99 protein-coding genes and 1 tRNA gene are annotated in these 115,343 nt (G+C 41.3%); 45 read left to right on the forward strand and 55 right to left on the reverse strand.

The window, feature by feature from the left end; translation table 11 throughout:
- The first annotated feature begins 245 nt into the window (after window positions 1–245).
- Complete coding sequence (locus AC04Q1_RS21730; RefSeq protein ID WP_478366644.1) at window positions 246–506, forward strand: SRPBCC family protein; 261 nt, start codon at window positions 246–248, stop codon at window positions 504–506.
- Here the strand turns inward: AC04Q1_RS21730 and AC04Q1_RS21735 are convergent.
- Window positions 503–1,096, reverse strand: coding sequence for a hypothetical protein (locus AC04Q1_RS21735; RefSeq protein ID WP_478366645.1), 594 nt, complete (start codon window positions 1,094–1,096; stop codon window positions 503–505). The two genes, AC04Q1_RS21730 and AC04Q1_RS21735, sit on opposite strands and share 4 nt — an antisense overlap.
- Window positions 1,097–1,286: 190 nt before the next feature.
- On the opposite strand from AC04Q1_RS21735, the gene AC04Q1_RS21740 reads away from it, so the two are divergent.
- From AC04Q1_RS21740 to AC04Q1_RS21750, 3 genes are read left to right on the forward strand one after another with little or no spacing between them, the layout of a single operon-like run.
- Entirely contained in the window at window positions 1,287–2,072 is a 786-nt protein-coding gene (locus tag AC04Q1_RS21740) for an SDR family oxidoreductase (RefSeq protein ID WP_478366646.1), read from the forward strand.
- Window position 2,073: 1 nt separating this feature from the next.
- Entirely contained in the window at window positions 2,074–2,337 is a 264-nt protein-coding gene (locus AC04Q1_RS21745) for a hypothetical protein (RefSeq protein ID WP_478366647.1), read from the forward strand.
- The gene (locus AC04Q1_RS21750) at window positions 2,334–2,999 is read left to right on the forward strand and encodes a helix-turn-helix domain-containing protein (protein ID WP_478366648.1); all 666 of its coding nucleotides are present in this window, start codon (window positions 2,334–2,336) and stop codon (window positions 2,997–2,999) included. The genes AC04Q1_RS21745 and AC04Q1_RS21750 overlap by 4 nt, the downstream gene beginning before the upstream one ends.
- Window positions 3,000–3,155: 156 nt before the next feature.
- On the opposite strand, the gene AC04Q1_RS21755 is transcribed toward AC04Q1_RS21750, so the two are convergent.
- Entirely contained in the window at window positions 3,156–3,884 is a 729-nt protein-coding gene (locus tag AC04Q1_RS21755) for a GntR family transcriptional regulator (RefSeq protein ID WP_478366649.1), read from the reverse strand.
- A 224-nt stretch (window positions 3,885–4,108) separates the two neighbouring features.
- Between AC04Q1_RS21755 and AC04Q1_RS21760 the strand changes: the two genes are divergently transcribed.
- The 4 genes from AC04Q1_RS21760 (at window position 4,109) to AC04Q1_RS21775 (ending at window position 11,803) form a co-directional block, all read left to right on the forward strand.
- Window positions 4,109–5,935, forward strand: coding sequence for a class I mannose-6-phosphate isomerase (locus AC04Q1_RS21760; RefSeq protein WP_478366650.1), 1,827 nt, complete (start codon window positions 4,109–4,111; stop codon window positions 5,933–5,935).
- A gap of 80 nt (window positions 5,936–6,015) precedes the next feature.
- Window positions 6,016–7,419 (forward strand): sugar porter family MFS transporter, encoded by a 1,404-nt coding sequence (locus tag AC04Q1_RS21765; protein ID WP_478366651.1) that lies wholly within the window; start codon window positions 6,016–6,018, stop codon window positions 7,417–7,419.
- A 16-nt stretch (window positions 7,420–7,435) separates the two neighbouring features.
- On the forward strand, window positions 7,436–9,790 hold the full coding sequence (locus AC04Q1_RS21770) for a GH92 family glycosyl hydrolase (RefSeq protein ID WP_478366652.1): 2,355 nt from the start codon (window positions 7,436–7,438) through the stop codon (window positions 9,788–9,790).
- Window positions 9,791–10,138: 348 nt separating this feature from the next.
- Window positions 10,139–11,803 (forward strand): hypothetical protein, encoded by a 1,665-nt coding sequence (locus AC04Q1_RS21775; RefSeq protein WP_478366653.1) that lies wholly within the window; start codon window positions 10,139–10,141, stop codon window positions 11,801–11,803.
- A 207-nt stretch (window positions 11,804–12,010) separates the two neighbouring features.
- On the opposite strand, the gene AC04Q1_RS21780 is transcribed toward AC04Q1_RS21775, so the two are convergent.
- Window positions 12,011–12,451: a VOC family protein gene (locus tag AC04Q1_RS21780; RefSeq protein WP_478366654.1), complete on the reverse strand. Its 441-nt coding sequence runs from the start codon at window positions 12,449–12,451 to the stop codon at window positions 12,011–12,013.
- A gap of 202 nt (window positions 12,452–12,653) precedes the next feature.
- Window positions 12,654–15,221 (reverse strand): TlpA family protein disulfide reductase, encoded by a 2,568-nt coding sequence (locus AC04Q1_RS21785; protein ID WP_478366655.1) that lies wholly within the window; start codon window positions 15,219–15,221, stop codon window positions 12,654–12,656.
- Between the two features lie 422 nt (window positions 15,222–15,643).
- Here AC04Q1_RS21785 and AC04Q1_RS21790 point away from each other — a divergent pair, with 422 nt between their 5' ends.
- Window positions 15,644–15,940, forward strand: coding sequence for a hypothetical protein (locus tag AC04Q1_RS21790; protein WP_478366656.1), 297 nt, complete (start codon window positions 15,644–15,646; stop codon window positions 15,938–15,940).
- A 15-nt stretch (window positions 15,941–15,955) separates the two neighbouring features.
- On the opposite strand, the gene AC04Q1_RS21795 is transcribed toward AC04Q1_RS21790, so the two are convergent.
- The gene (locus AC04Q1_RS21795; protein ID WP_478366657.1) at window positions 15,956–16,717 is read right to left on the reverse strand and encodes a hypothetical protein; all 762 of its coding nucleotides are present in this window, start codon (window positions 16,715–16,717) and stop codon (window positions 15,956–15,958) included.
- 904 nt (window positions 16,718–17,621) lie between these two features.
- Here AC04Q1_RS21795 and AC04Q1_RS21800 point away from each other — a divergent pair.
- The 3 genes from AC04Q1_RS21800 (at window position 17,622) to AC04Q1_RS21810 (ending at window position 19,470) form a co-directional block, all read left to right on the forward strand.
- On the forward strand, window positions 17,622–18,206 hold the full coding sequence (locus tag AC04Q1_RS21800; RefSeq protein WP_478366658.1) for a Crp/Fnr family transcriptional regulator: 585 nt from the start codon (window positions 17,622–17,624) through the stop codon (window positions 18,204–18,206).
- Between the two features lie 225 nt (window positions 18,207–18,431).
- A complete protein-coding gene (locus AC04Q1_RS21805; protein ID WP_478366659.1) occupies window positions 18,432–19,190 on the forward strand; it encodes an SDR family NAD(P)-dependent oxidoreductase in 759 nt (252 codons plus the stop codon).
- Between the two features lie 181 nt (window positions 19,191–19,371).
- Entirely contained in the window at window positions 19,372–19,470 is a 99-nt protein-coding gene (locus tag AC04Q1_RS21810) for a hypothetical protein (protein WP_478366660.1), read from the forward strand.
- A 225-nt stretch (window positions 19,471–19,695) separates the two neighbouring features.
- Here the strand turns inward: AC04Q1_RS21810 and AC04Q1_RS21815 are convergent, their stop codons facing one another.
- The 5 genes from AC04Q1_RS21815 to AC04Q1_RS21835 are packed head-to-tail and all read right to left on the reverse strand — an operon-like array spanning window position 19,696 to window position 25,053.
- Window positions 19,696–20,622: an alpha/beta fold hydrolase gene (locus AC04Q1_RS21815; RefSeq protein WP_478366661.1), complete on the reverse strand. Its 927-nt coding sequence runs from the start codon at window positions 20,620–20,622 to the stop codon at window positions 19,696–19,698.
- Between the two features lie 31 nt (window positions 20,623–20,653).
- A complete protein-coding gene (locus AC04Q1_RS21820) occupies window positions 20,654–21,664 on the reverse strand; it encodes an MBL fold metallo-hydrolase (RefSeq protein WP_478366662.1) in 1,011 nt (336 codons plus the stop codon).
- Between the two features lie 39 nt (window positions 21,665–21,703).
- The gene (locus AC04Q1_RS21825; protein ID WP_478366663.1) at window positions 21,704–23,488 is read right to left on the reverse strand and encodes an amidohydrolase; all 1,785 of its coding nucleotides are present in this window, start codon (window positions 23,486–23,488) and stop codon (window positions 21,704–21,706) included.
- A gap of 14 nt (window positions 23,489–23,502) precedes the next feature.
- Complete coding sequence (locus AC04Q1_RS21830) at window positions 23,503–24,285, reverse strand: alpha/beta hydrolase (RefSeq protein ID WP_478366664.1); 783 nt, start codon at window positions 24,283–24,285, stop codon at window positions 23,503–23,505.
- Between the two features lie 12 nt (window positions 24,286–24,297).
- A complete protein-coding gene (locus tag AC04Q1_RS21835) occupies window positions 24,298–25,053 on the reverse strand; it encodes an SDR family oxidoreductase (protein ID WP_478366665.1) in 756 nt (251 codons plus the stop codon).
- A gap of 510 nt (window positions 25,054–25,563) precedes the next feature.
- Between AC04Q1_RS21835 and AC04Q1_RS21840 the strand changes: the two genes are divergently transcribed.
- Window positions 25,564–26,934, forward strand: coding sequence for an alginate export family protein (locus tag AC04Q1_RS21840; protein WP_478366666.1), 1,371 nt, complete (start codon window positions 25,564–25,566; stop codon window positions 26,932–26,934).
- Window positions 26,935–26,964: 30 nt separating this feature from the next.
- Here AC04Q1_RS21840 and AC04Q1_RS21845 read toward each other — a convergent pair whose 3' ends face one another.
- Complete coding sequence (locus AC04Q1_RS21845; RefSeq protein WP_478366667.1) at window positions 26,965–28,914, reverse strand: sigma 54-interacting transcriptional regulator; 1,950 nt, start codon at window positions 28,912–28,914, stop codon at window positions 26,965–26,967.
- A gap of 548 nt (window positions 28,915–29,462) precedes the next feature.
- Here AC04Q1_RS21845 and AC04Q1_RS21850 point away from each other — a divergent pair.
- On the forward strand, window positions 29,463–30,257 hold the full coding sequence (locus tag AC04Q1_RS21850) for an SDR family NAD(P)-dependent oxidoreductase (RefSeq protein WP_478366668.1): 795 nt from the start codon (window positions 29,463–29,465) through the stop codon (window positions 30,255–30,257).
- Between the two features lie 112 nt (window positions 30,258–30,369).
- Window positions 30,370–32,640 carry a tetratricopeptide repeat-containing sensor histidine kinase gene (locus tag AC04Q1_RS21855; protein WP_478366669.1) on the forward strand — a complete coding sequence of 757 codons (2,271 nt, stop codon included), beginning with the start codon at window positions 30,370–30,372 and terminating at the stop codon, window positions 32,638–32,640.
- 281 nt (window positions 32,641–32,921) lie between these two features.
- On the opposite strand, the gene AC04Q1_RS21860 is transcribed toward AC04Q1_RS21855, so the two are convergent.
- Window positions 32,922–34,130 carry a GAF domain-containing sensor histidine kinase gene (locus AC04Q1_RS21860; RefSeq protein ID WP_478366670.1) on the reverse strand — a complete coding sequence of 403 codons (1,209 nt, stop codon included), beginning with the start codon at window positions 34,128–34,130 and terminating at the stop codon, window positions 32,922–32,924.
- Window positions 34,131–34,679: 549 nt separating this feature from the next.
- Here AC04Q1_RS21860 and AC04Q1_RS21865 point away from each other — a divergent pair.
- The 9 genes from AC04Q1_RS21865 to AC04Q1_RS21905 all read left to right on the forward strand — a co-directional run bounded on the left by AC04Q1_RS21865 (window position 34,680) and on the right by AC04Q1_RS21905 (window position 46,893).
- A complete protein-coding gene (locus AC04Q1_RS21865; protein ID WP_478366671.1) occupies window positions 34,680–35,270 on the forward strand; it encodes an RNA polymerase sigma factor in 591 nt (196 codons plus the stop codon).
- A 61-nt stretch (window positions 35,271–35,331) separates the two neighbouring features.
- The gene (locus tag AC04Q1_RS21870; protein WP_478366672.1) at window positions 35,332–36,489 is read left to right on the forward strand and encodes a FecR family protein; all 1,158 of its coding nucleotides are present in this window, start codon (window positions 35,332–35,334) and stop codon (window positions 36,487–36,489) included.
- A 179-nt stretch (window positions 36,490–36,668) separates the two neighbouring features.
- Window positions 36,669–40,013: a SusC/RagA family TonB-linked outer membrane protein gene (locus AC04Q1_RS21875; protein WP_478366673.1), complete on the forward strand. Its 3,345-nt coding sequence runs from the start codon at window positions 36,669–36,671 to the stop codon at window positions 40,011–40,013.
- Between the two features lie 17 nt (window positions 40,014–40,030).
- Window positions 40,031–41,503, forward strand: a complete 1,473-nt coding sequence (locus tag AC04Q1_RS21880; protein WP_478366674.1) for a RagB/SusD family nutrient uptake outer membrane protein — start codon at window positions 40,031–40,033, stop codon at window positions 41,501–41,503.
- 17 nt (window positions 41,504–41,520) lie between these two features.
- Complete coding sequence (locus AC04Q1_RS21885; protein ID WP_478366675.1) at window positions 41,521–42,366, forward strand: DUF4843 domain-containing protein; 846 nt, start codon at window positions 41,521–41,523, stop codon at window positions 42,364–42,366.
- Between the two features lie 26 nt (window positions 42,367–42,392).
- A complete protein-coding gene (locus AC04Q1_RS21890; protein WP_478366676.1) occupies window positions 42,393–43,937 on the forward strand; it encodes a PKD-like family lipoprotein in 1,545 nt (514 codons plus the stop codon).
- Window positions 43,938–43,958: 21 nt separating this feature from the next.
- Complete coding sequence (locus AC04Q1_RS21895) at window positions 43,959–45,080, forward strand: redoxin domain-containing protein (RefSeq protein ID WP_478366677.1); 1,122 nt, start codon at window positions 43,959–43,961, stop codon at window positions 45,078–45,080.
- A 10-nt stretch (window positions 45,081–45,090) separates the two neighbouring features.
- Entirely contained in the window at window positions 45,091–46,179 is a 1,089-nt protein-coding gene (locus tag AC04Q1_RS21900) for a redoxin domain-containing protein (protein WP_478366678.1), read from the forward strand.
- Window positions 46,180–46,425: 246 nt separating this feature from the next.
- A complete protein-coding gene (locus tag AC04Q1_RS21905; RefSeq protein ID WP_478366679.1) occupies window positions 46,426–46,893 on the forward strand; it encodes an Lrp/AsnC family transcriptional regulator in 468 nt (155 codons plus the stop codon).
- 62 nt (window positions 46,894–46,955) lie between these two features.
- Here AC04Q1_RS21905 and AC04Q1_RS21910 read toward each other — a convergent pair whose 3' ends face one another.
- A complete protein-coding gene (locus AC04Q1_RS21910; protein WP_478366680.1) occupies window positions 46,956–49,499 on the reverse strand; it encodes a zinc-dependent metalloprotease in 2,544 nt (847 codons plus the stop codon).
- A 658-nt stretch (window positions 49,500–50,157) separates the two neighbouring features.
- Between AC04Q1_RS21910 and AC04Q1_RS21915 the strand changes: the two genes are divergently transcribed.
- Window positions 50,158–50,231: transfer RNA gene (locus AC04Q1_RS21915), tRNA-Pro, on the forward strand.
- Window positions 50,232–50,287: 56 nt separating this feature from the next.
- On the opposite strand, the gene AC04Q1_RS21920 is transcribed toward AC04Q1_RS21915, so the two are convergent.
- Together AC04Q1_RS21920 and AC04Q1_RS21925 are read right to left on the reverse strand one after the other, a co-directional pair.
- On the reverse strand, window positions 50,288–50,734 hold the full coding sequence (locus AC04Q1_RS21920) for a hypothetical protein (RefSeq protein WP_478366681.1): 447 nt from the start codon (window positions 50,732–50,734) through the stop codon (window positions 50,288–50,290).
- Window positions 50,735–51,482: 748 nt separating this feature from the next.
- Complete coding sequence (locus AC04Q1_RS21925) at window positions 51,483–51,911, reverse strand: hypothetical protein (protein ID WP_478366682.1); 429 nt, start codon at window positions 51,909–51,911, stop codon at window positions 51,483–51,485.
- A 297-nt stretch (window positions 51,912–52,208) separates the two neighbouring features.
- Here AC04Q1_RS21925 and AC04Q1_RS21930 point away from each other — a divergent pair, with 297 nt between their 5' ends.
- A complete protein-coding gene (locus tag AC04Q1_RS21930) occupies window positions 52,209–52,442 on the forward strand; it encodes a hypothetical protein (RefSeq protein ID WP_478366683.1) in 234 nt (77 codons plus the stop codon).
- A gap of 513 nt (window positions 52,443–52,955) precedes the next feature.
- Here AC04Q1_RS21930 and AC04Q1_RS21935 read toward each other — a convergent pair.
- The 8 genes from AC04Q1_RS21935 to AC04Q1_RS21970 form a co-directional block, all read right to left on the reverse strand.
- The gene (locus AC04Q1_RS21935) at window positions 52,956–53,648 is read right to left on the reverse strand and encodes a DUF421 domain-containing protein (RefSeq protein WP_478366684.1); all 693 of its coding nucleotides are present in this window, start codon (window positions 53,646–53,648) and stop codon (window positions 52,956–52,958) included.
- A 136-nt stretch (window positions 53,649–53,784) separates the two neighbouring features.
- Window positions 53,785–54,144: a response regulator transcription factor gene (locus AC04Q1_RS21940; protein ID WP_478366685.1), complete on the reverse strand. Its 360-nt coding sequence runs from the start codon at window positions 54,142–54,144 to the stop codon at window positions 53,785–53,787.
- Between the two features lie 17 nt (window positions 54,145–54,161).
- Window positions 54,162–54,428 carry a hypothetical protein gene (locus tag AC04Q1_RS21945; RefSeq protein ID WP_478366686.1) on the reverse strand — a complete coding sequence of 89 codons (267 nt, stop codon included), beginning with the start codon at window positions 54,426–54,428 and terminating at the stop codon, window positions 54,162–54,164.
- Window positions 54,429–54,535: 107 nt separating this feature from the next.
- The gene (locus tag AC04Q1_RS21950; RefSeq protein WP_478366687.1) at window positions 54,536–54,706 is read right to left on the reverse strand and encodes a sigma factor; all 171 of its coding nucleotides are present in this window, start codon (window positions 54,704–54,706) and stop codon (window positions 54,536–54,538) included.
- A gap of 173 nt (window positions 54,707–54,879) precedes the next feature.
- Window positions 54,880–56,046, reverse strand: a complete 1,167-nt coding sequence (locus AC04Q1_RS21955) for an FAD-dependent oxidoreductase (protein ID WP_478366688.1) — start codon at window positions 56,044–56,046, stop codon at window positions 54,880–54,882.
- 308 nt (window positions 56,047–56,354) lie between these two features.
- Complete coding sequence (locus tag AC04Q1_RS21960) at window positions 56,355–56,705, reverse strand: putative quinol monooxygenase (protein WP_478366689.1); 351 nt, start codon at window positions 56,703–56,705, stop codon at window positions 56,355–56,357.
- A 27-nt stretch (window positions 56,706–56,732) separates the two neighbouring features.
- Window positions 56,733–57,506, reverse strand: a complete 774-nt coding sequence (locus AC04Q1_RS21965) for a DUF6597 domain-containing transcriptional factor (protein WP_478366690.1) — start codon at window positions 57,504–57,506, stop codon at window positions 56,733–56,735.
- A gap of 285 nt (window positions 57,507–57,791) precedes the next feature.
- A complete protein-coding gene (locus tag AC04Q1_RS21970; RefSeq protein WP_478366691.1) occupies window positions 57,792–57,923 on the reverse strand; it encodes a helix-turn-helix domain-containing protein in 132 nt (43 codons plus the stop codon).
- A gap of 456 nt (window positions 57,924–58,379) precedes the next feature.
- Here AC04Q1_RS21970 and AC04Q1_RS21975 point away from each other — a divergent pair, with 456 nt between their 5' ends.
- Entirely contained in the window at window positions 58,380–60,695 is a 2,316-nt protein-coding gene (locus AC04Q1_RS21975) for a sensor histidine kinase (RefSeq protein WP_478366692.1), read from the forward strand.
- A 383-nt stretch (window positions 60,696–61,078) separates the two neighbouring features.
- Here AC04Q1_RS21975 and AC04Q1_RS21980 read toward each other — a convergent pair whose 3' ends face one another.
- Window positions 61,079–63,043, reverse strand: coding sequence for a sigma 54-interacting transcriptional regulator (locus tag AC04Q1_RS21980; protein ID WP_478366693.1), 1,965 nt, complete (start codon window positions 63,041–63,043; stop codon window positions 61,079–61,081).
- A 15-nt stretch (window positions 63,044–63,058) separates the two neighbouring features.
- Window positions 63,059–65,317, reverse strand: a complete 2,259-nt coding sequence (locus AC04Q1_RS21985; RefSeq protein ID WP_478366694.1) for a sensor histidine kinase — start codon at window positions 65,315–65,317, stop codon at window positions 63,059–63,061.
- A gap of 235 nt (window positions 65,318–65,552) precedes the next feature.
- Here AC04Q1_RS21985 and AC04Q1_RS21990 point away from each other — a divergent pair, with 235 nt between their 5' ends.
- The 3 genes from AC04Q1_RS21990 (at window position 65,553) to AC04Q1_RS22000 (ending at window position 70,094) form a co-directional block, all read left to right on the forward strand.
- Window positions 65,553–68,096, forward strand: coding sequence for a BamA/TamA family outer membrane protein (locus tag AC04Q1_RS21990; protein WP_478366695.1), 2,544 nt, complete (start codon window positions 65,553–65,555; stop codon window positions 68,094–68,096).
- Window positions 68,097–68,482: 386 nt separating this feature from the next.
- Entirely contained in the window at window positions 68,483–69,466 is a 984-nt protein-coding gene (locus AC04Q1_RS21995) for a type I glyceraldehyde-3-phosphate dehydrogenase (protein ID WP_478366696.1), read from the forward strand.
- A gap of 25 nt (window positions 69,467–69,491) precedes the next feature.
- On the forward strand, window positions 69,492–70,094 hold the full coding sequence (locus tag AC04Q1_RS22000) for a pyridoxamine 5'-phosphate oxidase family protein (RefSeq protein WP_478366697.1): 603 nt from the start codon (window positions 69,492–69,494) through the stop codon (window positions 70,092–70,094).
- Window positions 70,095–70,135: 41 nt separating this feature from the next.
- Here the strand turns inward: AC04Q1_RS22000 and AC04Q1_RS22005 are convergent, their stop codons facing one another.
- The 5 genes from AC04Q1_RS22005 to AC04Q1_RS22025 form a co-directional block, all read right to left on the reverse strand.
- The gene (locus tag AC04Q1_RS22005) at window positions 70,136–71,131 is read right to left on the reverse strand and encodes an alpha/beta fold hydrolase (protein WP_478366698.1); all 996 of its coding nucleotides are present in this window, start codon (window positions 71,129–71,131) and stop codon (window positions 70,136–70,138) included.
- Window positions 71,132–71,228: 97 nt separating this feature from the next.
- On the reverse strand, window positions 71,229–71,642 hold the full coding sequence (locus tag AC04Q1_RS22010) for a DUF1348 family protein (RefSeq protein WP_478366699.1): 414 nt from the start codon (window positions 71,640–71,642) through the stop codon (window positions 71,229–71,231).
- A gap of 10 nt (window positions 71,643–71,652) precedes the next feature.
- Complete coding sequence (locus tag AC04Q1_RS22015; RefSeq protein ID WP_478366700.1) at window positions 71,653–72,450, reverse strand: MBL fold metallo-hydrolase; 798 nt, start codon at window positions 72,448–72,450, stop codon at window positions 71,653–71,655.
- A 401-nt stretch (window positions 72,451–72,851) separates the two neighbouring features.
- Window positions 72,852–73,886 (reverse strand): proline iminopeptidase-family hydrolase, encoded by a 1,035-nt coding sequence (locus tag AC04Q1_RS22020; RefSeq protein WP_478366701.1) that lies wholly within the window; start codon window positions 73,884–73,886, stop codon window positions 72,852–72,854.
- Window positions 73,887–74,020: 134 nt separating this feature from the next.
- The gene (locus AC04Q1_RS22025; RefSeq protein ID WP_478366702.1) at window positions 74,021–74,176 is read right to left on the reverse strand and encodes a hypothetical protein; all 156 of its coding nucleotides are present in this window, start codon (window positions 74,174–74,176) and stop codon (window positions 74,021–74,023) included.
- 173 nt (window positions 74,177–74,349) lie between these two features.
- Here AC04Q1_RS22025 and AC04Q1_RS22030 point away from each other — a divergent pair, with 173 nt between their 5' ends.
- Both AC04Q1_RS22030 and AC04Q1_RS22035 read left to right on the forward strand, forming a co-directional pair.
- The gene (locus AC04Q1_RS22030) at window positions 74,350–74,949 is read left to right on the forward strand and encodes an FMN-dependent NADH-azoreductase (RefSeq protein WP_478366703.1); all 600 of its coding nucleotides are present in this window, start codon (window positions 74,350–74,352) and stop codon (window positions 74,947–74,949) included.
- Between the two features lie 73 nt (window positions 74,950–75,022).
- A complete protein-coding gene (locus AC04Q1_RS22035) occupies window positions 75,023–76,405 on the forward strand; it encodes an alginate export family protein (RefSeq protein ID WP_478366704.1) in 1,383 nt (460 codons plus the stop codon).
- 119 nt (window positions 76,406–76,524) lie between these two features.
- Here AC04Q1_RS22035 and AC04Q1_RS22040 read toward each other — a convergent pair whose 3' ends face one another.
- The 3 genes from AC04Q1_RS22040 to AC04Q1_RS22050 form a co-directional block, all read right to left on the reverse strand.
- Window positions 76,525–78,312, reverse strand: a complete 1,788-nt coding sequence (locus tag AC04Q1_RS22040; RefSeq protein ID WP_478366705.1) for an amidohydrolase — start codon at window positions 78,310–78,312, stop codon at window positions 76,525–76,527.
- A 57-nt stretch (window positions 78,313–78,369) separates the two neighbouring features.
- Window positions 78,370–79,059 (reverse strand): hydrolase, encoded by a 690-nt coding sequence (locus AC04Q1_RS22045; RefSeq protein WP_478366706.1) that lies wholly within the window; start codon window positions 79,057–79,059, stop codon window positions 78,370–78,372.
- A gap of 149 nt (window positions 79,060–79,208) precedes the next feature.
- Window positions 79,209–80,081 (reverse strand): alpha/beta fold hydrolase, encoded by an 873-nt coding sequence (locus AC04Q1_RS22050; protein WP_478366707.1) that lies wholly within the window; start codon window positions 80,079–80,081, stop codon window positions 79,209–79,211.
- Window positions 80,082–80,541: 460 nt separating this feature from the next.
- Here AC04Q1_RS22050 and AC04Q1_RS22055 point away from each other — a divergent pair, with 460 nt between their 5' ends.
- Window positions 80,542–81,378, forward strand: a complete 837-nt coding sequence (locus AC04Q1_RS22055; RefSeq protein ID WP_478366708.1) for a lysophospholipase — start codon at window positions 80,542–80,544, stop codon at window positions 81,376–81,378.
- Between the two features lie 96 nt (window positions 81,379–81,474).
- Complete coding sequence (locus AC04Q1_RS22060) at window positions 81,475–82,401, forward strand: LysR family transcriptional regulator (RefSeq protein WP_478366709.1); 927 nt, start codon at window positions 81,475–81,477, stop codon at window positions 82,399–82,401.
- Window positions 82,402–82,705: 304 nt separating this feature from the next.
- Here AC04Q1_RS22060 and AC04Q1_RS22065 read toward each other — a convergent pair whose 3' ends face one another.
- The 10 genes from AC04Q1_RS22065 to AC04Q1_RS22110 all read right to left on the reverse strand — a co-directional run bounded on the left by AC04Q1_RS22065 (window position 82,706) and on the right by AC04Q1_RS22110 (window position 92,251).
- Window positions 82,706–83,911 carry an MFS transporter gene (locus tag AC04Q1_RS22065; protein ID WP_478366710.1) on the reverse strand — a complete coding sequence of 402 codons (1,206 nt, stop codon included), beginning with the start codon at window positions 83,909–83,911 and terminating at the stop codon, window positions 82,706–82,708.
- A gap of 56 nt (window positions 83,912–83,967) precedes the next feature.
- Complete coding sequence (locus AC04Q1_RS22070) at window positions 83,968–84,327, reverse strand: cupin domain-containing protein (RefSeq protein ID WP_478366711.1); 360 nt, start codon at window positions 84,325–84,327, stop codon at window positions 83,968–83,970.
- Window positions 84,328–84,347: 20 nt separating this feature from the next.
- Window positions 84,348–84,983, reverse strand: a complete 636-nt coding sequence (locus AC04Q1_RS22075) for an alpha/beta hydrolase (RefSeq protein WP_478366712.1) — start codon at window positions 84,981–84,983, stop codon at window positions 84,348–84,350.
- A 1-nt stretch (window position 84,984) separates the two neighbouring features.
- The gene (locus AC04Q1_RS22080) at window positions 84,985–85,920 is read right to left on the reverse strand and encodes a ring-cleaving dioxygenase (protein WP_478366713.1); all 936 of its coding nucleotides are present in this window, start codon (window positions 85,918–85,920) and stop codon (window positions 84,985–84,987) included.
- Window positions 85,921–86,307: 387 nt separating this feature from the next.
- Window positions 86,308–86,667 (reverse strand): response regulator, encoded by a 360-nt coding sequence (locus AC04Q1_RS22085; RefSeq protein WP_478366714.1) that lies wholly within the window; start codon window positions 86,665–86,667, stop codon window positions 86,308–86,310.
- A 216-nt stretch (window positions 86,668–86,883) separates the two neighbouring features.
- Complete coding sequence (locus tag AC04Q1_RS22090; protein ID WP_478366715.1) at window positions 86,884–87,162, reverse strand: UBP-type zinc finger domain-containing protein; 279 nt, start codon at window positions 87,160–87,162, stop codon at window positions 86,884–86,886.
- Between the two features lie 16 nt (window positions 87,163–87,178).
- Entirely contained in the window at window positions 87,179–88,840 is a 1,662-nt protein-coding gene (locus tag AC04Q1_RS22095; protein ID WP_478366716.1) for an NAD(P)/FAD-dependent oxidoreductase, read from the reverse strand.
- A gap of 12 nt (window positions 88,841–88,852) precedes the next feature.
- A complete protein-coding gene (locus AC04Q1_RS22100; RefSeq protein ID WP_478366717.1) occupies window positions 88,853–90,265 on the reverse strand; it encodes a sensor histidine kinase in 1,413 nt (470 codons plus the stop codon).
- 39 nt (window positions 90,266–90,304) lie between these two features.
- Window positions 90,305–91,288 (reverse strand): alpha/beta hydrolase, encoded by a 984-nt coding sequence (locus tag AC04Q1_RS22105; RefSeq protein ID WP_478366718.1) that lies wholly within the window; start codon window positions 91,286–91,288, stop codon window positions 90,305–90,307.
- Window positions 91,289–91,462: 174 nt separating this feature from the next.
- Window positions 91,463–92,251, reverse strand: a complete 789-nt coding sequence (locus tag AC04Q1_RS22110) for an alpha/beta hydrolase (protein WP_478366719.1) — start codon at window positions 92,249–92,251, stop codon at window positions 91,463–91,465.
- 833 nt (window positions 92,252–93,084) lie between these two features.
- Between AC04Q1_RS22110 and AC04Q1_RS22115 the strand changes: the two genes are divergently transcribed.
- Both AC04Q1_RS22115 and AC04Q1_RS22120 read left to right on the forward strand, forming a co-directional pair.
- Window positions 93,085–93,294 (forward strand): hypothetical protein, encoded by a 210-nt coding sequence (locus tag AC04Q1_RS22115; protein ID WP_478366720.1) that lies wholly within the window; start codon window positions 93,085–93,087, stop codon window positions 93,292–93,294.
- A 145-nt stretch (window positions 93,295–93,439) separates the two neighbouring features.
- Complete coding sequence (locus AC04Q1_RS22120) at window positions 93,440–94,276, forward strand: transporter (protein ID WP_478366721.1); 837 nt, start codon at window positions 93,440–93,442, stop codon at window positions 94,274–94,276.
- 107 nt (window positions 94,277–94,383) lie between these two features.
- On the opposite strand, the gene AC04Q1_RS22125 is transcribed toward AC04Q1_RS22120, so the two are convergent.
- From AC04Q1_RS22125 to AC04Q1_RS22145, 5 genes are all read right to left on the reverse strand, one after another.
- The gene (locus tag AC04Q1_RS22125) at window positions 94,384–94,815 is read right to left on the reverse strand and encodes a hypothetical protein (RefSeq protein WP_478366722.1); all 432 of its coding nucleotides are present in this window, start codon (window positions 94,813–94,815) and stop codon (window positions 94,384–94,386) included.
- A gap of 300 nt (window positions 94,816–95,115) precedes the next feature.
- Window positions 95,116–95,370, reverse strand: a complete 255-nt coding sequence (locus tag AC04Q1_RS22130; protein WP_478366723.1) for a hypothetical protein — start codon at window positions 95,368–95,370, stop codon at window positions 95,116–95,118.
- 310 nt (window positions 95,371–95,680) lie between these two features.
- The gene (locus tag AC04Q1_RS22135) at window positions 95,681–96,127 is read right to left on the reverse strand and encodes a response regulator (protein ID WP_478366724.1); all 447 of its coding nucleotides are present in this window, start codon (window positions 96,125–96,127) and stop codon (window positions 95,681–95,683) included.
- Window positions 96,128–96,229: 102 nt separating this feature from the next.
- Window positions 96,230–96,538 carry a hypothetical protein gene (locus AC04Q1_RS22140; RefSeq protein WP_478366725.1) on the reverse strand — a complete coding sequence of 103 codons (309 nt, stop codon included), beginning with the start codon at window positions 96,536–96,538 and terminating at the stop codon, window positions 96,230–96,232.
- Between the two features lie 72 nt (window positions 96,539–96,610).
- Entirely contained in the window at window positions 96,611–97,051 is a 441-nt protein-coding gene (locus tag AC04Q1_RS22145) for an Hsp20/alpha crystallin family protein (RefSeq protein ID WP_478366726.1), read from the reverse strand.
- Between the two features lie 484 nt (window positions 97,052–97,535).
- Between AC04Q1_RS22145 and AC04Q1_RS22150 the strand changes: the two genes are divergently transcribed.
- From AC04Q1_RS22150 to AC04Q1_RS22175, 6 genes are all read left to right on the forward strand, one after another.
- Window positions 97,536–99,062, forward strand: coding sequence for a DEAD/DEAH box helicase (locus AC04Q1_RS22150; RefSeq protein WP_478366727.1), 1,527 nt, complete (start codon window positions 97,536–97,538; stop codon window positions 99,060–99,062).
- Between the two features lie 31 nt (window positions 99,063–99,093).
- A complete protein-coding gene (locus AC04Q1_RS22155) occupies window positions 99,094–99,807 on the forward strand; it encodes a DUF3891 family protein (protein WP_478366728.1) in 714 nt (237 codons plus the stop codon).
- Between the two features lie 473 nt (window positions 99,808–100,280).
- Complete coding sequence (locus tag AC04Q1_RS22160) at window positions 100,281–100,709, forward strand: LexA family protein (protein ID WP_478366729.1); 429 nt, start codon at window positions 100,281–100,283, stop codon at window positions 100,707–100,709.
- Window positions 100,693–101,937, forward strand: coding sequence for a Y-family DNA polymerase (locus tag AC04Q1_RS22165; RefSeq protein WP_478366730.1), 1,245 nt, complete (start codon window positions 100,693–100,695; stop codon window positions 101,935–101,937). The genes AC04Q1_RS22160 and AC04Q1_RS22165 overlap by 17 nt, the downstream gene beginning before the upstream one ends.
- A gap of 19 nt (window positions 101,938–101,956) precedes the next feature.
- Window positions 101,957–102,637 (forward strand): SOS response-associated peptidase, encoded by a 681-nt coding sequence (locus tag AC04Q1_RS22170; RefSeq protein ID WP_478366731.1) that lies wholly within the window; start codon window positions 101,957–101,959, stop codon window positions 102,635–102,637.
- 520 nt (window positions 102,638–103,157) lie between these two features.
- Entirely contained in the window at window positions 103,158–104,240 is a 1,083-nt protein-coding gene (locus AC04Q1_RS22175; RefSeq protein ID WP_478366732.1) for a hypothetical protein, read from the forward strand.
- A gap of 59 nt (window positions 104,241–104,299) precedes the next feature.
- Here the strand turns inward: AC04Q1_RS22175 and AC04Q1_RS22180 are convergent, their stop codons facing one another.
- On the reverse strand, window positions 104,300–106,498 hold the full coding sequence (locus AC04Q1_RS22180; protein WP_478366733.1) for a hypothetical protein: 2,199 nt from the start codon (window positions 106,496–106,498) through the stop codon (window positions 104,300–104,302).
- 579 nt (window positions 106,499–107,077) lie between these two features.
- On the opposite strand from AC04Q1_RS22180, the gene AC04Q1_RS22185 reads away from it, so the two are divergent.
- Entirely contained in the window at window positions 107,078–107,530 is a 453-nt protein-coding gene (locus AC04Q1_RS22185) for a GNAT family N-acetyltransferase (protein WP_478366734.1), read from the forward strand.
- Between the two features lie 188 nt (window positions 107,531–107,718).
- Here AC04Q1_RS22185 and AC04Q1_RS22190 read toward each other — a convergent pair whose 3' ends face one another.
- The 3 genes from AC04Q1_RS22190 to AC04Q1_RS22200 all read right to left on the reverse strand — a co-directional run bounded on the left by AC04Q1_RS22190 (window position 107,719) and on the right by AC04Q1_RS22200 (window position 111,802).
- Complete coding sequence (locus tag AC04Q1_RS22190; RefSeq protein WP_478366735.1) at window positions 107,719–109,695, reverse strand: PAS domain-containing sensor histidine kinase; 1,977 nt, start codon at window positions 109,693–109,695, stop codon at window positions 107,719–107,721.
- Window positions 109,696–110,133: 438 nt separating this feature from the next.
- Complete coding sequence (locus tag AC04Q1_RS22195) at window positions 110,134–110,544, reverse strand: DUF1801 domain-containing protein (protein ID WP_478366736.1); 411 nt, start codon at window positions 110,542–110,544, stop codon at window positions 110,134–110,136.
- Between the two features lie 127 nt (window positions 110,545–110,671).
- On the reverse strand, window positions 110,672–111,802 hold the full coding sequence (locus AC04Q1_RS22200; protein ID WP_478366737.1) for a PAS domain-containing sensor histidine kinase: 1,131 nt from the start codon (window positions 111,800–111,802) through the stop codon (window positions 110,672–110,674).
- 765 nt (window positions 111,803–112,567) lie between these two features.
- On the opposite strand from AC04Q1_RS22200, the gene AC04Q1_RS22205 reads away from it, so the two are divergent.
- Window positions 112,568–112,717, forward strand: coding sequence for a hypothetical protein (locus AC04Q1_RS22205; protein ID WP_478366738.1), 150 nt, complete (start codon window positions 112,568–112,570; stop codon window positions 112,715–112,717).
- Between the two features lie 21 nt (window positions 112,718–112,738).
- On the opposite strand, the gene AC04Q1_RS22210 is transcribed toward AC04Q1_RS22205, so the two are convergent.
- Window positions 112,739–113,110 carry a hypothetical protein gene (locus tag AC04Q1_RS22210; RefSeq protein ID WP_478366739.1) on the reverse strand — a complete coding sequence of 124 codons (372 nt, stop codon included), beginning with the start codon at window positions 113,108–113,110 and terminating at the stop codon, window positions 112,739–112,741.
- A gap of 80 nt (window positions 113,111–113,190) precedes the next feature.
- Window positions 113,191–113,484: a hypothetical protein gene (locus AC04Q1_RS22215; RefSeq protein WP_478366740.1), complete on the reverse strand. Its 294-nt coding sequence runs from the start codon at window positions 113,482–113,484 to the stop codon at window positions 113,191–113,193.
- Window positions 113,485–113,726: 242 nt separating this feature from the next.
- Between AC04Q1_RS22215 and AC04Q1_RS22220 the strand changes: the two genes are divergently transcribed.
- Window positions 113,727–114,092: a response regulator gene (locus AC04Q1_RS22220; RefSeq protein WP_478366741.1), complete on the forward strand. Its 366-nt coding sequence runs from the start codon at window positions 113,727–113,729 to the stop codon at window positions 114,090–114,092.
- A gap of 108 nt (window positions 114,093–114,200) precedes the next feature.
- Here the strand turns inward: AC04Q1_RS22220 and AC04Q1_RS22225 are convergent, their stop codons facing one another.
- On the reverse strand, window positions 114,201–115,205 hold the full coding sequence (locus AC04Q1_RS22225; protein ID WP_478366742.1) for an SDR family oxidoreductase: 1,005 nt from the start codon (window positions 115,203–115,205) through the stop codon (window positions 114,201–114,203).
- Between the last annotated feature and the right edge of the window lie 138 nt (window positions 115,206–115,343).

The following is a 115,343-nucleotide window of genomic DNA, read 5'->3' on the forward strand; positions in this document are numbered from 1 at the left end:
TTGTATACCGAACGGTACGTACAGTGGTGTGAGAGGACAGATAGGGAACTAATCCCTATCTTCCTACTCGATTATGAGATCCCAAATCCTGCAACTAATACCAACAGGCAACGTTATTGATTTATGCTTTAGTACTGGAGCAGGCTTATGATGCTCCGATTGAAAATTATGGCAAGCGCTTACTGATGAAAATTATGGCAAGCGCTTACTGATGAAAACTAGCTGCGCGCACCGTATTTTCCCAGTTGAAGAAATCTGGGCCTGTTGTAGGTTTTACGTTCGAATTTAAGGATGATGGATCGCCTTATCAAAAAGAATGGCAGGTTAAGCAGGTTCATGAAGGAAAGCGGTTGGCGCACAGCTGGGCCTATAAAGGTTACCCCGGCCTTTCGGAACTGAAGTTTAAGTTGTTTAAAGAGAAGGATCAAACTAAACTTAGCCATACCGGACTGTGCAATTTTCCTGATGATCCACATTTTGCCAGTAAATTCCCGATAATGATTTAATGCGGTGCTGGTGCGATTATAGCGGCTGGCGGGTCTCCGGCGTTCCATCTCACTTTCGTATCTTCTGTCAACAAGAAAGCAATTTTTTTTTCGGCACCTTTCCCCAACCATACGATCGTAAATAAAGTGGGTTTATTTGTTTTTTTGCCAGTAAAAATTAATGTTGTTGCGGTTTTAGGTATTTTATTGTCGTAAGTATAGTCCCCATCCTCAAAATCCGTTTCGCTTGAAAGTGGCAAAATGTTGTTTCGTGTTTTTGTAGTAAGAGAATCTTTGGTAAATCCTTTGGGATAGTACAATACATTTCTACTTAACCTTGCTGTGCCCATTCCATTAGGACTAAAACACCACTGTTCGGCTGTAAAAGCGGTATCGGTCATTTTGTATAAGGTATCTGTCCAGAATGCGACAAATGTTCCTTTCAAGGGATCGGCAGCAAGCGCTTCGGTTTCTTTGTAACTGGGTTCGATTGCTGGTGGCGGTGGCACGTCCATTTTAGGTGGTGGAGCGATCTTAATTTTGCGTTTTTGCTGTGCGTTAGCTTCTGTTATAAAAAGGCTCAATAAAACTAAAATAAGTACACGGTTCATGAATAGGAGATTTAATTACAGATATTTTTCATTGAAACAATAATCGGACCACCCTTTTTATCATGCGCTGTGCATTCTTAGACCTGTAGGACAAGTATTCATCGTTGCTTTTGGCTAACGTAAACCTAGATTATACTAAACTTTCTCCTCCAGGTAAGTGCAACTTTGTAGGGTAATAATAACAAGAACAATGGAACTTAAAAACAGCACCATATTGATCACAGGCGGTACGAGCGGTATTGGCCTTGAATTCGTAAAACAATTAATCTTACAAGGCCCTTCCTCCATACTGATTACCGGCCGGAGCATTGCCCGTTTGGAAGAGGTAAAGCGCCAGTATCCCCAGGTTCACATTTTTGAGAGCGATGCCAGCGATCCGGGCGCAATCCGGGAATTATTCAAAACGGTTAGCACGCAATTTCCTAAACTCAATATCATCATCAATAATGCCGGGATTATGCGTAACCTCAACCTCTTGGATAGCAATGACAATGGTCAGGAAATTACAGCCGAGATCGACTTAGACCTTTCAGGTCCGATCAGGATGGTGCAACAATTTTTACCACATTTGCTCAACAGACCATCAGCCGCTATTGTCAATGTTTCCTCCGGACTGGCTTTTATTCCATTTCCGGCATCACCTGTTTATAGTGCGGCAAAGGCCGGACTCCATGCCTACACCCGTGTACTGCGTTTACAACTGAAGGAAACCAATGTTAAAGTGTTTGAACTGGCCCCTCCGAGCACGGAAACACCCTTGCAGGATGCTTTCACGGGCTTTGTGGATAGCAGCCAAAATATGGCAGTAAACAAAATGGTGAATATCGCCGTTAAAGGCTTGTTAAGAGATCAACTGGAGATTAAACCCGGAATTTCCAAAGTGCTCAAGATCATGAGCAGGTTAATGCCTGAATTTTTCCTCGGTTTTTTGAACAAAAGCTTACTGAAAGCAACGTTAAAAAACTTAAATTCGTAACATGACGGGTGTTGCACCATACAGGGTAAAAACCATTACCGAGTTTCACAGGCTCAATAACCTGCCGGGGCCAATACATCCATTAATTAGTCTGATAGACTATGCTGAGATCCGCCATCCGAAGGATCGCAATGGAGTAAGCGTGGTATTCGATTTCTATTCGATCGCTGTTAAAAGGGATCTGAACTTCAAGATGCTTTATGGACAGCAATCTTACGACTTCGACGAGGGAGTTCTTTTTTTCTGGCGCCCGGACAGGTATTGAGGGTAGAAATTGATGAATTTGCAAATACGGCCCCTTCCGGATGGATGTTGTTGGTACACCCTGATTTTTTAGCGAATACAGCACTGGCAAAAAAGATCAGGGAGTATGGTTATTTTGGTTATTCGGCAAATGAAGCACTTTTCTTGTCAGAACAGGAAGAGCAGTTACTGGAGGGACTTATCGGTCATATCAGACAGGAATTTGGTATTTATACCGACCGTTTTTCGCAGCAGATTATCATTGCTGAAGTAGAAGCACTACTGGGTTATGCCGACCGTTTCTATCACCGGCAATTCATCACCCGTAGTGTGGCCAGCCATAATGTGTTAAACCGTTTGGAAAATCTACTGGATAATTGTTTTAGCAGTGCCGAACGGCTGCAACAAGGGCTCCCAACGGTTCAATTTGTTGCAGAAAAGCTGAATATGTCTCCAAATTACCTGAGCGGGCTATTAAAAGAACTGACTGGCTTAAACACCCAGCAGCATATCCATGAAAAACTCATTATAGTGGCTAAAGAAAAGCTATCATCAACTGATCTTACAGTAAGCGAAATCGCCTATCATCTGGGATTTGAACATGTCCCATCGTTTAGTAAATTATTTAAGCAAAAAACCACGCAGTCGCCAGTATCCTTCAGGCAGGGATTTCGGAAAACTTAATGCCCCGGTTTCTTTAATTGGGGAGCGGGAACCGCTAGTCGAGCCTTGCTACGCTGATTAAGAAAGAGGATACGGCTTTGGCCACATCCTTTTTGCCAGTCAAAGGGCTAAATCACTAACCAACTTTGCATCAGTAAATTTCGTGGATGATTTCTTTTATACATTGCGCCTGCTTTCTACACTGTAAACAAAACTATCCGAAAGATAATAGCCTAAATTATATTCAATCGGCCTATCGCCCTGATCAAATACAAAACGTTTCCTAAAAAGTAAAGGGCTTCCGATTTCGATATTCAGTTTCTCCGCAATAAATTTATCGGCACCTTTTGCACTTATTTCCTCCTTCGACAGCGTTGCAATAAAAGAATGATCTGCCAATATATCGTAGAGGGGGCGTTTGAAATCTTCATCGCCAGTAAGTGCTATCCTGGGGTGAAAATAAGATATAAAATAAACAAAAGGTCCTTCAGCTTTTCCTCTGACACGTTCCAGTTTTAAAATTTTTTTATCTGTACCAATATGAAAAAAATGAGCCAGTTTTTCATCCGGAAACACCCAGCTGATGTGAAGTTCAAAGTTTTTGATGGGAATGCCGCGTGCCTGCATTTCCTGAGAAAAGCTCAACCAGTTGCTCGCTTTAGAGCTAACTGCGCCAACGGCAACTTTGGTCCCAATGCCTTTTTTTCGGATCAACAAACCCTCATAAACCAATTTATTAAGGGCCTGCCTCAGCGTGCTTCTGGATATGGCCAACTGCTTAGCCATATCAACTTCGTTCGGCAGAGATTTGGTTGCGTATTCGGGATCTTTGATCAGGTTCCGCAATAATTCTTCAGCCTGAATGTGTAATGGAACAGGACTTTTATGATCGATTGAAAATTTCATTTTTTTTGTGATACGCCTTTTTTTAGACGGGGAAATTATAATGCATCCAGACAAAGATAAAAAAAGCACCCATAAACCCAATATTACCGGATAGGGTATAAGAACGTCATCAGAAGGAGATATCTTCATTATATGAGGTTATCTCATCTGAAGAATAATAAATTTTTTAAAATATTATGATATATGTATATACATATATACATTTGTTGAAACATATCCAAATTATGGAATTTAAAAATAGTATTGAGCATATACCCGTGGGGAGTAAGTGGAGACAGAGCGAAGAAAAGATTTTACCAGAAAATATCAGTCAGGTTAAGCAGGCAGTAGAGAAATATAATATATACCCTTTCCATTGCCTGGGTGATGGGAAAATATTCAGTGGCTATTCGTCATTGGCATCGTGGATTATTGAAAAGAAAACGGTAATTATAGATGGCTATATCGGCGTTTTTTGGCACGAAATAGAATTCCTTTTACAGCAAGAGTTTACAAAAAGAAATGTTACCGTTAACTGGGTCCGTACTTCGCATAGTATGAAAAATGCTGAAGAGGTATTACAGTTGGTTAACCCTTTTATAGGTGAAAATAATAGCGTGTGGGGGAAAAAAACGACACTTAAACTTGGAGATTTTTTTAATGGGGAATACCTATACGCACAACCGGATGCTCAATATGAAGTAAATATCGTAATGGGGATGGGGGCAGCGTTAAGCAATTGGGATGCGGCTGTAATTTACCTGGAAATCCCTAAAAACGAGATCCAGTACCGAATGCGGGCGGGTTCGGTAAACAATCTTGGAGCGGATAAGATGTCAAACTCCTATGAGATGTACAAAAGATTTTATTTTGTCGATTGGGTGGTACTCAATGCGCATAAAGCAGAAATCTTAAACCGAATAGATATTGTTGCCGATGTGCAGCATAGATCATCCCTAAACTGGATATTTGGCAATGAACTAAAAAAAGGATTAAAACTGATCAGCAGATCTGTGTTCAGGGTAAGACCCTGGTTTGAAGCCGGTGCATGGGGAGGTCATTGGCTTAAGGAAAATATAGAAGGACTAAACAAAAACGAAGTGAACTATGCCTGGTCTTTTGAATTGATTGTGCCAGAAAACGGTATCGTATTTGAAAGTAACGGTAATCTTTTGGAAGTCGCCTTTGATTTTTTAATGTTCAGTGAATACCAGTCTGTATTGGGAAAGCATGCCCCAATTTTCGGAACGGAATTTCCGGTCAGATTTGATTTTTTGGATACGATTGATGGAGGAAATCTCTCCGTGCAATGCCATCCCTCATTAAAATACATCCGCGAAGAATTTGGCGAAAACATTACACAGGATGAAACCTATTACATTTTAAATTGTAAAGATGATGCTAAAGTTTATCTGGGCTTCCAGGACGATATTAATCCGATTGAATTTAATAAAGCTCTAATAGAAAGTCAGAAATTAGGTCAGAAAATTGATATCGAAAAATATGTGCAGGTACATGAAGCTAAAAAACACGATCTTTTTTTAATCCCGAACAGCACTGTACACAGTGCCGGCGCCAATAACCTGGTGCTGGAGATTAGTGCAACACCCTACATCTTTACATTTAAGATGTACGATTGGCTCCGCCTGGGCTTAGATGGAAAGCCCCGACCGATTAATATTGAACATGCCTTTAAAAATTTAGATTTTAACAGAAAAGGAGAAACTGTTATAAAAGAATTAATTGCTAAACCTGTGGTTATCGAAAAAGGGGATGATTGGGAGATAATTCATCTGGCCACGCATCAGGAACATTTTTATGATGTTCACCGTCTGGAATTTGATACCCAGGTAACCGTAAAAACAAATGATATTTGCCATATATTGATGCTTGTTGAAGGTACTGCCATCAAAATAAAAAATACTAATGGCGATATTTCTGATTTTCATTATGCAGAAACTTTTGTGATTCCGGCGGCTGCAGAAAGTTATACCCTGGTGAATGCGGGTAAGGGGAGAGCTAAGGTAATTAAGGCATTTGTAAAAGATAATCTGAGTTTTTTGCAGCGCTAATCAGGCACAAAAGCCTATTGTAGAGTTTAGCTAAAGAATTTATCTGACCCAAAAAAACAATTCAAACCAAATAAAAATTTATGAGTAAGCAAAAAAAAACCAGTGTACTTTTAATAACGCTTGTGGCCTCATTGGGTGGCTTTTTATTTGGCTTTGATATGGCCGTGATATCGGGCGTTTTGCCTTTGGTGCAGAAGCAGTTTGCTTTAAGTGCATCTCAGGAAGGCTGGTTTGTATCTTCTGCCTTGGTGGGCTGTATCATTGGTGTAGCGGTCTCAGGTGAGCTAAGTGATCGGTTTGGAAGAAAAAAACCACTGATTCTAACGGCCGTCCTGTTTGTTGCATCCGCACTGGGCTGTGCATTATGGCCTGGCCTTTCGGGCGTAATTGCTTTTAGGGTTTTGGGTGGTATTGGTATCGGGATAGCATCAAATGTGGTACCGCTTTATATTTCTGAAATAGCACCTGCTCAGATTAGGGGCAGGTTGGTTACTTATTATCAATTTGCGCTTACGCTAGGCATTTTGGTAGCTTACCTGAGTAATGCAGCTTTATTAAATGGTATATCTGCAGCGGCTGTTGATCCTACCGCTTTAAGCAGCATTTTTAACCAGGAAGTTTGGCGGGGGATGTTGGGCATGGGGGTGCTGCCGGCAGTCTTGTTCCTGTTGGGATTATTGCTTATTCCCGAAAGTCCAAGATGGCTGATACAGAAGGGCAGAATTGATGAAGGCACTTTAATTATCAGCAGGATTACCGGACAGCGCTTATCTGAAATTAAATCAGGGCAGCTTACAACAGAAAATAATAGTTCGAAGGGCTCTTATCAGGCATTATTTGCCCCATCCATGCGGAAGGCGCTGCTAATCGGTATTTTGCTGCCCTTATTCTCTCAGTTTAGTGGTATTAACGCGATTATTTATTATGGACCACGGATACTTGGAAATGCAGGTATATCGTTAAGCAATTCGCTGATCAGCCAGATTATTTTTGGATTGGCGAATATGGTTTTTACCCTATTTGCCATTTGGAAAGTAGATAGCTGGGGCAGGAGGCCACTTTATCTCTATGGCACCGCAGGTGCGGCAATTTCATTGATACTTACTGGTATTTGTTTCTATTTTAATGCCACATCAAGCATTTGGCTGTTAATATGTGTTCTGGCATTTTTGGCCTGTTTTGCCTGTTCAATCGGTCCGCTAAAATTTGTGGTGGCCTCAGAAATATTTCCAGGTGCCATAAGAGGAAGAGCTTTGGCCATCAGTATTATGGTGATGTGGGTAGCTGATACAATTGTAGGCCAGATTACACCAATTTTATTGAATGAAATCGGCAGCGCAGGAACTTTTTGGTTTTTTGCCTTTTTCTGTATCGTAGCTTTTATTGCAGTTTATAAATTGCTTCCCGAAACCAAAGGAAAATCGCTTGAGCAGATCGAAAACGATTGGAAAGATGGTGCAGATAAGCAAGTGTTTTTTCATTAACCAAACAACAGGATTTATGGATATGATATTGAAAATAAACATGAGGTTTACCTTTCTATTGCTGATTAACTTATTCTATAATTCTGTAAGCGCACAATCCGATCGCGATTTATTAACTTATGCAGACCCGCGTATTGGTACTGCACACAGCCGGTGGTTTTACTTTACCCCAGGAGCTGTGCCCTTCGGAATGGCCAAACCAGCACCGTCCACCAATGGTTCTTATGGCAATAAAAGTGGTTGGGAAGCCGTAGGTTACGACCAAAGACATACTTCCATAGAAGGTTTTGCCAATTTTCACGAATTTCAGATCGGAGGAATTGTATTTGCCCCATCAACGGGAAAACTTCAAACACTGGCAGGTAGTTTGGAACAGCCTGAAACAGGTTACCGATCTACTTTTGATCATCAAGATGAAACCGCCATTCCAGGTTATTATGCTGTACTTTTAAAAGATTATGGGATTAAGGCCGAATTAACTTCAACGAAACGTGTTGCTTTTCACCGCTATACATTTCCACGGTCGAAACAGGCAAACATCATTTTTGATATAGGCCACCGGCAAGGGGAGAGCGGTGAAGTGAGCGATGCAAAGGTTTATCTCAGTCAGGATGGAAGAATTGAAGGTTATGTTATCACACAGCCACTGTATGTACAGAAATACCAACCTGGAGCATCGGTAAAAATGTACTTTTCTGCTGTATCAAGTAAAAAGCCTGTCACTTTTGGCGTCTTTAAGGGTGCAAAAGTTTTCAGGGGAAAGAAAAGTTCAAGCGGTAAGGGTGCTGGTCTTTACCTTACTTTTTCTACCCGGGAAAAAGAAAGTATTACATTGAAAGCAGGACTCTCTTATACTTCGATAGAAAATGCCAGGCTAAACTTAACAAAGGAAGCCGCCTCTCTTTCATTTGATGCGGCAAAAGAACAAGCACTGGATACCTGGGCAAGCTACCTTGGAAGAATAAGGGTTAGCTCCGAAAATAAAAATGACCTCACCAAGTTTTATACCGGTTTATACCACGCTTTATCTGGTCGCGGTTTGGCCAGTGATGTAAATGGTGCTTACCCCAAAAACAATGGTGGAATTGGCAGGATCCCACTTGATAAAAATAATGTTCCGGTGCATAACCACTATAATACTGATGCGATTTGGGGGGCTTTTTGGAATTTGACCCAACTTTGGGCCATCGCTTATCCAGAATATTATTCCGATTGGGTTAAAAGTCAGTTGTTGGTGTATAAAGATGCTGGCTGGCTGGCTGATGGTATTGCCAATAGCCGTTACGTGTCTGGTGTGGGTACAAATTTTGTAAGTTTGGCTTTAGCTTCAGCTTACAATTCCGGCATAAGGGACTTTGATGTAAAAACAGCCTATGAAGCTGCACTAAAAAATGAATTAACATTTAAGGATCGACCATTTGGTGCTGGAAAGCCTGATTTAGAAAGGTTTATACAGTATGGTTATGTAAATCATTTAGATAATGGTGCCGGAGCCGACGAGAACTGGAAGTTTTCGGCTTCGCATACGCTCGAGTATGCCTTTAGTTGTTATGCTGTTGGCCAATGGGCAAAACTTCTAAATAAAACGGAGGATTATAATACACTCACAGCGCTTTCGAATGCATGGAAAACCATTTTTGATCCTTCCTCCAGGTTCATCCGCCCAAAAGATGATAAGGGAAAATTTATATCAGATTTTGAACCCAAAGCAGCCTGGAGGGGTTTTCAGGAAGGAAATGCCTGGCAATACACTTTTTATGTCCCGCAAAATCCAATGGCTTTGATTTCGGCTATTGGTAGGGATAATTTCAACAATAGATTGGATAGCATTTTTACCGTTTCAGAAAAAAATAAATTTGGCGGTGGCACTACGATAGATGCCTTTTCTGGATTGGAAAGTCTATATAATCACGGTAATCAGCCCAATCTACATATTTCATGGCTATTCAATTTCTCAGGAAAACCTTCACTTACACAAAAGTGGGTAAGAAAAATTTTAGATGAATTTTACGGTACCGAAGGTATTCATGGCTATGGATATGGTCAGGATGAAGATCAGGGGCAGCTTGGGGCCTGGTATGTAATGGCTTCAATGGGTATTTTTGATGTGAAGGGTTTTACCGATGCTGCACCTGAAATCGGACTTTCAGCCCCGGTTTTTAACAGCATCAAAATTAAAGGCAATAAAAAATATTATAGTGGAAATGATTTTGAAATTGAAACAAGAAATAACAATGCCGAGAATAGGTATGTTCGGTCATTTTCATTGGATGGCAATCAGTTGAAAGCTCCGTTTATCAAACTCAGTGATATCCAAAACGGTGGAAAACTATTGATCCAGATGGGGGATATACCAAAAGATGTTTATTGATAGGCACTTAATGGCAGAGGTACCCATAAATAAAGTTTTATCGGTTTCAATTCAACAAACGCTCATCTCGCCGAATCTGGTGCCTATTGATCATGAATGAGCGTTCCTGTCAGCTTATACTGAACTGATAGGAAAGCTACCATTTCGAAAATTAAAATATTTAAGAAAGTTATAATTACATTGGAATTAAATGATATATAAGAGATCTTATTTCATTAAGCTCATGGAATTATTTAGGTTTACACTTCGAACTGATCGCGTTTGTTTTCAGTCGTTAAACTGCAGGCCGAAACAATGGTTTCCACAGCGGTTTATCTTAAATTTATTAATTAGCACACCTAAAATAGAATGCAAAGTAAAAACAAAATCCAGCTACTCACTATCGGTCTTATGCTATTGGTTACAATGTCGTCATTCAGTGGCCTGATCCGCAAGCATCGCGATACTCCTTCCAAAGATGGGCGTAAGATCGTGAACATTGTAAATTTTATCAGGTTGCTTGAGCCCAGAGATGCCCGGATTACCCAGGATGTGCTTTATCAAACCGTAGTAAGCCAGGTGGAAATCATGAAAAAGTATCATCTGCCAGGGACTTTCCTGCTCCAGTATGATGCCTTAATGGATCCCAGATATCAAAAGCTCTTATCCGCTCTTCCAAAAGAATCGTTCGAAATTGGTGCTTGGTGGGAACTTCCACAACCGCTTATCGAAAAGGCGGGTATAAAATGGAGGGGAAAATATTCTTGGGACTGGCATTCGGATGTTGGTTTTTCAGTAGGCTACAGCCCGGCAGAGCGCGAAAAGATCATCGATGTTTATTTTGCCGATTTTAAAAAAATATTTGGGTACTATCCAAAATCCGTCGCTTCCTGGGTGATTGATGCACATTCACTAAATTATATGTACGATAAATATAAGATCGTAGCCTCAGCAAATTGCAAGGATCAGGTAGGTACTGATGGTTTTACGCTTTGGGGTGGATACTGGAACCAGGCCTATTATCCAAGTCGTGTTAACGCATACATGCCCGCACAGCATGCCGAGAAACAACTTCCGCTCCCGGTTTTTAGATTACTTGGAAGCGACCCGATCAGGCAATATGCTGATGGAAGTACCGTAACGACACTGGAGCCCGTGTATGGTCATGCAGGCGGCAATCTCCAATGGATCAACTGGTTTTTTCAGACTTTCTCTAACGACCCATCCCTTGGTTTTAATTACACGCAGGCAGGTCAGGAAAATTCTTTTACCTGGGACGCCATGAAAAAAGGACTGGAAATACAGATGCCAATCATTGCCCAGCTGAGGGAACAGGGCAAGGTACAGGTAGAAACCATGGCCCAATCCGGACAGTGGTTTAAGAAAAATTACAAGGTAACCCCGGCAACAACTTTTACGGTGACTAAGGATTTGGGTAATAGTGATAAAAAAACGATATGGTACAATAGCCGGTTCTACAGGATCAATCTACTCTGGGAAAAGGGGAGCCTGCGCATTACGGATATCCACTTGTTTAATGAGACCGTTCCGGACAAATACCTGAATGCGGTAACCACAACCAATCAAAGTTTTTTCTATACCCTTCCCGTGGTAGATGGTTTTTTATGGGGCAAAGCGGGTGACCCGGCAGGGCTTCTGTTGATGGACAATACCGGCGGGCAGGATCAAGCCATAAAAGGCGGCGACCCAATATTTACCAATTCGGGCAAGAGCACCGCACATATTTCGTGGCCTGTTCAAAACGGGAGTTTTGAAATCGATCTTAAAGAAAAGTCGATCATGGTAAGATTAAAAGGCAAGCCACTGGCAACCTGGTTTCTCGATTTCAACGCGACAAATCAACAAAATTTGCCGCTTAACGATATTCAAACGAACCATATGGACTATATTTTCGACAATCATCCATATCAATTGGTGGCCACAAAAGGCAGCTTCGAGAAACCATCAAACGGTAGTATTTTTCGTATTAAGCCGCAGGGTGATGCCTTAATACTCAAGATGACAGATCAGTAGCAGCTTAAAAATATTAACTTTTTAATAATGATGATAATTACAACAACAAACCCACAAATTGTGGGTTTGTTGTTTATAGACTGGGGAACCTTCCATCGAACACTTAATATCGTTTTCAGATCTTTCAATTTCGATTTTACGGGCAAATGCCTAGCTTAACGCTAAGGTAATGGATTTAGCAGCATATCAGGAGCTAATTTTCCTGGCTTAAATTTGTCCGTTATCATCTGGATCAAATTCCACAATCCATTCAATGCCATATTTGTCTCTAAACATTCCGGCATAAGTACCCCAGGGACTGTCGCCAATAGGTCCTTCAATCGCTCCGCCTGCCGATAGCCCTTGAAATACTTTATCTGCTTCCTCCCGGCTTTCAGCACTAATTGATATTTTAGACCTATTTTCGTTTTCATTAACCCTTCCCATAAATTCTGGGACATCATTGGCTATCAATACGTTGTGTTTGCCTATTGGCAGGGAAATGTGCATGATTTTATCTACCTCATTTTCTGGTACTTGAAAATCAGCATTTGCCAAGTCTTTGAAACGAATAACTTTTGTGAATTCTCCGCCAAAAACTGATTTGTAAAAGTTGAATGCTTCTTCAGCATTTCCATTGAAGTTGATCCAGGGATTGATTGTTCTCATCGCATTTTAATCTTAAATTGTTTTCAGAGTAATGGTTGTAACCCAAAGATAGTTGAAGTCGTTTAAATTACTTAATGTATAAAACCAAAAGTGGGGACGCAACATTTTAGGGGAAATTCTCATTTTGATAATCAGGTCAGAATGAATTAAGATACATTAATCTCCCGCAGAAAGGTGTTATAATTTGGTCAGTGGATGTGATTTATTTCTCCGCCTTACTATTCAAAAGTTTATCTATAGCAGCAACCAATACTTTATTGTCGCTGGGGCGTGGTGGTTTCATATTGTTAATATTGCCATCTTTATCAATCAATATATAAGTTGGAAAGCTATTAATAGATAGTCTATTTTCAATTATACTCTGCTGTTCACTAGGTAAACGATAATGCACGGCATTTTCTCCGGTAAGCTTATTTTCATTTATGATGTTTTTCCAGCTTTCTTCAGGCGAGTTATTGGCGAAATACATGAAGATTACATCTTTTCCCTTAAGCGCGTCTTTAACGGCTTTAACATAAGGCATTTCTCCTTTGCATGGGCCACACCAGGTACCCCAGAAATCAACATAAATGACCTTGCCTTTATACGGACTGATTAATGCAGCAAATATAGAATCTGCATTTTTGGAAGATTTTAAATGATCTGTTCTTTTTAAACTTTCTACATATTCAGGAGCAACCTTCGCCAGTTTTAAATACGACTCCTGCATATCACTTAAGCGGTTGCGATAAATACTGTTTTTAATATTTGACATCGAAAGTTTAAAAACATCATCTGGCATAGAAGCACTATTATAATTAAAAAAATCATAACTATTATGTGCAAAATAAAGGTCCCTCAAATCCTCATCAGCAATGCTGTTTGTAAACTTTAAATAATTTTGGTGCGATACGAACATCAATTTTTTATTGGCAGCATCTTTGATCTCTTCAAAATGGTTTTTTCTAAATGATGATGCCAATTCACTTTGTGCTTTAGGCATTCTTTTAACCGGAGATGTCGGTTCCTTGGATTCGTTAAATCTATTTATTTTTACTTCAGCGAGTAAAGCCACTCTTTCTGCAGCTGTAGTTTTGAAATTATTGTTCAGCACCATTTCCTCTATTAGGTCATTCCATTTTACAGAGAAAGTATCACGGTCTTGCAGGTAGGAAAAAAGATCATTTTTAAAAGTGCTAAACTCCCTGATTAATGTAAATGGTTTAGGAGGTGTATTTCTATAAAGTGTGTCTTTTACAAAACCGATGTATGCTTCTGGAAAACGGTATTGATCTGTGCTATCTAAACGAAACTTTCGCTGCATGAGCTCTTTACCCATTTCAAATTTATAAAATGTGGGTACAAAATACTTTAGTTTATTACTAGCTTTGGGGTTGCTGGTTAAATAATTTTCAAAAGCTTGTATCGATTTTTTATAGTCAGCCTTACTGATATCAAAGAAATCTTTGGTTTTGCTATAATATTTAATGTTCGATTCTTCTTGGGTTTTTTGATAAGTGGCATAAAGACTGTAATTAATAATTTCATTATGAAAGCTGGCATTGTTGCCCATCACTAATCTTTGCTGGGCTTTAAAATCCTGAAAATAGAAATATGTCTCTCCAGGTTCTAACACATCCCAACGACCAGAGCCATCACGACCCCAATCTAACACTACGGCTGTGGTATTTAATAGCGGCACCTTCACTTCGAAAAATCCATTGCTATCTAGATCCCCAAAATATCTTACTTCTTTTTCAGTTAAAACATCGTTTGTTGTCACCATAAAAGGCTGATTGGAAGATGGATTTCTTAGAAAACCTCTTATAATTGCGGTGTCTATCTTTACAAAATGATTGTCCGGAAAAGCATCCGTATCTTGTATTTTAGAAGGCTTTAGATTATGCTTGAACAGGTAAACATTTTTCGTTCCTTCGCTGTCCGTCAATTGTGCTACACTATCGTTTTTAATGTTGATCTGAACATTTCTTTCTTTACCCTTGCCTAAAAGTTGAATATTAATGCTGTTCCCTTTTTTTGCTAACTTTTGATAGGTATACGCTTCCTGATTATAAATGGCGAAATCTTCAAAAAAACCATAATGCCATTCGTTGGTTTCCTCATTTATCCAATTGCCAAGAAAAGCATAAATCAAAGGATTACCAGCCTGTTTTTCATAAATCATTTCGCCATCTACATCATTAACTTTTAAGGTATTTGGCTGTTTTACTATATAAACCATTTTATAGGTTTTCTGATCCTTCACCAATAAGCGATATTCTTTATCCAAATAGCTGCCAGCCCAAAGTATATTCCACTTTTTGCCGTTTTGCTGAAGCTTAAATTGTTTGGTTATTGAAAAGTTATCCTGTTGTTTGGCCGGATAAATCCAGTTTTGCTTTAAAAATGGGGGTATGGTTTTGGTCCCGAAAAACTTGATATCCGGGTCGGTTTCTTGCCAGGTGCACATTTTTTCATTTTGCCAATGACCGTATTTTAGTGATGCCCTATTGTTGCCCATTTTTTTGATTTCTAATGTTAAAGGTACTTTTCGCTCACTGGTAAGCCATATTTTATAAATACCACCTGTTTCCCTTAAACTATCTACCTTACACATTTCGTAGAAGTGTTCTACATAATCACCTCCAATTAAAGTCCCATTCCAGTCGCCTTTATTATTAACCTGAAAACTCCAGAAACCTTGTAAGTGTTTAGGAATAATTGATTTTGAGAAAGCTGAAGAAATCAGAAATGGGATGAGCAAAACCAGTAGGAGTGAGCGTTTATTCATGAGGCATATTTGGATTAGATGATTTGAAGATAAGGATTTCTTTTAATTTTTAAAATTCATTTCTTCAGTGAGAATCATTCAATATAGACCACTAAATTATTTTAGCAAAATTTAATTCCTTAATGTGCTGAAGAATGCTTCTGATGAATTACAGCGCTATTTCTTTCTGAATAGAGCTGGTTAAATCTCCTATTGATTGCATTGCGACCAGTAATAATAAAAATGATAGAAACTTAAAACTGTAGTTCTGCCTCAGTTAATTTGTATTCATATCCTTTTCCGGATTAAATATCAGTAGGGTTGCCGATGAGGCCGGAGTTGACAGGATGCTGATCTATGAATATTTTGTTAGTCTTGAGGGGAAAAGCGCTTGCTTATCATGTGCCCGAAAATCAGTTTAATAGTATCATTGGAATAAAGAAATGCGCCGGATCATTACCTGGGGACTAAGCGAAAAACTGCCTATGTTAAAGGAGCTGGATTTAAAACGGGAGAACATCGGCGATCAGATGCTGCGTGAGGTTATCGATAAACACTTTGCAGATAAGGATAAAAACTTTAGGGCAATGTACGCCATATTAATGGGAGGAGTATATTACCTTACGCTGCACGCCAAGATGCAGGAAAATCCATTTTGTAGGATAGACCTCCAGCAGGCGTCGGGTAAGGATGAGATCAAGAAGGCACTCAGGCAGTTTATCGATCTGGCCTATTTATAACGGTTTGTATTTTAATTATTCACTGCCATTTCCCCCTTCTGCTATGGGCTCTGGATTTAAAATAAACCGCTTGCTTTTAGGATTAAAATCTACGCTGAGGTAGCCGCCAACCCTGCCAATTTGATTGGAAATAATAAAATTATTGCCCTTTCCTGTGGTAATGTTATCATAGATAATCGTCATCAGGTTTCCGGTGGGCGTTTCGACTGACTCAAAATGGAGTGTTTGAAAGATTTTGTTATCTGCTTTTTTGATAATTTTTAAGGTAGTCATACCGGCATTCCGGGCTTCAGTTTTCTTTGCATATATACCAATGAAATAGTAATCCCGCAATGAAGAATACTGAAGGATCTGGATATTGTCAAAGGCTTCCGCTGCGAGATCACTGAGCCTATTGGCAAGATTTAGCTTTACCGCTAATCTGCTTTTTCCCCCGCTCCAGCTGCCAGATAACTGCAGAGAAGAAAAATGGAGGCTAAAAGTCGCAGATATCTTATCAAATGATCCGATCTCATTTAGTTTAATCTCATGGGTGCTTTGGTTAAATACACCTTCAAGCCTTATGGGGCTATTGAATTTATCATATTTATAAATGCCAATGATATTGTAGCTCTTTTTTGCAGGCTCTCCAAAATAACCTTCTTTTAACTGAAATGATAAAGTAATGGGATACCGGTCAATGTATCCGGTATAATTGTAGATGTCATACCAGCCGGCAAAGCTTTTTACCGAAGTGAAAAAGAGGACAATTATTGATACAATAATTTTTGCTTTCATGGTTATGCCCGGTGTGTTCTTATACTGCCAATATCCACATTTTTTTGTTTTGCCGGGCATTTTGGTTACACATTATCTGAATTCTGCCAGATTGAAAGATATGTTACATGGTCATATCCCGCGAAAAAACAGGCAAAACAGAGATTGTAATTTATTTGAAAACCGCAATCGATAAGGGCTGGCATATCCATTCTCATTAAGTTAAGCAGAGGAAGCCTGTGTGTAAATTATTCAGCAAACATATGGAAAAAGCGGTGTCAAAATCATCAAAATAAAAGCCTGCAAATGTTTATCTGTAGGCTTTTAATACTGATTTTTTTGGAGTCGAAAGGAGTCGAGGTTTTTGTTTTATTGGTTTGTTAATCAGTGTTTTATATTTTTTTTTTGGTTTTATGACATCAAAAACCCACCACTATCTTTTTAATGCAAATTCTTAGATTTGAAAATAGTAAAAATGATTAGAAATTACCAAATCCTTTATGGATCCCAGATTGGTGACTGAATTATTGGTTCGCGCTGAGGAAGCTTATACGATTCAAATGGCCCAACCTGTTTGTATATATCACTTAAGCCCACAGATTACGATGTTTAATGAGGATTTAATAATAAAATAAACATACGTTAATACTAAACAATTGTTTAGTATTTGTATATTTTATTTCCGTAGATTGACGAAAAACGCGAAAACTTTTACTTATCAGGTAATTGTAGCTACTTGTTCAAACTGAGCAGATGGCGGTAACTTAGATCTCCATGTGGCCCTTGAAAAAAACAGGTCTTACCCATTATTTCATCAAATCGCTTTATCTTCTCGTGCCGGGATTTTTTAGTTTAAATAACGTAAAATGTTTTAGACTGTTATTTGGCAGCCTACTAGAATTGCGAATAATCATATCTTTGCACAATGTCAAATTTTGAAACATTTTTCGATTATATTCAAAATATCTCAGGAAAACAGCTGTCAGAGGATGATAAGCATCTATTGACTGTGTATTTCAAACCCAGGAAACTCCGGAAAAGGCAATACTTTTTACAGGAAGGAGATGTATGCAAACACATTGGCTTTATTGTAAAGGGGTCTGCCCGGACTTTTACCGTAGATGAAAAAGGGCGTGAACATATTCTCAAACTTGCTATCGAGAGTTGGTGGCTGGCTGATTTTGAAAGCTTTTACCTCTTGACGCCAACCCGCTTTAATATTGAGGCACTCGAAGATCTTGAAATTCTTCAATCAACCCATGCGGAAATTGAGGCGTTCTTAAAGCATATTCCCGCCTTTGGAGCGATGTCGAATATCATCAGTCAGAACAACACGATCGCAGCCCAGAAAAGAGTACAAAGTATTAGCTATTCGGCTGAAGAACGCTACGGGGAATTGGTCCGGGATTATCCTTTTTTTCTACTCCGGTTCCCGCAAAATATGATTGCTTCCTTTCTTGGTTTATCTTCTGAAACCTTAAGCAGGATAAAGAAAAACTCTCTAAAATAATTCCTTTTCGCTATCAGCACATGTATCGTCAACTTTTCGTTACTGTTTATATCGCTATCTAATAACCCCTGCCGCTTTTTTTTGATAAATATCATCTCTTTTGGGTGACATTTATCGGGTATATTTAGTGATTCATGTCATTCTACGTTTGGTTCTTATACAGCATCTTTGAATGTATTTAAGAATAAAAAAACTGAAGAGTTTGAAACAATTAAAAATAGAATCATGAATAGACTAGAAAACAAGGTAGCAGTAGTTACCGGTGCTTCAAAAGGTATAGGTGCAGCTATAGCCAAACACTTTGCAGCAAATGGCGCAAAAGTTGTTGTAAATTATGCTTCCAGCAAAGAAGGGGCAGATATCGTGGTGAAAACCATAACGGATAACGGAGGTATCGCCATTGCCGTCCAAGCCGATGTTTCGAAAGAAACGGATGTAAACAGACTGTTCGAAGCGGCAAAATCAGCATTTGGATCAGTGGACATCTTGGTCAATAATGCGGTTTCGCAAGGATATGCACCCATCCAACAGATTTCTGTAGCCGATTTTCACCAAAGTTTCAGTGTTAATGTGCTCGGCCCAATCCTAACTATACAGGAAGCCCTAAAACATTTTGGCGACAAAGGGGGAAACATTATCAACATAAGTTCGGGTGCAAGCAAATATCCACTTCCGAACGCATCATTGTACTCCTCAACGAAAGCTGCGCTAGATGCTCTAACTATTGCTTTGTCAAAAGAACTTGGAGCGAAAAATGTGCGCATCAATTCTATTTTACCAGGCGCTACAGATACCGAAGGCGCCGCCAGCGCTGGCGTTACAGCAGGTAGTGAGTATGAAAAAATGTTTGTTGAAAAAACACCACTTGGTCGCAGAGGACAGCCCGCAGATATTGCCAAAGCTGCGGTATTCCTGGCTTCTGATGACGCAGCTTGGATCACTGGAGAGCAAATTTCCGTTTCGGGTGGAATGTATGGTTTTTAAATCCGGGAAACCATTAAAAATCAGCCATACGACCGAATTAGTTTGCGGTGAAGTAGTCAAAACGGATTTATATAACGCACTGGTTAACCTCGCATTCGAGTTTCGCAGGGAAGACTAAAAATAAAAAATGCGGCAACGTTAGGTGCCACATTCAAATCTATCTTTTATGGTTATATCTTAGTTGTGCAACAGCTACGTACGTAAGGCAATACAGGAATTAAAAAATCTGTTACAGGAAATCAGGGCAGAGGTTACCGAAAAAAAGGACAGTTCGAAATAAATAATATATTGTTTTGGGTTAAAGGCACTGGTTATGGATCAGTGCCTTTTTTCTTAAGATTTGGCGGGGGAAACATATCTTATGGACATCAATTTTTTATCGATGCCAATTGATTAATTTTCCTGACTGTCCCCTGACGGGCCGGGCAATCCGCTGTAAAATAAAAAAGCATCCTACAGTTGATGTAGAATACTTTTTTTAGCCAGGATACAGCAGCAGCCTTTCTTATTTTAAAAAGAAGTTCAGCAGGTCTTTTTGCACCTGTGGGGTATTTTCCTGTACCACCCAGTGTCCGGAATCTTTAATTACAGATTCTACAACTTGATCGGCCACCAATTTGGTATGCGTTGCAAGAAACGGTGCTGCGAAATGATCCGAACCCATTGCCAGTACTGGCATAGGTAGTTTTCGCTTGGCAAAAATCACATTGTCTTTAGCATCTTGATCGAAATAGCCGAACCAATGGAAAGCACCTGTTGTTGCACCCGGTACAGAATATGCACGAATAAATTCAGTACGTTCGGCAGCAGTGAAGGCATTTTTTTGGAAACCGACAACAGGCCAGAAATCTGTAAAAAACATGCCAACCTTACCCGAAACTAATTCTCCGGCATGTGGTTGTGCAAAAAAACCAAACCACCAGGCTTGCGCTTTAACCTGACTCCATACGGGTTCGATGCCGGGTAATAAGGCATCCATCAATGCCATTTTTTTAACTTCAGATGGAAACTGTGCGGCATAAGCATAAGCAACCATTAAACCAATATCATGACCGGCAAGGTTTATATTTTTATAGCCTAGTTTCTTCATCAGCTCATGCATATCTACGGCCATGTTCTTTTTATCGTAGCCTCCTTTTGTTTTTCCCGATTCGCCTACGCCACGCATATCTGGTGCAATTACTGTGAAATGTTTTGATAACTCCGGTAACAGGCGGTTCCACATATACCAGTTTTGACCAAAGCCATGAACCAATAGCAAGGGTTCACCCTTTCCGCCAATAACATAGTGGATTTTAACACCGTTAACAGTGGCGTACTGATGCTTAAAGTTAGATGGTGGATTGGCAGGACTGGCAGCCATTACGGTTCCTATAAGGGCTGTAAATAGCAGGGTAACCAATAGTTCTTTAATTTTTCTTGTTGTTTTCATGTTTTTATTGCTTTTATGAATTTGAATGATTTTATTTTTTCTTGTTGTCGCTGATGTCCTTGTAGGCATTTGGCAGATTAAAATTGCTGTGCAGCCAATTAAATAGGACATAGCCCTTATCGTATTCCTTCATTGTAACGGCTTCTTTGGTTTGCTTCAAACTAAGGCCCTTATCAACTGCAGCTTCTACCTGTTTTTTAAGTTCTTGAACATAATCGATTGTATATTTTATACCGGCTTTATTGGTAATCCTGCCATGACCTGGAATTACAATGGCATCATCAGGCAAGAAATCATACATCTTTTTAAGGTTCGCGGCAGGCTCCAGAAAAAAACCATCGAATAGCCAGGGAATTGCCGGACTTTCTGCAATAAAAGGGTTTCCTGCCCAAAAAACTTTTTGATTTGGCATCCATACAAATAAATCGGCAGGAGATTGTGCAGTTCCTACATTAAGCATTTCTACGATTTTGCCTCCACCTAAATCAACTTTTAGATTGCTGTTTTTGGGAATCACAAGATCTGCAGGGCGAAAAACAGTATTTTCTATCCCTCTGCCCGAACCAAATAGCGTTACCATAAACTGCTTAATGCCATCGTAGTTTTTCTCGAGGTTTTCTTTCGCAAATTCGTTTTGGATAATAAGTGTAGAAGCTGGCAACAAATAATTCCCGAAGCAATGGTCACCATGATCGCTTGTATTCACCGCGAATAAGATGGGTTTATCTGTTACAGAGCGAATCAGTTTAATTTCCTGGTCATAAAGGCGCTTGGTTAACATCACCTCGATTAACAATACGCCCTTTTCTCCTATAATAAAGCCGCCTGTAGTTGCCTGCGGAGTCCCCAGGGCCGTTTCTGTTTTAGCAGTACTGGGGATAATGGTGTAAATATCATTGCTGATTTTTTGCAGCTCAAGCGTTACTTTATTGGCATCCCATATCGGTACAACAGGGGGCATCGGCATTTGAGCAAACGCTATGCTATAGAAGCACAGTAGCAAAAGGCACAGGCCGGATTGTTTTAATATTAGTTTTTTCATTTTCGATTTTTTTTAAGATTCTATAACGGGTTATGAGTTTTATTTTTGATATCCACCGAAATATTTTACTGGCGACCAGTTTGGAATTACTTCTGGTAGGGCTGGGTTTTGCGTTGCATACTTCCCCGTAGCGTACACAACCTTGCCGTTAACAATGGTCATAAGTGCTGTAATGTGTTTAACCTTTTCTGTCGAAGCACTGAAATAATCGTCTGAAAGAATGACCATGTCTGCATACATATTTTTGATTAGTTTGCCTTTTAGGTTTTCCTCGCCAGAGCACCAGGCGCTACCAGATGTATACAATTGCAAGGCAGTAAATTTATCCAGCACTTGTTCCGTTGGCCAAAATTGCATTCCGCCAATGGTTTTGCCTGTTAGCAACCAGTGCAATGCCATCCATGGATTGTAGGTGGAAATACGTGGTGCATCGGTACCCATACCAACCGGAACACCCATTGCTAACATTTTTTTGATGGGTGGCAACTGTAATTGGGGTTTGCCATACATTTTAGTATACAATTCCCCCTGGAAATACATTCTGAATTGAACCGCTATTCCACCACCAAGGGCTTTTACCCGGGCAAGGTCAGGGTCAGTAATGGTTTCGGCATGATCGAAAAACCATCGAAGTCCGTTAAAGGGAGTATCTTTGTTAACCTTTTCAAACACGTTGAGCATCCTGTCGATAGATTCTCCATAAGTAGCATGAAGGCGAAATGGCCAACGGTTTTTAACCAATAAGCGAATAACGGGTTCCAGGTCTGTTTCCATCTCTGGAGAGAGTACAATACGTGGTTCCAAAAAATTTTCAAAGTCTGCTGCGGTAGCAGTCAGATTTTCACCTGCACCTTCAACTGTATAACCATTGGCCATTAAAATATGGTCATTTTTATTTGGATGTGTATTCGCAATCCATTTCTCATAATCGGCAAATTCCTTTCCTTTCTGCTGTGCAAACAGATAATAGGAAGTTCTTACCGTAAGTTTTCCTGCTTTGGCCAATGCGAGCGAAGCCTGATAATCTGCGTCATAATTCTGCGCTCCACCTGCAGCATCAACCACGCTGGTTATCCCAAAACTGTTAATTTCACGGTAAAAATGCTCCGAACTGTTAATTCTTTCTTCATCAGTAAGTTTACCCGTAAGGGCTAGGGTACGGTAAATCGCCATTGGAGTTTCCTTGGCATAAAGCAATCCGGTAGGTTTGTTATCTTTATCAAGCTCAACAATACTTCCAGGATAACTGGTGTTTTTATCGTAGCCCAACACTTCTATGCCCTTCTTATTCAGAAAAGCTTTGCCATATAGATAAGTAATAAATACGGGTTTATCCGGAACTGCCGCATTAATCTCATCAATTGTAGGCTGTCTTTTTTCAGCAAACTGAAATTCGTTCCAACCGCCAACTACCTTAACCCAAGCGCCCGGTGGTGTTCTTGCCGCTTGCTCTTTTAACATTTCCATTGCACGTTTCAAAGTCTTCACACCGTCCCATCTCAATTCCATGTTATAGTTTAATCCTTCGCGAATTGCGTGCATATGGCTATCGTTTAAGCCAGGGATAACCGTTTTTCGTTGAGCATCAACCAGTTTGGTTTTTGAGGATTGATAGGCTTTCAGAATTTTTTGAGTGGTGCCTGTGGCAAGGATAAGCCCGTTTTTCATGGCTATAGCTTGCTTAAATTCTCCGGGCTTAACCATGGTCGCAATCTTGCCATTGTAAATAATCAAGTCTGCCTTTTGTTGGGCATTAACTTGTAATACGGATAAAAGTATCATCAGGTAAAATAACCTGACTCCGATTTTAAGTGAAATTTTCATAATTTTTAAAAGTTTTAAATATTGCCTAGCCAGTTTAGAATGAACTCAGCATTTTCTTTCCAATTCTGCTGGCCCAGTACAAAGTGATTGCGCCCGGCAAACTCTTTATAAGCCGTTACAGAGCCACTGTGTGTGTATTTCTTAAAATTAGTGTAGTTTAAAGAAGCTGGTATAAATCGATCGATACTGCCTGACAAGAAAAGCAATGGTGCATGTGGAAGGTTAAAATCTATTTTTGCTGCACTCGTAGTGGCATCTCTCACCACCATTTTGGATTCCGGTACCAAAAGCTTATAGTAAGCCTCTTTCTGATCCTCGTAAGGCATGCCATTAGTAAATGCGTATTGCCATTGTCGGAAAGTCATAAGATAGGTTTTAAGGCTGTTGGTAAAGAACCCCAAAGCATGCCAGCCCGCTTTGTAGAAGGAAAGCTTAAAAGTTAAAAGGCCTTGCGGCTGTAAGGAATGGATCGCAACCCCAGCTGTTGCCAAACCTTTTTGAATCAGAAGCTGCGTGATAAGGCCACCCATAGAATGACCGATTAAAATGGGCTTTTCTGGCAAGGTTTCAACAATTTCTTCAAAATAAGCAGTTAAGTCTGCTAGCCTTATTTTGGCAACTTCCGCATCAGGATGCCTTTGTCGTAAAGTGCAGGCTGGAGCATCTTTATAGGGCCAAGCGGGTGCAATTGTTTTGTAGCCATTTTGCTCAAAGTATTCTTTCCAGTGGTTCCAACAATCGCTGCTTACAAACGCACCGGTAATAAATACAATGGTTTTCGAGTGAGTAGTTTTCATAATATTTAAGTCTTAGTTTATTATTGGATTTACGGTGAGTCCGCCATCAATTACGATTTCTGTACCTGTAATGAAAGCGGAATTTTTGGATGCTAAAAAACTGGCCAGCTGTGCGATTTCTTCTGCGTGGGCAAAACGTTTCAGGAGAATCTTATTACTTAAAATATTACTGAAGGCATCAATTTCAGCTGCATCCATTCCTAATTTTTGATACACCGGCGTTTCTACCGGGCCTGGCGAAATACAGTTTACACGGATATTTTTCGGCGCAAGCTCAGTTGCCAAAACTCGGTTTAGGCCAATTAACGCAGCTTTGCTTGCCGAATAGACACCAGAATTTGGCATACCCACGCTTGCATTAACTGAAGTATTAAAAATTACAGATCCACCGGAATTAACTAAAGGCAGCAATTTTTGAAGAGTAAAAAAAATGCCTTTTACATTGGTATCCATCAAGTAGTCGAAATGCTCTTCGCTTGCCTGCTCAAACGGTAGAAACTCAGCTGTGCCCGCATTCAGAAATATTGTATCAAGCGCACCAAAATCGGCTTTAACCGTTTTGAAAAGTTGGTCAATACTTAAAAGGTTTGCCTGATTGGAAACATAACCAGTTACACCCAGTTCATCGGATGCCCGTGCAACGGCTTCGGGATCCCGGCCTGTAATAATGACCTTTGCCCCTTTGGCCTTAAAGAGTTTTGCCGTGGCATAGCCTATTCCGCTATTCCCGCCGGTAATTAACGCGGTTTGTTGATGAAGTGTGTCCATATTCGTTTGGTTTGATATGAATCACTATCGGCAATGTTTGAACCTTTTTTGTTAAGTATTTGATGATCAATGATTTGATATTATTATTGATTTTGGTTTTTACTTTATATCGTTACTTTCAGAAACAAACTACGATATAAGGTAGGATGAATATTGATCCGGATACAACGATATTTCGTTGTCGAAACTGGGTCAGGAATATTACAGATAAAATTGGTCTTGCCAGGTAGTAGAATTTGCCATTATTAAATGTTTACCAGCTTTTTAACAAATGAAAGTTTTGAGCAATGGCTTTGGCTTGGTTGGTACAAAGCTGTTTATCCGATACGCTTAATCACAAATGAATACGATTTGCACGGCGATTTATCTACTACTGGATATCATCAAAAACCACGAAATAAAGTGAAATTATACTTGGTGTATGTGTTTATGTCTTGATAAACAGTATTTTATTGGTTTGGTGCTGGTTTTGACATAACATCGTAAACTGAATTAAATCTATTTACGATCATGAAAACGATTTTATCTTTATTATTTATTCTAGCATCTTATACCGGAATGGCTCAAGAAATTTCTTTTAAGCAGTTGCGCTATGATGAAACTTATGCTTATTTGGCCCAGGACTCATCGATTAATTGGTACCATAACTTAAAATTTAAGCCAGTATCTGCAAATAAAGCTACTTATTTTAGTTTTGGGGGAGAAGTACGCTATCAATATTTTTATTTTAAAAGTCAGGACTGGGGAGAGGCTCCCGAAGATCAGGATGGATTTATACTGAGTCGTTATCTAGGCCATGTTGATTTTCATGCAGGTAAGTACTTTCGCACTTTTATACAGTTACAAAGCAGTTTAGCCAATGGGCAAACAGAAGAACCTTCTCCCGTCGATCAAAATCCCCTCGATCTGCATCAGGCTTTTTTAGAATATAGAGGCCGGGTTAATGGAAAAGGGATCATAACATTTAGAGTAGGCAGGCAAGAACTCTCTTATGGTTCACAGCGGTTGGTAGCTGTGCGCGAAGCGCCCAACAATCGGCAGTCATTTGATGCAGCTAAATTGATGTATAGTGGAAAAAACGTTAAGCTGGATGTTTTTTATTCGAATTATGTTCCAGCAAGATCAAATATTTTTGATGATAGTTTTAGTAATATTACCCGGTTTTGGGGAGCTTATGGGGTATTTAATAAAATCCCATTCATTAAAAACATCGATCTGTATTACTTAGGGATTCATAAAAAAAATGCGGTATTTGATGATGGAAAAGGAGCGGAAACAAGGTATTCTGTAGGAGCTAGAATATGGAGCAATACACCTAACTGGCAGTATGATGTAGAAGGTTTATATCAATTCGGAAATCTTGAAGCCAGCCATATTTCTGCATGGACAATGTCTGCAAACATTTCTTATTCGTGGGAAAAGGCGGGATTAAAACCGCAGATTGGCTTAAAAGCAGAATTAATCAGCGGTGATAAAAATAGTGCAGATGGAAGATTGAATACTTTTAATCCGCTATTTCCCAAAGGTGCCTATTTCGGGTTGGCCGCATTAATCGGACCATATAACTTAATGGATGCACATCCATATTTTCAATTTAACCTTACTAAAACACTGTTGTTTGCAGCAGATTATGATCTATTTTGGCGCATGGATAGCAACGATGGACTATATGCTGTAAATGGTAAATTAATTTATCCGGCTAAAACCGGAAACTCAAAAGAAATAGGAAAACAACTGGGTGGTGCTTTAGAATATATGCCGAACAGATATCTATCCCTTAAACAAGAGTTTACCTGGTTTAGCGCAGGCGATTATTTAAAAACAGCAGGGCCAGGTAAGGATATTTTAATGTTTGGCAGTACCATTACCCTTAAATTTTAAATAAATCGCACCTTAGCAAAGATGAATGGGTTATGTGATAAAATTTTTATGTATACCCAGTTTCTTCATTTTAGAATTTAGCGTAGTCGGTGGCAAATTTAGTAAGCTGGCTGCTCCATTTTCGCCCCAAATCTTACCATTGCATTTTTTTAATGCTGCTAGGATATGGGCGCGTTCGCCTTCACTCATGGTTGTAACAATTGGCTCGGCCAGGGCAATATGGGTGTTTTGCTCCAATTGGACGGGCAGAAGCATGCTATTGATCATATCTCCTTTTGTTAGCAAAACATTTCTTTCAATTAAATTTTCCAGTTCGCGAATATTTCCAGGCCAATAATATTGTTTCATACTCTCTAACACCTGTGGAGAAATCCCCTTTACACTTTTGCCAATTTTACGGGAGTAAATGTTCAAAAAATGCGCCGCAAGATCTGCAATATCTCCTTTGCGTTCTCTTAGCGGTGGCATAAGGATTGGAAAAACATTTATGCGATAAAAAAGATCTAACCTAAAACGACCTTCAGCAACTTCTTTATCTAAGTTCCTGTTGGTTGCAGCAATAATCCGTACATCTGTTTTTATCGTAACACGGCCACCAATACGCTCAATTTCCTTTTCCTGGAGCACGCGCAACAATTTTGATTGAGATTCCATCGGAAGTTCGCCAATTTCGTCTAAAAAAATAGTGCCTGAATGCGCTTGTTCAAATCGACCAATCTTACGTTCATGTGCCCCGGTAAAGGCACCTTTTTCATGACCGAACAATTCAGAATCAATTAAAGAGGTGGGTAAAGCTGCACAATTGATTTTTATAAAAGGCTTATCCTTTCGCAAGGAGAGCGAATGGATTCGTTCTGCAATCTTTTCTTTTCCCGTACCACTTTCGCCCAAAATCAATACAGAAGAATCTGATTTAGATACCTGAATAACATGGTCAAACACGGTTAATAATAAGTGGCTACTCCCAATAATCCCTGAAAAAGGATTTGGCTGTTCGGCAATTTTTTTATGGTTTTTTACGGCATAATTGGGTAATTCGGCAAGAAAAGGGCAATTTGAAGCCTGCAACATCCCCTCCATAAAATTGGTAATCAAGGGTTGTAATCTACTGCAAAGTACTAAATGGTCGGCTTGGTAAGCATCTGGCCGGCGACTGTAAAAATTGAAAAAATATTTTTTTTCTTTTCCCATTGGAATAGGGAACGATAGATGCGATTTGAGCTTGTACTTTTCTGTATATATTTTTTTTAGCGAAGGTTTCGCCAGCAGCAGTTCGAGTTCTTTTTCATCAAACCAGGTGGCCATCTGGTTGGTATGGTCGTTAGCTTTTAGTTTAACCAATTCGTGTTGCTTACAATTTGTAATCACCATTAATTCATTACAACCGATAGATTGATATTCATCAAAACCAATTCTTGAAAAACAAAGTTCATAGAAACTTTCTTCATCTTCTTGTTTTGTCCCAAATGATAAAAACTCGAAGGGGATGAAAGGCTGTAGCGCTTTTGCCATTTCTAAAATCTTGGATTCCCAGGTAATCGCTGATGACAATATTTCGGCCGCCTTTTTTTGCAACACTGCATTTTGCTGCATTCCGGTTTCCAAATGATTTTCATACCGGTATACTGCAATATCCAGGGCAATTAAAACATCTTTTTCACGGAAAGGCTTAATAACAAAACCATATGGATTAGTAACCTTCGCTGCCTCTAATACTTTCTGATTTGAATTGGCCGAAATATAAATAAACGGGATATCCAATTCAGTAAGCTGATGAGCAAGATCAATTCCGGTATGTTTGCCTTTTAAATAAATGTCGAGCAATACAAATTCGGGTTCGAATTCTGCAATCATTGCCTGAGCTTCATTTACACTATCCGCAATTCCACAAACTTCATAGCCGGCAGTTTTGAGGATATTGGCTAAAACATCTGCAATGATAAATTCGTCCTCCACTATAAGAATCTTTTTTTTCTTCATAATATCTTAGTCAGTTTGATTTGGCTTAAAGTTCTATTGGTTTGCCTGTTTCTATCGTCAAATAAAATTATGCTTCCGAAAATTTAATTATAGTTATTCGTTTGGTGATCAATATTAAGATTATATTGATGAACATCAATTATGAAACGTGAATCAATGCTGGTTTACGGATTCATAAATCTGGCCATAACATTCGAAAACGTCCGTTTCCTCATTAATATAGCTCAAATATAAGCTATGGATATATTTTTTGTTTAATCATTTTCGCTATTTAAGTTAAAATTAGATTAATCACGATATGTCGTTGTTTTAACAGCGATATATCATAGTGGTTATTAAAAAAATCACCTGTATTTATTACATATCATCAAGGTTATTCAGATGTATATTGGCATTGTTAGTACTGGTAATACATATTTGTTTAATATGGGCAGGCAATGAAATAACGTTGTTGTATTTTGATGAAATTTAGGTAAACTATTGTAAATCATTGTTTTATGTTTTGGGTATGGATTTGGCTAGCTGTTGGCTTTCAAATCTTAAATCATATGGAATTACAGTTAAAAAACAAAAAAGCACTTATTACAGGCTCAACAGCCGGAATAGGTTTCGCTATAGCGCTTAGCTTAGCAAAGGAAGGTGCCGAAATCATCATCAACGGGCGCAACATACAGCGTGTGGAAAAAGCAGTTGCACAAATTAAAACCGAAAGTGGTAACGATAAAATAAGTGGATTAGTTGCTGATTTTGCTAATACCGAATCTGTTAGAAATCTAATTTTCCAAATTCCCAGCGTTGATATCCTGATCAATAATATTTCGATATTTGAACCCAAAGCTTTTGCAGATATCACGGATGAGGATTGGTTGCGTTTTTACGACATAAACGTCATGAGTGGTATACGATTATCTCGTGCATATTTTGGCCAAATGCTGAAAAACGGATGGGGACGAATTATCTTCATATCAAGCGAGTCGGCAGTACAGATCCCCGAAGAAATGATCCATTATGGCATGAGTAAAACTGCCCAGCTGGCTGTTGCCAGAGGATTGGCTGAGCTGACCAAAGGCACTGCCGTTACCGTAAATTGTGTGCTGCCCGGGCCAACATTTTCAGAGGGTATCGGAGGATTTATTGAAAACCTTGCCAAAGATCAAAACAAAACGATAGCAGAGGTAGAGGCTGATTTTTTTAAAACGGTTCGGCCAACATCTATCGTTCAACGGTTTTTAAGCACTACAGAGGTGGCAAACATGGTAACTTATTTGGCCAGTCCGGTGGCTTCTGCTACAAACGGCGCTGCAATAAGGGCTGATGGGGGAGTGTTAAAGGGTTTACTTTAACAATCTTTAATCAGGGCATTATAATGGTTAAAAGAGAAACATTTAAATTTTCAGCCCTAATTTTCATAGCATTGATTTTTACCGGAAATTTAGATAGATTAGTTATATAAATATGAAAATCATCTATTTCTTCTTAACTGTTTTTATCCTGCAAAAGAATGTTGCCTTGGCACAGGTGCTTTCGGGAAATCAGGCTGATGCAGCAAGCGTAAAGGCGATGATTCTAAATACTTCCAACGATAGCATCAAATGTAACCTGATCCAGCAATTGGGCAAAATTCAATTGTTAAAGCCAGGAAATAAAAAGATAAATCTGGATAGTGGTCTTCGCTATTTTCTTTATTCCATTAAGTTTGCAGACTCGGTAAAACTTCGCTTGAATAATAGATATGAAGGAATGCTCCGGGTAGGAGAGGCTTATTTCAGATTAAATAACCTGGTTAGCGGTAAAAAATACTTCATGTCGGTTATTCAGGCCTATCAGAAAGATGGAGATAAAAAAAGGGAGGCGCGCACCTGGCTACGCTATGGGAATATGATGAAGGATTTATATAAAGACAGGCCAGAAGTGGTAGCCAATTTAAAAAGGGCGGTAGCTTTATACCATCAGATAAGTGATGTATCTAAAGAGGCAGAATCTTGTTCTTCATTGGCTGCAGAATACTATACACGTGTTAAATTAGATAGTGCTGAACATTATGGCCTTAAAGCTTTAAGCTTATACCAATCTTCCCATTCAAACGACCTTGGCTTTACATATTATTCCCTGTCTCTAATATACAGAAACAAAGGAAGTTTAAATAAAGCTTTGCAGTTCGCTTTTCTGACAATTGATAATTCCAATAAGAGGGGCGATACATTGAATTATCAAAACATGGCACAACGGTATGGACAACTTGGTTTTGTGTTTTCTGATATGAATGACCATTTAAATGCGTTAGAAAATTTCAGGCGTGCCGTAAAAGTAGGAACAACAAATAATAAGGGCAGCAGTACATCGGATATCACCTACCTGTATCTTGGTGAATTGGTAAGGGAATGTATATTTTCAAGTACGCCTAAAGCAGGCATAACTGAAGCTGTAAAGATTTTTCGAAAATATCCTCCAGTAGATAGTCTTCAAAAGGGGCGGCAGGCAGAAATGTATGGATTATATTATAATGCCATTGGTAAACATAGTACCGCGGAAAACTGGTATTTAAAAATGGTTGCTTATTACCACTGCCGGCCTGTAAGTGAGGCGTGGGGCAATAAAATACTTGCTGGCTTTTATATGACGCAGAAAAAGTATGCTAAAGCCAGGATTTTTCTCGACAAGGAGTTTAAACATGTACATTCTGATAGCCAGGCATTTTTGAACAGTGCAGAAGATGCTTTATATTATTACAAAATTGACTCTGCGAATAATAATTTTAAATCTGCCCTCGAACATTTTCGGAGATATAAGCGAAAGAGTGATTCCGTATTCAATGTTGCTTCCGCCAAACAGATTGCCGAGTTACAGGTTCGGTATAAAACTTTACAAAAAGAGGCTGCCATCGGGGTATTGAAAAAGGATCGGACGTTGCTTTTGGATAAAGTTATGCAAGCCAACTATATCAGGAATCTAATTGTCGGGATTGTTATATTATTGCTTTTATTACTTGCCCTGCTCCTCAAAAGTTTTCGTGAGAAACAAAAACACAGCAAAATTACACAGCAACGCAATCACGAATTGAACTCGCTTTTGGACGACAAGGATAAATTGCTCGAAGAAAAACAATGGTTGTTAAAAGAAATTCATCACCGCGTAAAAAATAATTTGCAAATCGTGATCGGATTACTACAACGCCAGTCAGATTATGTTGATAACATAGATGCGAAAGACGCTATTCTGGATAGTGAAAATAGAATGCGTTCTATCGCATTGATCCACCAAAAGCTGTATCAATCTGAAGGACTCGAACTCATTAATATGGCAGAATACTTTGATGAATTCATCAGTTATTTGAAAGATAGCTGTGATCCTGGTAACCGCTTACAATTTGAAAGAGACTTTGATGAAATCCACCTATCCATTTCACAAGCGATTCCCTTAAGTTTGATTATGAATGAAGCAATTACTAATTCGGTTAAATATGCATACCCCGGAGATGCTTCAAATATTATTGGAATTTATTTTAAAAAAATCGATAAAATAAACAATAAATTAACGATTAAAGATAAAGGTATTGGCCTTCCAAAGAGTTTCGACCCCAAAAAAAATGATTCCATGGGGATGAATTTAATGCGTGGGCTGACAAAGCAGTTGGGAGGTACGTTTGCAATCCAAAATGATCATGGGGTAACCATTGAAATAATTTTTGAAACAGAAAAATCGGTGTTAAATGATATTGATGGCTAGTTATGCTTTATATATGTGCGTATTTCGGCAAAAGTGTACGCGCGTTTCAAATTTATGCTGACAAGCTGTTCGTACCAAACTGACGACGCTGATCTTTGGATCAGAATTTCTTCACTCAGCAATTCCATTTAATTTTATAAGTTCAGGCCAAATAAGGGCTCAGCTGTTAAATGACCGCCAGATGCAATCTTCGATTGTTTTCTTATCCCTTGGCTTTCGACTTTCCATGGGTGAAATTCGGGCTTGGATTAGCGAAACCAGATCTTCAGAAAAGTGATAAATTATATACGGGGCTGGGGAAGTTCGATGAGAAAAACTGTTCCCTGGCCTTCTTCAGAGGTGATGAACATTTCGCCGTGCAGCTTATCAACTAAGTGTTTTACCAGGGATAGGCCAAACCCATATCCTTTTTCACCCCCTGTGCCTTGTTTTGTACTCATACCCCCTGTTAAGATTTGGATAATTTCCTCCTCGCTGATTCCCACCCCGCTGTCGGCAACAGAGATCCGAAGAATGTTTGTATCGGGTTTTACCACTACGTCAAGATCTACGTTTATTGTTCCGCCGTTCGGGGTAAACTTTACCGCATTCGAAATGAGGTTTCCATTGATTTGCAACAACTTGTTTTTCGAAAAGACAATATTCTTTTTATCCTGGTTAATGCTGATATTCAGGTTTATATTTTTGGATGTAGCCTGTGGTTGATAAAGCTGCTGAAGCTTTGTACGGAAACTGCTGAGGTCAAATTCGTTGGCACCTGGAGCTGTTACCTCTTCCTTGTCAGAAAGGATTTCGTCAGCGAGATCTAAAAGTGATTTACTTCCGCTATGAATTAATTTAATAAGCTCGATGACCTGATCTAAATTGGCAGTTTTGCCCTGCTCGGCAATAATTTCAGATAAACCTATTATTCCTGCGATTGGTCCGCGGATATCATGGGCAACTTTTTTGGTTGATTCACTAGCGTCTTTTAAGTTATTCCGCAGCTGTTCCATGGCATGATATGTTTTTATCCTGTTCATGATCTCTCCGGCGATAATCTTCAATAGCTCGATTTTCTCAGGGCTCAATGTTTTCAGTCCGGTGTCCAGCACGCAAAGGGCACCAATGCTCAATCCATCTGTATCTCTCAGTGGTACCCCAAAATAATAGCGGAGTGACAATGGTGCACCGACATAAAAATTTTTATTGAAGCGTTCATCTGCCGAAAGATCCAGCACTTCGAACTGATCGTTTTGTGTAATGGTATATTGACAGACAGATTCTTCACGGGTCATCTGCTGTAGATCAAGGCCGTGCCTGGCTACTGTCCATTGCGTATAGGCGTCGATAAGGTTGACCAATGAAATTTCTGTGCCGGCTACTTTAGCTGCAAGAAAGGTTAACTCTTTGAAAGTTTCGGAGACGCTTCCGTAATCAATATCGAGATCGGACAATTTTAAAAGCCTTTCGGATTCGTTGGATGGCACGGGAAGATTTAATTCAGGCATTGTTTAAATTTCTAAGATATGTACGACCAATGCTTCGATTCGGACCTGCTCTTGTCTTATCAGAAGCGGGCTCAAGATACAGTTTTGACTGTAGAATCAAAAAAAAACCAGTATTTTCTCGAGAAATTTGTATGCAATAGTTACATGTTCCGGAAGAATTGGTTTTTCCGCTATCAGTCATTATAGTGTATTGCATGCTGCCTTCAACCATAAAATCCTCCGGAAATCTGGAAGCATTACTCATAACCTGCCGTTTTATTTCTATGTGTAACAGCTATTGCTGGAATGGCTCTGCAGGGATGCCATAATCCTTCAGAAAAGGTAAAAAAAACGAAGTTAAGAGTGACTTCCAAGGATACCACCGCAAAGAAGGCTGATACTTACAGCGGCAGGAAAGACTTGATCCGGGGAATTCAGTAAAAACGTATTCGTTATTCTCATTACAACTGAAAAACAATTATTTATAACGGTTCCAGTGGTTTGAAAAGCAGGTAAAATTGCAATAAGTGACCTTAAAAATTATATATTTGTAAAACGGAGACTTACAGAATGGCGGAGTATAAGTTATATCGGGACCAGGAGCTAGTGCAACTTATGCGAAGCGGGGACGAGCGTGTACTTATAGAAATTTACGAACGGTATTGGGATAGGATGCTGGCTGTTGCGTTTAACCGTCTTGACAATCAACAGGAAGCCGAAGAGTGTGTCCAGGATGTTCTATATAACTTATGGAAATTACGGGATAATTTTGAGCTAACCAAAATGGAGCTTATCAACTATCTTACCCGCGCCATCAGGAACCAGTCATTCAATATCCTGGAGCGGAGGCACCGTGAGCGGCTAAAGGCTGCTGATTATACCTTTGGGGATAATATCAACCACCTCTCGCCCGAGAGAAAGCTGATCATCAGAGAACTCGAAAAACAGATTGATGATGCCATAAATAAGCTGCCTCCACAATGTCAATTGGTTTTCAAACTGAGCAGACAGCAGGGACTTTCCAATAAAAAAATTGCAGAAACCCTCAATATTTCCGAAAATACAGTCAAATCTCATCTCAAAAAAGCGAACAGGGATATCCAGGGAAATATGGAATTATTGACTGGGTTAATTTTATGTTATCTTTTTTTTATTAAATAATTTCGCTTCCACTCACCCAGACTGGTTTTTTTTCTGTCTATACATATAGAAAAGCGAAACTATGTCCAAAAATCCCGAAAACATCGAACTTCTGGTCTTTAAATTTAACAGTGGCTTAATCTCGCAAGAAGAGCTTGAAACCTTAACTGAGTGGTATAACAGTCATGATGACCAAAATGTGATTATTGTCACTTCGCGTCCGGAGTCTGGTGAGCAGGTTAAATTAAGGATGCTCGAAGGTCTTTTGAGCAAGGTTTCGCGTCCTCCACAAAAACGCATCAGAATGCAGCCATTTTTAAAATGGATTTCTGCTGCTGCTGCAATATTTATAGTTGGCCTGTTGATCTGGAAAAACCCGGATGAGAAAAAGCTGCCACAAAACGTTCTGCAACATGGAAGTGGTATAGAGCCCGGGGGCTATAAAGCTACACTTACCCTGGCCGATGGAAAGACCGTGCCACTGAGTAGTTCGCAGACCGGAATAATTGCCGGAGAAAAGATTACATATGCGGATGGTGCTCCTGTAAGCAATGTAGATATCAATCAGGAGAGGTTAGCCACAGGGGATATGTTGGCTTTACAAACACCCAGGGGAGGTACTTATCAGATAATCCTGCCCGATGGGACAGAAGTGTGGCTAAATGCGGCATCAACAATTAAATATCCTTCACAGTTTTCTCCGGCTGAACGCACCGTCGAGGTAATTGGTGAAGCGTATTTTCATGTCAAAACTGTTTATGGTGAAAATGGGAAAAAAGTTCCATTCAGGGTGCTTGCCGGTCAGCAGGAGATCGATGTTCTTGGAACCCACTTCAATGTCAATTCATATCCCGGACAGAAGAATGTTAAAACCACGCTCGAAGAAGGTAGGGTGGCAATTGTTGATAAAACCCGCCACATTGCCCTTTTACCTGGCCAACAGGCGATAACTGCTGATGGCAAAACGATTGTTAAAAAGGTAAATGTAGCGGATTATACTGCCTGGAGGGATGGTAAATTCAGTTTTGACGATAAGACCTTTGAAGAAACCATGGACGAGATCGCCCGCTGGTACGATCTGCATATCGTGTATGAAAATGGAATACCGCATGAGGAAATTGTGGGCGATGCCTTCCGTAATCAGAATATCCATCTGGTGCTGCGTCTTTTGGACGCTGCTGAAATCAGTTATCAACTGGACGTACCTAACCGTAAACTTACCATTAGAGGCAAAAAATAAATTCTATAACCTAAACCAAACCAGAACTTTATGAAGTAAACTTACCAACTAACCTAAACACCGGCTATTCCAAAAAGAAAAGGAAAGGACTGCCATCCTTCCCTTAGCGATCTGATTGGATATGTAGTCTATTTTGCAATCAACTGAAACATTGCACCAACCAAACCAACGTAAACTTAATGATTAAAATTTACTTATCACTAGTGATGAAAACCATCATGTGCCTATTGCTCACAGCATTCATGTCAGTGAGCGCAGCAACCTATTCGCAACAGATTACCTTCACGGGAAAAGATGCTTCTTTCTCGTCGGTAATCGATGCCATCCGAAAGCAGAGCGGTTATACGGTTTTTGGGACCAAAAAACTGATAGCGGACGCGAAACCAATAACTGCAGAAGTTAAAAATATGCCGCTACCGGATTTTCTCTCCCTTATTACACGCGGACAGCAGATAAAATTTACAATTGAGGATAAGACCATATCGCTTTCCGCAATAGCGCCCCCCCAGCCCGCACTTAAAAATCCACAACGTGAGCTCCAGCAAATCCTCACCGGTGTAGTCCGCAACGCAGAGACCCGGCAGGTAATGTCCGGCGTAAATGTACAGCTCAAGGGCAGTACCCTACGCACCCAAAGTGATGTTAAAGGGCAGTTCAGCTTGGTTATTCCGACATCCGATGCCAGGCAGGTAATTGTTTTTACGCACGTAGGGATGAAGCTGCTCGAGGTAACCTATAAAAAACAGGAAGTGTTGAATGTAGAAATGCAGCCCGCTGACAGTTCAATGGAGGATATTGTGGTTACCGGCATTTATCAGCGCAACAGAGAAGCTTATACAGGTTCCTCTTCAACTTTTAAGGCAAAAGACCTGATGATGGTGGGAAACCAGAATATCCTGCAGAGCCTCAAAACGCTAGACCCTTCATTTGCTATCGTAGAGAACAATACCTTCGGTTCTGATCCGAACAGGATGCCCGATATTGAGATACGGGGTAAAAGCAGCGTGATCGGGCTGACAGATGAATTTGGTTCCAACCCCAACCAGCCTTTGTTTATTTTGGATGGATTTGAGAGTACACTGGCCATTATTTCCGATCTGAGTATGGACCGTGTGGAGAGTATTACCTTATTAAAGGATGCTTCGGCAACTGCTATTTATGGCTCCAAGGCCGCGAACGGTGTTGTGGTTATCGAAACAAAACGTCCAGCCGCTGGCCAGCTGCGCATTAATTATTCCATGAACGGAAGCATCAGTTTTGCCGATCTATCAGATTATAATCTGATGAATGCGCAGGAAAAACTGCAATTTGAGCTTTTGTCTGGCTTTTATGGTAGACTTAATGCTGATGGAAAGCTTATTTTAGGTTCGAATCTTCAGAGTGAGGCCAATTATAACAACAGGCTTAAAGAAGTTGGCCATGGCGTAAATACCGACTGGCTCAATGAACCATTGCGGACTGCCCCTACCCAAAGGCACACTTTATTTGCAGAGGGAGGGGATGCCAACCTGCGTTATAGCGTATCGTTTAATTATGGACTGACACAAGGAGTGATGAAAGGCTCAGATCGTGAGGCAACCAATGGAAACATTCGCCTTCTTTACCGCAAAGGAGCTTTCTCTGTTAATAATTCGCTTAGCATAGATCATGTTAAATCAAACCAGGAACCCACTCCGTTCTCTGATTATTCCCGTGCCAATCCATATTACCGTAAATACGACGAATTTGGAAATGTGAGGAAAGTACTTGAAGATTTCAAGGCCCTTGGAAATTCAAGCCTTGCACCGATATATAGCCCGATGTACGATGAGAGCAACTTAAATATCAACGAATCTAAATCCCAGGGTTTTACAAACAACTTAGAAATGGAATGGAAAATATTGGAATCGCTGCGGGCAAGGGGGCGTTTTGGCCTCCGGAGTTTTTCCAATACCGATGTGGTTTTCCGCTCGCCATTTGATGTTCAGTTTGAAGGAACTGATGTATTACAAAAAGGCAGATATGATGAAGGTAATGGGAAATCTATTAATTATGATGGTGATTTTAGTCTGACCTTCGGGAAACTTTTTGCACAAAAACATATGGTAAACGCCGTTTTAGGTGCACGTATGGAGCAAGCAACGGGCAGATCAAGTACATACGGGGTAAGCGGCTTTGTTGATGATGAGTTTTCGAACCCGAATTTTGCCCTTGGGTATGTGGCCGGGCAAAGAGCGGTTTATCAGGAATCAAAACGCCGGGGTGCCAGTTTTTTTACGAATGTTGGTTATTCATATGATCAGCGCTACCTCTTAGATGCAACCTTGCGTTCGGATGGTTCGTCGGTTTTTGGAGCTGACCGCCAATTTTCGGTAATATGGTCACTGGGGCTTGGATGGAATATCCATAAGGAGGCTTTTATCAAAGGTGCAGGCTTATCCTGGATAGACCAGCTTCGCCTGCGCGGTTCAATAGGGAATCCTGGAAATCAGAATTTTAGCGATTATATTTCCAACAGAATTTATCGTTACAACAATGATAACCGTAATCCTTTCGGAGCAAGTACCATTATCAGCAATATGGGCAACCGAAACCTTAAATGGCAGACTACCCTTGATCGCAATATAGGCCTAGATCTTACTGTACTTGATAACCGCTTGCGTTTTACAGGTGATTATTTTGTCAAGGATACCGATCCGTTGCTGGTTTATATAAGTCTTCCTTCTTCAACAGGGGTTAGCCAGGTTCCACAAAATATTGGTGGACAGATTACCAGGGGTTTTACTTTTACCACTGATTATATGCTGATCAAACATGACCGTTTCAATTGGCGTATCAATGTTAACATGAGACAGCTAAAGGCCAAATATCATGATATGGGTAACCAGCTGAGCAATTTCAATGAAGCAAATAGAAGCCTCAACCTTACGCGTTACTACGATGGCGGAAGTCCGTCGGATCTTTGGGCGGTGCGCTCTGTGGGCATTGATCCGGCAACCGGACGTGAAATCTTTCTGAATAAAAACGGTGAACAGACTTTTGTTTACAATTACAAAGACGAAGTTATTGTGGGCAACAGTGATCCTGATCTCGAAGGTATTATCGGTACCAATCTTTACTATAAAGGATTTACAGCCTCTGTGAACCTGAGATACCGCATAGGTGGGCAGGCGTTTATGCAAACCCTTTTCGAGAAGGTAGAAAATATTTCTTCAACTGCGGTTGCTTTAAACCAGGACCGCCGTGCATTGTATGACCGCTGGCAGAAACCTGGGGACAATGCGGTTTTCAAGGCAATATCCAACACGGAACAAACACAGATTTCCTCGCGTTTTGTTTCCGACAATGATATGCTGATCGGTGAGGCCTTTTCTCTTGGATATGAAAATACCACCGCGAGCTGGCTTAAAAAGGTTCGGGCGTCGTCCATTACGCTGAGGGCTTATATGAACGATATATTCCACCTTTCGACTATCAAGAATGAACGCGGCATAGACTATCCTTTTGCACAATCGGTTTCATTCTCAGCATCAGTCCGATTTTAACACTAAAAACCCAAACAATGAAAATATTTTATAAAGTATTTATTTACCTCTTTTTGAGCCTGCTTTCACTCTCCTGCAAAAAGTGGGTTGAGGTAAAGCCCAGCGACCGCCTCGGTGAGGATCAGCTTTTTGTCGATAAGGATGGCTACATGAAGGCCTTAAACGGCGTTTACGTAGAACTTGCCAATACCAATCTGTACGGACAGGATATGTCAACCGGAACGATCGATGTCCTTGCCCAGTATTATTACATCAGCAGTTCGGTACATACGTATTACAATTATACAACCTTTGTGTATGGGGACGCTGTAGTTAAGACCACTTTTGACAATACCTGGAAGAAAGCCTATGAGTTGATCGCAAACTGTAATGTGATTCTCGAAAAATGTGGGGATGCGCCCAGCAGCAAGCTTCCAGAGCCTTATTATGGGGTTATCAAGGGAGAAACGCTCGCACTGCGCGCCATGCTTCACCTGGATATGCTTAGGCTCTTTGGCCCGGCGTATTCGGAGGAAACAAAAGCAAAACCAGCGATACCTTATGTAAACAAAACAGGCTTTGAGATTACTCCCATAACGGGCTCGGAAAAGGTGATGGAACTTCTTACAGGTGACTTGAAAGCTTCCCTGTTGCTCCTGGCCAAGTCAGATCCCATCCGGACCGAAGGGGTGAGAAATGCAGCCAATACCGGCGGACCGAATGATCTTTATTATCGCCAGTACCGGTTAAATTATTATGCCGCAAAGGCACTTTTGGCGCGGGCATATTTATGGCAGTCAAAAAAAACAGAGGCACTCGTACAGGCAGAAGAACTCCTTACAGAAGTGCAGTCGCCAACGAAAACCGTGTTCCCTTATGTTACTTTTGCGGCCGCAACAAATGTTGAGAAGCCTGACCGGATGTTCTCAACTGAAGTAATGTTTTCTTTATACAACATTAACCGTTCTCAGATGTATACTCGGTTGTTTGATGTAAATCTGCCCGTGAACAGCAAACTTTCTTTCAGCAATGGCGATGTAAATGAAGCACGTGTAAATTCTATTTATGATGATGCAAATGACTATCGCCGCAGAGTTTGGCAGAGTGCATCATCAGGTGCGGTTACCGCTACAACAAATATGAAATTTGCAGATATTGTTGATGCCCCGGGCCGCTACATGATGCCGCTGATTCGCCTATCTGAAGTGTTACTTATCGCGGCAGAATGCCAGCCAGACCTTGCTACGGCAACTTCTTACTTTAATAAGCTTCGTACCGCCCGCAACTGTGTAAGTCTCACCCCAATCAGTTCGGCATTGCTAAAGGTAGAGATCGGGAAAGAATTCCGTAGGGAAATGTTAGGTGAGGGGCAAATGTTCTTTTTTTATAAGAGAAATTCATTTCAGTCACTACCCAATAATGCAACCGTCCCAATCACACCGGAAAAAACGATGGTGCTGAACAACTATACCGTTCCCCTTCCCGATAGCGAAATCTCTCAAAGAAATTAATTTAAAAGAACCAGCGCATGAAAAGATTAACAGTTTACATTTTGCTTTTCCAATTGATGTTCATGATGGGATGCAAAAAAGAAATGATGTCATACCAGGGGGTTGAAGGTGTTTATTTTGCGGTACAGAGTGGTACCAAGGCTTATAGCATTGCCCTTTGGCCGTACCAGCCGTTCAGTAGTGTCGAATTTGTAAGTATTGGCAAAGACGTGGTAGATTTTCCTGTAAAAGTGATGATTACAGGGCCGGTAAAGGATTATGAACGCAGTTTCCGTGTCGAGGTTAACCCTGATTCGACTACTGCAATTGTAGGAAAACATTATGATCCTATCCAAACAGAGATCAAGATACCAGCGGGCGGGATTACCGCAAATGTTATTGTCCGGTTAAAACGTACCCCTGATCTTGAAATCACACCAATAACACTTGGACTGCGTTTAGTGGAGACCAAGGATTTTAAATTGTCCTTCCCCGAATGGGATGCTATCCCCTCACTTACGGGCGGTACAATTGTTCCGGAGTTTGATGCCAGCCTGCATACTTTAAGGATAAATGATATTATGGTACAGCCTTCCGTATGGCCCGGTTCGCTACAGCCTGGAAATAGGGAGTCTGGTTTGTTCGGGGTTTTTACCAGAAAAAAAATGGAATTTTTAATTGATAACCTGGGATTGACTTACGAAGATTTTGCAAGTGCTGAAACCATGCCGCAGGCAAGATATTTTTTAGTGGCAAATGATGCCGCTACTATTCTGAAACAGCGTTTTGATGCCAAGAATCCCGTACTTGAAGATGACGGAAGGCTAATGTTTATCGGATCGGTGCCTTGGACAACTATTGTTGGTGTGCCCTGGGTACCTTAATACTTAACGCTTAAATAGATAAAAACATGAAAATATATTATTACATACTAATGCTTGCGCTGATGATTTCAACCGGCTCCTGCAAAAAGGACAAGGGCAATTATGATTACCAGGTCATTAATGAGCTGAACATCAAAGGGGTAAATGCCGAATATGTTGTGCGCACCGGAATTGATACACTACGCATCAAACCTCAGATCAGCGCTACAATGGATGGCGCTGACACCACCCGTTACAACTATTACTGGATAGTGAAAACAGGAAGTTTTGATTTTGATACTATTGGAAGAAAAAGGGATCTGGTATATCCGGTTCGCCTGAATGCAGTGCCTTACGATCTTTTTTACCGTGTAGTCGACAGGCAAACGGGGGTTACCTGGATTGCCAATACAAAAATAAATGTGAGTACGCCTTATTCGAGAGGACTGCTTATTATGGGTGAGGACCCGGAGGGCTACGCAGAAGCGGAAATGCTTTCTATGCTGAAAGATACGATTCATATCAAAAATTTGCTTTCGCTTAGTGGTCTACCACGGCTGCGGGAACCTGTAAGTTTGGTGCATACAGGTGGTACGGAGGCCTATATTAAACTTTGGGTATTTACCAAAAGCGGATCTTACTTTTTGGACCGGGCAACCATGAGTTATAAAACAGGCAGTAACTTCGCCAAAACACTCTATATATCTGATCCCATTGATCCCCAGACCCTTCAGCCTGTAGTGCTTGCTCCTCAAATCCGTACTGCCGCAGGCGCTATTGGAAGTACACTTTATCGGGCCATTATCACTAAGGGCGGAGATCTATTTGCAGGCGTTCCGTTGCTTCTCGGCGGAGACTATTTTAATAACCCGGTCAACCGTCTCGCAACAGATCAGCAAACCCGCATCCCGGCCGCCCCATATCTTTTATATCCAATCAACAGCATGAGCTCAGTAATGTGGTACGATACCCAGAACAATCGTTTTCTCAACTTTACCGGGATTGGGAGCGCCGTTGCATCTACGGTGCTGCCCGATGTTGCTGGAGGCGCCTTTCCGTGGAACCAGCCGGCAGGCCGCACGCTTGTTTATGCCGAAAATACCCGTAATACAGATGGCGGATCGACAAATGGCAATTCTTTTGCAATTATGAAAGATGTGGATAACACGCATCACATTTATAAGTTTTATGCAAATGGTACCAATCCTGCTAAACGTGCGCTTTATACAGTGAAATCGTTGGCGACGGACTTCGATAAAGCTAAATTTTATGCTTTTTCTTCTAACCGCTCGGTGATTTTTTATGCATCAGGCAATACTTTATATGCTTATGATTATAATCCAGGTTTCGAAAAGCTCTATACATTTCCTGAAGTGGGTACTGATGAGATCAGCATGCTCAAATTCGATACCCAGATAGATTTTGCATCCAACAGCCTATACATTGCAACCTATAATAACACCACTAAAGGCACTCTTCGTAGATATACCGTCGGAACCAATCCAAACCTTGTTGACATTCAGCTTCAGCCTAAAAGTACCTGGAGCGGATTGGTGAAGGTAAAAGATATCAACTGGCGTGCAGTTAATTAACTTATTTAAATAAAGAAAATTATGAAACTTAAACAACTTATTATTGTCCTGGTTATAATCCTGTTTCCTTTTATCAGCTTCAGCCAGGCTATCCAGTATACCATAAAAGGGACTGTGAATCCACAGTATAACAAAAAAATCATTAGACTCTACTATACAAAGGATAATGACGAAAAATTTGTGGACAGCACAAAAATCGATAATGGCAGGTTTACTTTCACTGGTAAGCTAGACCGGCCAGTGGCTGGCAAAGTTACCTTAGGTAATGAAGATGACGGCGACCGTATAGATCTTTTCCTTGCAGGAGGAACAGTCAATGTATCAACAAAGGATTCGATCCGTTATGCCACGGTCGCTGGTGGGGAGATGGTGAAGGCCTATGAACAGTTGGCCAAAGTCATCAGGCCACTTGACGATAAGTTAATCAATGGATTGCTTTTTTACAAGCAGATGCCGGAAGGGGAAGCAAAAAAGGCTTATATCAAAAAGTTAATGGCCGGATTTGACAGTTACAGGTTTCAAAAGCGTGAAGCGATCCATAAATTTTTAGCCGAAAATCCCGACTCCTATGTTTCGCTATACTTTTTGAACAAAAACTCTCCCCAAAGCCTGCTTAATTACGAGGCAACATATCCATTCTTCGATAGACTGAGTGAACGGATAAAGCAGAGCCCACTAGGTAAAGAACTTGAGGGTAGGCTGCTTACAGTAAAGGGAAAGCTGACAGGGGAACAGTTTAAGGATTTTGTTTCGACTACACCGGAGGGAACAGAACTGAGCTTGAAAGATGTGGTCAGCAAAAACAAATATACCTTGGTGGATTTTTGGGCGAGCTGGTGTGGTCCATGCAGGAAAGAGAATCCAAATGTTGTTAAAACCTTTAATGCATTCAAGGATAAAGGTTTCACAGTTCTGAGTGTTTCGCTTGATGATAACGGGAGTAAGTGGAAAGCAGCAATCCAGAGCGATGGAATGCCATGGTACCATGTTTCCAGTCTTAAGGGCTGGAAAGAGCCGGCAGCCGCTCTCTACAATATCCGTGCAATACCTCAAAATGTGCTCGTAGATGCACATGGCAAAATCGTGGCTACCAACCTTCGTGAAGAAACACTGTATAATAAAATTCAATCACTTTTAAACTAGATTTTTTACGATGTCAAAATTATTATGTATCAGGTTCTTCACAGTTTGCTGTTCTTGTGTACTGTTGTTTGGCAGTGCAATGGCCCAAAAGGCCTTTAACCTTAAAGGAGCGGTCAGCAGCCCCGTGTTTGAGAATAATACCGTATTGTTAAGTTACCACGACGGAAAAAGCCTGAAGTATGATACAACCCGTGTTCGGCAGGGCAAATTTGAAGTAAAAGGCAATTTTCAAAAACCGGTGAAGGTTTTTATTTTTATTGGATATTCCAGGGAGCAGATTGAGCTAAGTAAGAAAAAGGGAGAAAACAGACAGTTTTATCTTTGCGACGGGAACACCACCATTTCAGGCAGCGATTTGCAGTCTGCAAGGATAGCAGGTGGCCGGGAGCAGGAAGAATTTGCCAGACTTCAGAAATCCCTCAACCATGTAGAACGTACTGGAAGCACAGCTAACAATGATGAGATAGTTGAAAAGCGTAATCAGGCATGCCTTGATTTTATGCGCAGCAACCCCAATTCGGTTGTTTCTTTTGATCTGATGAACGGTTTTGCCAATCCTAATTTTTTTGCTGACCATGTTGAAGAAATGGAAATGATTTCGCGAACTTTTCCAAAAGAATGGCAGGACTCAAAAGACGGGAAACGTGTTTCGGGGCTTATTGCCGGTGCGCTAAAATTAGGTATAGGTAAAACTGCCATTGATTTCACCATGAACGATGTTGAGGGAAAACCCGTCAACTTATCAGATTACCGTGGTCAATATGTTCTTTTGGATTTCTGGGCTTCCTGGTGTGTTCCGTGCAGGGCAGAAAATCCTCATGTGCTGAATGCATACGAAAAATTTAAAGACCATAAGTTTACTGTTTTATCGGTATCACTGGATAAAGAAAGCGCAAAAAAAGAGTGGCTTGCCGCTATTGCCAAGGATAGGCTCCCCTGGAAACAGGTATCTGATCTTAAAGGCTGGGATAATGTTGCAGCCCGTGCCTATGATGTTCAGTCGATACCCATGAATTATCTAATAGATCCGCAGGGGAAAATCGTAGCTGTTGGCCTTAGGGGCGAAAACCTGGTGAAGCAGTTAGAAAAATTATTATAAACAGCTCTTCCTCCTATGAAAAACTAACATGCCAGAGGCTTAAAAAAAAGCACTGGCATGTTCCATTACGGTATCCTTTACCGGAAATTTACCTGCGTTGCCCTTAGGTAATCCGTAGCGTTAACGGCCACTTTTTATTCTTATCTACACTAAACGTAAAAGGGGGCTAGCTTTCAGAAAAAGGCGGATTTGTTAATCTTCCTAGGCATTGCCAAGCAATTGCAAGTGTTTAAACTCGAATAGATCATGAACCAATCAGAACTGGATCCAACAGATCTCCAAATTCTCAGACTACTACAATATGATGCATCCTTAACCAATAAGGAACTTTCTTTTAACTTGCATAAATCCATAGCTACCATCCATGAAAGGGTAAAAAGGTTAAAGGAGAATGGATATATCATGAGGACAGTTGCCATTTTGGACCGGAAAAAAATAAACTGTAGTCTTGTTGCATTTTCGCATGTATTACTTAAAGAACATACAGCAAGCACGCTTATCGATTTCGAAACTGAGGTTTCAAAGTTTTCCGAGGTAATGGAGTGCCTTCAAATGACAGGAGCTCATGATTTTATCCTGCGTATCGCCACCCGTGATATGGACGCCTATCATGAATTTTTGCGCAATAAACTAGCAACTGTGCCAAACATAACCACCGTGCAGAGTTATTTTGTCTTATCAGAGCCTAAAAGCCATACCGCCTACCCAATTTAAATTTCTTTTCTAAAAAAAATCTCCTCAATTGAAAAACAACTGAGGAGATTTTATAGGTCTTACTAACTCTTTTTGGTGTCGAGCGCACTATTTATCCGGTCTGAGAGGTCTTCAAGGTGATATTTTATGATACCTTCTCCGGCGATCTTGGATTTAATGAGCTTATCAAGATATCTGAGCTGGCCTTTAACCATTGCTGATACATCGCTAGCTGCATTACTGCTTCCTTGACCGGGCAGCCTTAGTGCATTTTGAGAAACTGCATTGGGCGTTGCAGAAATAATTGCAACCAGTTTATCAATATACATTTTTTGAAGGGTTCGTCTATAACTATCAATCGGTTGGTTTCTTGTTAGTTCGCTGAAAATGGCATTATTCAGGTCAGAAAATAAATCACCTATTTTATAGGCGTCTGGCCCGTCTAAAGTTTCGGCGTTAACCAGTTTGTTTAAGGTTGCAACGCTTAAGATTTTGCTTAACGCTGAATTTTGCAACTTTCCTACAATTTCAGGGCCATTCTGACCAATATTGTCCAATATTGGCTTTTCAACTAACCAGATAGGAGTATTGAAGAGCTGGTTATTTAAAAACGCCATAGCTTCCTTTTGTTTAGATGCCGGAGTTCGCTCATATACTGTGCCTGCCTGTTCAACAGTTTTCGGAGTCTCGTATATGCCGCCTATATTTTTTGAAACATGCCCTATATATCTCTGAAACTGACCGATGAGTTGAGCATACATGTTATCCAGGTTGTCATAGCCATCAGCTTCCTCTTTAGTCCATTCAGGTAAATGTTTAAGGATGAATTTCAAGTTTTTGATGCCGTATTCGCTGGCTTTCATGGCGTTGTCAGAAAGATCTTCGTTCTGTGACCTTGGATCATCAGGATTCTGTTCCGTACCGAACCAAAGTCTCGGGTTTTTGGCCGCCTCAATGGTCATTTTATTTAGGGTTGCAACCTCTTCTTGTGGAATTTTCGTGTCCTGAAAATATCTATAGCCCCAGTTGATGGCCCATTTATCATAATCGCCGATCCGTGGATAGATTCCCTTTGGCCCTATATGATCCTCGGGTTGTGCGACGTAATTAAACCGGGCGTAATCCATTATCGATGGAGTGTGTCCATTTGCTTCAACCCATTTTTTGTCTCTTAAAAATTCTGTCGGAACTGTAGCGCTTGATCCATAATTGTGGCGGAGGCCAAGTGTATGGCCAACCTCATGTGAAGAGACAAAACGGATCAGGTCGCCCATCAACTCATCGCTGAAAGTCATTTTTCTGGCACGGGGATCAATCGCTGCAGCCTGGATCATATACCAGTCATGTACCAGCTTTTGTACATTATGGAACCAATTGATATGGCTTTCTATAATTTCACCGCTCCGTGGATCTGAGATACTCGGACCACTGGCATTTGCGATTTCTGACGGCTTGTAAATAATGGCCGAGTGGCTTGCGTCATCAATACTCCATGTAGAATCTTGTTTATAACTTGGCGCTTCCTTCGCGAGAACAGCATTTTTAAAACCTGCTGATTCAAAAGCTTTCGCCCAATCGTTTACACCAGCCTTTAGATAAGGTATCCATTTTTTAGGGGTAGCAGGATCTATGTAGAAAATAATTGGTTTAGCAGGCTCTACCAGTTCTCCGCGTTTGTATTTCGCCATATCCGAAGCCTTTGGTTCCAATCTCCAGCGCTTTACCAGTTGAATCTCCTTTACTCCCTGTGGATTCAGGTCAAAATCGGTATATCCTACTACAAAATAACCTACACGCGGGTCGTAATACCGTGCTTTCATAGGTACCTTTGGCAATATTACCAATGATGCATTAAGCTCCAGCGTTGATGAGCCCGATGGGGCTGCGCCACCGATAGGTAAGGCTAACCCCGCGCCAAGCTGGGGTGCGGTCATGCTATACGTTTTCACCACATTGATTTCTACATTCTTGGCAAAACTTCTCATATCTAAAATGTAACTTCTGTCGGGAAGCTGCGTACCGAGCCTTAAACCGCTTTTTGCACTGGACGATCCAAAGTAAAATATATCATTATCACTGTTAATATAATCTGTAATGTCGATTACACTTCCTTTCTTATCAGGTGAGTAAGCCAGGATATTAAACGATGCTGCTATGGCCTGGATATTCGAATTCTTTAGTGACTGATACATGGCTGTTGTGCTATCCGGACCATAGGTGCGGTAACTGACTTTTCTCATAAAGATTCTGTTATTCGGTCCTTTTTCAAACCTGATTACTGCACTCCCGATCTGATCACCGGCATAACCCTGGGCAGCCCTGACTTCAGCTCCTGATTTGGATATCCTGCTAACCACCAGAATATCCCTTCCCAGTATTGAATCCGCGATCTCAAAGAAATACTTGTCCTCTAGTTTATGGGTTGTTATCATTCCCTTACGGCTCTGGATTTTGGCGGTAATAACTTGATCGTATGGTTTGGGCTGCGCCTTTAAGCCTGAACCCAATGCCGTTCCCGGTGTCCGTTTAAGGCTGTCACCAACAGCACTGCCTGCGGGTTTGTTCTGTCCATGTGCAAATGCAACCACTGAAAGTGAGATTGCGAGTGTAAAAATCTTTTTTTTCATATTTTAGTCTGTTTTCTTTATATTAGTTTGCTATCCATTTTAAAATATGTTGTCCAATTGGAAGCATGTTAATCTGAATTGTATCTTATCGTCTGTTATATGCTGCTTACCAAAAATTTATCCTACTGACAGAAAGATGAACAGGCAGGTTATCCAACGCTGCCCCTTGATCATCTATCATCAACTAACTAGACTAAAATTTTGGGCTTCCGGCACGCTATTTATTTAAATTTTCCTGTTTCAACAGGATATGCATAATTGCTTGTACCTAAAAAACATCTGTCTGCTTTCTGTAAAATCGATGTTCTATATTGATATGTAATACTCTTTCCCGCCTAATTGGTTGGTAAAAATCACCCTTATTTTTTTAGGGAGCAATCGTTCCTCTTAATTCCAGAAATTTTATGCCTTTTCTTTTCTCTGGTAGAAAATTTCCGGAAATAGTCGTGTAAATTCAGTAAGGTTGGAACTTTTTTCAATTTCTTTTGCCTGATTTGCGAAATAATTGGGGAAATGTTCCATTGTGAAATCCAGAGTGATCATGATGTCATTGTTCGGGAGAACAACAATATTCTTATCAATTTAAAATTGTAACCAATATTATTTTGCCTGATTTGTAATTTTTATATTTTTGCTGGCGTAATTTATGAGCTCCTATCGGGATGTAGCGTAGCCAGGTATCGCGCCAGCATGGGGTGCTGGAGGCCGGAAGTTCGAATCTTCTCATCCCGACTTCACTGAACTGAACAGCTTTTAAACTGTTTAGTTCAGTTTTTTTTATGACCTAACTATTTGTTAATCATATAGATTGACTTTACAACTTCGTTAGTTCTATTAGTTCGAAACCGATCTCCGTCAAACACAAGATTTTCAGGATAGATCGAACTAATCATTCTTTGCTTCGCTTCACAATCTTTACTTGTAAACAGATAATCGAGCTTTAACAGGTTTGCAAGACCCTTTTTAAGCAAATCCTGCATATCCGGCTGGTCACCATTAAATGCATTCAACTTAGCCTCAAGCTTATCGAGTTTTTGAGCATAATCGCTTTTCATTTCTCGAAAATCTTCGGGGTCAAGTTTCCGCGAAGCAAGTAGTTCTCTGATGTAGGAAATCTTGTCTTCCATTTCCTTTATTTGTGAAATAAGTTCCTTTCTAGTGGTATCAACATGTCCTGCTTGGTCTTTCCAGGCTTCCATCAATTTTCGCTTATAGATATCCAGCACATCAGGCATAGGAATATAGCTTTTTAGTTCGTTGATATAAGCGCTATTAACTTTAGAGGCTCTGAAACGACACTTACACCCTTTTCTGCAGTGATAGTACGCATAGTACTGCTTTGTTTGGCTTTTAGATGCACTACCCGTCAATAATTTAGAACATAGCGGACATATAAGAAACCCGCGTAGGGGTAGATGCGTATTTCACTAATACTGTACACTCCGTTTCGCTCCAAACTGTACGCGAATTCGGCTGCCGGATTTTTGCTAAGTCATTCCTTTCCCTCTGAACGCATAGCGGTCTGGCTGCAAATTTACTTCTTCCCCCAGGCGCTCCGAATCTTTCGGTTTGGCCTTCAAAATTCAAGCATTTCCTTAGATTTCCACTCCATCATCCTTCGGATGAAACCATAAAACCCGTCAAAAGGACGCTCAGAAGCGCTTAAAACCATTCTGATGGGCGCAAGATTTCACCAGGTATCGATTTTACCTCTGGGGCTTTAATTTGACCTGAACTTAGAAATTTTATTGGAACTGCCGGGTGAAGAAATCCTGACCTTGGGATAAGGGCGTACAGTTTGGAGCGAAACAAGGTGTCAGCATAAATGCGAAACGCGCGTACACTTTTGCCGAAATACCCATGTTGAAGGAAAGACAAATGTTTTGGTTAAAACTATTTTTTATGCAAAGGCAGGTTAGAAATCAACATATTGCAGGTTGAACTGGCCTTCTGTGATAGTGACTGAATCACCGGTAGTTTCATTCAAACATTTAAACTGGAACCGGCCTGTGATTTTCCGTCCGGATTTGTCAATTGAAATGATCTCAGCTTCCCCTTCAAAACCTGTCTTTGTTTTGAATTCGCCTTTAAAATCATTTTTACTATAATACCATATTGCATGGTAGACATGTTGAGCATGTACTTGCCGACAGCAATCGGGATTCCCTGGGTGTATATCCCAAAACCAATGTCTTCTCTTGACTTTGTATTAATGGCCTTGATAAAAAGCTCTGTCCCGTTATTGGTCAGGTGCGCTTCTGCTTCTCTGAGCTTAAAATCATCAGTAAAAGGATTCCATACAGTGCCGTTAAGTTTACAGGAGAAATCAACCGATATGTCGTCCTTGTCCTTTTTACAGGAAGCTCCCATCAGTAGGGGGAATAGCAAAAGAAATAGTAAATTGTTTTTCATTGGTTTTAGGTTTATAGTGATCAATTATACAAAAACTAAAACATATAGATGAACCTTTCAAAACGGCTTTGTGACCCTAGAATTCAATTTTAGGTCAAAAGTGTCTTTTGCAGGACTAAAATTGGACTAAAAAGCTAGTTGGATAGTGAAGAGGATCGCAGGAGAATAAAAAAAAATACAGATAATCCTTAAAGGATATTTTTTATTACTAGATTTAACGCTGTCTATTCCAATCTACAAGCCGGCATTATAATCCGGCGGTTGGAGGATACGGCATTTAGATCAGGCTAAGACACTATGAATTACTCGCAATCGGATTTTTTTAATATTTTAAAAGCAGCATCGCCTTCTTATGAGAAGACGGCTCAGGTTATCGCCTCAGTACTGGAGATAAGTATCAATGAAGCTTATAAAAAGATGCGCGGGAAAAGCGCCCTTGACAATGATGTGCAGCGTGGCCTGACCGGGGAAACGGATGATGAGGAAGATGTTGGTGGGGACCTTGCCGGAAATGCCAGTGGAAACGCATAATAGATCATTGGACATGTTGAAACTCCTAAGCTACCATAAGAAGAAAGTGGAAGGTTTAGGAGTTTTTTGTTTCTTGCTAAGTCTTCGGTATTGGTCGACTTCACTTACCTGATCATCTTTTTAGCCCTTATACTTTATCGGCCGTTTGGCGGTTATTTCAGCAAAAGTATCCGTGCGTTCTGCATTTATGCCGACACCCTGTTTCGCTGCAAACTGATGAGCTGTTTCGGACAAGACGGACGGCGCTGATTTTTAGATCGGGATTTTTCACCCAACTGTTCTATTTAATTTTTTAAGTTCATGCCAAAATAAAAGGCTAAGACATTAATTATTTTGAGATGCGGTCATCGACCTATCTGATGGGTTTGAATTCCTTAGAGCGTTGGGCAATTTGTGTACAATTCGCCTTTAGTGAAATCGGTCAGGGTATAGGGTGGCTATGGAATTGATCTTTAGTTGATATCAAATGTTAAAATATGGCGCAAGGGCAGGTATCAGTTACCTCACTCAAGGTCATCTTATCCTCGGCCTGTCATCTGCTTTTACCCATTCATCATGCTGACAACTGGTACATTTGATTTTTTGTCCTTTACCGATGTGTTCAACTTTTCCACAAAAGCTACAGGCATGAAGCCCCTCATGATCTATTACATCGGATGCCAGGGCAAATTCTCTGGGCAGGATCGGCAGGCCCGGCTGCACCTTGTCATCTGGAAAAAAGAAGATGCTCACGCAGCCAGAAGTCTCCAGTATGGCTGTTTTAACCTGACCGAGGTGGGACACGCCCTGTTGCCTCAGTTCGGCAAAGAATTCGTCCTGGGCCAGGGTTTCCTTCCGGAATTCATGAACTGAAAACATGCCCTCTTCAATGAAATATGTTGCTTTGCCTTCAACCAGGTCGTCAAACCCCTTGCTTTTTGCCATCAGGTATGTGGTAAGCCTGTAGGCGCCTACAATAATCGCGAAAATCGCCACGGGTACCATCAGACCGATTTCTTTATAGAACATCGGGTCCCCGGCAGCGGAACCAAGGCTGATGATGACAACCATTTCAAATACCGATAGCTGCCTTACCCCGCGCTTGCCAAGAAGCCTTAATCCGATCAATATGATAAAATACATCAATATGGTGCGTATGGCAATCTCGATCAGAAATCCCCACTTTTCTTCACCCACCATAATCTTGGTCCAGTCTATATCCTGCATAATAGTATTATGTTTTTTATTGGCTTAAATAATCCCCAAATCTTATATAATATGTAAAAGTCAAAAACTTGTTCCGGCATACCGCAATGAATCTGCTGTAATAGTTTTGTTTTAAGCGAATTTGAGGAAAGCATTTTTAGCGGTTGACCTGTCTGGAAATTTTCCTTAACAGCACATGGATATCGAAGGGTTTGGTCACATATTCCTCAGCCGTACATCCACCGGTCATCTGGGGCAGGTCGGCATGTGCGCTCATCATGAGGATGGGTACATGTTTTGTCGCCCGGTCTGATTTCAATAGCTTGCAGACTTCCAGCCCATTCCCGTCGGGAAGCATGACGTCAAGGATAAATAAATCCGGACCCGGGTCTTTTCTTGATAAAAAATCGTTTACTGTAGAATAGCCTTCAACCTCGTATCCTTCTTCCAGAAGCAGGATTTCTATGATATCGGTAATGCCGGGATCATCCTCGAGGATACAGATGTTTTTTTTCATATAATAGAAGTATTTCGTTATTCTTCTCCTTCGGCAAGGTTCTCGGTGCTGCCTTCCTCATATCTGTTCTCCCCATTTTCATCCTCATGTACGATCAGCGAATGCGGAGTAGCTGCTGATGGATTGCTTCCGGTACCGGATGTTTTGGGTGTTGAAAGTATTTCGCTGTTATTATCTGTCGAGGGTTGGGCCGCCTGTTTATTTCCCAATGCGGCTTGGGACAATTGTTCCTGGTGGGTCAATCCTTCTTTTTGCTGCTCTTTTTTGCTTTCGTTCTCTGCCATAATCACTGTTTTTTTATTCAACACCAAAAACAGTTTAATAGTTTGCTATAATGGGGAACTTGTTAGTTTAAATAAGCAAAAAAGTAATAAATGGTATCGTGAGTCTGCTATAGCTGATTGGATGAAAAAGCACAATTAAAATTCGAACCTTCCCGGAAGCTTTCCCTGAACCTGAGGGATTTGAGTAAGGTATCCTGGACGGGGTCATTTGCATCTTCTGTATCCCTTGTGAAATATCTTAACGCAGTAACAACATCCGATAAGGATATGGTGATCATACTGAAAGGTGGTTCTGGCGGCAAAGAAAAGATATTGGTACGGTCAAAGCAGCATTGGTGATCAGGCTCAGCTGACTTGGTTCAATACCAATATGGATATTGACTCATCCTGAATTTACTTGTCGTTTTTGAGTGTTTGACCATGCAATCGCCATTTTATTTATACCGTCTTTTTACTCTTCTATCCCATTTAACAGATTAACCATTTTTTCCTGTGCATTTTCAGCGTGCATCCATTCGATCATTTCAGACGATGTTGCAGCTTCTATCGAGGCTCTTTGGCGCATTGAGTTTTCGTAGGCGGCAATGGCATTTTGTAAATCATCAAATTTTTCGTTGGTAAGACATTCGCTTAATTCAAGTGCATCAAGCATTGCTAAATTTACACCTTCGCCCGAAGGAGCCATAATATGAGCGGCATCGCCAAGTATCGTAATGTTGGGTTGCGCTTCCCAGGTTTGGTCAACAGGAATGCAATATTGCGGGCGTATCAGCATTGGCAAATCTACATTTTCAAACAACTCAAACCATATCGCGTTCCATTGGGCAAATGTTGTTTTAAACCATTGGTTTAATTGTGAACTATCTGAGAAGATGTAGTTGTTATCCTTTGCCCAATTTTCATCCACTCTGCTGCTGATGTAAAAGTCAATGCTGCCATCACCTTTTGCTGATACGTGCAGGTACTTTCCTTCACTGTGGGCATAAATTTTTCCGCCTTTTAGCAAGTCATACATGCGTGGCGCTTTTGTTTTGGCGTCTTCAACGTTTCCTTGCACAATGGTACTGCCTGCATAAGAAGATTGAATTTTTGTGACAAACGGACGAATTTTCGAATTGGCTCCATCAGCCCCAATTACTACATCTGCCAAAACTGTTGCTCCATTCTTGAATGTAAGCTCCCATTGCTTATCAACTGGCGCCATGTGCACAAAATGACTGTCCCACACAGCGGCATCAGGCTTAAGAGCGTCTAATAATAGATCACGCAAAACACTGCGGTCAATTTCAGGTCTTGCATCAGGGCTTTCAAAATTAATTTCGGACGGGTTTTTTTCATGATCGTCAAAAAGCATATTGCCTGCCTTATCGATTACCCGCCCTTTTTCAGCACCAGGTCTGTATTTCGTTTTAAACGTATCTAGCAAATTTGCCGAGATAAGCGCTTTCAATCCTGAGTTTTCGTGAAGGTCTAGTGTTGCGCCTTGTGTGCGTACATTTCGGTCTAAATCGCGTTCGTAAACCTTTACATCAACTCCTTTTTGTTGAAGCAATCGCGCCAGCGTTAGTCCGCCCGGACCACCACCAATAATGACTACTTTTTTGTTTTTTAGTAACATAATCTTGTATTTTTTATTCGGTACAAAAAACCGGTAATGGAAAACTTTAAAAATATGCAGTTGCAGTCAGCTTAAACCCAATGGTACAAATCAAAGTGTTTGGTGTAACCTCACCTTGTCGGGCTGTACCAAAACCTAAAACACCGATAACCAAGTAATTTGCTTGTCAGATGATGTTGTGGCTTTTCTACATGGCCATTGGGGTTTAGGGGTAGCCATGTTATCAGCGTTTAGGAACATTCATGCGGTGACATTACTGCCTTATCAATACACCTGATAACCTTTTTATAGTTGCTAGGTCTTTATATTTATATGGAATTAATAGCTGTTTTATCACTTGAAACGATATGTATTTCTGCTCTTAAAGGCATACCGTCCAGAAGGTCAAAAACTGCCTGATGTCCTTCATCAATTACAGGGTCTGAATAATGTCTGTCAAAAGATTCCTGGTCTTTGTAAAACTCAAATGCCCATAAGGTATCAGGTTCATCTTTGGTTCTGCAAAGAACCCAGTCAACAGGTCCGTCAGGGTCGCCCGTATGATGCATATTAGTGGTTAACTCAAATAATGCATCTCCCATCCCTTTTTTAGCATACATTCTTAAAGCAACTCCGGGTTGATTTTTATAAAGCGATTTTCTTTCATTCTGATTTTCCATACTCTATACTTTAAATTTAATACAAAATTATGGCTCGGTCAGGGTTGACAATAGTACAAATCGGTCGTTTTTATGTTTGAATAATTCTGTGGGCACCACGCCAGAAAATTTTTTGACCTGTTTGATGAAATGATTTTGGTCTGCGAAATCAAGTTCAGGGAAAAACTTCCCTTTGGCAATATGTTCCAAAGATTCCCTGAAGCGCAGAATGCTGCAATATACCTTTAATGAGAGTCCGAACTGCTGATTGAAATAGCGATTAATTTGGCGGCTACTCCAAAATACCTTTTCGGAAAGTTCCTTCACGGTTACTTCACCTTTTGAAGCATAAATCATTTCAAATAACTTTTGTTTCCTGCTGTCCGTTGCTTGCGGTAACAACGATTGAATTTTTTGCGAAGCTTTTCGGTAAAACGCATCAAAATCGTTTAAATCTTCGGCAGCAAAATCCCAAAAATCGTTCGCCAAATGTTTTCCGTTATTCAATAAACCGGCAACGGAAAAATTCAAAATATATTCAGTGGCGGGCAATTTAAAACCAATGGCAAAAATCAAGCTCTTTGGCGTAACTTTCACCTTGTCGGGCTGCGTACCAATACCCAAAACACTAATAACAAAAGGTTCTGATGCAGATTTTGATAGAACCAAATCAATTCGTCCGTCAGGCAAAGCAATGGCTTCTTGTGTATGTTCATATAGGTTTTGTAAAGCCCAAAAACCAGCTACAAAATCGGAAAGTGATTTGTCGGGTTTGATGAATTTGTATTGCAAGCCGTTGTTTATTCTTGTTTGTTCATTCATATAGGACCTCACTTTACAATGAGCGCTTAAAATTTTAGCGCTTAGCCATTTAATGCCAATAGCAAATTTACAACATTATTACAAGCTGGGCTTCAATACATTCATTAAACGGATTTCTCCCTTTTTAAGTCCGGTAAAGTGCGCATGGCTTTGCAACTCTTGAAGAAATTCTTCTGGTAGCCGTTTCTTATATTTTAGTCGGATAATTTCTATAATGGAGTGGAGTAGCATCGCCTTTTACTGAAAATTAGTATCTAATCAACCAAATACAAATTTAAGGCCATACTATTGCCTGTTCTTTAAAAATTGAAGGTATTGCATCGGGGATTTACCATACTCTTTTTTAAAGACCCTTGAAAAATTGGAACTGCTTTGTAAACCGATCCGTTCTGCGACTTCGTTTTTGCGTTTTAGCATTTGATCTGCTTTGTTTTTTGGCAACTGACGGGCTATCCGCTCATACACATGCAGGCCTTAAACACGGGCCGGTATCCGCTGCAATCCCTGTTGCAAGGTGAAAGATTTTCTAGTGGAAGAGGGAGCCGAAGGGAGTCGAACCTTTCGGTGTATGTATCTGTAATTCAGTATTTTGCTACTTATTCTTTATTTAATGCACCAAATACTCACCTTTATTCTTTTATTGCAAATTCTTAAATTTAAAGATAGTAAAATGATTAAAATTATAGGCCAGTTCTATACAATATATTCATTTATTATTTCCAAATAACCGAAAGCCCAGAACTTTTGGATAATCCCCAGTTACATGTTTTGATTTTTTTTCTTCATTCTGATCGCTTCAAACTGCATATTTAATATTTTTAGCAGTAATTAATATCTTTATCATTATTTTTAGTAAACCTTGAGCTAAACTACATGAAGCGTGCGATTTTATACATTATCCTGTTTTTACCGGCGATGTTAGCGCATGCGCAGACCAGTAGGTTGGATGAATTACCTTTGCCTGAATTGAGGAAAAAATATGCCGCCAGCAAAGAGGATACAACAAAGGTAAAACTACAGCTCGCATGCGGACATTTGATGTTGTTGAAGGCTACCAAAGGACAAAAAGATGTTGATTCTGCAATTAGGTTTTCTAATGAAGCTGAAGTGCTCAGCCGCCGGCTTAATTATCACTTCGGAATTATTAATTCACTCTTATTAAGGGTAGAGACTTTGTATGAAAGAGGGGATGGTAAAGCAGGATTAAAACTTGCAGAAAATGCTCTTTTATTTTCCCGCCAGAATAAGAATAGCGATGGCGAGGCCAGGTCGTACCATATGATATCTAAGTACTTTAGCACAAATTCACCGGCAGAACTTCGAACCCGGATATGGTATAACGACAAAGCTATCGAAATATTTAGGAAAAATAAGAATTTCCATTCCCTTGCTGATATGTTAACGGTCAACGCGGATATGCTTTTTCAGGCCGACCGGACTACAGAGGCGTTAAGATTTCTTTTTGAGGCGTTGAATCTGGGAAAAGGGGTGAGCTTGAGAACCGTAGAGGGCATCTATTGGAATATCGGTAGGAACTCCTTTAGATTAGGAGATTATGAAAACGCTTTAAAATATACCTTATTAGCCCGTGAAACCGCCAGAAAGGTTAATGACACCACAACACAGGTATGCGTTATCAATTTAACAATCGCGTCCAGTTATATCAAGAAGCAGGACTATTTTCGATCCATACCTTATTCCAAAGAAGTAATAAGCACAGCAAAAAAGTACAATGACGAGGGATTTGTACGTGAGGGAGCTTACCAGCTGGCCTCAGCATATACTCATACGAACCAAATCCCCAAAGCATTAGCTGTACTTGATGAAATGAAGAGCCGTCCGGGCGGTTTTTTAAAAAATATAGCTCTCAAAATAGAGTATATAAATACCTTGGGTTATGCTAAAAAGTTCCAGCAGGCTAAAGAATATGTAAACGAACTGGAAAGCTTGTTGCCAAAAATCTATCCGGAAAACATACAACAAATAATGAACGTTCATAATGCACTTGCTTATTATTATTCCGAAACGGGGAAGGTAAACCAGGCTTTTAAACATACAGAATTGCACGCTCAGTTAGCACATAAAGTAAATTATGCCAAAGGTATTCAAACTGCCGAATATCGGTATTATCAGCTGGTCTCGCTTAAAGGAGATAAAAAGTCAGCTTTGGCCCATTTTCAGAAGGAAAAGGCGATAAAAGATTCTATTGATAATGTTTCAAAAGCGTACCAAATATCCCTTTTGCATATAGAAAATGCAGCAATGGAGAGAAACAGGCATATTGAGATGCTTACCAAAGACGCGCTGATTAAGGATATTAAGATGAAACGGAATGAACTCATTAACCGGGTAACCATTGGTGGAATAATCGTGCTGTTAAGTTTTACTGCGTTGATATTCAGTAGATATCGGTTAAAGCAGAAAAGTAATGCCTTGCTCGTTTCGCAGAAATTGGAGATTGACAAGCAAAATGATGCTCTTAAGCATCTGGTATCATATAAAAATCAACTTCTTGGAGAGAAGGATCTGCTTTTAAAGGAAGTAAATCATCGGGTTAAGAATAATTTACAAATTGTAATGAACCTGCTGGCCTCCAAATCTGTTTATTTGTCTAGCGAAAGCGCACAGCAGGCTATTTTGGATAGTCAAAGTAGGGTTCGATCGATCGCGCTTATCCATGACCAGTTATATAAATCAGATAATATTACGCAAATCAGTCTATTTCTATACATTAATGAATTGGTGGATTCTCTGTACGACTTCCTTGATAATGATTTTGATAATATCGAGATATTGTGTGAGGTTGAGGATTTCATGATTGATGTTTCACAAGCAATACCGATAGGTATAATCCTAAATGAAACCGTTACTAATGCTATGAAATATGCATTTCCAAATCACCAAAAAGGCACAATAACTATTTGTGTTAAAAAAGTAGGTATGTTCGTTGAAGTGGAAATCAGTGACGATGGCATAGGACTGCCAATTAATTTTAGCTTGCCAAACGAAAATACACTTGGAATCAATCTTTTGGAAGGGTTGACAGCTCAGCTTGGCGGTTTATTTCGAATCAAAAATGAAAAAGGCCTGGCTATCTTCCTAAAATTTCCTTTAAAGGCTCCTACGCAGCTTGAATTAAATGCATTAGCTAACGAGTTGGCTGGTGAGCAAGAAACATTGGAACTATAGGCCACGTGACCGTCGCCAAAATATGGCTTGCAGCACATATTACCAAAAGCTAATTGCAAAACTATATACACGACTGAGAAAAGCATTGGCGCAAAGCCTTAAAAGCTGATTATTAATAGTCTATGTATAATTAAGCCAAATACTTTCGGAATGGCTGCGGCTTAAATCACGCGGGTTTATTTTTACGAGGGTACATTCGGCTGCAAATAGCTTTTAAATCACAATACATGAAATTAACAAGCGGGATCTGTTTTTAAACCTAGAAGGAGGGAATTATGTTTTGATTTTGAACATATTAAAACCAGTTGGTTTGGTTTGCCGTCACAAGTCGAATTAATATAAGTTTTTCTACAGGATTTCTGTCTTCTCGCAAGAATTAAATGTCAAGGTTCCTGAGACGGGAAATAGTCCTGTCTTCGGATATTCAATTTTAACAGTTTTGATTCCAATGTGGTAGGCTTGATTTTAAGCAATTCTGCAGCGCCATTCTGGCCCCTGATTCTGCCTCTGGCAACCGTAAGTACCGATATCAAATGGGCACGCTCTGTCTCCATCTGTATTTGCTTAACATCATCTAATGTCTCGATTGTACTAATAGTGGAATTGCCAACCAACATCTCAGTGAGGGGCTGCTTTAAGTTCAACTTACTCGAGTCCTCATTTATGATGACAGAACGTTCTATTATGTTTTCCAGTTCTCTAATATTTCCTGGCCATTGGTATCCATACAACTGGTCCATCATTGCACCTTCGATATCGGGGATCGGCTTATTGAACTCCTTACAGAATTTACTGATAAAGAAGTTAACTAGCGCTGGAATATCGCTTTTTCGCTCCCTCAATGGAGCAATTGTTATGGGAAATATGTTTAACCGATAATATAAGTCCAGCCTAAATTTTCCTTCCGCTACCGCTTTCTCCAGATTTCTATTGGTAGCGGCGACTACGCGAACGTCAACTTTAAAGGGTGAATTGCCGCCAACAGCATTTACTTCTTTTTCCTGCAATACCCTTAGTAGTTTTACCTGCATATCCAGCGGAAGTTCTCCAATCTCGTCTAAAAAAATAGTTCCACCACTTGCAAGTTCAAACTTCCCTTTTCTTTTTTCAGTTGCACCTGTAAAAGCGCCCAATTCATGCCCAAACAGTTCTGATTCAATAAGTGTGGAAGGTATTGCCCCACAATTTACCTGAATGAATGGCTTATCTCTCCGGGGTGATAATTGATGAACGGCGCGTGCAATTTTCTCTTTACCGGTACCACTTTCCCCGAGTATCAGAACGGATGTATTGTACGGCGCGACCTGAATGGTAAGATCCAAAGCAGCGAGTAGCAGGGAATGGCTGCCGATTATACCATTGAACTCACGACGCTCCAAAAGTTTTGATGTATGGTTTAAAGGCTCACCGAGGCTTCTGTTGAGGGAAGAGATTGAAGGATAAAGCATTTTCTCAGTAACATTACTCATGCATTTTGTGAAAAGTCTTAAAACCTCTGTATGCTTCTGTGTATACAAATCCCTTTGCCGACTATAGAAAATATATGAGAATTCAGTCCCCGTGCCAATCTTCAATCGGAAAATTAGCTCAGACTCCATTTTAAAGTAATCCATCCAGACTCCTTCGCCCGGGATTTTGAAATTTCGGTTGATCTCGCTTTCCTGGTTGGGATGTGAAAAAAATGCTGGTCCGTTATCGGTGCTGAAAGTTTTTCTAGACAAGGATTGTTTTGGGTTTACAGAAGCTACCAATTCCGTTTCAACGATGAACTCGTATTCGCTGAAACCTGTTCTTAAGTATCCACAATTGACATATCCACTATCTGAATCGGCACGCGTAACAATCAGGTCAAAGGGGATAAATATTCTTATTGCCTGAGAAATTTCCAATAATTTTTGCTTTGCCTCAGATTTTCGGTTACTAATGTCCAATAGTTGCTTTTGTAAGGATACTTCTTGTAAAAGCCGGGCCTCGACATTATTTTTTTGTCGGTACCATGCAATATCCAGCGTAATGATTAAGTCTTTTTCCCGAAAGGGTTTTACCAAAAAACCATATGGGTCGGTTTTTTTCGCTTCTTCCAAAATCGCCTGGTTAGAATTAGCGGAGAGATAAACAAAAGCAATATGCTGGGCAGTTAATATTTTTGCCAAATCAATTCCTGAGCGTTCACCATCAAGCATAATATCGAGTAAAACAATATCAGGCTTCTGCTTATGCATCTGCTCCAGGGCATCCTCTACGGATATCGCGATCCCGATTATGCTGTAACCTGCTTTTGATAATATTAAACGAAGGTTATTTGCAACTACATATTCATCTTCGACGATGAGCACTTTCTTGGCCATATGGTATAAAGTTAGCTAAATTGTATTTTTCGGATGAATGAATTTGATTTTTATTTGAACACCGTTATTGTTTTCAATCTGAAACGTTCCCTTCAGTTGCCTTGCAAGTCCCTGCATTAAGTCAAGACCAAGGGAATTCAAGGGAGAATTTTCCATGCCCTTAGGTAATCCGGTCCCGTTGTCAGCAATGAAGAGTAACAGATGATCAGGCCCCTCTTGACCCAAAGAGATATCAACTATTCCAGCTTTGCTGTTCAGGAATGCATATTTGATTGAATTGACTATACTCTCAGTTATAATAAGACCTAAAGGAATTGCCTGGGTGACATCCAGGTTTAAGTTTTCGATCTTCTGGTTAAAAATAATCCTATGGTTATCATCAAAGCTATCGCGAAGATAATGAATAAGTTCATCTATATATTCGGGCATAAATATAGTTGATACGTTATCATCCTGATACAACTTTTGATGAATCATCGACATAGCCTGCATTCTACGCAAGCTGTCATTGACAGCTAAAATTGCAGCATCATTATCAAGATATGTTGTTTGTGAGCTCAATAAGCTTGTAACCATTTGGAGGTTATTCTTAACCCGGTGGTGAACTTCTTTAATTAACCACTCCTTTTCCTTCAAAAGCTTTTCTTGTTCGGTATTCATACTTTCCAGATAAGTATTTTTCTGGTCCAATTCTCGCTGACTTTCTTCAAGTTTCCGGTTGGTTCTTTGTTTAAGCCGATATCCGCTAAAAATAAGTGAAGTAATTATGGCCAGTAAAACTGACATAGTAATAATAACTTTTTGCATCAATTGTGTACGTTTCAATGCATCATCCTTAGCACGGCCAGCTTTAGTGAGGGTGTCAATATCGTTATTCTTTTTCTCAGTATCATTTTCGATTTGCAAAAGCGATACCTGATAAGCTTTGGTAACATTTTCTATTGAGTCTTTAATTTCTTCGGATAACAAATGGTGCTTAATGGCCGATTTGTAGTTGCCCTGCAGTGAATCCAGTTTATAATACATGTTTTCTACTGACCTGATGCCTATAGGGAAATTGAAGGACCTGACGACTGCTTCGTATGCGTCTGCATATTTGTAGGCAAGTTTTATCTGTCTGGTATCAATGTAGTGAGCGGCTAGAAAATTATATGCTGTAATCCTATTGTTGAAATTGTCTGGTGGTATCTTTTTGAGCAGGCGCGTGACCTCGCCTGCATAAAATGCTGCCTGTTTATACTTTTTTGCATGGTTAAGGTTGCCCAAAAAGTAGGTCATGATATAAAGGGAATCGGCATCATTCTTTGCATATTGCCAAATATTTCTCAACAGTTTCAGGGCATCATCTAATTTATTAACTCTGGTGTAATTAAAAGCTGTAGATATGGATATTGTAAATATGTAATCCGAATCGTTGTAATGCTCCGCGATTTTTAAGGCCTTTAATGCATACGGAAGCGCATTCTTATAATCCTTCATATATGTATAAATGCTAGAAGTAGTGAAATTTATACTGGCAACGGTCAAAGTTGTATCATTGACTGCTTTTGCGGATTTAATCGAGAGAAGCGAGTATTTCAGCGCACTGGGAAAATCTCCAAGTTCATTCAGCGTTCGACCAATAAGCCAATATATTCCCTGAATGGACTTGTTCCCGATCGACTTATTAACATTGATGGCCTCGAACAGTATTTTTATCGCTTCCATGTGTTGTCTGTTTAACAACAACATTTCCGCATCGCCTTGTAAAGAAGAGGCAAGCCGGTAAAAATTGTGCGTTTTTCTAAAAATATCACTTGCTTTTCGGTAGTATTCCATTCTCTTGACCAGTTGTTCCGGTTTAGATATAGAGTAATGCTGGCCAATTACGATATACGATTCGGCAATCCCTGTTTCCTCGCCGATTTTGGTGGAATATGCCAGGGCCTCTCTTGCAGTTTTAAGACCCGCGTGAGGTTCATTTTTTTTATTTAAGCTGAGTGCCCTCAGCAAAATGGCGTTAATGATGCCTTTAGAATATCCGATCCTACGACTTAAGTGCTCTGCGTCCGTTGAAAACCTCATCGCAGAGTCTATTTCAAGACTTCCACCACCTGGTTTGACCAACAATACTCTTCCCAGCGCAATTTTTAGTTTTATTTCTATAGTGTCCGGATTCTGCTTGGAAAGCCTTTTCTTCAGCTCTGACACAGGAAGTTCTTCAAGGCTGCTGTTTTGAGCCATTACAGAAATACTAGAGAGGATAAACAGCATCAGCAGGCTAAAAATTTTCATAAGCATGTCATGTTCTTTGGGTATTCAAATTACGGAATAGGCTGGCGAAAGCCACCAAAACAACAGTAATAGTATTTATCAGAATTATAATAAATCGTGCATTGGATTCTTTAAGCGATATCGATCTATCAACAAAATAATAGCATTTATGAAAATCATTATTTCTATTTATTCAGATGTAACCTGACCTTCATGCTTCAGTTAGGAAATTTACAGCATGCTAAAATTAACCGCCATGATTAGACAACATATTTTTTTTATTCTTGCTTTCCTGCTGGCTATTCCGGCAGTAAAAGGCCAGAATCAGAAAATGGATTCAGTGACCATAATACCTTGGGCAAAGTATGATAGTGTAGGCAGATTGCACCGAAAGGTTTTTGGTGAAAACTATCGAAAAGCGTATGCCCGTCCTGTCAAAGTTCCTTTGATCAGGCTTTCACGGATATCGGGAGGCCTTTCCGCTGTTCAAGCAGGAGGGGGAAATCAGTCGAAGACGCTAAGGCTCCGAGATGCCACCGGCAAGGAATGGGCGCTGAGGTCGGTACAGAAATTTCCTGCAGTTTTGCTTCCAGTTCCACTCAGGGAAACATTTCTCTTGGGAATATTAGAGGACAACATGTCTGCCCAACACCCTTTCGGAGCCCTTGTTGTTCCTGTCTTGGCGCAAGCCGCCGGGATACCCCATAGTAATCCCATAATAGGAGTTGTTGCACAAGAGGCTGGGCTGGGGATTTATGCAAAGGACTTTGCAAACACGCTTTGTCTTTTAGAAGAGCGGGAGCCCATGGGCAAATCAGATAACACCGAAAAGATGTTAAAGAAAATAGCAAACAGTTATCGAAATCGGGTAGACTGGCAAACCTATCTAAAAGCAAAGGCTTTAGATGTACTTTTAGGTGACTGGGACAGGCACGAAGATCAATGGCGTTGGGCGGTAGACGCAAGAGCAGATGGGACTGAATACACTCCAGTACCACGTGACCGGGATCAGGTTTTCTACCGTTCTGATGGTAGCATACAACGGCTGGCACAGTCTAGCTGGCTATTGCCCATGATGCAGGGTTATGAAAGAAATATTCAGAATATTAACTGGTTCTTATGGGAGGGAAGAAATCTAAACTCACAGCTATTTTCCGGTATCAGTCAGTTGCAGTGGAATAATACCATCAGTGAATTCTGTGCTGTCATGACAGATTCCCTGCTTGCCCGGGCTTTATTTAAACTTCCTGACTCGACAGATCCGAATGTTAGGGCACAACTACTCGCAGAAATGAAGATGCGGCGAAATGCACTCCCTGATTTAATGGATCAATATTACCGTTTCTTCAACAAAATTGTAGATGTACCTCTCACTGATCAGGATGAACGGATAAGCCTGATAGAAAAAAGCAATGGATATTTGCAACTTATTGTTTTCAAAGCCGGAATGGGGGAGACCGCTTCAGCGCAAATCCTCCAGCGGGAATTTGATCCGTCGATCACTAAAGAGTTGCGCATATTTCTTCGGGAAGGAAAAGACAGTGTTTTAATGGAATCGGGTGATTCAAGGATTAAGGTTCGTTTGATTGGAGGTTCTGATATAAAACACCTAAAAGTTCAATGGAAGGGTAAACCATTAATCTATTATGGCAAGCCAAAGGATGATATTGCCGATATGAATCACCGACTGAAAACAAGATTGTCTACCGATACGTCTAATTTTACCTATTTTGCGACTAATCTTTATTCTCGAAAGTTAACTCTTGCTAATTTCGGATTTAATGTAGATGATGGTGCTATGATTGGTGTATCGCACAGATTTACTGTACCGGGTTTTAGGAAACAGCCTTTTGCAAGCACGCATTCATTTTCTGCTTTGTACGCATGGAATACTTCAGCGTTTAGCCTGCATTATTTGGGTGAGTGGCTGAATGCTGTTGAAAACAATGATCTGCTTATCGATCTAAAGGTAAATGCCCCAAATAATACCCGCAATTATTTTGGCTCTGGGAATGAAAGTGCATTCGATCGGAAATCCTCACCTGTTAGTTTCTACCGGGCACGTTTTGATCTCCTTACTTTAAAGGCTTTGATAAGGAAGCGCTGGGCAGATAATAATTTTTCATTCGGGCCATTGTTTCAATATTTTCATTATTCGGATTCAAAAAATAAAGAAAAATTCATCAATGGTTATCTGGCGGAAAACAATTCCAACAGGCCAGTCAGTCTGAATAATTTTCAGATTGGCACAATACTCCAATTGCTTATAGATAAGAGGGATAAGAAAGTCCTCCCGCAGTCGGGAACAATTTTCAAATCAGACCTTGAATTACTGACTGGGTTTGGACCAAGCGCCAGTCGCGTCGGAGTATTGAATTCTGAATTTACACTGTTTTTTAAAGTGAATAAAACAGGAACTATTGTTTTCAGCAATCGCCTGGGTGTAGGGCTCAGTGCGGGAAGGCCTGAATTTTTTCAGTTGCGATATTTAGGGGGAACCGATAATTTAACCGGCTATAGAAAATTCCGGTTCACAGGTGATTACAGTGCGTTTAATAATGCAGAAGTCCGGATAAAATTAGGGGAGTTTTTAAGCTACATCCTTCCCGGGGAATTTGGATTGAATACGATGTATGATTTTGGTAGGGTTTGGGAACGCGGTGAGCATAGTGCCCGTTTACACCATGGTGTTGGAGCCGGGCTCTATTTCGCTCCTGCATCTTCTGCGCTAATTAATCTGACTGTTGGATATTCAAAAGAGGGCTTTTATCCCACACTTTCCCTTAAAACCCGATTATAATGAAACGATATTTGACGTTAAAAACTTAATTCCTTTTTTTACATACGGTCGACGCAGCGCTTCGGTTATGCTGATAAAGTAAAATATAAAATCTGAACCGAATATGTCCAGTGCTTTAGGTTTTCGGGGCCCTATGAAAACGATTATCATTTTCTGCAATCCCCACTTTGTTGAGGTAAAAGCGTTGGAAGCTTTCCAACAGCGATTTGCTGATTTCTTTGGCATTTGGTGTGATGTTTCGAAAATTGTTGTCTGTTGTTATTTATCACTTCAATAGTATTTGCTATCAGTTTTCTGATTGCTGAATTCGCTTTCTGTCAAGATAAATTTAATAGGTTTACATCATAAAGTCACAATCATATGGTATTATAGATAATCAAAATAATATGAAAAAAATAGGAATAAATGGCTTAGGCCGCATCGGAAGGGCATCTTTAAAATTAATCATGGAAAGTGATCATTTAGAACTGGTTGCAGTAAATGACCTGATGAGTATTGAAAATGCAGTATACCTCTTGAAGTATGATAGCATTTACGGTCGTTATGAACGGGAGATTACACATAGTGAAAATAGGGTTTTTATTGGGGATAAATCTTTTCATTACAGTTCAGTGCGTGAAATTTCGGATTTGCCCTGGAGTGAATTTCATGCCGAGGTGGTGATCGAAAGTACGGGGCTATTTACAAACCGGGCCGATGCAGAAAAGCATCTGGCTTCCGGAGCAAAATTCGTTGTCATATCAGGGCCCACAAAAGATACCCCTACAATTGTTCACGGGGTGAATACCGATGAAGGCAAGGTTAATATCTTCTCCTGTGCAAGTTGTACCACAAATAACATAAGTCCGATTATCGAAATTTTAGGCCGCAGACTCGGGATTAAAAAAGCGATTTTAAACACCACTCATGCCTATACTGCATCACAGACATTGATGGATGCTCCCTCGAAAAAAGAACCAAGAATGGGCAGAACAGCAGGAATCAATCTTGCGCCCGCGGCAACTGGGGCAGCGATAGCAACTACAAAAGCACTTCCACAGTATGCCGGTAAATTTGATGGTGTTGCAGTCAGGGTTCCGGTTTCTGTCGGATCTATCTCTGACATCACATTTATCTCTGAAAGGCCAACAAGTGCCGAAGAGATCAATGAGATTTTGATAGAGGAATCCTTATCGTCAAGATATAAAGAAGTTGTTGGTACAACAGATGAACCGCTGGTTTCCACCGATATTATAAAAAGCCCCTTAGCCTCAATAGTGGATTTGGCCATGACCAGGGTAGTAGATGGTGATTTGGTAAAAGTGATGTCCTGGTATGATAATGAGTGGGGATTTACGAATCAAATGATTAGACAGATTGGTACCTTATAAAAAAAGTAAAGCTTAAATTTAAATTATGAACTATGCACAGCTCGCATTTACGGATGGAGTTAAAAATCTTCAGGAGAAGCTCGGTAGCCGGCTGAGTTATGACCGCATGGAAAAAAGAAGCTTTGTAGATGGACTTACCGATTCTGAAATTGACTTTATAAGTGATATAGATAGCTTTTATATTGCCTCGTTTGGAGAAAATCAATACCCTTACATCCAGCATAGAGGAGGCCCCAAAGGTTTTATTAAGGTTATCGATAAGGGTACAATCGGGATAGTTGATTTTACAGGAAACAGGCAATACATCACTGCAGCTAATATTTCCAGGAATCCAAATGTTTCACTTATTCTTCTTTCCTACCCGCTGAAAGCACGGCTGAAAATTTATGCGAAAGCTGAGGTTATTGAAATCGATAAAACCCCGGGGCTTTATGAGCTATTGAAACCTGAGGCATATAAACATAAACCGGAATGGATGTTGACATTCAAAATATCCGCTTACGACTGGAACTGCCCACAACATATCGTTCCAAAATATAACCTTGAAGAGATCGAGGAACTTTTAAAACCGCAAAAAGCATACATAGAGCGGCTTGAACAGGAAATCAAAAGATTAAAAGAAATTTAATAATGAAAAGGCCAGACATTTTTATGTCCGGCCTAACCCTTTTATTTTAATTTTTTCAGAAAGCTCTGTATTAAAACCGCTACTTCTTCACCACTTTCCTCTAACAGAAAGTGTCCGCCGTTAAAGAGGTGAACTTCTGCTTTTGGTAAGTCTTTCTTATAGGCGGTCGCTCCGGCACCCGGGAATATTTTATCATTCTTGCCCCAGACCAAAAGTGTTGGCGGCTGATGCTTGCGAAGGTAATTTTGCCATTCTGAATACTTTGGGAAATTATTTTCATAATCTCTGAAAAGCACCTTTTGGATGTCCTTTATTCCCGGCTGCTCAAAAAAGAAATGATCCATATTATAGCTGTCAGGACTGATTCGCTCGGGCTGGGATGCGCCATATAGGTACTGTTCCTTTATTCCTTCCAAAGACATCATGTAATTCGCCGCTGCTTTAAGGCCTTCGGTATCCTTTGCCGCACTTAAAGCACCGATTTTCTGAACATCAGGACCAATTCCTTCCATATACATATTGGCGTTCTGGATGATTAATGCCTTAACCAATTCGGGCCTGCGGGCCGCAATCCGAAATCCAATCGGACCACCATAATCCTGCAGGTAAAAGGTTATGGAGGTTAACTTAAGGTTGTCGATAAATTTTTCAACAATATCCGAAAGATGGTCAAATGTGTAATCAAATGTTTCGGGAGATGGACTGCTGCTCATTCCGAAACCAGGATAATCGGGCGCAATTATGTGGTAGTCTGGCGCCAGTTTTGTGATTAGATTCCTGTACATGTGGGAGGATGAAGGAAATCCGTGTAGGAGTATGATTACAGGTTTTGCCCTTTCACCTGCCTCTCTATAAAATATTTCGGTACCTTCCACCTTTATTTTTCTATATTCCATAATATTTGAACTTTGTGAATGCTTTTTCGATGCAAGCGAACGCACTGGCGTTTTGGAACCCTTCACAGTTTGCGCACGGGCTATCGTTATGCCGGATGCCGCAATCAGAACCGTAGTCATCAGAATGCTGAATTTTTTCATTTTTTTTTTTGAAATTGTTTTTGTTTGTTACAAATGCCGAAAATTAAATTTTCCTTTAAGGGTGTTTCCTTATGTAAGCTCAGTTGATGATACAGGCTCACTTTAAGCGCCTTTCAGATTCATGAATAGGAAGGTCGTTTATACTCGCATATCTCTTGGTCATCAGACCGTTTGTACCGAACTCCCAGTTTTCATTGCCATAAGCCCTAAACCATTGTGATTGAGTGTTTTGATATTCGTACTCAAATCTTACCGCAATTCGGTTTTCATTGAAAGCCCATAGCTCTTTTTTAAGACGGTAGTTTAACTCTTTTGACCATTTCTTTGTTAAAAATTTTACGATTTCCTCTCTCCCGTTAATGAAAGTATCTCTATTACGCCATTCACTATCTACTGAATAGGCTAAAGATATTCTCAAAGGATCCTGAGCGTTCCAGGCGTCTTCTGCAAGTTGAACTTTTTGTAATGCTGTTTCTAGATCAAATGGGGGTATAGGCGGTCTTGTTTCCATCTTTATTAACTTATTTAAAATGCTTTTGATTGAATAGTTTGGTAGGTATTCCGGGTTCGAGCAAAATCAGACGGTGTCCGACACCCAGAATATTGAAAGCCTCCCGCAGGTTATCGTTGTTCTCGGTATAATGTGACCAGCCTTCAGCGTGGACGGGCACAATTATGGCGTTTTTGAATGCGGCAGCAGTATCCAGTGCATCATTGGTGCTCATTGTCAGATTGAAAGGACCACGGGGGCGTGCTGCGCCTGCAAAAATAAAAACATAGGAGGGATTTATCTGTTCGGCCAGTTTTTCGATCTCGTTGTAGTAAACTGTATCACCTGTTATGTACAGACTCTGCCGACTTTCATTTTCGATGCTCAAGTGAAAACCAATGACTTCCCCGGTTATTGGTTCTATCCCTGCCGGCCCATGCCTAGCAGCTGTAGCTGTAATAACCAGACTTCCACCGGCGGGAATTTGGAATTCACGACATTCTCCGGGCGCTAAACCAATGCTGTTAGCTCCAAGTCGTTTTGCACCAGAATTCGTCGTTAGAACCACGCCCGCACGAGTTAAAAAGGATCGACCTGCATTATCGAGATTATCAAAGTGATGATCATGGCTGAGTAAAACTATATCTACTAATCCTTCGGGAATCTTTGCTGGCCCTTTGAGCTTGGTTTCAGTCATATTCTCATTAAGTTTGAAAAAACTGCCGGCCTCATCCAATGTCGGGTCTGTCATTAATCGCAAGCCTCCTATTTCAAAAATCACGGTGGGACCTCCAATGTAAGTCGCTGAAAAAGGTTGTTTGTTCTTCATTTTCATCATTTATGTATTTTAATCAACGAATATTTTTTCTGACCATCTCCCGTAGTGGATAGGTTGTTATTATGGATTACTTTCTGCTCAGATTAAGGATTGTACAATCCGGGATTTTATAAAGCAGTTCAAACTCTGATTTGATTGACGGATTTGTATTTTTCATGCGAAATCCGGTTCGGGCCAATTTGCTTCTGTCCTCAGCCGAAATTTGTAGCCTAACGTAGGCCCTCTCGGTGCATTGCGCAAAATTAATTTGGCCAGAAAAGAATATCGTGAAGTATGCGAGCACCACTCCGGCAAGACAGGATAGTTTTTTCATTTTAATATTCATTGCTTAAAATTTAGTATTGGCTTAAAAATTATACTGCTTCACAAGAATACCGGTTAAGGAAATACTGCTATTTTTTGTCCGCTGCAAAATGTTGCGTGTCTACATCTTTTAAAAAAACAATAAGGGCATTAAAGTAATTGCTTTGATCGTCATACATAGACATATGACTACCCGTCGGACATAGGTAGAACCTGCTGTTTGGAATCAATTGTGCTTCCTTTTTCATGCTTTCCGGGTTCATCTCGTCATATACACCGCCGAGTACCAGTGTCGGCACCTTGATCTGAGGCATTTTATTCCAAAAGCTCCAGTTTACCAAGTTGCCAGTTACATGAAACTCATCTATGCCCTGCATTTGCAAGTATATGGTTTGGTTGGGCTTTTTAAACGTTCTCATTAAAGGTTCCGGCCACTGTTCAAGGGGCATTCGGCAAATTACTTTAGTATAAAGTTTTTCATTTAACAAAGACGCATAGCGGGGAGAGGAATAAGCTTTAGCATTGTCCAACGAGTCAAACAATTGTTTTTCCTTTTTTGTAAAGAGCCTGGTCTTGAGTACAGCACTATAGTCAACAAAGTCTGCTATGCTTCCTGTCATATTTGAAAGGACAGCACCCTTTACATGTTTCTGGTATTTGTATAGATATTCCATCGCCAATAAACTCCCCCAGGAATGCCCCAAAATGTAAAAGTTTTCCAGACCCAAACCTTTTCTAACCTGCTCCACTTCTTCAACAAAACGTGGGGTGTTCCAAAGTGTTGTATCTGTGGGAACATCAGAAAGCCCACTGCCCAATTGATCATAATAATAAAATTCAATATTTTCTTTTGGTAGAAAGTCTTCAAAACATTCAAAATAGTCGTGTGAAAACCCCGGCCCTCCGTGTAGAAGCAATACTTTGATTTTGCCTGTTCCAACCTTCTTTGTCCACACCTTATAATTTCCGTCAACTGAGATAAGTTTGCTGCCACCAGTTTTTATTTCGCTTAGGGTGCCTGTTTGCGATTCCTTTCTTGATTGGGGAGATCCGCAGGCAATAATCATTGAAATTAATGCAACGAATAACAATACTTTAAAAAGGGATTGATGCTGTGTTTTCATTTTATATTGTATTAAGGATATTTTACCAGCTCCTTATTTTCATATCTCATATATGATCATTCAGAAGGTAAACTTGCAAAACAAAATTAATTCGGGACCCATCATGTTTTATATAATGCAAATCATATAACTTATCAGGATTGTGATAATGGAGTATGTTCGTTCCTTTTTTGTCCCGCTTTCAGGATTTTAAATTCATCCGGATGTTCCATTTTCTTTAGACCTGATTTATCGGAAACTGGATTATGATTTATATCCCAGTTTTGTTGAGGTGCCGTATTTTCTGCCATCAATAAACTAATATATCATATCATTTAAATGTGACCAATGCTATGGTGTGCCGTCGTAATTTTACTCCAGACGATCATGAAAACAAGATCATTATCTGCTCATAATTAAAGTTCGGATAATGGACATCGGGTCGTAGGTTAATTAAATAAATGTTTAACAAAAATCATCAATCATGCCCAATATCCTGCATATCATTTCCAGCCCAAGAGGGGAGGCGTCAAATAGTATTAAACTCTCAGAAGCTATTATCGAAAGGCTTCAGTTAAACTATCCTTCAGCAGCACTTCACACCAAAGATCTGACCAAATCGCCATTCCCTCACTTAGAGGAAGTTCATCTAAATGCTTTTTTAACACCCGTAGAACAACATACTGAAGAGCACAGGGAAGCCATAAAACATTCCAATTTAGCTATTGAAGAGTTAGTGAATGCAGATTTTGTAGTTATTGGCGCACCGATGTATAATTTCGGGATTTCTTCAACGCTTAAAGCCTGGTTTGATCACGTAACCCGTGCAGGTATTACCTTCAAATACATGCAACAGGGGCCTGTAGGATTGCTTACCGGAAAGAAGGTTTATCTTGCCATAACAACCGGCGGAATATACAGTTCAGGGGCGAACGTAGAAAACGATTTTTTAACCCCTTACTTAAAATTTATGTTGGCTTTTATTGGAATGGATAACGTGACCGTGTGCAGGGCGGAGGGATTTGCTTTGTCAGAAACTCGGGATAATGCTTTAGAAAAAGCTATAGGAAGTATCCAGATTTAAGGAGTGAAGCAAAAACTTAAAGAAGTCATATCGCATCAGTTTTTGGCAAAATAATCAGTTAATCATCGGCACAATGAACGGCATCAAATGTTTATTCCGATTATCAGCTATGGCTGTGCTTATGGTGTTCATTCCGAAAAAAATGCAGGCTCAGCGCTTTATGCTACTTAGGTTTGAAGATGATTATCATCACCTGTCGGATTCAACCCGAAGCTTCTACAACCGACTGAAGTATTCACAGCTTTCATCTAATCCTGCTCTAAGCCTTTCATTTGGCGGTGAAATACGCTCTGAGTGGGCGGTGAAGGTGAATGAGAACTGGATTGCCAATGAAGGATTCAATCACTCCTTTCTTAACCGTTATTCCTTACACGCCCGAGTAAACTATGGAAAAAAGTACCGGTTTTTCGTTCAGTTAAACAGCAGCCTTGAAAACGGTAGTCACAATGCAGTTTCCATTACGGATGAGGATAAGCTCAATGTTCAGAACCTTTTCTTGGATTACGATTTTTCATCGGTTCCGGCGCTACAACTCTTGCTAAGGATTGGGCGTCAGGAACTTGATTATGGTTCCGGACGGTTGGTCTCTGTTAAAGACGGCAATAACAGCCGACAGTACTTTACCGGATTGAAATTGTCATATATTAAACCTCTGTTAAAAATTGACGCTTTTATTTTAGCTGCAGATAAAATCCATCCCGGCCTGTTTGATAACAAAACAAAGATACAAGGAAACCTTTGGGGCGTTTATTCGGACCTCAGGTTGGCGGAAACCGATAACTTTAACATCTACTATCTGGGTGCGATGCGGGAGCAGTCTCAATTTGAATCTGGGATGGGTCGGGAACTTCGGCATACCGTGGCGATTCGTTACTGGAAAGAAGGTAACCTTTTTAGATATAATCTCGAGACAGCCTACCAGTTCGGAAAGTTTGGTCAAAATGAAATCAGTGCATGGACTATGGCAATTGAACTGGGCTATGTATTTAAGCAATTCAAATTTAAACCCATATTAAGCCTGCGGAATGATTACATCTCGGGAGACAAAAATGTTCTGGATAAAAAATTAAATAGTTTTAACCCTTTGTATCCAAAAGGAGGCTACTTCGGATTTAATCCTTTAATTGGGCCATCAAACCTCATAGATATACATCCATTCCTAACACTCCATCCAAGTGATAAACTTTTGTTTCAAGTTGATCTGGTTTATAATTGGCGGTATTCACTTCAGGACGGAATCTTTCATCCAAGTGGAGGTTTTAATGTCGGAGGCTCCAGTTCCCCGGCACGTTACATCGGTACAACCTATTTATGGAGTGCAGATTACCAGATCAACAAATACCTGTCTATAAGTTTCGGCTATCAATATTTTAGAGCAGGTCGTTTTCTACGGGATGTTATCCCCAATACTGCTAATTCCAAATTCTTTAATACACAACTTTCATTCAAATTCTAATATAATTTTTGCAAATACACTGTTTTCGGGAGCGCTTGGAATGGGCTACATGCAAAAAAGGCAAATACTTAATTAAAAGTTTTGCCTTTATTGCAGCGTTACAATCTTATATCGGTTTTTTAACGGTTTTGGTAGCCACCGTAGAAGTTAATTGGGCTCCAGCTGGGTATTGCACTTGGGATTTTCGGAGCAAGTTTTTGATATTCCTGAGCACCATATACAACCTTACCGTTTATAATGGTTAGGATTGAGTGAATATCCTTTATTTCGTCCTCCTTTATGTCAAGGTAATCCGAGTTAAGAATCGCCAGATCTGCCAGGAAATTTTTCTTTAGCATCCCGCGTTCATTTTCCTGATGAATTAATGAAGCGCTGCCCAAGGTATATATCTTCAGTGCGGATATTCTGTCGACCTGATTTTCACTGGATGCGAATTTCAATCCACCTAATGACTTTCCGGATACAAATTGATAGATCCCAATCCAGGGATTGAAACTTGAGACCCTGGTACCATCTGTACCGCCCCCAATACGTATACCCTTGTCTAGCATTCTGCGGACAGGGGGTGTATGGAGCGCAGCCTTTTTTCCATATCTTGAAACAAATCCCTCAGCTTGGAAAGCCATTCGGTCCTGAATCGCCACACCACCGCCTAAAGCCTTTATACGGTCCAGATTTGCATCACTCACAGTTTCCGCATGGTCAAAAAACCAGGTCAGTCCGTCAAATGGTGTTTTACGGTTTACCTGTTCCATAACATTCAAAAACCTGCTGATGCTCTCATCATAAGTTGCATGCAATCGAAATGGCCAGCGGTTTTTCACCAGCTCACTTATCACTGCCTTTAGCTGATTCTCCATAGCCGGAGGGAGTTCAGGCCGCGGTTTGAGGAAATTTTCAAAATCCCCACCCGACGCTACTAAGTTTTCTCCTGCACCCTGGACATGGTATTCAGTTTTCTTGCTTTCAAATGAATCATCAGTCTGATGGTCTGAGATATCAACCATACCAATCCATTTCAGGTAGTCTTCCAATTCTGTTCCCGGTTTTTGGGCAAATAAATAGTATGGTAATCTTATATTTAATTCCCCCTTCTTCGATAACATATCGGTAATCTGATAGTCGTCTGGAAAGTTCTGGAATCCCCCTCCCGCATCCATTACACTTGTTACGCCCAACGAATTTAAATCGGATATGAACCGTTTTGTGGAATTGATTTTTTCTTCCATAGTGAGTTCTGGAAGCTTTGATAGCGTAGAATACAATATAAATGCATTGGGCTCGGCAACCAATAGTCCGGTAGGCTCCCCATTTGGATTCTTTTGTATTAACCCCCCAATTGGATTCGGCGTATCTCCGGTAATACTCAAAGCCTGAATACCCGCCTTATTTAAAAATGCCTGCCCATATAAATGCAGGATGAAGGTTGGAGTATCTCCTGTAGCGGTGTTGATTTCATCTAGGGTAGGGAGGCGTTTTTCTTTGAACTGGAACTCACTCCATCCGCCCACAACTCTTACCCATTGTCCTTTGGGTGTACGCAATGCCTGTTCTTTAAGCATTGATAATGCCTCTGCCAATGTGGTCAATCCATCCCATCTCAGTTCCGCATTGTAAAATCGTCCACCGCGAATCACGTGAAGGTGGGAATCATAGATTCCTGGTATCACTGTTTTTCCCCTGGCATCTATCACCTGAACATTTTTGCCAATGTATTTTCTTATTCTTTGGTTACTTCCAAGTTCAATAATTCTATTACCAGCAATAGCAAGTGCTTCAACAGTTGGTTGTTGATCATTCAGTGTAATAATTTTACCGTTTAAGATGACTTTGTCTACCTTTTGCTGGGAGAATATACTTCCAGAGCATACAATGATCAAAAATAGGATTGTTTTAATTCGTTTCATGGACTGCCTTGATCAAAGGGACAATGCATGCATTGTCCCTATATAACTTATAATTATTTAATGTTTGATCATTTCCTTCGCATATTGGATCCCAATTCCATATGCTCCCCCGTACTGTTTGATGAGGTCGGTAGTTGCATTGTAAGTTTCTGATCTCGCCCAATCACGTTGTAGTTCTAAAAGATACTGAAGCGATGTTATAGGTTGCACACCCGCTTTAACCATTCTTGTAACGGCCTGATCATGTGCTTCGGTAGAAACATCACCACTGGCATCTGTAATTACATAAACGGTGTAACCTTCGTTAATAGCTGATAAGGCAGGCCCAACTATGCAAACACTCGTCCACAGACCACCCAAAACCAATATTTTTTTGCCCTTGCCCGTAATTGCCTTATGCGCATTTAGATCTTCCCAGCAATTCATGGTTGTTCTATCAATAACAGTGGTAGAAGCAATCGGATAAAATGAACTGATTTCAGGAAATACAGGACCGCTGAATGATTTTGCCGCCACAGTTGTGACCACGGTTGGAATATTGAAAATTTTGGAGGCGCCTGCTGTTAGGGCCGCATTGTTTCGGAGCACTTCAATGGACTGATTCTTGACGGCGAACGCCATCTGACTTTGATAGTCTATTAAAACCAGTGTATGGTTAGTAGGATTTAATAATTGCGGACTCGGCTTTTGTGCAAATCCGTATAGTGAAGTTATAAGACCAACAGATAACAGAATTAATTTTTTCATATTGATTTGATTTTGTGAATAGCTAAGGGATGATAGCAAATGTGTATGTGCGGGGTTTTTGTGTTTTTTAAGAACCGCATATATTAATTTAGGGTGATGTTACGGCAGCGGGGGTATAAAGTTCTTAGGCTAATTCCCCCGGGGCTTTATTATCTTTTAACCTTACGGTCTAAAAAATCTTCAATTGCTGCTGCCATTTCATCCCCCTTACTTTCAAGAGCAAAATGCCCGGCGTCATATAAATGGTATTCAAGGTTTTTTACATCCTTCTTGTATGCTTCAGCGCCACTTACAGGAAAAATGTAGTCGTTTTTTCCGTAAACGATAAGCATTTCGGGGTTATGGTCTCTAAAGTATTGTTGCCATTTAGGATAATTAGGTGGATTTGTCCCGTAGTCATAAAATAAGTTTAGTTGGATCTGATTATTTTCCGGTCTTTCAAGATGACGCAGATCAATCTCCCAATTATCCGGACTTACTACTGAAGTATCAGGCACCCCGTGAGTATATTGCCATTTTAATCCATCTGGCTGATGAAAGGTTTCTAGCGTGCTTTCTGCTGCTTTATCATTTCTGTCTTTCCAGTACGCCTTGAATGGATCCCAGAAAGTTTCCAGGCCCTCTTCATAGGCGCAACCGTTCTGAACAATCAATGTGTCAATTTTTTCTGGATTTGCCGACGCGATTCTCCAGCCCACCGGGGCACCGTAATCCATCAGGTAAAGGCTATACTTTGATATCTCCAGTTTTTGAAGCAGGGTGGTAATAATTTCTGCAAAGTTATCAAATGTGTATTCGAAGTTTGCAATCGGAGGCTGTTCACTTCTGCCATAACCAGGATAGTCTGGGGCGATTAGATGATATTTGTCAGATAAGCTGGCCATCAGATTCCGGAACATGTGCGAGGAGGTTGGGTAACCGTGCAAAAGCACTAATGTTGGCGCTGTTTTCAGTCCGGCCTCTCGGTAGAAAATATTGACACCGTTAATGTCAATGAAGTGATACGTGGTTTGATTTTTCATAATTTTCCAATTAAATTTATCTTAATAGTGAGTGTTCGCTACCATAACTGATCTGTCATCGTGGCATATCAAAAGTACCGGCCAATGCTAAAATTTGTATATAAGGCTATTTATACCAGGTATTATTAAAATCATAAATACATAGCATCAAGATTCATACATAAGGGGATCACTACGAGGTTAGTGGTTAAGCAGGGCTGCCAAAATACAACACCGGGATTTTATCTGCAGCAGATTCCAAATCGGTGATTTACCGATCAGACATTCTTTAATATCCAACTCCGATATTTTCAGAGTTTATATTAATGAAACTCCGAAAAAATTGGAGTTTTTCTTAATTTTTAAACCAAAATGCATTTTGTTTTTTATTTTATTTAACTGATAATCAATGATTTAAAATAAATTCAGTTTGCGTTCTCTTTTTTATTATTTATGGCACATAATTGACTAGTGCTTAGTTATGAAGTCACAGAATGAACAAACTGCAACATTTGCAAACCAAAATGGCCAGCACATCTTTTATCGAAACTGGATTAGCCCCAGCCAGCTCAAAGGGATAATCGTAATTATTCACGGGCTCAATTCTCATAGTGCGTATTACGAAGAATTTGCATCTCAGCTTAACGGAGAGGGGTTTGAAGTTTATGCTATGGACCTGATCGGTAGGGGTCGCTCAGAAGGCGAAAGGTATTATATACCTGATTTTCATGGAGTGTTGTCAGACATCGATACCCTGATTGATATTGTTGTATCTAGGCATCCAAGAATTCCCATTTTTTTGCTTGGGCATAGCGCTGGAGGCGTTTTTTCTGCCGCTTACGCTGTGGAAAATCAGCATAAGATTCAGGGCTTAATCATAGAAAGCTTTGCATTTAAAATTCCGGCGCCGGCACTGGCTCTAGCGGCCATAAAATTTCTTGCCCGTTTTATTCCTCATGTCCGTTTGGTCAAATTAAACAATGAAGATTTTTCCAGAGATGCAGCCCATGTGCTTAAAATGAACAATGACCCATTGTTGAGACATGAAAAGCAACCTGCAAAGACTATGCAACAACTCTTGCTCGCATCCGAATATCTTAAAGAAGAAATGAGTTCAATTAAGCTCCCGCTACTGATCCTTCACGGTACTGCAGACAGCGCAACTTCGCCATCAGGAAGTGAATACTTTGAAAAACACGCATCCTCTTCAAATAAGCTATTGAAACTGTATGTAGGGCATTATCATGACCTGCTCAATGACAAGTACAATGGACTTGTTACGCGGGATATTATACACTGGCTAAACGACGCGATATAAATTGGGCAGCAGAACAGCCAAGAGACAAACTCTTTTGGTATGATAGTGCAACAAGTTGTAACAAATGATTAATAAAAAACCTTAAACCACCAAACAATGATTAATCTAGAATGGTTCAGAACCTTTAAAGTAATTTATGAAGCCGGGACACTTTCGGCTGCAGCAAAGGACCTGTTTATTTCCCAACCAGGTGTAAGCCTGCACTTGAGCTCGCTTGAGTCTTTTGCCGGTCATCGGCTTTTTGACCGGGATACCCGGAAAATGGTAGCTACAGAAAGAGGGACAATGCTGTATAACTTTATAATCGACCACATGAATAAGCTTGAAGAAGCGGAACATATCTTCCGTAGAAAGTCAAAGGCTGAAAAACCAACTGTTAGTGTGGCTATGTCGATGGAAATCTTTCAGCACGTACTGGAGTCCAATATCACGGATTTGCCTTTCAACCTGGTTACCAGGTTTGGTGATTGTCCGCAGATGCTTCAGGATTTGAATAACGGTACTTTAGATCTGATTCTTACTACACTAAAGGGTACGCAGCATAACCTGGAATATAAGCCATTCAATACGGAAAGGATTATATTGATCTGTGGCAACCAGACCGATACCGGCGAGTTTGCAGAGCTCCTCTCTCAAGATAACCGGCCGGCTCTTAGAGATTGGCTGAACGATCAGATCTGGTATACAACTGCGTATGATATGGAATATCTTAAAAATTTCTGGTCAGCAAGTTTCGGCGCCTTACCGAGTTTCAGACCAAAATATGTGGTGCCCTCTTTCGCGTCAATTTTAAGGTGTATGTCCAATAACAAGGGTTTTGCCGTTGTACCCGATTTCCTGTGTGGTAAAGAACTTGCAGAAAAAGGTATTAAACTGGCATGGGAGGGAAGTCCGCCAGTAGAAAATACGCTTTATTTTGCCAAGCGCAAAAATACTGCTTATCCGGACGAGATTAAATACCTTGAAGATATTTTAAACAAAAATTGGCCTGTTGGCATGGAGAAGTTATCATTGGTGGATTAGTGGATGCTGATATATTCCACAATGGATATATCCATGGCTGGTTTTCACTGCTGGGAAAGGGCATTTCTGTATATTAACCTCGTTAGGCAACATGGTTATAACTTTTTTGCATTCGGTTCGAAGCTGTTGAACAGGATTTTTAGTTTAACAGTTGCCACAGGATTTAATATAAATGACCGTATATTTTATAAAAACAACTCGTGTTTCGGAGGGCTTAGTGTGTGATCGGATAAAAATACTAGCGATATGGGGCTTCTTTCCAAATCAGGAATATATATCATACGGATACCCCATAAATCTTTGATTATTTTCCATTAATAAAAACCGAATTTGCTGGGATACCATTTTGCTTCCAAACTCGGATTGAGATGCAGGCTAGAGCTGCTACAGTTGAAATCAAAAACAATAACCCGGTGGATAGGTTGATGCTTAGCAATGCGAACATCACCAATGGGCCAATGCCGTAGCCCCCAAAAAGAAATCCCGTCCCATGAGCAGCGGGTGACAAAAGCGTTTGTCGTCCCTGAGGAAGCTTAACAAGGCCCATAAATAATGGTTGACTACAACCGAACCCAATCGAAATAACAGCCAGCAGGCATTCGGCCAGCCCGAGCGGCAAATTCCCCCACAGTAGTAAAAGCCCTAAGATGGTTAGTCCCATAGTGGCGTATAAAAAGGTTATCATTTTCTTATCCATCTGTAAATGGTGGAATAGAAAAGATAATGCAAAACCTGGAAAACCAAAAATAAACAGTTCGGTTGCAATCTCCGATTCATTCAGGAGATATTGAACTGTGAAATAATGGCTGATCCAAACAAAAACCCCGGAGTGAAACAGACCTGTCAAAAAAGAAAAGCTATATATAAATCCGGCATTGCGCTCTAAGGACTTAACATCTCCGGAATTTTCGATGGGCATCCCTGAGGGAATAAATTTTTCTACCCTCTTTAGCAGACAGAAAATCAAAAATAAAGTACACAGTACGCTTAAACACAGATAAAGCATTCGCCAGCCAAATACACCATTTAGCCAGCCTCCAATACTGGGGGAAAATGTCATGCCTGTGGCAAGTGCAAAAACAACCGGTACGATACGCTCTAACGATTTTGGCTTTTTGGTATGGCAAACCATGTGGAGAATCGTCATCGGCAATAATGCACCTGTCCCAAAGCCGATCAGCGCCCTTGTTATGAGGAAAAAAAATGCGGTCTCGCTGATACTTAACAGATAACTTCCTAGTGCCATAGAACCGAGTGAGAGTAACAAAAACCCACGAAGTGGCAGATGGATTTTTAAATAGGCCGTAGCTGTGGCAGCGATAGAAAATGCTATCGCAAACACAGGAATGCCAAGCGCAGGCAGTGGTGAGGCAAAGTCTCTCGCTAAGCTTGGCGAAAGAGGCGCAATTAAGTAAGCCTGGAACATCACAAGCATGCAAGCAAATAAAGTAGTATATTCATAAGTTAAGGATAAAAATCCTTTGTGGGGGCGCTTTATCTGCTGAATCATCGGTTTGGAATTATTGTAGACTATAGATTAATGGTATACCAGATTACCGGTTGTTATCATTTAAGGATTATAAATAGCGAGTTCCTGGTTTTGTACTCAAGGTTTTGGCTTCGGTGGCCTTTACCGCTGGTATCCTCCATAAGCAGGATCTCGCCCGGCTGAAACTGTCTTTTCTCACCCAGTGAGGTTTCGATTTCCACACCACGATCGAGCAGCACGACAAATTGCCTTTCTGGGGCTTGATGATAATCATTATAATCGGCTCTAACTGTTCTAAAGATCATTTCTTTGACTTGAAACCGATCGGAAAGAAAACCGATGGGCCCAGCATCCAAAAGCGGATATTCAACCTCCTGAAAGTTGCTCTCGCCCTCCGCATCTGTATAAACGCGTGTGACTTTGAAGGTCTTTGTCATTTTATAAGCTAATTAATCGTTCAAACCTGATTGTAACTGAATATCCAGTCATTGGCGATGGTAATTTCATTAGCAAGGATAGTGTGGGGCTTATCCTTATAAATTTCCAGTCTGACATTTGCCTGCAAAAGTTCCAGTTGTGCTACAGTCTCTTTAACTCTTTTTACTGGTACATGCGGATCCATATTTCCTGTGGTGATCAATACCCGAGTTCCTAAAAAATCACCTTCGTAATTATCATTTACCAAAACTTCTCCAATTAGACCACCTGTAAAAGCTATTGCACCTCCGTACTTGCCTGCATTTCTGCTGATATACTCCAGCATTAGGCATGCACCCTGTGAAAATCCAAGAAAGAAAATTCTCTCCCGGACTATACCATAATTTAATGCATGCGTGACGAGATCACCAACAATTCCCAGTGAAAGATTTACTGAAGGCTGATTTGTAGCAATAGGTGCCATAAAACTGTGCGGGTACCAGCTATTTTGCAACGCTTGTGGAGCAAATATAGCCATTCCCTCAATTTGTAACTCATCAGAAAGATCCATTATATCCGATGCAGTGCCGCCTCTTCCGTGAAGCATGATGAGTACACCGGTAGCTGATTCAATTGGATGTCCAGCGGTCAAATAGTGGCTTTGTATTGCGTCCATCTTATGTGAGTTTAGGTAGTGTGATTTCAAGGGTTTCACGCAACTGTTCATACTGCTCGGGCAACATCAGCTTTTCACCCAGGGTCTCTATCGGTTCATCGACCATAAAGCCGGGATTCTCAGTAGCCAGCTCAAATAAAACCCCTCCCGGTTCGCGGAAATATATTGAATAGAAATAGTTTCTGTCAATCTTTTCAGTGACATGTAGACCAAGACCAATAATCGTATCCCGGAACTGCATTAAAATATTTTCATCCTTCACTCTGAAAGCGACGTGATGTACCGATCCCATAGATACGTGGCCCGGAATCTCAGATTTCGAAACCAAAATATCAACAATTGCTGCATTTGTAACCGAGTTGGTGATAAAACGGAAAAGATTATCTTTTTGCTCCACTAATTGATAGGCAAATACTTTGGTTAATATATCCGCTGTTGGCGCTAAGTCGTTTAGTGTTAGAGTTATATTGTAAAATCCTTTCAGTGCATTGTTTCCGGATACTTCTTTAGATGTCCAAGGTTGACGTATATCTTCCTTTGATGAGCCAATCAGCTCCAAACGAAGCCCGTCGGGGTCGAAAACAGTTAAATATTGTTCATTGAACTTTTCAGCAACATCAAGATAGTTTACGCCGTTATTATCAAAGCGTTGCTTCCAGAAATCAAAACCAGACTCATCTATGGAATATCCTATCGCTGTAGCCTGACGTGTTCCGGGTCGTCCCGCTGGGATTCCCTCATTCGGAAAAAATGTTAAAATGGTGCCAGGTGTACCCATCTTATCTCCATAATACAGGTGGTAAGTTTCGGGATCATCGAAATTCACAGTTTTTTTAATAAGCCGAAGTCCGAGGATTCGGGTATAAAAGTCATAGTTTCTTTTGGCATCACCTGCAATCGCAGTAATATGATGAATACCTTTAATCGTGTTATCCATATTTTTATTTTATTAGAATGCGTAATTCAATCCTTTCTGCATTGAGGACCTCTATCTATTGATCGTTCAGCTTCCCTGAGAACATTTCTGTGGCTGATTCCGGCAGGTCCTTTAGACTTTCTTGAACAAATTCTCGTCAGATTACCTTAAATTGAATTCATCACCAACATGATTTATTTTGAATAAAGTTCATTTGAAATTTTAAAAATGGAAAATCATACGACTTATACCTGTTATCATTATTTTGATAGTCATCTTGATTGTTCTGGCACGAATGTTCCTAATACCGGAGTTCATTTTGGGTTGGATCGGCAAGTTGAGAACCAAGAGGGTTATTTCCGTATCAACAGTATCGAACATGGTGATCCTAATCTGACTGGTTTTTGGTTAGGTCTTTCCAATATGCCTTTCTACAAGGTTATAAAATGAAGCAAGGTCGAACGGCTTCCCGATATTCCCGTCAAATAACCAGAAATTCTTTTTTTTGAGAATGCTTTCATCGCAACTCATCGCAATGATAGGGAGGTTAGGATATAGAGATTTCATTCGACCGCACCACTCTATAGACTTATCGGAAGGTAAACTAAGGTTAATGAGGATTAGTGAAGGTACTATATTCTGAATTAGTTTAATCAGTTCCAGTTCGTGCCCCGAGTAACCGATAGCTTCATATTTTTCCATCTCCAGCGCATGACAAAGAACTTCCAACAGATTTAGGTTCGGGTCTATGATTAATATAGTTTTCATCACGTAGTCTATACTTTGGTAACACTGCCATATATGATACACTAAAAATTGGTGTTTAAGAATATGAATTAAGCATTGGAATAGCTTTTAGCATTTCTTATCACACATTTTAGGGATGTAAAAATGATGATGTTGGAAAAGCAGCCAGGTCAGTGTGGCTTTACGGTTATTTGTTATTGAGCATAGATAGAGACCGATGTGGGTTTACCCGATACATCAGTCGAAGTTTACGCCCTGCTGATCTTTATAACACCACATCCAATTCTCTCCTGGCTCGGCAGAACTGGCTACCAGATGGGACATTGACAAAGCATGTATACGCATATGCTTATGTTCTGATGAATCGCAACACAGCGTCGCTCCACAACTTTGGCAAACCCTCAGATGAACCCATTTGCCTCCGATTTTGACGCATTCTTCACATTCATGTTTCCCACTGGTCATGATTTTGTTAATTTCCCTGATATGTATGCATAGAATCTTCTTTTCTGACATCGTTTAAAGTTTTGTGTTAGTGTTCCGCTAAATATTTGTGGACAAAGGAAATTGCCATCGACCCTTCGCCTACTGCCGAAGCAATTCTGTTCATTGCCCCGGAGCGTACGTCGCCAGCTGCAAAAATACCCGGAATACTGGTCTCAAGTAAGTAAGGATCTCTTTTAAGCTTCCAGAATTGCCCAAACCTGCTGTCGTACCTTAGATTTTGCCCCGTTCTAATAAAGCCATTAACATCCCGTTCGATAGCCTCTCCAAGCCAGTCCGTGAATGGCTTAGCCCCTATAAAAATATACAATGCAGCTGCCTTGTATTTTTCAAGGCTCTTGCTTTTAATATTTTCGATTAACAAATCTTCCAGGTGGCTTCCGCCTGAAGCTTCCCTTATTTTGCAGTTTGTCAAAACCTCGATGTTGGGCAAGCTTTCGATCTGCTTGATTAGGTAGGAGGACATCGTATTCGATAAGCTTTCCCGTCTGATGAGAATATGTACTTTTTTAGCAAATTTAGAAAGGTAAACTGCAGACTGGCCCGCAGAATTGCCTCCTCCGACAATATAAACATGTTGCCCCCTGCAGGAAGCCGCTTCGCTTACAGCTGCTCCATAATAAATTCCGGCGCCTGTAAAATCGCTGATGCCCTTGATCTCTAGTTTTTTATAGTCGACTCCCGTAGTTATAATTACTGCCCGGCATTTGATTGAGCTTTGATCGTGGAGCGTAATTGTTTTATAGTTATCTGTTTCGCTGATGGATAACACTTCTTTTGGAGAAAGTATTTCTGCACCAAGTCTTATGGCCTGGCTAATCGCCCTTCGGGATAGATCAGCACCTGTTAGCCCGGAAGGGAAACCCAAGTAATTTTCTATCCTGGAACTCGTTCCTGCCTGTCCACCCGGAGCTTTGCGCTCTATTATAAGGGTTTTAAGACCTTCGGAAGCGCCATAAACTGCAGATGCAAGTCCCGCAGGACCTCCGCCGATAATTACAACATCATACATCTCAGTCGTTACTCCGGCACCTGCCCCGATTACCAACGCCAGAGCAGAAACATCTGGCTGGATAAAAACTTCTCCATCTTCTGTTATAACCACAGGTAAATTCTCCAAACTTAACTCGTTAAGTTGAAGCAGCAGATTTGCTTCCGGATCTTTCTCTACATCCAGCCATTGGTATGGAATCAAATTGCCTGCCAGATAATCCTTAAGTTTGTGCGAAAATGGCGAGTATTGGAAACCAATTAACTTGAGTCCCGTGAATTCAGGGCGGTAATTAGCCTGCCAGTCGGATAGGAGGTCATCCAGCACGGGATATAAGCGTTCCCCGGCCGGATTCCACGGTTTCATGAGGTAATAATCCAGCTGAATATGGTTGATCGCCTCAATGGCAGCTTGGGTATCGCTGTATGCAGTCAGAAGTACCCGTTTCGCATCGGGAAAAATGGCCATAGCTTTTTTCAAAAATTCTACTCCCTGCATCTCGGGCATACGCTGATCGCTGATAAAAATAGCAATTGCTTTTGACTGATTCCTCAATTCGGCAATAGTTTCTAAAGCTTGGTGCGGGGAGCTGTTGCTGATGATCTTATATTTTTTTTCATACTGGGACTTTAAATCCCGTGTGATTGAATGGAGTACCTGGGGGTCATCATCAATCAAAAAAATTAAAGGTTTTTCCATTTTATTTATGGTTTAATTGCCTGTTTGTTGAGTGTTGATTGGGATGCAAACTGTAAAGACCGTATTGCGGGGAACTGAATATACCTTAACTGATCCGCCCTGCCTAAGTATAATCCTTCTGACATTTTCTAGGCCCATGCCTGTGCCTGATCCTATAGGTTTGGTTGTAAAAAAGGGATCAAATATGTTGTTTATGATATCTTCTGGAATTCCCGGTCCATCATCGGTAAAGCTAACCTTGATGTTATTACCCGCAAGTTCGGTCACAATCGTAAGTGATCCCTCTTGGTTTTCAAGCATGCTGTCAATTGCATTGTCGATAAGATTGGTCCAGACCTGATTAAGTTCTCCGGTATGCGCGTTTACCGGTGGAACTTCTTCACCATAGCGCTTGTTAACGCGAATTTTTCCAACTCGGATTTTATGTCCGAGCATACGGATGGTGTTATCAATTCCCTCATGGATATTAGAATACGACCACTCCTGGCCACGGTCCATGTGCGTGTATATTTTGACAGATCGGACCAAATCTGCTATTCGCGATGAAGCCACTTCAATGTTACGGGCAATTTTTTCGGTAACAAGGGTGTTGGTCAGGTGTTTAAATGTGGCTGCCAATGTTTTTGGCGGAAGACTCCGTTTGAAAAATTCAAGCGGGCCATTTTGGATATTGAAATCTGCAAAGACTTCGATCATTTCTTCAGTGTAGCTGATGGAATTACTCTCCATCCATTTAATGATGGAATTTTCCTTTTGGTTTTGCTCTTTGTAGGATAGTTCTTTTTCCTGATGCCCCGAGATTATTTCTACAAGCCGGTTATCTATGTCTTCTCTTTTGGTATTTTCCAAACATTCCATTGCGAAGGAACTAATGAATGAGAGATCCGCTCGAAGATGTTTTTTGAGGGCTGTAGCATCACTGATGAGCGCTGAGGCCGGATTATTCAATTCATGGGCTAACCCCGCTGCAAATTTTCCGAGCGAAGCCATCTTGTCATTTTGTTGCTGAAGCGTGGTATAACTTCTGACCCGGGTATTCATGATATGTACCAATGACTGGGTAAGCTCAAAATGTAAACTGATCATTTCACGTACCATTGAGGTTTCAAAGGACAACACTTCGACCTGGTCGATGGCAAGTGCATTTAATGGTGCGATATCGCTTCTTGAGTAGGGAAGATATCCGAAGATATCGCCTGTTTCCAATGTCAAAAGATCCTGCTTCTCGTTTCCACGATATAAAAACATTAAAATATTTCCCTTTATTAAAAAATGTGGCCCGTCTATTTTTTTCCCCTGTATACCCACAAAGGCTCCCCCTTCAAATTTTCTGATCTTGCTGTGCTTGATCAGCCAATTTAACTGGTCATGGGGAACTGTTGAAAGACTTTCAAAATTCAATAACTGCTGAAGAAGGGTTAGCATTGTCTGTTCATCTATGTAAAAAACTTGGTCTGGTTACACTTAAGTCCACAGATATTTATGTAACTCAGCGGATGCATGCGCAATTTGCGACTTCACCTGCGCCAGCTTTGCCAAAGGATTAAGCAAGCCAAAATCATGGATCATTCCATTATAGCGTATGGTGGTTACATCAACTCCAGCCTGATCCAGTTTTCGGCCAAATTTCTCTCCCTGATCCCTCAAAATATCAGCTTCTGCCACCTGAATCAATGTTGGGGGAAGCTTTTTAAGTAGCTTGCGGTCTGCAAGAACAGGAGAGATGTAGATACTGCGAAGCGACTGCTCATCGGTGGTATAGTTGTCGAACATCCACTTCATTTTCTGTGAAGTCAAAAACCTATCCCTGCCGTATTTTTCATAAGATTTCCAATCTGTGGTATAGCCTGTTACCGGCCACATTAGTATTTGTAGTTTGATCTCTGGCCCGTTGTTTTCAATTCCCCGGATAGCGCTTGCGATTGCCATGTTCGCCCCGGCGCTGTTGCCTACCAGTGCTATCCGTGTAGCATCGAGACTGTAATCATCAGCATTTTTTGATAACCAATCCAGTGTTGCAGAAATTTCATCCAGTGCCCGTGGATATTTTGCTTCAGGTGATAAACTGTAATTTATAAAAATCCCTGCTGTGCCTGACTGCACAACCAAATCTCTCATCAACCGTCTATGGCTCGGATAGTCACCTAAAATCCAGCCACCACCATGAATGAAAATGAAAAAGGGTAAAGATCCTTTGCTGTTCTCGGGTTTTAAAATATTTAATTTTATCTTATGTCCACCTGAATCAATGTTTAGTTCGGATTCCTCGATTCCAGAATAGTCGACTTCGCTCGAAGCCTGAAGATCCGCGAAAGCTTTTCTAGCATCAGTAACCGACAAATTTGCTGCGGTCGTTTCTAAGGCATTGAACCTTGCAAGGAATTTTTTTGTTTTTTTTGAAAGTGCTTTATCCTTCTCAACCGGGTATTTTTTTTCAATTTCTTCCATTGTGTTTAAGTTTTAATTTTCATTGCAGAAAAACAGCCTTGAAACGCCTGTAGCAAAGTTGGTTAAGGAGATTATGTACATAAAATATGCTCTGCAGAACAGACTGTTATGCAGAGCATATTTTAATTTTACTGAAAATCAATATTTTCCACCTCTATTGTAATTAAATTCCTGTTAATTGACAGCTGTCGCCGCATATACAATAACTTTAGCAACCTGTTCAGGCTGCGAAATGAATACCGCATGACTTCCCTTTACCTCTGTAACTTTAGTGTTCGAGCGTTTGTACATCGCTCTTTGAATTGAGGGAACAAGTGTCTTATCTTCAGTAGAAACTACGGCATAACTTGGTTTTGTTTTCCATGCCGCAATGGTAAGTGGAGTTACAAACCCCTTCACATTGAAGGCGCCCTGTGAGGCTGCCATAAATTCAGCCTGCGCTTTTGGAATATCCGCTCCGAAACCGGCGTGAAATTTTGCAAGATCATAATAAACCATTCCTTTTTCATCTGGATTAAGTATTCCGCCTTCAGGAGCTGGTGGAGCGGTCATTACCCACTGCAACACAGTTTCGCCCTTATCTGGTTGAAAGGCTGCGACGTAAACCAATGCGGCAACTTTAGGGTGGTCACCCGCTTGGGTAATTACGGCGCCGCCATAAGAATGGCCTACCAAAATCGTTGGACCATCTTGCTTATCCAATGCAAGTTTAGTAGTCGTCACATCGTCTTCGAGTGAAGTCATTGGATTTTGAACTACTGTTACCTTATAACCCTTTTTAGTCAGTATAGAGTAGACGGCACTCCATCCCGAACCGTCGGCAAAAGCTCCATGTACCAATACAATATTTTTGACTTTTGGTGCCTGTGCGGATACTTTCTGCGGCGTTACGATCACTGCAAGTAATAACAAGGCCAAAGTTCCTACCCTGGCCGGTTTTTGGATTGATAATTTTGTTTTCATATTTTTTAAAATAATGGTTTAAGAGACGCCCCTCGGGACAATGGATTCCGGACACACTGTTTTTCAGTATATCCTGTACAAAGTTGGCGGTTTTTGAAGTCCTGCAAAATCATTTAAATTTTAGCAGTTATTAAAAATATGATGCTATTATTAAGTATCGGGAAATCAGTCAGTACACTTGCGAGTAATGATTGTCTCTAGAAATGTTGCCACTGGTGGTCAGGGATGGTGGGATAACACCTGGCAAAGATGGGCAGGCGGGCATAACATTTTCATGGTGCCCCTAAGGGTTTTGCAATCGGCAAATCTTAACGACATACATGGAAACTTCGCGGGGATATTTCGTTTCAAGCTAACCAAATATTGCTTTAAGGATCCGGATATTGCGCTCAAAAGCCCTGGGGAATCTATGACCTGTTTCTAGAATTCTCAAATTATGATCTGTAGGGGCAGACAGTCCTGAAAACATCTGCAAATGGGCTGTACCGGGGTACGCAGGTATGCAGATGACTGGGGTGGGAAAACATATACAATGAACGGCATTATGCACTCATACCAAGGGGCCAGGAGCGGAAATTAAAGCGAGGGCAACTGCTGTTGTCAATGAATTCTGATAGAAGGCAGCGTCCGGTCCTCCGTGTAAGCAACGCAAACTGTAATGGAAAAAATTGTCTGGCTAATGCCAGGCGTTATGGTTCACATATGGAATCAAGCCAGCGGCGGGTATCTGCCGTAGTGAGCATGTTTACCACATTAAAGATATTTGGAGCCTTCCTGTCTATTTATAAAACTTTCACCCGCATTATACTGTTGAACAGAAAATCAAGAATATTATGGAAAATTTTAACATTAACGTTAACAATCAGGAATTCGGGGTAGAACCTCAGGAAAATGGCACTTACCGCATTATGAATGGTGAGGAGAAGGTTGGGGTTATTTATGCGGAACCTTCTGATGAGGGGACTGAGTGGCGTACATTGGATGATCTTGAGGATACCTTTGTTTCAGCGGCGGGAAAGCTGATCAGCGAGTATAACCAATAAAATAATAGGTGGTTTTCCCGGTCTTTCCCTCTGGGATATGTAATATTTTTAAAAAACTGCAACACCCAATATTTTTGAAGTAAATCCTGTTTTTATGTTCTGTCCGATCATCTGCTATTTTTTTGGTTGGCGTAAACTTAATTTAATGAAGAAAATATATTTTTTCACTCTTGCTGCTAGCCTAATTACTTTGGCCGTACAGGCCCAGGAAAACAGGACGGCTTCCTATAGTCTTTTTAACCCGGTTCCGCGGGCAGCCCTGCGGGATATGGAAACAGACAGGCCGGATATGACAGAATCTCCGATTACCATTGATGCTGGTCACTTTCAGTATGAAAGCGACCTTTTCCGCTTGCAGCGGGAAGCAAATGAGGGTTCGGTAAAGAATACATATCTATTTAACCAGGCAAACCTCAAGGTTGGTCTTACCGGATCTACCGCATTACAGCTTGTTGTGCAAAGTTATGCAAGCTCAAAAGAAATATCCACCGGAGATGGATCGGTTGAACGCTCACGTGGATTCGGAGATTTAACATTGCGCATCAAACAAAATCTGATCGGAAATGATAAGGGCAATTTCGCCATTGCACTATTGCCTTATGTAAAGTTTCCAACTTCAAGGGTTGAAGAACAGGAGCGTTATGAGGGCGGGCTAATTCTGCCGATGTCGCTGAAACTTCCGGGTGATTGGAAATTGGGCATGCAGCTTGAAGCTGACCGCTTGCAGGACAGTGAGGGAGGAGCAATGCATACCCAGCTATTGGAAACACTGACCCTCGCCCATAAGTTATGTAACCATCTTGACGGCATTGCCGAAACATATTATACCTATGATACCAAAATACATCACTGGAACAACTATTTGAATGCCGCGTTACAGTTAGAACTCGCAAAGGATTTTAAAGTGGACGGGGGGCTAAACTATGGTCTGCAGCATGATGCTATGAAAAGTTATTTTGTGGGCCTATCCTTTAGGCTGTAAAAGGCTCCCCCAGTGCAGAGTCCTGGAATTTTTATTTGTATTTGATTTCTGGCACCTAATTCCCTTCGATGGGAAATCCTGTAGTACCTATCATATGATTATTTACACTACTTGAGTGATTTCAGTATCGCCCCGGTAACGATTGCTCCAGAAAGGTAGTAGGCGATGGTCAACGCACTCACCCTGGTGTTTCTGGCAGTGGGTGCCTGATTCAAGCCCATAGGCTTGGGCAGTTTTACCGCACCGATGCCGGCGGCAAGGCCAAGGATCACCGCTTTTGGCCAGATCAGGCCGTTTCTTCCCCCGATCAAACTATAGTATATGGCGTTTCCTGCCAAATCCCCCGCCAGTGTGGTCAAGTAAAGGTCTGTTTTGTCTTCGATTGATGTGCCCAGATAACCGATGGATTTCTGCACTGCTTCTTCTCCCAAAAGGTCGATACGCGGCATATCTTTACCCTTGTTTTTAAGTGATTCATGAAGGAGGTTCAATACCACTGCGCCCCCTAGGCCGGCGATAAGGTTTATGATTTTTCCCATTTTATTTTTTTTGATAAAGTGATCTTGCCATTTCCGGATATTTTTAATTTGGCATGGCTACCGGGTTAAAGACAAATCCTAGGCGGGAATAGTTTTAAGGTGCCTGTCTAATAATATTCCCCTCGGTTGTGGTTTTGTCCACGAGCGGATTAAAACCTTACCTGGCAAGGATGAAAACGATAACAATTCTTGCGGCCATGGTCTGAGGTTTTTTGATTAAGCATGTTATGAGCGGCGGGATCTGTATAACTATCTCATACAGGACCGGCTTGGGCTAGTGGTCGATATCCGACCGTTGCGTTAATTATTTCCGGATATCATAATTGGCGCCGTGGGTACAATACTTCGATTAATAATTCTTACCACATGCCAGTGTAGGTTTCCGGTCAGATCTGCTTGACCGAATATCCTCACCTGTAATTTTAGACCATTAAATTTTGTGGAAATTTCAATGAAATCATTTTCGATTTCCAGATCGGACAGGGCCGTTTTGAATCGCTTTAGTATGGCTTTATTCAAAAGCTGGGCATCTTTAGAAAAGTAGAGGGTATTCATTTACAATGATAGCTAAAATAGTAGTCATAATAAGACAATACCACGTTGCTTTGACCTTTGGTCAACAATATATTCAGTATTACTGATTTTCCCGTGAAGAATACCTATTGGATGGGTATGAACTGATGATTTTTAATGATTAGTCTTGAAGCAATACTTGTGCGTATTAAAAAAGAGAAGCCGTATCGGTTTTTGATACGGCTGGTTCATTGATATTGATCTTTGAAGGGTAGTTTCATGAGTGTACGATATTCAATCTGAAAAAAAAATATTGTTTGAAGAGCCTGTCTATTTAAGGCAGGTTAACAAATTAAAAGTTTGGATGGTCCCTGCCCGGCATGATGTTTTTTATTATGGTTTTGATTTTTGGTAACAGACCACTGTCGCTGCGTTTTTCGGAAAGCATAGTGCTGACCAACTGCATAACTTCCTGCATGGAAAACGGTTTTTCCAATATCGCATCGCAGCCATAATCAGTTAAGGAAAACAATATTTTTGTATAGGCAGAAGTGATGATGATCGGGGTATATTCAAACCCGTCGATAGCGCGGATAGCGCTGCAAAGCTCTCCTCCGTTCCAATCCGGCAGCATATAATCCAATATAACCAGGTCGGGACGGTAAAGCTCGATACTTTCTAAAGCCTCCCCGGGATCATGGCATCCTCGGCAATCATAGCCGTAGAACCTGAAAATTTCCTGCAGGGTTTCCAGCAGCACCAGGTCGTCCTCTACAATAAATATTTTTTTTCCTTCCATAATTCCTTTGATGTTAATAAGCGGTGTTATTCTTTGATATTTCCAGTGTACTGCTCAGGTCTATGCAGAAATCTTTTCTAATATACTAACCATTTTTTGTACCTATTGCAATGGTACGATGGCGGTGTCTTCCAGCTGTGCAATACGGAAGATTTCCCTGGAGATAATCCCCGCGTTTTCCTTCCAATCTTCCAGGTTACAGAAAATTGTGCACAACCGAACCGGTAGATCTTCACCTTCCTGAATAAGCTCCATCTGTATGGAGCAGGGGCCTTTATGTTCTTTTTTTCCCTTGAGTAAGTTAAACGTTTCCAAAGCGGTCCCCCGGTGCGTTCCCAGAGCAAATTTTCCATATGTGATCTTATTGCTTTTCAGATGAAGTGCCGCAGTGATTGAAAATAATGCTTCCATACCTTAGTTCTTATATTGCAGGTGTTACTTGCCATAATTTAAAAATGCCGCTTAGCGCGGCATTAATTTAAATTAGTTGATCTCAATCTGTCTTGAAACAGCCTTGGCTTCCTCTTTCTTTGGAAGGCTGAGTTTTAATATGCCATCGGAATAACTGGCCCGGATCCGCTCAACATCGGCGATTTCCGGTAAGGTAAAGACCCTGGTGAAAGCCGCGTAGCTAAATTCCCGCCTGTTGTATTTTTTATCACCTACGCTGTCTTCATTGCGCTGCGCTGTGGATACAGTGAGCATATCCTTTTCCACCTTTACCTTAAAATCTTCTTTTTTCAGGCCGGGCGCGGCCAGTTCAATATGGTACTCTTCAACCGACTCGGAAATGTTTACCGCAGGAAGACTGTTAATGCGACGGTCCGAAAAAAACGTGTCGCCTAATACGGATTCGAAAATGTCATTAAAGCCTGGCAATAATGTACTGTTTTTCTTTTCTGGATTGAATTTAACCAATGTCATAGTGTTTTCTCCTTAATGGTTTTTAATAAAAAAATGGACTATTAATCAATTAATTTTCTTTACCGCGGTTAAGCGGCGTTAAAAATGGCCGATCAACTGATGTGCCAATGTCCTTTTCGGGATGTCCGGACACTTTTGCTTGGCGGAAAACTGAAAATTTTTCACAGATTCTGAAGATTTTTCAGTTCCGGCCTGAAAAATTTTCAGTTATCAGGCTCATGGAGGGGAGAACCATCGAGGTATTAGGTGTTGATTTGAAAACATGGGGTCTGGGAATCTGGAAGGCGTTTTTATTTATTTTGGCCCATCCTTTATGTACATCACATCGTCGGTATCTTTCCAAACGTTCCAGGCTTGACATTGATCTGAAAGAGCCGTTTTTTTCGATGTCATATCTATTTTAATGTACCAGATATCACTGTGATGTTTTTGTATATCCTGTGGATCCACAAAACTTTCCGTCCCTGGACACAGTTGTAGGAATATGCAGATTTCATCCCTACCCGCCACATCAAGGCCAATAAAAAAACTATACCATTATCAGGAAAATGATATCGGGATCCTTTTCGAAAAACTTGCAGGCAGTGACAAAAGCCGTTTGCTGTATCAACTGGCCACTGGGGGAGGCAAAACCATTATTTTTTCCGAAATCGTGGACCGCTACATTCAAAGGTATGGCAAAAAGGTTATTGTACTTACCCACAGACGCGAACTTTGCCGGCAGACTTCACAGGCGTTAAAGACCATTGGTGTACAAAACAAAGTGTTGAACAGCGCTGTGAAAAGACTTTCCAAAAAGGATGGCAACGCATGTTATGTTGCTATGGTGGAAACTTTGAAAAACAGGATAAACGATGGCCTGATTGATACAGAAAATGTAGGACTTGTTATTGTGGATGAAGCTCATCACAATTCTTTTCATAAGCTGCTTGGAAAATTCCCGAACGCGTCGATCATCGGAGTAACGGCAACCCCTTTTTCATCAGATGCCAATCTTCCCATGCGCAAATTTTATCAGGAGATTATAGTTGGCGTGCCCATTGGTTCTCTGATCGAACAGGGTTTTTTGGCGAAACCAAAAACTTACGGTTATGATGTAGAGCTCAATACGTTAACAAGGGGGATGCACGGTGATTTTACAGTCGGTAGTTCTGATGAACTATATTCCTCGCAGGCTATGCTTGAGCTTTTGCTCCATGCTTACAGAGAGCACTCTGTCGGAAAAAAGACATTGATTTTCAATAACGGAGTCTTTACCTCCCGTAAAGTGTTAGAGGTTTTTTCTGGTGCCGGCTATGCTATAAGGCACCTGGACAATAAAACAGATCCTTCTGAGCGGGAAGAAATATTAAAGTGGTTTAAAAAAACAAAAGGAGCCGTCTTAACTTCTGTATCGATTTTGACAACAGGCTTTGATGAGCCAACGGTCCGATCGGTGATTCTGAACCGGGCTACAACTTCAATCACGCTTTACCACCAGATGATAGGCAGGGGCGCTAGGCGCTTACAGGGCAAAAAAACATTTAATATTATCGATCTGGGCAACAATACCGAGCGGTTTGGAGATTGGGACGCACCATTGGACTGGAAACATATCTTTGAAAACCCAGAGATTTATCACCAGGTTTTGAGCCGAGCGGCAGAAGATATCCATCAGATGCCCGCTGAAATGAGAAGTATGTTTCCCAATAGTCAGGGCATATCTTTTGATATACTCTCGGCCTATCAGGCAGCCATGGAAAAGGGTGAAAAAGCAAAAACGGTTCTTCGGGATTCGATACGCCAACATGCGGTGATGTGTGCCGATAATTCAGATACGGTGAGCCAGGCACTCGGACTATCCTTGGAGCTGGATAAAGAGATTAACTGGAGGATAAAACAATACAGCAAATGCCTGGGTAGAGTAACAAAAAATTATGTCAAATGGCTGGGTGAGGATTATAGAAACCGCCTCAAAGTACTGATCGAAAAAATCATGTCGAGGCGTGCAATGATGCTTACAGCAGTATAAATGCTTAGAAAGACAGTAAATAGCAAAGCACATGATTGTAAATTATACCGATAAAGGCTGGGAGATTATTACACAAAGGGCACATGGACTTCTTGCCGGGCAGATCTGTGCGCGTTGGAAAATTTCCGACCAGCCTTCCAGGTGGGTAGAAACCCTGATTGCCACAACCGAACATGATGATGTGTTTAATGAGTTCAGGCGTGGTCCATTGCTCAGTGAAAGCGGTGGGCCTTTTGATTTTAAGATGACCGGTTTTGACGGGATTGCCTGTGATCAGATGATGGAAATGGCCTTGAGCAAAAGCCGTTTTATTGCCCTGCTGTTTTTAAAACATATCATATTTACCCATGGAGGGGAGCCTTTGGCCAAACCATATCTTTCGCAGCTTAAAAAGTGTGAAGCGGGGTGGATCAAAGATGCACAGAGCAGCAAAGAGGAAGTTGACCGTGCCTACGAACTTCTTGAATTCTGCGATGCTTTTTCATTACTGATCTGTCAGGACCAGGTTCCACCCGAAGAGCGCAGGACAGAAATCAGCCGCGGTCCAAGTGGTACATCATTTCAGTTTTTTCAGATAGAAGAACGACTCATCGTCTCACCCTGGCCTTTTGAAACAGATAGCTTTGAGGTAAGCTACGAGCGGTTCATCCTGGAGGAGCTCATTTTTAAAGACGATGGCGCGATCCGTGAAGCCATCAATAATGCAAAGGTCGGACTTCGGAAAATTATGATATCGAAAAAATGACGGACATCCCAAAGCGTTTCCATGTGAGGGGGGCAATGAAATATTGTTCCCTGTATTGCGAATGGCAGATGAAAAACCGAAGCGGAACACTATCTCGGGTTTGTATAGATACCTGGTGAGTTTTTTAGGTAAATAACTAGTGGTATCTGATCCTCCCGGTGGTGCTGAGCAATTACCTGGCATCAACACAGAGTTCCAGAAGTAAAATTGTCTATCTGGCGCCTCATAGTGAAAAAAGTGGTAAATGCCCCCTAGGTCCGGTTCCCCCGTTTATGTTGACTTTTAGGATAAACAAGGCGAGGACATAGCGGGCGTGCTGTAATGAGTTAATATTGTGAGCAGGCTTGATTTATACCTATTGATTTTGAGGGGCGTAAAATTGATTATTCCCTTGGGTTGTGTTTTATCTCACAACAGGGTTTTATTTGCTAAAAATTTTAGTATAATTTTGTGTTGTTAAAAGCAAAGTGGTTATGATCAGATCGTTTGAAAAAAGGGCAGAGCAGAAGATTTCGGGTTTCCAGTCCCCGGCGGCAGATTATTTAGAGGGAAGGCTTGACATTTCAGACCGGCTTGTGATCGATCCGCATTCCACCTTTTATTTTCAAATGCAGGGGGGAGAGATGGAATCCAGCGGGATCCTGGATGGTGACATTCTCATCATTGACCGTTCGCTCAAAGCCCGGCATGGTGCGATCGTTGTGGCCTTTTCTGCAGGATCATTTATCTGCAGGCTGTTCCTTTCTGAAAAAGGAGAACTTTTGCTTAAAGGCGATAATGAAATTCTCGCAGAGACCGAAATGGGAAGACTTGAGGTATGGGGTGTGGTCACCGCTGTATGCAGGAACATGCTGCCGCAAACGTTAAGGAAAGGGAGATACGGCCATGTTTGCACTTTGTGATTGTAATAACTTTTATGCCTCGGCCGAAAGACTGTTCCGTCCGGAGCTCAATGGCCAGCCTATTGTGGTGCTGAGTAACAACGATGGTTGCGTGATCGCCAGGAGTGAAGAAGCCAAGGCTTGTGGGATCAGGATGGGAGATCCGGAATTTTTGGTAAGGGACCTGATCAAAAAGTTCGGTATCCAGGTTTTTTCCAGCAACTATGTACTTTATGGGGATATGAGTGAGCGCGTTATGCACAATCTGGGCCGCTGGTTCCCAAAACTCGACGTATATAGTATAGATGAGGCTTTCGGATGGCTGGGCGGGGTGCAGGACCTGGAAAATTATGTTCCCAAAATCAGGGAATCAGTCGTGCGCAATACTGGTATCCCGGTTTCAATCGGTGTCGCCCCAACCAAGACATTGGCCAAACTGGCCAATAAAATGTCAAAAAAAACTGGAGGGGTATTGGTGCTGGATACTGATGAAAAAATTGCAGCGGCTGTGGGCGATTTTCCCGTGCATGAACTTTGGGGCGTGGGAAGGCAGCATTATAAAAGGATCCAGCAGATGGGCATACGCACTGCGGGGGAGTTGAGGGATATGCCTGAAATGTGGTTTAAGCAGCACATGACCATTTTAGGCCAGCGTATGTGGAATGAGCTTTGGGGAAGGCCTGCCATACCGCTGGATGCGGTGCGGGAGGTGAAAAAAGGGATTACCGTCAGCCGCTCGTTCAGGAATTACATCGAGCAGCCCGAAATGCTTGCCGAAGCGCTTACGCTCTATGCCAGCCGGCTGGCCGAGAAATTGCGGAATGAAAAACTGCGCTGTCTTTACCTTCAGGTTTTCCTGTATACCAATAAGAACAGGGAAGACCATCCCCAGCATTTCCCAAGCCATAACCATAAATTGCTTATAGCAAGCAATAATACTACCGACCTGGTGAGCATAGCGGTACGGGTAGCGCAGAAACTTTTCAGGGCCGGGATAAAGTACAGGAAGGCTGGCGTGATTGCCACCGGCCTTGTGCCGGAAAGCGAACTGCAGCTTAATGCTTTTTTTGACCATGACAATGGTAAAAAGGATGTGGTATCCGCCGTGCTTGATAAGCTTAACCTTGCCTATGGCAGGGGGACACTGAGGATAGCAACAGAAGGATATGAGAAAAAATGGCGCCTGAAGCATGAGTACCTCTCAAAGGGTTATACCACCAGGTGGTGCGATATCATAAAGGTTAAATAAAAAGATAAAGGAAAAAGATATGTGCGGAAGAACACTGATTGGCGAAAGCCTGGCAATGGCGGCAAAGGCCGGCCTGTTGCTTGGATCGGATTCAAGGGAAAAAGATACCAACCGTCCGCCGGGAACGGATATGCCGGTTATACTGGATGCAAGGCCCGGCAGGCTGCATTATGTGAAATGGGGGCTAATCCCTGCCGGCTCCGCTGAGTTGCCCAAATTTTCAACAACTTATTGCAGGGTAGAAACCATGTTTTCCCTGCCTAGTTATAAAAACCTGATTGGCAGGAGACATTGCGTATTCGTGGTGGAAGGGTTCTATGAGTGGGACCGCAGTAGAAACAGCAGACAGCCTTATTATTTTGAAAGGACTGATGGGGGCGTATTGCTGCTGGCGGGTTTCTGGGACAGCTGGAAGGAGCCTAAAACGGGTATTGTAATCCCATCCTGCACAATGATTATGCAACCGGCCAATAAATATGTCGGTAAGATACATGACCGGATGCCCTGCATATTTTCGCAGGCTGAGAGTGCGGTTTGGCTTGACCGTGAACTGCCCGTTTCAGAACGGCTAAAAGTGCTCCGTCCGGTGGATGACAGCTTGCTTAAAGGCTGGCAGGTAGATCCGAAAATCAATAATGCGCGCAATAAGGATGAGAATAACAACAGGCCATCCGGACCTGACCTTACCCTTTTTGATTAGACCTTTGGTTTTGCATTTTGATTTTTGTTTGAGTTTGTTGGATTTGATTAAATTTAAGTTATAGATTTAAACCCTATGCGATGGAGATATGTAATGAAAGCGTGGAAAATTATTGAGCATAATTATAAAAGTTATCCAAAGCGAAACGAAGCTTGGAAAAAAACAACCCTCAGCAGTTCGAAATGCAGTCATCTGGCTTCTTAAGGGGGTATCTGCTCTGCATTGGTATTGTTGACACCTATCCTGATGGCCTCCACCGAGTGCTTGCAAAGGTGGCCGGTTTCTTGTTACTTACCACGCTGGGGACCGGAAAGTTCACTTTGATAAGGCCGGCGAAGCAGATGTTCATTTGTTTTTGTTGCAATCAGGACAGCTAATTAAAATACTTCATTAAACCGGATTTATAATAATAGACACAATCGAATGGTACCCATATCACTTAGCGTACGCGAGTAAAAGAGGTTGTATCCCGGCTGAAAAAGAAGTGAAAATAGCTTTGACCACATATAGCATATTACCTATGAAAACCGACAATTGCATTTTTGTTTTTTTAATGATGTTGTTTTATCAGGATTTGAACGCACAGATCCCGAATAAAAACTGGATAATGCCGGTACATGCAAAAAGTGAAGCCATGTGGGGCATCCGCAATGGTATTGTATTTAGTATATGGCCTACGGGCGTAGAAGGCGACCGGGAAAATACCGGTGGGCCACGGGGGTTGATCAGGGTTGGCTATGAAAATAAAGGTACAGTCTATCTGATCAACTTTTTGGCCATAGAGCCGGTAGTGAGCGGTAAAATTGAATACAGTGAAATATCCCCCTCACTGATCGATAATCAATGGGGCAAGTTAATGTGGTCCGGTGAAAGCGAAACTGACACTGGTTATTTCGAGGGAGCAAAAACACGCGGTGCTATCCTGCACCCTGATAGCCGGTATCCTGAGGTTGAAGAACTGTCAGTATATATATTTATGGAACAGTTTAAAAATGGTGCGCATCCGTATTTACGGCTATTTATCCGTAGCGATAATCCTGAAGAGCTTGGTATAGAGGTTTTTAATCGCAAAGGAAGTGCGCCAATGCAGCGGTGCGCCGTGACCGCTACCATGGGTAATTATTCGCGGCTGCGTAAATTGCATCTAAAAGATAAGGTGATAAATTCAAAAGAGCTTTACAAGGGGTATGATGAGCTTGGTTTCACAGAAAGGGAAAGCTATACAGTTTCGCAGTTATGGAAGGCTAGCAATGGCGATATTCTGGCGGTTGCTGAATCTGATGAAGATTTTAACAGCCTTAACTCTTGGCCACAGGAAAAGAACTATCTCGACAGGATCGGTTGGCGTTACCGCCCAAATCTTAAACTAAGCCAATATTGGCGTAAGGAAGCATCGGAGTATGATTTCTCGCTGATGTTGCGGGTAAACGGGAGGGCAAAATACTGGAGCGGGGGAAGCCGCAATAAGCAAGATTATATCGATATACCCGGTGGACCGTCATTTGAAAATTTTGAGCTAAGGGAGAGATATCGCCCTGCCCAAAAAGTCTACTTCGGCATTACAAGGAAAACGGCAACGCAATTGCTGCTGTCTAAGTTTTAGCTGGTGATTACGTTAATGGCAGCTATATCAAACCAAAATAAATCATTGTCCTGTATGTTTCATCTTTTCCAGGAAACAGTCACGCTGGCATTTCCCGGTAAAAGGCATTCCAGTTCGCCCTTTTTGCCCCTGACCGTTCTAAGTTCCACATTCATTGCTTTAAGGGTGAAATCCAGCTTGTTTAAAATATTTGTCGTCACCGCAGGAACAATTTTCATCCGGCAACTGATGCGCTGATCTCCCTGCAAACGGAAATTAACGGTTTGTTTGCCTTTTCGCAGGTCAGTAAAGGGGTAATCGGTAAAAATGAAAAAATCCTCTCCTTCCAGCTGGATAAAGTGGCGTGGCAAAACACCAAACGCATTTCCTGCTCCATAGACTTCCTGACCGACGCTGCCGCTTTGCATATTTCCGTCCTGTATATCTTCCAGCGCAATCCATAGTTTAGGATCAATCTCTCCGGTTTTGGCTTCCTGTGATATCATTTCTTTTGGTAGCATAGCGGGATAATAATAAGGCGCACGCTCTACCAGATATCGGATAAATTCAGTGCAAAGGATCCTTACGCCCGGCATAATGTCAACTCCTTCTGCATGTTTCAGGTAATCATGCATCGCGCAGAAAACTTCCTGTTCTTCGTATGCCGCTGTATAAGGTGCATCTGCCAACGGAAATAGCGCAAAAAAAGTAGGCACATGTTTCCCGAAACCATAGCCGCAGTCCCAAAGCTGCACATTTTGAAAGATGGAAGCCAGACAGCGGTAGCTCAAAATCAAATAAAGTTCATCACCGGTAATCTTAAATAACCTTAAGAGTGCACCAGCTGCAAATGCGGTGTTATTGGCCTGGTACATGATCTTCATACCGACGGCTTCAAGTTTTTTTGCAGCTTTTTCCGCCTCCGTCAGGTATTTCTTCTCACCAGTGAGTTCATAAGCCTGTAGCATCACATGGGCATAAAGTCCAGGCACATCTTGTTCACCGCCTTCACCATCGGCCGTTTCCGCTTTGATTATCTCCAGCGTATCCATTTTGTAGAATACAGGCCATTCGTATTGAAATGCGTGGGCCACCCTGACCGCAAAGCCAATGGAATCCACGAAAAGCTTTTCTGCACCCTTGTCACCTTTAAGTGCCAATCTGGAGAGGTTCAGCAGGGGATGGTGCAGATACCAGGAATCCATGACCATGGGTGTTTTCTGTTCCTCATCGCCCTTTAACTGATCCTCTGCTGCAGGGTGCCAGCGCAAAATGGTCTTAAGTTTATCGCTGTAGAAAGCAGGCAGGCCATCTTTGATCGTTTTAATGATCCTCAGATGTTCACCACTCCATTCACTATAATCGATAAGCGGTAACAGGACAGCGAGCTGTACCATGATTTCCGGCGGGGTTTCATAATCACTCACATAAGCATTCAGGTAACTATTCCCCGCTACCATCGACCAGCAACCGGGATTTTCTAGGAGGTCTGTAAGCCCTTTTTTCAGGATTTCCGGCCATTCCTGATAATGGGTCTCCGGTCGGGGCATCAACAGGTAAGCAGAGGCCAATAGATGTAAATAATCAAGACTGATATCACCGTCCCCGGCTTCAATCCCTTTCAGGCAAATAAAAGCATGGGAAACGACCACCTTTTTACCTTTTTTTAAAGGTTTTTCAATCGCTGCGGGAAGCGAAAGCCCAATTTCAGGTAAATCTCCGGAAACTACTCCGGCCAATGTGGCCCCGGTCTGCTGCGCGTAGGCTGAGAGGGCGGTCAGGTTCTGAAGGTAAAGCACTCGCAGCCCACTTTTTTCCCTGCTGAAATAAGCCAGGCCTGAACGGGTACCGACCTGGCTAAGGTGTAGCTCTCCCCATGAAACTGCAGTGTCTGATGCAGACCCGGCAACCAGGATATCCCTTGGGCAGAAAGGTAGGAATAGATCTGTTCTGGGGGTCAATACAGTTTCATACGTTAGGTATGGAAGGTCATCCTCGCCAACTGTTATATCCGTGTCAATGTCGCCGATAATGGCTTTTATATGGATATGGATTGTGCTTTCCTTCACTTGGGTTTTCAGGGTAAGGACCCCGCCGGTTTCAAGCGTGCAGGGACTGAAATATATTGGATCGCCAGATCCCCGGATTACAGAAATCCATACCGCATCCTGGGTCTGCAGTACCTGGACGTTTATTTTGCCGGTAATCATTTGATGTAGCTGCGTGGCATTTTTAAACTGTGCCATCGCAGAGAGTGCCCATGGTGATAATCCTTTCATCGCCTGAAGTTTTGTTTGAATTAGACAACCTGTTTTCCGGTTGCATTGTTTTGCGCATCGGCATGAGAGCTGGGGAAGATGCGAAAAACAGGTTGTTGGCGTGGCTGGATGCCTATTTTGGGAATACTACCTGTTAAGAAAATAATCAATTGATTTTTTTTTCGATGGACTCTGTTATTCCGACACTGCACAAATCGATCTCAAACTTTATGGAATAGGGCGTGTTCATTCTGTGGCTGCCGTGGCCAAGCAAAACAGTTTCCCCGGCTTTTAAGTCAATTTTTGAAATAGTCCTCTTTTACCTCTGCTATCGGCGATTGACAAGAAATAATGGGCATAAAAAGAAATAATCGGTTACAAACATACCGTCCATAAAACTATAGGACAGTTTATGCGGTTTAAGGAATATCGGATAGATGGATTCATTTGAGTGGCCTTTAGTCTGTCTTTTGTTTACAAGTTCTATTACAGGAGTATACATGGCTTGGGCAAGATCGGCCGGAAAAAAGGCTAAGCCCAGTTGATTACCCGGCTGTGGTGATGGGCGCTAACCAGTTATTTCTATTGATTCTAAAAATTATGACCTATACAGAAAAAAAACCAGAATTTAATTACATCGAAAATGCTGACCTGAGCGCCATCGACTGGCAGCAGGTACTTGGACTGTTCCAAAAAATAAACTGGAAATACAGGGTCGCCGAAGAAATAGCAAAGGCATTCATGCAAAGTTCTGCAACACTATTTATATACCGTGATGACCGGATCATCGGGTTTGGCAGGGTGATCAGTGATGGAAGGTATTATGCCATGCTGGCCGATGTTATCGTGGATCCTGATTACCAGGGCCATGGATTGGGGAAATATATAGTCACTTACCTGAATAACGGGCTTTCGGATTATCACTTTGTGAACCTAAGCGCTGCTCCGGGAGCGGATAAATTCTATAAAAGCATGGGCTGGAAGAGACAGAAAACAGCTTTTATATGGCCACAGGGCCCAAAGCAGTTAAGGCAGCATTGCGAAATGGATTAGTTTTCAGATTTGTGTTTGCGCTGGTAAGCTAATGGGGATTTTAAGTTTTAACATCTCGCACCAACATAACTGTATACATTTAACCCAAGCATTTCAGCAAGCTGGTTGGAAGACGATTCTATTAATAGAGTTTGGTGACGGGATTATGGTTATGGGTTATATGGAAACCTTGTATTTTTGAGCGCAGTTTAATTCCCCAATGGCAGTTCAACGATGAATGTTGTTCCTTTTCCCTGTCCGCTCTGCACGCTGATCAGGCCCTGGTGCAGTTCAATGATTTCTCGGCAGAGGTAAAGACCGATCCCAAAGCCTGCTATCGATCCGATCTTAGGATTTTGGACCCTGTGGTAACGTTCAAAAATCTTTTCCTGGTCTTCGTCCGAGATTTCTATGCCTCGATCGGTTATTAAAAATTGGACTTTTTCTGGCGCTACGTGCTTATAGCCAACTGTGACCCTGGTTCCCATGGGTGAGTATTTGACAGCGTTTCCTACCAGGTTCTGGATTACCTGCGTAATTTTTTCACGGTCGGCGGTCAGCATCAGCTGCTCTGTATGTTCAAATTCGATAATGTGGGTATGGATGGTGGAAAGCATTTCTTCTTCCAGCTCACTGAAGAGTTTTTTTAGATCGATTGCCGATTTTTCGATCTGCATTCTTCCCGATTCCAGCCGCGAAATGTTCAGGAAGCCGTTGATCATGGAATTCATGTTGCGCACCTGTCGGACTGACTTGGCAAGAACGCTCTGCTGGAAGGCATTTTCATCCAGGTTTGCCTGGCGCTGGAGCACCTGTAGATAAGCATTTAAGGAAGTAAGTGGCGTTTTAAGTTCATGGCTCACCATGCCCATGAAGTCATCTTTGCGCTGCTCGTCCTTTTTCTGCTCGGTGATGTCCCTTAAGGTGCCGTTCAGGCTCGCAGCCTTTCCGTCGGGCCCGTAAAATACCCTTCCCCTTGCCTGTACCATTCTTCCGTTTCCCTCCCCGGTTTTTTTTAGGCGGTATTCAATAAAGTAATGGCCGTCTGATCCTTCCCGGAGTGATCCGCTGATGGCGGCCGTGACACGTTCCCTGTCTTCATCATGGATGGAGGCGAGGGCGAGTGAAAGGTCCAGGTGTTCATCTTCGGTAAGCCCGAACCAGGATTTGAGCAGGGTGTTACCTGAGAAGAGGTTGGTCTTGGGCTCATAATAAAATGTTGCTAGTTCTCCCGCATCGATGGCCATGGCAAGCATCTGCTGGTCTTTATCGTTTCTGCGCCTGTCGAGCACCTGTTGGGTGATCTCTTCGAGGATGACCAGTACACCGGTAATCTCTCCCATGGAAATAATGGGCTGATAGACCGAGTTTACGATCGCTTCCCTAAGTCCTTTTTGGTGGCGCAGGTTTACCTGGAATTCTTTGTTGATTTTGGGCTGGCCTGATGAGTAGACATGGTCCAGCCAGATATTGACCGGTTGTCCTTTGAGTTCTGGCCTGGCCGTCTTATGGGGCTGTCCGATGACCTCTATGCCTTCGCGTCCCCAGATTTTCAGGATGGCCGGATTGGCCATTTCTATGATGTGGTCCGGCCCCTTTAACACCGCAATGCCCACGGGTGCCTGTTCGATAATGGTCCTGACGTGTTCCCGGCTGTGTTCAAGTAGCTTCATGGAATTGTGAAGGTCCTCGTTGGTAGAGGTCAGCTCTTCCATCGTTGTTGCCATTTCTTCCACAAGGGCCTGTTCTTTTTCTTCTTTTTGCTGTATCCGCTCCAGGTATGCCCGTCTTGAGGTAACTTCTTTTGCGGTATTGATGATGCACCAGGTTTTCCCCTCATCATTTATTAAGGGTTTATACTCATAATCAAAGTAATCCGTGGTCAGTATCCCGTTTTTGTTCAGCTTGGCAGGGGCATCGCTGACCGAGTAGGTGAGCCCTGAACGCCAGACCTGCTCAAGGATGGGCAGAAAAGGCTGTCCGTCAAGTTCGGGTACCGCCTCGATCAGTGGTTTTCCGATCACGCTGATTTCTTTGCCCCATAGGGCCAGCATTCCTTTGTTTGCAAAACGTATGACCATATTTTCCCCGCTATAGATGGCGGTAGGCTCTGGAGATGACTGGAGTGCGTGGATGATCAGTTTTTCGCTGAAGGCGCGCTCGTGCTGGGTTTCTTCGGGATTCATCAATAAGCCAAAGATATGCAAACCGGGGTAAAAAGAAAAGCAGATCTGCTTACCTGCATGTCTGTTTTCGGTAAAGACTGTTTGTTCTTTTTTGGAGTTACAAGATCTACATATTTGGTGGAAGTCTAAAAGTATCCTTTTTATTGCTTTGGTAATGGTTCTTTAAGCAAAAGTCAATATCTTCATTATATTGATATGTTGGCAAGGATCAAATGTTCTGTGCATAAAATCAGCACCTGGAAAGGAAACAGCAAAGCTGAAAGTCAGTTACCTGATCATTTATCGAAGGGTTTGAGCGGAATTAAGGATGTAAAAATAAAGGGATTTACCTGCATTTTCAAATAATGGACCATTTATGCCAGAAGTTTCTTTACATACTGTTACCGTCATCCGGGCTGTGATATCTTAGTATTGTTTTATGCAGCCGGGTACTCCTGGTTATGGTTTTCCGGCCGCGTTTATCCAGTCTTTGATGACCGCCATGAGTTCAGCTTTTCCATCCTCGATGGCCTGCCGGCTTTTAAAGGTGATGATCGCCCGGTCATTTTCTTTCCAGGTCAGCATTTTGCTGTCAGCGTCAATGAGTTTTTGTTCTGGCTCTGCCTGTTTTTTGGCGCCACGGTGAAGAATGAGCTGGACCTGCTCTTTAGGCGGCAGTATCTTCATGGTTATCCTGTCCCCGCCATCAATGTGATAGTTGGGAGCGTTCCATTTGATATTTTCCCGCAGGTCCTTATCTGTGGACAGGATATAACTTCTCAGCAGTTCGATTTCTTTATTGAACGGGTGCCTTAGCTTATCCAGGAATTCGGTTACCTCGCTGTTGAGGTGGACTGGATGTTTTTCCATAGTTTTATTTCTTAATATTCATGTCCGCTCGGTTTTCGCCCCGGTCATCCCTTTTGTCCTCGGATGGCTACAGTGAAAGCTTCTTTTATTTTGGCGTGGCCGGACAGATAAGTATAAAATGAATCACCTATTCAAGCGCTGTTGGCAGAACAAAATAGAAAGTCGATCCTTTTCCTTCTTCACTATCAACCTTTATTTCGCTCTGGTGGTATTTGAGGATTTCAGATACTAGATACAGCCCTATACCAAAACCGGATACCTCTTTGGATTTCTGGTCTACGCGGTAGAACCGCTCAAACAATCTTTTTTGATCTGTTCTGTTGATACCCATACCCTGATCGGTAACAGAGATTGTAACCTCACCTGGCTTCTTATCGCAGCCGATGATGATCTGTCCGCCATGTGGGGAGTATTTGACCGCGTTGCTTAACAGGTTGATCAGCACCTGGCCGATCTTATCGCGGTCTGCATAAATTTCGGTTTCGGTACAGTTTAATGTCTGGATGGCGTGTTTTGAGGTAAGTAACCGGGCATCTTCCGCAATCTCTGATATAAGGATGTTTAGATCAAATTTTTCCCTGCGCAGCTGGATCTTGCCGTCCCCGATTTTCGCCAGGCTCAAAAAATCATGCGCCATGTTAACCATTTTTTTGGCCTGGATTTCTATCCTTGAAAGCACCTGCATATTGAAGCCGTCGGTATCGTTGTTCCACTTCCGCATCAAAAGCTGAACGTAAGAGGTGATTGCTGTCAAGGGGGATTTTAGTTCATGGCTGACCATGGCCACAAAATCGTTCCTTCGCTGTTCTTCATATTTCTTTTCGGTCACATCACGGGTAAAGCAGCGGGTATGGATGAATTTACCATCTTTGCGCAGTACATTGGAATTGATCAGTACGTGTTTGATTGAACCATCCCTGCATTTGAGCCTGGCGGAATAATCATGGAGTGTTTCGTTGTTGACCAGCCGGTCAAGGATGTCGCTTATCACTTCGGGATCGGCATGGAAATCACTGATCGGAAAACCAATATATTCTTCTTTTGCATAGCCCAAGGCATCGAGTTCAGCCTGGTTGGCCCATATGATGATGCCCCCGCCATCAACCCAGTGAAGGGGGATGGAGGCATTTTCGAAAAAGTCCGTCAGTTCCTCAACCCTGGTCCTGAGTTCTTCGTTCTCCTTTTCGTAACGTGATAGCTTTTCTTTAAGTTCAACCGTATCTTCCATACCACTGGCAATGCAAAGCTGGTCTTGCATGCAAATCTTCTGTGAAGGTAATCATTATAATCTGGTTTATCTATCTAGTTGCCCTTCCTTACTGTTGGATGTTCCAGAAGGAGATTTTTTATCCTGGTTATATCCTTGATTCAGCTTTTTCTTTCCATTTTGCTGAAATGTAGCGGAGATCGGAGCGTAGCATGATAATGAATTGATTCTGTGATGATTGCCGTCCTGTTTAGGTTAACAGATAAATGATACCTTAGGGAGATCATGTGCAATCGATCGAATACTCTAAAGTGTAGCTGGCTGCAAGGAAGGATTTCTGGGATTAGCTAAACGATTCATATCTTGATGCGGTATTTATATTTCCCTTAGAAGGTTAAAGCTTACCAATATTTTTGGCGAACAGTTTAATTCCTTATCAGACTATGAAATGTTTTTTGTGACCGATCTGGACGTTCTGTTTCAATTTCAGGAATATCCATCTTCCTTTTTTGTGTCTTGTACTTTCTTCGTGCCACCGTAGGAATGTTGGCGCTTACCGCCTCAGTGCGGAAAGTTTTTCTGATGCTGCCTATGATCTGCGGCACTATCAGCGTTCACTTGCTGCTGAGCTGATGGGTTTGAGCTGCCTTTGCGGACGGTAAATTAAAAGAGGGACCGGGAGTCGCTACCCTATATCAGGGAGCTGGCGCTGATCACCGGTAAGCCTGCGGACAGTGTGCTGTCGCTTGTGACGCGAAAAGGATGGAAGGTCTTAAATTATTGAAAGGGGAGCAGTAGAGGGTCAGGCTCATCGCCATGGTTAGCGAAGCTGATCAGGAGCTTATCGGTCTACATGTAAGGGCGAGCTCGCCGCAGGGTGTGGCAGAGGATTCGCTTAGGGCCTGGACAGCGGCCATGCTTCCAAAGCTAACCGTTAACTTCGAGGAAAGCCGGTCGCTAAAGTAGCCGGTGCTGTATCATGCAGGTTTAGATGATGTAGAGTAGTGTTTTTCCTTTTTTTAAAGTGAAATAGTAGTGTGTTTCATTTGTATACCGCTTAATGTAGATTACCGACACTGTTCCCTTTATACCCTCTGCGGTATTAATGCAGTCTCCTTCGCTGATGCCATGTAAAATTTCATTTGTACAGCGCCCCGGCAGGTTTTTTATAATTGATATTTTCCGGCTCCGGTTTGAGATGCTTTTTTTTTCTGGAAGGGTATAAAGATATGGAACTGATTCATTTCCAGATTTATATTGCCCGGTTAGTGGGAGGTAATTGTTTTCCGGGCCAATAACGGAATCTGGGGCAGTTTCCAGGTTTTCAGCGGACAGGTTTTCTAGAGAACGTGGGGCCATTGGGATAGGGGAAAGTGCATTAAAGGGATTTATGATGGCGGGCTATGGATACAGAGAGAGGAGAAACTTTTTGCAGGCCATCAGGTTTCATCGGGCTGCTTTAAGTGTTTTTTTGCAATTGCATTTTTGAATCCTTCCCAATCGCTTTGCCCGGTAAACCTGGACAGACTATCCAGGACAAAGGCTGATGGCATTTTTTGATTGTCCTTAAGTCCGAAAAAGCAGATTATAGTTTTTTCCGAGAGATAGTTTTTATCCTTTTCAAAGATTTTTATGGATATTCCCCTGCAGTCACCCATACAGATAGATTTTATCCCGGAGGCTGAAAGTACAAGTTCCTGTAGTTTTGAATAATAGAAATCGTCTTCGCTCATATTATAATACATTTGGTTTTTGTGCAGAGATGGGCTGTGTTTTTCGGTTAGGGTAATTTAGGTATTTTGACTTATATATGGAATCCTGATGGATGACGAGTTTGTTAAGTTTAAGAACAATGTTGCCCTGAATAGTCTAATAAAAGGGAGACAGGACAAAATATAGCCAGTAGTTGTATTATTATTCTCGGAAAACACGTATTTTTGATACCTGCCCGTTTCTGTTGGTGGGATTTTAGGTTATGGCTGAAAAAATTTTGGTGATTGACGATGATGAATTAATGCTTGAGGCACTGGAATTTTTTTTAATCCAGGAGCATTTTCAGATCCGTACTGTGGCAAAAGCGGAGCGCGTCGAACTTGCGATTGCCGATTTTAAACCTGACCTGATTGTGATGGATATCCATCTGGATACTGCTGATGGAAGGATCATATGTGATGGCCTTAAATCAAATTCAGGAACTTCCCACATTCCTGTAATTTTGCTGACAGGTCTCGCCTACGATGAAATTGCACGGATTGACTGTCAGGCAGACGCAATTATCGGAAAACCTTATGATAACGGCTCGCTACTTCACACTATCCACCAGTTTCTAAAAACAGATTAGCAGTCGGCTATTCCCGCACAAGTTTTTAGGGGATAAGTCTGATATGGGATTTGAGCAATAACCCTCCGTCCCGTCAAGCGGAAATTTTTACTGAATGTTATTGTTGCATTAAGGTTGTCCATTTCCTCCTGCTGCGCCATATATTTGACCGGTAGAATAACTGGCATCGTTAGCTGCAAGTTGCACATATATCGAAGCCAGTTCCGCTGGTTGCCCGGGCCTGCCTAGTGGGGTTTCTTTTCCAAATTCCTTTAACTTTTCGGGAGTGGAACCTCCTCCCATCTGTAGAGGTGTCCAGATCGGGCCCGGTGCCACGCCATTTACCCTAATCCCTTTTGGACCTAATTGCTTAGCCAATGATTTAATAAAATTTGTTGTTGCTGCTTTTGTCTGTGCATAATCGTAAAGGTCGGCGGAAGGATCTGTAGCTTGTACCGAGGTCGTACCGATTATCGCAGAGCCAGGTTTTAAGTAGGGCAACGCAGCTTTTATGATCCAAAATGGCGCATATATGTTGGTTTTGATCGTCCAGTCAAATTGTTCGGTAGTGATATCGGTGATTGAGGGGTTACTTTGCTGACGTGCCGCATTACTAATCAGGATATCAAGACCACCCAATTCTTTGGCTGCAGTATCCACCAGTTTTTTGCAAAAGTTTTCATCACGTAAATCGCCTGGTATTGCGATGGCTTTTCTACCCGCCTTTCTGATGAGATCGACTACCTCTTTTGCATCGGGTTCTTCCTGTGGAAGATAATTGATCGCTACATCCGCGCCTTCGCGTGCATAAGCAATCGCAGCAGCACGTCCCATGCCCGAATCACCCCCTGTTATCAATGCTTTTCTGCCTGCCAGCCGGCCTGAACCTTTGTAACTGGTTTCACCATGGTCCGGTCGGGGATCCATTTTGCTTGCCAGGGCGGGCCAGGGTTGGTTCTGGTGAATAAAGGGTGGTTTTGGATATTTCGTGGTTGGATCTTCCAGAGGTATTGGGAAGGTGCTATCAAATGGCAGCGCTGTTGCAGTGAATGTCGGTGCTAAAGATAAGGTGGCGATTCCAAGACCAAGCCCCTGCACTGCTTTCCGCCTGCTGATGTTGTTCTCATTTTTCATAATCCGGTTTTTTAGGTATTAGCACAACCATGCTTTTATTCATTTGGTTTTCGCGTTGTTGAAATTGAGGAGGATTAATACCTTAACCTATTATGTTGATTGCCTGGAAATCTTAACAATCGAGTTTAGGATATGGAC

Source organism: Pedobacter humicola, assembly GCF_056490705.1.

Coding starts and splice junctions, on each gene's coding strand:
- AC04Q1_RS21990 (WP_478366695.1), top strand. CDS start 65,553: ATGATTAGACAACATATTTTTTTTATTCTTGCTTTCCTGCTGGCTATT.
- AC04Q1_RS22160 (WP_478366729.1), top strand. CDS start 100,281: ATGATCAGATCGTTTGAAAAAAGGGCAGAGCAGAAGATTTCGGGTTTC.
- AC04Q1_RS21950 (WP_478366687.1), bottom strand. CDS start 54,706: ATGATCACCATATCCTTATCGGATGTTGTTACTGCGTTAAGATATTTC.
- AC04Q1_RS22150 (WP_478366727.1), top strand. CDS start 97,536: ATGCAGATTTCATCCCTACCCGCCACATCAAGGCCAATAAAAAAACTA.
- AC04Q1_RS22130 (WP_478366723.1), bottom strand. CDS start 95,370: ATGAATACCCTCTACTTTTCTAAAGATGCCCAGCTTTTGAATAAAGCC.
- AC04Q1_RS21970 (WP_478366691.1), bottom strand. CDS start 57,923: ATGCTAAAACGCAAAAACGAAGTCGCAGAACGGATCGGTTTACAAAGC.
- AC04Q1_RS22195 (WP_478366736.1), bottom strand. CDS start 110,544: ATGGAAAAACATCCAGTCCACCTCAACAGCGAGGTAACCGAATTCCTG.
- AC04Q1_RS21870 (WP_478366672.1), top strand. CDS start 35,332: ATGTCCAAAAATCCCGAAAACATCGAACTTCTGGTCTTTAAATTTAAC.
- AC04Q1_RS21740 (WP_478366646.1), top strand. CDS start 1,287: ATGGAACTTAAAAACAGCACCATATTGATCACAGGCGGTACGAGCGGT.
- AC04Q1_RS22185 (WP_478366734.1), top strand. CDS start 107,078: ATGACCTATACAGAAAAAAAACCAGAATTTAATTACATCGAAAATGCT.
- AC04Q1_RS22180 (WP_478366733.1), bottom strand. CDS start 106,498: ATGAAAGGATTATCACCATGGGCACTCTCTGCGATGGCACAGTTTAAA.
- AC04Q1_RS22205 (WP_478366738.1), top strand. CDS start 112,568: ATGGTTAGCGAAGCTGATCAGGAGCTTATCGGTCTACATGTAAGGGCG.
- AC04Q1_RS21765 (WP_478366651.1), top strand. CDS start 6,016: ATGAGTAAGCAAAAAAAAACCAGTGTACTTTTAATAACGCTTGTGGCC.
- AC04Q1_RS22050 (WP_478366707.1), bottom strand. CDS start 80,081: ATGAAAAATCAAACCACGTATCACTTCATTGACATTAACGGTGTCAAT.
- AC04Q1_RS21930 (WP_478366683.1), top strand. CDS start 52,209: ATGAATTACTCGCAATCGGATTTTTTTAATATTTTAAAAGCAGCATCG.
- AC04Q1_RS22015 (WP_478366700.1), bottom strand. CDS start 72,450: ATGAAGAACAAACAACCTTTTTCAGCGACTTACATTGGAGGTCCCACC.
- AC04Q1_RS21815 (WP_478366661.1), bottom strand. CDS start 20,622: ATGAAAACAACAAGAAAAATTAAAGAACTATTGGTTACCCTGCTATTT.
- AC04Q1_RS22165 (WP_478366730.1), top strand. CDS start 100,693: ATGTTTGCACTTTGTGATTGTAATAACTTTTATGCCTCGGCCGAAAGA.
- AC04Q1_RS22020 (WP_478366701.1), bottom strand. CDS start 73,886: ATGAAAACACAGCATCAATCCCTTTTTAAAGTATTGTTATTCGTTGCA.
- AC04Q1_RS22025 (WP_478366702.1), bottom strand. CDS start 74,176: ATGGCAGAAAATACGGCACCTCAACAAAACTGGGATATAAATCATAAT.
- AC04Q1_RS21890 (WP_478366676.1), top strand. CDS start 42,393: ATGAAAATATATTATTACATACTAATGCTTGCGCTGATGATTTCAACC.
- AC04Q1_RS22120 (WP_478366721.1), top strand. CDS start 93,440: ATGAAGAAAATATATTTTTTCACTCTTGCTGCTAGCCTAATTACTTTG.
- AC04Q1_RS21860 (WP_478366670.1), bottom strand. CDS start 34,130: ATGCCTGAATTAAATCTTCCCGTGCCATCCAACGAATCCGAAAGGCTT.
- AC04Q1_RS21780 (WP_478366654.1), bottom strand. CDS start 12,451: ATGAGAACAATCAATCCCTGGATCAACTTCAATGGAAATGCTGAAGAA.
- AC04Q1_RS21920 (WP_478366681.1), bottom strand. CDS start 50,734: ATGCCTGATGTGCTGGATATCTATAAGCGAAAATTGATGGAAGCCTGG.
- AC04Q1_RS22085 (WP_478366714.1), bottom strand. CDS start 86,667: ATGAAAACTATATTAATCATAGACCCGAACCTAAATCTGTTGGAAGTT.
- AC04Q1_RS21760 (WP_478366650.1), top strand. CDS start 4,109: ATGGAATTTAAAAATAGTATTGAGCATATACCCGTGGGGAGTAAGTGG.
- AC04Q1_RS22090 (WP_478366715.1), bottom strand. CDS start 87,162: ATGTCAGAAAAGAAGATTCTATGCATACATATCAGGGAAATTAACAAA.
- AC04Q1_RS21770 (WP_478366652.1), top strand. CDS start 7,436: ATGGATATGATATTGAAAATAAACATGAGGTTTACCTTTCTATTGCTG.
- AC04Q1_RS21795 (WP_478366657.1), bottom strand. CDS start 16,717: ATGAAAGCAAAAATTATTGTATCAATAATTGTCCTCTTTTTCACTTCG.
- AC04Q1_RS22115 (WP_478366720.1), top strand. CDS start 93,085: ATGGAAAATTTTAACATTAACGTTAACAATCAGGAATTCGGGGTAGAA.
- AC04Q1_RS21965 (WP_478366690.1), bottom strand. CDS start 57,506: ATGAATGAACAAACAAGAATAAACAACGGCTTGCAATACAAATTCATC.
- AC04Q1_RS21940 (WP_478366685.1), bottom strand. CDS start 54,144: ATGAAAAAAAACATCTGTATCCTCGAGGATGATCCCGGCATTACCGAT.
- AC04Q1_RS22200 (WP_478366737.1), bottom strand. CDS start 111,802: ATGCAAGACCAGCTTTGCATTGCCAGTGGTATGGAAGATACGGTTGAA.
- AC04Q1_RS22225 (WP_478366742.1), bottom strand. CDS start 115,205: ATGAAAAATGAGAACAACATCAGCAGGCGGAAAGCAGTGCAGGGGCTT.
- AC04Q1_RS22000 (WP_478366697.1), top strand. CDS start 69,492: ATGAACTATGCACAGCTCGCATTTACGGATGGAGTTAAAAATCTTCAG.
- AC04Q1_RS21960 (WP_478366689.1), bottom strand. CDS start 56,705: ATGGAAAATCAGAATGAAAGAAAATCGCTTTATAAAAATCAACCCGGA.
- AC04Q1_RS21900 (WP_478366678.1), top strand. CDS start 45,091: ATGTCAAAATTATTATGTATCAGGTTCTTCACAGTTTGCTGTTCTTGT.
- AC04Q1_RS21880 (WP_478366674.1), top strand. CDS start 40,031: ATGAAAATATTTTATAAAGTATTTATTTACCTCTTTTTGAGCCTGCTT.
- AC04Q1_RS21995 (WP_478366696.1), top strand. CDS start 68,483: ATGAAAAAAATAGGAATAAATGGCTTAGGCCGCATCGGAAGGGCATCT.
- AC04Q1_RS21945 (WP_478366686.1), bottom strand. CDS start 54,428: ATGGCAGAGAACGAAAGCAAAAAAGAGCAGCAAAAAGAAGGATTGACC.
- AC04Q1_RS21935 (WP_478366684.1), bottom strand. CDS start 53,648: ATGCAGGATATAGACTGGACCAAGATTATGGTGGGTGAAGAAAAGTGG.
- AC04Q1_RS21845 (WP_478366667.1), bottom strand. CDS start 28,914: ATGAAGAAAAAAAAGATTCTTATAGTGGAGGACGAATTTATCATTGCA.
- AC04Q1_RS21865 (WP_478366671.1), top strand. CDS start 34,680: ATGGCGGAGTATAAGTTATATCGGGACCAGGAGCTAGTGCAACTTATG.
- AC04Q1_RS22140 (WP_478366725.1), bottom strand. CDS start 96,538: ATGGAAGCATTATTTTCAATCACTGCGGCACTTCATCTGAAAAGCAAT.
- AC04Q1_RS22175 (WP_478366732.1), top strand. CDS start 103,158: ATGAAAACCGACAATTGCATTTTTGTTTTTTTAATGATGTTGTTTTAT.
- AC04Q1_RS21850 (WP_478366668.1), top strand. CDS start 29,463: ATGGAATTACAGTTAAAAAACAAAAAAGCACTTATTACAGGCTCAACA.
- AC04Q1_RS21805 (WP_478366659.1), top strand. CDS start 18,432: ATGAATAGACTAGAAAACAAGGTAGCAGTAGTTACCGGTGCTTCAAAA.
- AC04Q1_RS22030 (WP_478366703.1), top strand. CDS start 74,350: ATGCCCAATATCCTGCATATCATTTCCAGCCCAAGAGGGGAGGCGTCA.
- AC04Q1_RS22110 (WP_478366719.1), bottom strand. CDS start 92,251: ATGAAAACAAAATTATCAATCCAAAAACCGGCCAGGGTAGGAACTTTG.
- AC04Q1_RS21840 (WP_478366666.1), top strand. CDS start 25,564: ATGAAAACGATTTTATCTTTATTATTTATTCTAGCATCTTATACCGGA.
- AC04Q1_RS22100 (WP_478366717.1), bottom strand. CDS start 90,265: ATGCTAACCCTTCTTCAGCAGTTATTGAATTTTGAAAGTCTTTCAACA.
- AC04Q1_RS21745 (WP_478366647.1), top strand. CDS start 2,074: ATGACGGGTGTTGCACCATACAGGGTAAAAACCATTACCGAGTTTCAC.
- AC04Q1_RS22040 (WP_478366705.1), bottom strand. CDS start 78,312: ATGAAACGAATTAAAACAATCCTATTTTTGATCATTGTATGCTCTGGA.
- AC04Q1_RS21820 (WP_478366662.1), bottom strand. CDS start 21,664: ATGAAAAAACTAATATTAAAACAATCCGGCCTGTGCCTTTTGCTACTG.
- AC04Q1_RS21905 (WP_478366679.1), top strand. CDS start 46,426: ATGAACCAATCAGAACTGGATCCAACAGATCTCCAAATTCTCAGACTA.
- AC04Q1_RS22170 (WP_478366731.1), top strand. CDS start 101,957: ATGTGCGGAAGAACACTGATTGGCGAAAGCCTGGCAATGGCGGCAAAG.
- AC04Q1_RS21885 (WP_478366675.1), top strand. CDS start 41,521: ATGAAAAGATTAACAGTTTACATTTTGCTTTTCCAATTGATGTTCATG.
- AC04Q1_RS22155 (WP_478366728.1), top strand. CDS start 99,094: ATGATTGTAAATTATACCGATAAAGGCTGGGAGATTATTACACAAAGG.
- AC04Q1_RS22215 (WP_478366740.1), bottom strand. CDS start 113,484: ATGAGCGAAGACGATTTCTATTATTCAAAACTACAGGAACTTGTACTT.
- AC04Q1_RS21875 (WP_478366673.1), top strand. CDS start 36,669: ATGATTAAAATTTACTTATCACTAGTGATGAAAACCATCATGTGCCTA.
- AC04Q1_RS21985 (WP_478366694.1), bottom strand. CDS start 65,317: ATGAAAATTTTTAGCCTGCTGATGCTGTTTATCCTCTCTAGTATTTCT.
- AC04Q1_RS21775 (WP_478366653.1), top strand. CDS start 10,139: ATGCAAAGTAAAAACAAAATCCAGCTACTCACTATCGGTCTTATGCTA.
- AC04Q1_RS21895 (WP_478366677.1), top strand. CDS start 43,959: ATGAAACTTAAACAACTTATTATTGTCCTGGTTATAATCCTGTTTCCT.
- AC04Q1_RS22220 (WP_478366741.1), top strand. CDS start 113,727: ATGGCTGAAAAAATTTTGGTGATTGACGATGATGAATTAATGCTTGAG.
- AC04Q1_RS21755 (WP_478366649.1), bottom strand. CDS start 3,884: ATGAAATTTTCAATCGATCATAAAAGTCCTGTTCCATTACACATTCAG.
- AC04Q1_RS22095 (WP_478366716.1), bottom strand. CDS start 88,840: ATGGAAAAACCTTTAATTTTTTTGATTGATGATGACCCCCAGGTACTC.
- AC04Q1_RS21735 (WP_478366645.1), bottom strand. CDS start 1,096: ATGAACCGTGTACTTATTTTAGTTTTATTGAGCCTTTTTATAACAGAA.
- AC04Q1_RS22145 (WP_478366726.1), bottom strand. CDS start 97,051: ATGACATTGGTTAAATTCAATCCAGAAAAGAAAAACAGTACATTATTG.
- AC04Q1_RS21835 (WP_478366665.1), bottom strand. CDS start 25,053: ATGGACACACTTCATCAACAAACCGCGTTAATTACCGGCGGGAATAGC.
- AC04Q1_RS21925 (WP_478366682.1), bottom strand. CDS start 51,911: ATGAAAAACAATTTACTATTTCTTTTGCTATTCCCCCTACTGATGGGA.
- AC04Q1_RS21975 (WP_478366692.1), top strand. CDS start 58,380: ATGAAGCGTGCGATTTTATACATTATCCTGTTTTTACCGGCGATGTTA.
- AC04Q1_RS21910 (WP_478366680.1), bottom strand. CDS start 49,499: ATGAAAAAAAAGATTTTTACACTCGCAATCTCACTTTCAGTGGTTGCA.
- AC04Q1_RS22125 (WP_478366722.1), bottom strand. CDS start 94,815: ATGGGAAAAATCATAAACCTTATCGCCGGCCTAGGGGGCGCAGTGGTA.
- AC04Q1_RS21785 (WP_478366655.1), bottom strand. CDS start 15,221: ATGAATAAACGCTCACTCCTACTGGTTTTGCTCATCCCATTTCTGATT.
- AC04Q1_RS22035 (WP_478366704.1), top strand. CDS start 75,023: ATGAACGGCATCAAATGTTTATTCCGATTATCAGCTATGGCTGTGCTT.
- AC04Q1_RS22135 (WP_478366724.1), bottom strand. CDS start 96,127: ATGGAAGGAAAAAAAATATTTATTGTAGAGGACGACCTGGTGCTGCTG.
- AC04Q1_RS22080 (WP_478366713.1), bottom strand. CDS start 85,920: ATGGATAACACGATTAAAGGTATTCATCATATTACTGCGATTGCAGGT.
- AC04Q1_RS22045 (WP_478366706.1), bottom strand. CDS start 79,059: ATGAAAAAATTAATTCTGTTATCTGTTGGTCTTATAACTTCACTATAC.
- AC04Q1_RS21800 (WP_478366658.1), top strand. CDS start 17,622: ATGTCAAATTTTGAAACATTTTTCGATTATATTCAAAATATCTCAGGA.
- AC04Q1_RS22190 (WP_478366735.1), bottom strand. CDS start 109,695: ATGAATCCCGAAGAAACCCAGCACGAGCGCGCCTTCAGCGAAAAACTG.
- AC04Q1_RS21825 (WP_478366663.1), bottom strand. CDS start 23,488: ATGAAAATTTCACTTAAAATCGGAGTCAGGTTATTTTACCTGATGATA.
- AC04Q1_RS22075 (WP_478366712.1), bottom strand. CDS start 84,983: ATGGACGCAATACAAAGCCACTATTTGACCGCTGGACATCCAATTGAA.
- AC04Q1_RS21855 (WP_478366669.1), top strand. CDS start 30,370: ATGAAAATCATCTATTTCTTCTTAACTGTTTTTATCCTGCAAAAGAAT.
- AC04Q1_RS22070 (WP_478366711.1), bottom strand. CDS start 84,327: ATGACAAAGACCTTCAAAGTCACACGCGTTTATACAGATGCGGAGGGC.
- AC04Q1_RS22210 (WP_478366739.1), bottom strand. CDS start 113,110: ATGGCCCCACGTTCTCTAGAAAACCTGTCCGCTGAAAACCTGGAAACT.
- AC04Q1_RS22010 (WP_478366699.1), bottom strand. CDS start 71,642: ATGGAAACAAGACCGCCTATACCCCCATTTGATCTAGAAACAGCATTA.
- AC04Q1_RS22005 (WP_478366698.1), bottom strand. CDS start 71,131: ATGAAAAAATTCAGCATTCTGATGACTACGGTTCTGATTGCGGCATCC.
- AC04Q1_RS21830 (WP_478366664.1), bottom strand. CDS start 24,285: ATGAAAACTACTCACTCGAAAACCATTGTATTTATTACCGGTGCGTTT.
- AC04Q1_RS22105 (WP_478366718.1), bottom strand. CDS start 91,288: ATGGAAGAAATTGAAAAAAAATACCCGGTTGAGAAGGATAAAGCACTT.
- AC04Q1_RS21955 (WP_478366688.1), bottom strand. CDS start 56,046: ATGTTACTAAAAAACAAAAAAGTAGTCATTATTGGTGGTGGTCCGGGC.
- AC04Q1_RS21980 (WP_478366693.1), bottom strand. CDS start 63,043: ATGGCCAAGAAAGTGCTCATCGTCGAAGATGAATATGTAGTTGCAAAT.
- AC04Q1_RS22055 (WP_478366708.1), top strand. CDS start 80,542: ATGAAGTCACAGAATGAACAAACTGCAACATTTGCAAACCAAAATGGC.
- AC04Q1_RS22065 (WP_478366710.1), bottom strand. CDS start 83,911: ATGATTCAGCAGATAAAGCGCCCCCACAAAGGATTTTTATCCTTAACT.
- AC04Q1_RS21790 (WP_478366656.1), top strand. CDS start 15,644: ATGCGCCGGATCATTACCTGGGGACTAAGCGAAAAACTGCCTATGTTA.
- AC04Q1_RS22060 (WP_478366709.1), top strand. CDS start 81,475: ATGATTAATCTAGAATGGTTCAGAACCTTTAAAGTAATTTATGAAGCC.